Annotated in this window: 96 protein-coding genes, 2 tRNA genes, 8 pseudogenes and 2 riboswitches (1 of these 108 only partly in view); of the genes and pseudogenes, 59 read left to right on the top strand and 47 right to left on the bottom strand. The window is 62.9% G+C overall.

Annotation, left to right across the window (positions count from 1 at the left end):
* Positions 1–336 precede the first annotated feature (336 nt).
* Both V4R08_RS10950 and V4R08_RS10945 read left to right on the top strand, forming a co-directional pair.
* Positions 337–1,716, top strand: coding sequence for an MFS transporter (locus tag V4R08_RS10950; protein ID WP_335579378.1), 1,380 nt, complete (start codon positions 337–339; stop codon positions 1,714–1,716).
* Positions 1,717–1,745: 29 nt separating this feature from the next.
* Positions 1,746–2,155, top strand: a pseudogene (locus tag V4R08_RS10945) (transposase); the annotation flags it as partial.
* A gap of 79 nt (positions 2,156–2,234) precedes the next feature.
* Here V4R08_RS10945 and V4R08_RS10940 read toward each other — a convergent pair.
* Positions 2,235–2,567 (bottom strand): chloride channel protein, encoded by a 333-nt coding sequence (locus V4R08_RS10940; protein ID WP_335579377.1) that lies wholly within the window; start codon positions 2,565–2,567, stop codon positions 2,235–2,237.
* A 9-nt stretch (positions 2,568–2,576) separates the two neighbouring features.
* Positions 2,577–3,773, bottom strand: coding sequence for an FAD-binding domain (locus V4R08_RS10935; protein WP_335579376.1), 1,197 nt, complete (start codon positions 3,771–3,773; stop codon positions 2,577–2,579).
* 211 nt (positions 3,774–3,984) lie between these two features.
* Here V4R08_RS10935 and V4R08_RS10930 point away from each other — a divergent pair, with 211 nt between their 5' ends.
* Positions 3,985–4,323: a cytochrome c oxidase assembly protein gene (locus V4R08_RS10930; RefSeq protein WP_335579375.1), complete on the top strand. Its 339-nt coding sequence runs from the start codon at positions 3,985–3,987 to the stop codon at positions 4,321–4,323.
* 134 nt (positions 4,324–4,457) lie between these two features.
* Positions 4,458–4,518, bottom strand: a riboswitch (Fluoride riboswitch).
* Between the two features lie 91 nt (positions 4,519–4,609).
* Here the strand turns inward: V4R08_RS10930 and V4R08_RS10925 are convergent.
* The gene (locus tag V4R08_RS10925) at positions 4,610–5,716 is read right to left on the bottom strand and encodes a 2'-deoxycytidine 5'-triphosphate deaminase (RefSeq protein WP_335579374.1); all 1,107 of its coding nucleotides are present in this window, start codon (positions 5,714–5,716) and stop codon (positions 4,610–4,612) included.
* A 163-nt stretch (positions 5,717–5,879) separates the two neighbouring features.
* Positions 5,880–5,959, top strand: a riboswitch (SAM riboswitch).
* Positions 5,960–6,030: 71 nt separating this feature from the next.
* On the opposite strand from V4R08_RS10925, the gene V4R08_RS10920 reads away from it, so the two are divergent.
* Complete coding sequence (locus V4R08_RS10920; protein ID WP_335579373.1) at positions 6,031–7,224, top strand: O-succinylhomoserine sulfhydrylase; 1,194 nt, start codon at positions 6,031–6,033, stop codon at positions 7,222–7,224.
* A 76-nt stretch (positions 7,225–7,300) separates the two neighbouring features.
* Here the strand turns inward: V4R08_RS10920 and V4R08_RS10915 are convergent, their stop codons facing one another.
* From V4R08_RS10915 to V4R08_RS10905, 3 genes are read right to left on the bottom strand one after another with little or no spacing between them, the layout of a single operon-like run.
* Positions 7,301–8,281, bottom strand: a complete 981-nt coding sequence (locus V4R08_RS10915; protein ID WP_335579372.1) for an SGNH/GDSL hydrolase family protein — start codon at positions 8,279–8,281, stop codon at positions 7,301–7,303.
* Complete coding sequence (locus V4R08_RS10910) at positions 8,281–9,042, bottom strand: GDSL-type esterase/lipase family protein (RefSeq protein ID WP_335579371.1); 762 nt, start codon at positions 9,040–9,042, stop codon at positions 8,281–8,283. Before V4R08_RS10910 ends, V4R08_RS10915 begins: the two co-directional genes overlap by 1 nt.
* The gene (locus V4R08_RS10905) at positions 9,039–10,283 is read right to left on the bottom strand and encodes an OpgC family protein (protein ID WP_335579370.1); all 1,245 of its coding nucleotides are present in this window, start codon (positions 10,281–10,283) and stop codon (positions 9,039–9,041) included. The genes V4R08_RS10910 and V4R08_RS10905 overlap by 4 nt, the downstream gene beginning before the upstream one ends.
* A gap of 333 nt (positions 10,284–10,616) precedes the next feature.
* On the opposite strand from V4R08_RS10905, the gene apaG reads away from it, so the two are divergent.
* Entirely contained in the window at positions 10,617–11,012 is a 396-nt protein-coding gene (gene apaG, locus V4R08_RS10900; RefSeq protein ID WP_335579369.1) for a Co2+/Mg2+ efflux facilitator ApaG/CorD, read from the top strand.
* Between the two features lie 45 nt (positions 11,013–11,057).
* On the opposite strand, the gene V4R08_RS10895 is transcribed toward apaG, so the two are convergent.
* Positions 11,058–12,062 carry an Hsp33 family molecular chaperone gene (locus tag V4R08_RS10895; RefSeq protein ID WP_335579368.1) on the bottom strand — a complete coding sequence of 335 codons (1,005 nt, stop codon included), beginning with the start codon at positions 12,060–12,062 and terminating at the stop codon, positions 11,058–11,060.
* Between the two features lie 205 nt (positions 12,063–12,267).
* On the opposite strand from V4R08_RS10895, the gene V4R08_RS10890 reads away from it, so the two are divergent.
* Positions 12,268–15,063 (top strand): [protein-PII] uridylyltransferase, encoded by a 2,796-nt coding sequence (locus tag V4R08_RS10890; RefSeq protein ID WP_335579367.1) that lies wholly within the window; start codon positions 12,268–12,270, stop codon positions 15,061–15,063.
* 39 nt (positions 15,064–15,102) lie between these two features.
* On the opposite strand, the pseudogene V4R08_RS10885 reads toward V4R08_RS10890, so the two are convergent.
* Positions 15,103–15,252: pseudogene (locus tag V4R08_RS10885) on the bottom strand (IS5/IS1182 family transposase); the annotation flags it as partial.
* A gap of 321 nt (positions 15,253–15,573) precedes the next feature.
* On the opposite strand from V4R08_RS10885, the gene V4R08_RS10880 reads away from it, so the two are divergent.
* Positions 15,574–17,766 carry an amylo-alpha-1,6-glucosidase gene (locus tag V4R08_RS10880; RefSeq protein ID WP_335579366.1) on the top strand — a complete coding sequence of 731 codons (2,193 nt, stop codon included), beginning with the start codon at positions 15,574–15,576 and terminating at the stop codon, positions 17,764–17,766.
* A gap of 305 nt (positions 17,767–18,071) precedes the next feature.
* The gene (locus tag V4R08_RS10875) at positions 18,072–18,518 is read left to right on the top strand and encodes a hypothetical protein (RefSeq protein WP_335579365.1); all 447 of its coding nucleotides are present in this window, start codon (positions 18,072–18,074) and stop codon (positions 18,516–18,518) included.
* 261 nt (positions 18,519–18,779) lie between these two features.
* Here the strand turns inward: V4R08_RS10875 and V4R08_RS10870 are convergent.
* Positions 18,780–19,267, bottom strand: a pseudogene (locus V4R08_RS10870) (ferritin-like domain-containing protein).
* Positions 19,268–19,494: 227 nt separating this feature from the next.
* Between V4R08_RS10870 and V4R08_RS10865 the strand changes: the two are divergent.
* Entirely contained in the window at positions 19,495–19,830 is a 336-nt protein-coding gene (locus tag V4R08_RS10865; RefSeq protein WP_335579364.1) for a hypothetical protein, read from the top strand.
* A 178-nt stretch (positions 19,831–20,008) separates the two neighbouring features.
* A complete protein-coding gene (locus V4R08_RS10860; protein WP_335579363.1) occupies positions 20,009–20,461 on the top strand; it encodes a hypothetical protein in 453 nt (150 codons plus the stop codon).
* A gap of 82 nt (positions 20,462–20,543) precedes the next feature.
* Here V4R08_RS10860 and V4R08_RS18215 read toward each other — a convergent pair.
* The 3 genes and pseudogenes from V4R08_RS18215 to V4R08_RS10845 form a co-directional block, all read right to left on the bottom strand.
* Positions 20,544–20,729: pseudogene (locus V4R08_RS18215) on the bottom strand (hypothetical protein); the annotation flags it as partial.
* Positions 20,707–21,372, bottom strand: a complete 666-nt coding sequence (locus V4R08_RS10855; protein WP_335579362.1) for a hypothetical protein — start codon at positions 21,370–21,372, stop codon at positions 20,707–20,709. The pseudogene V4R08_RS18215 and the gene V4R08_RS10855, both read right to left, overlap by 23 nt.
* A 664-nt stretch (positions 21,373–22,036) precedes the next feature.
* Entirely contained in the window at positions 22,037–23,347 is a 1,311-nt protein-coding gene (locus tag V4R08_RS10845) for a peptidoglycan-binding domain-containing protein (RefSeq protein ID WP_335579361.1), read from the bottom strand.
* Positions 23,348–23,768: 421 nt separating this feature from the next.
* Here V4R08_RS10845 and V4R08_RS10840 point away from each other — a divergent pair, with 421 nt between their 5' ends.
* Positions 23,769–24,179, top strand: a complete 411-nt coding sequence (locus V4R08_RS10840) for a PRC-barrel domain-containing protein (protein WP_335579360.1) — start codon at positions 23,769–23,771, stop codon at positions 24,177–24,179.
* Between the two features lie 305 nt (positions 24,180–24,484).
* Here the strand turns inward: V4R08_RS10840 and V4R08_RS10835 are convergent, their stop codons facing one another.
* A complete protein-coding gene (locus V4R08_RS10835; protein WP_335579359.1) occupies positions 24,485–24,715 on the bottom strand; it encodes a hypothetical protein in 231 nt (76 codons plus the stop codon).
* A 160-nt stretch (positions 24,716–24,875) separates the two neighbouring features.
* Here V4R08_RS10835 and V4R08_RS10830 point away from each other — a divergent pair, with 160 nt between their 5' ends.
* On the top strand, positions 24,876–25,829 hold the full coding sequence (locus V4R08_RS10830) for a cation diffusion facilitator family transporter (protein ID WP_335579358.1): 954 nt from the start codon (positions 24,876–24,878) through the stop codon (positions 25,827–25,829).
* A 179-nt stretch (positions 25,830–26,008) separates the two neighbouring features.
* Here V4R08_RS10830 and V4R08_RS10825 read toward each other — a convergent pair whose 3' ends face one another.
* A complete protein-coding gene (locus V4R08_RS10825; RefSeq protein ID WP_335579357.1) occupies positions 26,009–26,431 on the bottom strand; it encodes a PRC-barrel domain-containing protein in 423 nt (140 codons plus the stop codon).
* A gap of 336 nt (positions 26,432–26,767) precedes the next feature.
* Between V4R08_RS10825 and V4R08_RS10820 the strand changes: the two are divergent.
* The 6 genes and pseudogenes from V4R08_RS10820 (at position 26,768) to V4R08_RS10795 (ending at position 31,405) form a co-directional block, all read left to right on the top strand.
* Positions 26,768–27,227: pseudogene (locus tag V4R08_RS10820) on the top strand (low affinity iron permease family protein).
* A 995-nt stretch (positions 27,228–28,222) separates the two neighbouring features.
* Entirely contained in the window at positions 28,223–28,579 is a 357-nt protein-coding gene (locus V4R08_RS10815; protein ID WP_335579356.1) for a PRC-barrel domain-containing protein, read from the top strand.
* A 261-nt stretch (positions 28,580–28,840) separates the two neighbouring features.
* Positions 28,841–29,080: pseudogene (locus V4R08_RS10810) on the top strand (DUF6496 domain-containing protein); the annotation flags it as partial.
* A gap of 16 nt (positions 29,081–29,096) precedes the next feature.
* Positions 29,097–29,720, top strand: a complete 624-nt coding sequence (locus V4R08_RS10805) for a pyridoxamine 5'-phosphate oxidase family protein (protein ID WP_335579355.1) — start codon at positions 29,097–29,099, stop codon at positions 29,718–29,720.
* Positions 29,721–29,846: 126 nt separating this feature from the next.
* Positions 29,847–30,899 carry a type III polyketide synthase gene (locus V4R08_RS10800; protein ID WP_335579354.1) on the top strand — a complete coding sequence of 351 codons (1,053 nt, stop codon included), beginning with the start codon at positions 29,847–29,849 and terminating at the stop codon, positions 30,897–30,899.
* Entirely contained in the window at positions 30,896–31,405 is a 510-nt protein-coding gene (locus V4R08_RS10795; protein ID WP_335579353.1) for an isoprenylcysteine carboxyl methyltransferase family protein, read from the top strand. Before V4R08_RS10800 ends, V4R08_RS10795 begins: the two co-directional genes overlap by 4 nt.
* A 342-nt stretch (positions 31,406–31,747) precedes the next feature.
* On the opposite strand, the pseudogene V4R08_RS10790 reads toward V4R08_RS10795, so the two are convergent.
* Positions 31,748–32,239, bottom strand: a pseudogene (locus V4R08_RS10790) (DUF72 domain-containing protein); the annotation flags it as partial.
* Positions 32,240–32,452: 213 nt separating this feature from the next.
* Here V4R08_RS10790 and V4R08_RS10785 point away from each other — a divergent pair.
* Complete coding sequence (locus V4R08_RS10785) at positions 32,453–34,669, top strand: transglycosylase domain-containing protein (protein WP_335580248.1); 2,217 nt, start codon at positions 32,453–32,455, stop codon at positions 34,667–34,669.
* Positions 34,670–34,857: 188 nt separating this feature from the next.
* On the opposite strand, the gene V4R08_RS10780 is transcribed toward V4R08_RS10785, so the two are convergent.
* Positions 34,858–35,694 carry a M48 family metallopeptidase gene (locus V4R08_RS10780; RefSeq protein ID WP_335579352.1) on the bottom strand — a complete coding sequence of 279 codons (837 nt, stop codon included), beginning with the start codon at positions 35,692–35,694 and terminating at the stop codon, positions 34,858–34,860.
* A 192-nt stretch (positions 35,695–35,886) separates the two neighbouring features.
* Entirely contained in the window at positions 35,887–37,221 is a 1,335-nt protein-coding gene (locus V4R08_RS10775; RefSeq protein ID WP_335579351.1) for a polyhydroxyalkanoate depolymerase, read from the bottom strand.
* A 360-nt stretch (positions 37,222–37,581) separates the two neighbouring features.
* On the opposite strand from V4R08_RS10775, the gene V4R08_RS10770 reads away from it, so the two are divergent.
* Positions 37,582–38,922 carry an ActS/PrrB/RegB family redox-sensitive histidine kinase gene (locus V4R08_RS10770; protein ID WP_335579350.1) on the top strand — a complete coding sequence of 447 codons (1,341 nt, stop codon included), beginning with the start codon at positions 37,582–37,584 and terminating at the stop codon, positions 38,920–38,922.
* Between the two features lie 78 nt (positions 38,923–39,000).
* On the top strand, positions 39,001–39,555 hold the full coding sequence (locus tag V4R08_RS10765; RefSeq protein WP_011508837.1) for an ActR/PrrA/RegA family redox response regulator transcription factor: 555 nt from the start codon (positions 39,001–39,003) through the stop codon (positions 39,553–39,555).
* Positions 39,556–39,565: 10 nt separating this feature from the next.
* On the opposite strand, the gene V4R08_RS10760 is transcribed toward V4R08_RS10765, so the two are convergent.
* Complete coding sequence (locus V4R08_RS10760) at positions 39,566–40,057, bottom strand: MmcB family DNA repair protein (RefSeq protein WP_335579349.1); 492 nt, start codon at positions 40,055–40,057, stop codon at positions 39,566–39,568.
* A 125-nt stretch (positions 40,058–40,182) separates the two neighbouring features.
* Here V4R08_RS10760 and V4R08_RS10755 point away from each other — a divergent pair, with 125 nt between their 5' ends.
* Positions 40,183–40,875 carry an MBL fold metallo-hydrolase gene (locus tag V4R08_RS10755; protein ID WP_335579348.1) on the top strand — a complete coding sequence of 231 codons (693 nt, stop codon included), beginning with the start codon at positions 40,183–40,185 and terminating at the stop codon, positions 40,873–40,875.
* 70 nt (positions 40,876–40,945) lie between these two features.
* Here the strand turns inward: V4R08_RS10755 and V4R08_RS10750 are convergent, their stop codons facing one another.
* From V4R08_RS10750 to V4R08_RS10730, 5 genes are all read right to left on the bottom strand, one after another.
* Positions 40,946–41,362 (bottom strand): DUF1236 domain-containing protein, encoded by a 417-nt coding sequence (locus V4R08_RS10750; RefSeq protein WP_335579347.1) that lies wholly within the window; start codon positions 41,360–41,362, stop codon positions 40,946–40,948.
* 174 nt (positions 41,363–41,536) lie between these two features.
* Positions 41,537–44,362 (bottom strand): PAS domain-containing hybrid sensor histidine kinase/response regulator, encoded by a 2,826-nt coding sequence (locus tag V4R08_RS10745; protein WP_335580247.1) that lies wholly within the window; start codon positions 44,360–44,362, stop codon positions 41,537–41,539.
* A gap of 286 nt (positions 44,363–44,648) precedes the next feature.
* A complete protein-coding gene (gene htpX / locus V4R08_RS10740; RefSeq protein ID WP_335579346.1) occupies positions 44,649–45,575 on the bottom strand; it encodes a zinc metalloprotease HtpX in 927 nt (308 codons plus the stop codon).
* A gap of 117 nt (positions 45,576–45,692) precedes the next feature.
* A complete protein-coding gene (locus tag V4R08_RS10735) occupies positions 45,693–46,244 on the bottom strand; it encodes a GNAT family N-acetyltransferase (protein ID WP_335579345.1) in 552 nt (183 codons plus the stop codon).
* A gap of 96 nt (positions 46,245–46,340) precedes the next feature.
* Positions 46,341–47,678 (bottom strand): outer membrane protein, encoded by a 1,338-nt coding sequence (locus V4R08_RS10730; RefSeq protein ID WP_335579344.1) that lies wholly within the window; start codon positions 47,676–47,678, stop codon positions 46,341–46,343.
* A 292-nt stretch (positions 47,679–47,970) separates the two neighbouring features.
* Between V4R08_RS10730 and V4R08_RS10725 the strand changes: the two genes are divergently transcribed.
* Positions 47,971–50,643 (top strand): ligase-associated DNA damage response DEXH box helicase, encoded by a 2,673-nt coding sequence (locus V4R08_RS10725; RefSeq protein WP_335579343.1) that lies wholly within the window; start codon positions 47,971–47,973, stop codon positions 50,641–50,643.
* Positions 50,644–50,807: 164 nt separating this feature from the next.
* A complete protein-coding gene (gene pdeM, locus V4R08_RS10720; RefSeq protein WP_335579342.1) occupies positions 50,808–51,491 on the top strand; it encodes a ligase-associated DNA damage response endonuclease PdeM in 684 nt (227 codons plus the stop codon).
* A 140-nt stretch (positions 51,492–51,631) separates the two neighbouring features.
* Here the strand turns inward: pdeM and V4R08_RS10715 are convergent, their stop codons facing one another.
* Positions 51,632–52,495 (bottom strand): LysR family transcriptional regulator, encoded by an 864-nt coding sequence (locus tag V4R08_RS10715; protein ID WP_335580246.1) that lies wholly within the window; start codon positions 52,493–52,495, stop codon positions 51,632–51,634.
* Between the two features lie 97 nt (positions 52,496–52,592).
* On the opposite strand from V4R08_RS10715, the gene V4R08_RS10710 reads away from it, so the two are divergent.
* On the top strand, positions 52,593–53,525 hold the full coding sequence (locus V4R08_RS10710) for a DMT family transporter (RefSeq protein WP_335579341.1): 933 nt from the start codon (positions 52,593–52,595) through the stop codon (positions 53,523–53,525).
* 58 nt (positions 53,526–53,583) lie between these two features.
* Here V4R08_RS10710 and V4R08_RS10705 read toward each other — a convergent pair whose 3' ends face one another.
* The 4 genes from V4R08_RS10705 to V4R08_RS10690 all read right to left on the bottom strand — a co-directional run bounded on the left by V4R08_RS10705 (position 53,584) and on the right by V4R08_RS10690 (position 59,199).
* A complete protein-coding gene (locus tag V4R08_RS10705; protein WP_335579340.1) occupies positions 53,584–54,378 on the bottom strand; it encodes a TIGR02186 family protein in 795 nt (264 codons plus the stop codon).
* Entirely contained in the window at positions 54,375–55,301 is a 927-nt protein-coding gene (locus tag V4R08_RS10700) for a sulfite exporter TauE/SafE family protein (RefSeq protein ID WP_335579339.1), read from the bottom strand. Before V4R08_RS10700 ends, V4R08_RS10705 begins: the two co-directional genes overlap by 4 nt.
* Positions 55,302–55,493: 192 nt before the next feature.
* A complete protein-coding gene (locus tag V4R08_RS10695; protein WP_335579338.1) occupies positions 55,494–58,817 on the bottom strand; it encodes a tetratricopeptide repeat protein in 3,324 nt (1,107 codons plus the stop codon).
* 157 nt (positions 58,818–58,974) lie between these two features.
* Positions 58,975–59,199 (bottom strand): hypothetical protein, encoded by a 225-nt coding sequence (locus V4R08_RS10690; RefSeq protein ID WP_335579337.1) that lies wholly within the window; start codon positions 59,197–59,199, stop codon positions 58,975–58,977.
* Between the two features lie 74 nt (positions 59,200–59,273).
* Here V4R08_RS10690 and V4R08_RS10685 point away from each other — a divergent pair, with 74 nt between their 5' ends.
* From V4R08_RS10685 to V4R08_RS10675, 3 genes are all read left to right on the top strand, one after another.
* The gene (locus V4R08_RS10685; RefSeq protein WP_335579336.1) at positions 59,274–59,762 is read left to right on the top strand and encodes a MarR family winged helix-turn-helix transcriptional regulator; all 489 of its coding nucleotides are present in this window, start codon (positions 59,274–59,276) and stop codon (positions 59,760–59,762) included.
* 96 nt (positions 59,763–59,858) lie between these two features.
* The gene (locus V4R08_RS10680; protein WP_335579335.1) at positions 59,859–61,229 is read left to right on the top strand and encodes a glutamate--cysteine ligase; all 1,371 of its coding nucleotides are present in this window, start codon (positions 59,859–59,861) and stop codon (positions 61,227–61,229) included.
* Positions 61,230–61,335: 106 nt separating this feature from the next.
* Positions 61,336–61,956, top strand: a complete 621-nt coding sequence (locus V4R08_RS10675; protein WP_442935653.1) for a PAN domain-containing protein — start codon at positions 61,336–61,338, stop codon at positions 61,954–61,956.
* 141 nt (positions 61,957–62,097) lie between these two features.
* Here V4R08_RS10675 and lepB read toward each other — a convergent pair whose 3' ends face one another.
* From lepB to V4R08_RS10660, 3 genes are all read right to left on the bottom strand, one after another.
* The gene (gene lepB, locus V4R08_RS10670; protein WP_335579334.1) at positions 62,098–62,868 is read right to left on the bottom strand and encodes a signal peptidase I; all 771 of its coding nucleotides are present in this window, start codon (positions 62,866–62,868) and stop codon (positions 62,098–62,100) included.
* Entirely contained in the window at positions 62,865–64,292 is a 1,428-nt protein-coding gene (tldD, locus tag V4R08_RS10665) for a metalloprotease TldD (RefSeq protein ID WP_335579333.1), read from the bottom strand. Before tldD ends, lepB begins: the two co-directional genes overlap by 4 nt.
* A 121-nt stretch (positions 64,293–64,413) precedes the next feature.
* Complete coding sequence (locus V4R08_RS10660) at positions 64,414–64,932, bottom strand: invasion associated locus B family protein (RefSeq protein ID WP_335579332.1); 519 nt, start codon at positions 64,930–64,932, stop codon at positions 64,414–64,416.
* 489 nt (positions 64,933–65,421) lie between these two features.
* Between V4R08_RS10660 and coxB the strand changes: the two genes are divergently transcribed.
* The 11 genes from coxB to V4R08_RS10605 all read left to right on the top strand — a co-directional run bounded on the left by coxB (position 65,422) and on the right by V4R08_RS10605 (position 76,289).
* Positions 65,422–66,279 (top strand): cytochrome c oxidase subunit II, encoded by an 858-nt coding sequence (gene coxB, locus V4R08_RS10655; RefSeq protein WP_335579831.1) that lies wholly within the window; start codon positions 65,422–65,424, stop codon positions 66,277–66,279.
* Between the two features lie 98 nt (positions 66,280–66,377).
* A complete protein-coding gene (gene ctaD, locus V4R08_RS10650; RefSeq protein WP_335579331.1) occupies positions 66,378–67,997 on the top strand; it encodes a cytochrome c oxidase subunit I in 1,620 nt (539 codons plus the stop codon).
* 156 nt (positions 67,998–68,153) lie between these two features.
* On the top strand, positions 68,154–69,092 hold the full coding sequence (locus V4R08_RS10645; protein WP_335579330.1) for a heme o synthase: 939 nt from the start codon (positions 68,154–68,156) through the stop codon (positions 69,090–69,092).
* A 17-nt stretch (positions 69,093–69,109) separates the two neighbouring features.
* Positions 69,110–69,274, top strand: a complete 165-nt coding sequence (locus tag V4R08_RS10640; protein ID WP_335579329.1) for a cytochrome c oxidase system small membrane protein — start codon at positions 69,110–69,112, stop codon at positions 69,272–69,274.
* A gap of 5 nt (positions 69,275–69,279) precedes the next feature.
* The gene (locus V4R08_RS10635) at positions 69,280–69,945 is read left to right on the top strand and encodes a cytochrome c oxidase assembly protein (RefSeq protein ID WP_335579328.1); all 666 of its coding nucleotides are present in this window, start codon (positions 69,280–69,282) and stop codon (positions 69,943–69,945) included.
* Positions 69,946–70,047: 102 nt separating this feature from the next.
* Positions 70,048–70,902 carry a cytochrome c oxidase subunit 3 gene (locus V4R08_RS10630; protein ID WP_335579327.1) on the top strand — a complete coding sequence of 285 codons (855 nt, stop codon included), beginning with the start codon at positions 70,048–70,050 and terminating at the stop codon, positions 70,900–70,902.
* 72 nt (positions 70,903–70,974) lie between these two features.
* Entirely contained in the window at positions 70,975–71,370 is a 396-nt protein-coding gene (locus tag V4R08_RS10625) for a DUF983 domain-containing protein (protein ID WP_335579326.1), read from the top strand.
* 575 nt (positions 71,371–71,945) lie between these two features.
* Positions 71,946–73,364 (top strand): threonine synthase, encoded by a 1,419-nt coding sequence (gene thrC, locus V4R08_RS10620; protein WP_335579325.1) that lies wholly within the window; start codon positions 71,946–71,948, stop codon positions 73,362–73,364.
* Positions 73,361–74,650, top strand: a complete 1,290-nt coding sequence (locus tag V4R08_RS10615) for a M16 family metallopeptidase (protein ID WP_335579324.1) — start codon at positions 73,361–73,363, stop codon at positions 74,648–74,650. Before thrC ends, V4R08_RS10615 begins: the two co-directional genes overlap by 4 nt.
* Positions 74,651–74,774: 124 nt before the next feature.
* The gene (locus V4R08_RS10610) at positions 74,775–75,359 is read left to right on the top strand and encodes a GNAT family N-acetyltransferase (protein WP_335579323.1); all 585 of its coding nucleotides are present in this window, start codon (positions 74,775–74,777) and stop codon (positions 75,357–75,359) included.
* A 243-nt stretch (positions 75,360–75,602) separates the two neighbouring features.
* Positions 75,603–76,289: a hypothetical protein gene (locus V4R08_RS10605; protein WP_335579322.1), complete on the top strand. Its 687-nt coding sequence runs from the start codon at positions 75,603–75,605 to the stop codon at positions 76,287–76,289.
* Positions 76,290–76,515: 226 nt separating this feature from the next.
* On the opposite strand, the gene V4R08_RS10600 is transcribed toward V4R08_RS10605, so the two are convergent.
* The 5 genes from V4R08_RS10600 to V4R08_RS10580 form a co-directional block, all read right to left on the bottom strand.
* A complete protein-coding gene (locus V4R08_RS10600; protein WP_335579321.1) occupies positions 76,516–77,001 on the bottom strand; it encodes a F0F1 ATP synthase subunit B family protein in 486 nt (161 codons plus the stop codon).
* Between the two features lie 7 nt (positions 77,002–77,008).
* Positions 77,009–77,566, bottom strand: coding sequence for a F0F1 ATP synthase subunit B family protein (locus V4R08_RS10595; RefSeq protein WP_335579320.1), 558 nt, complete (start codon positions 77,564–77,566; stop codon positions 77,009–77,011).
* A gap of 63 nt (positions 77,567–77,629) precedes the next feature.
* Positions 77,630–77,857 carry a F0F1 ATP synthase subunit C gene (locus V4R08_RS10590; RefSeq protein WP_011508872.1) on the bottom strand — a complete coding sequence of 76 codons (228 nt, stop codon included), beginning with the start codon at positions 77,855–77,857 and terminating at the stop codon, positions 77,630–77,632.
* A 53-nt stretch (positions 77,858–77,910) separates the two neighbouring features.
* Positions 77,911–78,654, bottom strand: a complete 744-nt coding sequence (locus V4R08_RS10585) for a F0F1 ATP synthase subunit A (protein WP_335579319.1) — start codon at positions 78,652–78,654, stop codon at positions 77,911–77,913.
* Between the two features lie 67 nt (positions 78,655–78,721).
* Positions 78,722–79,105, bottom strand: coding sequence for an AtpZ/AtpI family protein (locus V4R08_RS10580; RefSeq protein WP_335579318.1), 384 nt, complete (start codon positions 79,103–79,105; stop codon positions 78,722–78,724).
* Between the two features lie 565 nt (positions 79,106–79,670).
* On the opposite strand from V4R08_RS10580, the gene V4R08_RS10575 reads away from it, so the two are divergent.
* From V4R08_RS10575 to V4R08_RS10565, 3 genes are all read left to right on the top strand, one after another.
* The gene (locus tag V4R08_RS10575) at positions 79,671–80,225 is read left to right on the top strand and encodes a hypothetical protein (RefSeq protein WP_335579317.1); all 555 of its coding nucleotides are present in this window, start codon (positions 79,671–79,673) and stop codon (positions 80,223–80,225) included.
* 186 nt (positions 80,226–80,411) lie between these two features.
* Complete coding sequence (locus V4R08_RS10570) at positions 80,412–80,831, top strand: BA14K family protein (RefSeq protein ID WP_335579316.1); 420 nt, start codon at positions 80,412–80,414, stop codon at positions 80,829–80,831.
* A 197-nt stretch (positions 80,832–81,028) separates the two neighbouring features.
* Positions 81,029–81,703, top strand: a complete 675-nt coding sequence (locus V4R08_RS10565; protein ID WP_335579315.1) for a response regulator — start codon at positions 81,029–81,031, stop codon at positions 81,701–81,703.
* Between the two features lie 44 nt (positions 81,704–81,747).
* On the opposite strand, the gene V4R08_RS10560 is transcribed toward V4R08_RS10565, so the two are convergent.
* The gene (locus tag V4R08_RS10560; RefSeq protein WP_335579314.1) at positions 81,748–85,257 is read right to left on the bottom strand and encodes a PAS domain-containing hybrid sensor histidine kinase/response regulator; all 3,510 of its coding nucleotides are present in this window, start codon (positions 85,255–85,257) and stop codon (positions 81,748–81,750) included.
* A 191-nt stretch (positions 85,258–85,448) separates the two neighbouring features.
* Between V4R08_RS10560 and V4R08_RS10555 the strand changes: the two genes are divergently transcribed.
* A complete protein-coding gene (locus tag V4R08_RS10555) occupies positions 85,449–86,099 on the top strand; it encodes a response regulator transcription factor (RefSeq protein ID WP_335579313.1) in 651 nt (216 codons plus the stop codon).
* Positions 86,100–86,379: 280 nt separating this feature from the next.
* Here the strand turns inward: V4R08_RS10555 and hemA are convergent, their stop codons facing one another.
* The 4 genes from hemA to V4R08_RS10535 all read right to left on the bottom strand — a co-directional run bounded on the left by hemA (position 86,380) and on the right by V4R08_RS10535 (position 90,257).
* A complete protein-coding gene (gene hemA, locus V4R08_RS10550; protein ID WP_335579312.1) occupies positions 86,380–87,609 on the bottom strand; it encodes a 5-aminolevulinate synthase in 1,230 nt (409 codons plus the stop codon).
* A 245-nt stretch (positions 87,610–87,854) separates the two neighbouring features.
* Entirely contained in the window at positions 87,855–88,877 is a 1,023-nt protein-coding gene (bioB, locus tag V4R08_RS10545) for a biotin synthase BioB (RefSeq protein ID WP_335579311.1), read from the bottom strand.
* Positions 88,878–89,093: 216 nt separating this feature from the next.
* Positions 89,094–89,798 carry an outer membrane protein gene (locus V4R08_RS10540; RefSeq protein ID WP_335579310.1) on the bottom strand — a complete coding sequence of 235 codons (705 nt, stop codon included), beginning with the start codon at positions 89,796–89,798 and terminating at the stop codon, positions 89,094–89,096.
* Positions 89,799–90,182: 384 nt separating this feature from the next.
* A tRNA-Thr gene (locus V4R08_RS10535) sits at positions 90,183–90,257 on the bottom strand.
* A gap of 220 nt (positions 90,258–90,477) precedes the next feature.
* Here V4R08_RS10535 and V4R08_RS10530 point away from each other — a divergent pair.
* The 11 genes from V4R08_RS10530 (at position 90,478) to V4R08_RS10480 (ending at position 99,925) form a co-directional block, all read left to right on the top strand.
* On the top strand, positions 90,478–90,645 hold the full coding sequence (locus V4R08_RS10530; RefSeq protein ID WP_335579309.1) for a hypothetical protein: 168 nt from the start codon (positions 90,478–90,480) through the stop codon (positions 90,643–90,645).
* 191 nt (positions 90,646–90,836) lie between these two features.
* Entirely contained in the window at positions 90,837–92,126 is a 1,290-nt protein-coding gene (murA, locus tag V4R08_RS10525) for a UDP-N-acetylglucosamine 1-carboxyvinyltransferase (protein WP_335579308.1), read from the top strand.
* 110 nt (positions 92,127–92,236) lie between these two features.
* Positions 92,237–93,532 carry a histidinol dehydrogenase gene (gene hisD / locus V4R08_RS10520; protein WP_335579307.1) on the top strand — a complete coding sequence of 432 codons (1,296 nt, stop codon included), beginning with the start codon at positions 92,237–92,239 and terminating at the stop codon, positions 93,530–93,532.
* Positions 93,529–94,023, top strand: coding sequence for a UPF0262 family protein (locus V4R08_RS10515; RefSeq protein ID WP_335579306.1), 495 nt, complete (start codon positions 93,529–93,531; stop codon positions 94,021–94,023). The genes hisD and V4R08_RS10515 overlap by 4 nt, the downstream gene beginning before the upstream one ends.
* 94 nt (positions 94,024–94,117) lie before the next feature.
* On the top strand, positions 94,118–94,585 hold the full coding sequence (locus V4R08_RS10510) for an arsenate-mycothiol transferase ArsC (RefSeq protein ID WP_335579305.1): 468 nt from the start codon (positions 94,118–94,120) through the stop codon (positions 94,583–94,585).
* Between the two features lie 359 nt (positions 94,586–94,944).
* Positions 94,945–97,257: a TonB-dependent siderophore receptor gene (locus V4R08_RS10505; RefSeq protein ID WP_335579304.1), complete on the top strand. Its 2,313-nt coding sequence runs from the start codon at positions 94,945–94,947 to the stop codon at positions 97,255–97,257.
* A 7-nt stretch (positions 97,258–97,264) separates the two neighbouring features.
* Positions 97,265–98,425, top strand: coding sequence for a PepSY-associated TM helix domain-containing protein (locus V4R08_RS10500; protein WP_335579303.1), 1,161 nt, complete (start codon positions 97,265–97,267; stop codon positions 98,423–98,425).
* Positions 98,422–98,610 (top strand): hypothetical protein, encoded by a 189-nt coding sequence (locus tag V4R08_RS10495; protein ID WP_335579302.1) that lies wholly within the window; start codon positions 98,422–98,424, stop codon positions 98,608–98,610. The genes V4R08_RS10500 and V4R08_RS10495 overlap by 4 nt, the downstream gene beginning before the upstream one ends.
* Positions 98,611–98,733: 123 nt before the next feature.
* Positions 98,734–99,357 (top strand): Maf-like protein, encoded by a 624-nt coding sequence (locus V4R08_RS10490; RefSeq protein ID WP_335579301.1) that lies wholly within the window; start codon positions 98,734–98,736, stop codon positions 99,355–99,357.
* Positions 99,347–99,529: a DNA gyrase inhibitor YacG gene (gene yacG, locus V4R08_RS10485; protein WP_335579300.1), complete on the top strand. Its 183-nt coding sequence runs from the start codon at positions 99,347–99,349 to the stop codon at positions 99,527–99,529. Before V4R08_RS10490 ends, yacG begins: the two co-directional genes overlap by 11 nt.
* Positions 99,530–99,849: 320 nt before the next feature.
* Positions 99,850–99,925, top strand: a tRNA-Phe gene (locus V4R08_RS10480).
* 59 nt (positions 99,926–99,984) lie between these two features.
* Here V4R08_RS10480 and V4R08_RS10475 read toward each other — a convergent pair.
* Genes V4R08_RS10475 through V4R08_RS10455 form a run of 5 tightly spaced genes read right to left on the bottom strand, consistent with a single transcriptional unit; the run spans position 99,985 to position 106,343 of the window.
* Entirely contained in the window at positions 99,985–101,073 is a 1,089-nt protein-coding gene (locus V4R08_RS10475; RefSeq protein WP_335579299.1) for a lipocalin-like domain-containing protein, read from the bottom strand.
* On the bottom strand, positions 101,063–103,525 hold the full coding sequence (locus V4R08_RS10470) for an ABC transporter permease (RefSeq protein WP_335579298.1): 2,463 nt from the start codon (positions 103,523–103,525) through the stop codon (positions 101,063–101,065). The genes V4R08_RS10475 and V4R08_RS10470 overlap by 11 nt, the downstream gene beginning before the upstream one ends.
* Positions 103,522–104,175: an ABC transporter ATP-binding protein gene (locus V4R08_RS10465; protein WP_335579297.1), complete on the bottom strand. Its 654-nt coding sequence runs from the start codon at positions 104,173–104,175 to the stop codon at positions 103,522–103,524. Before V4R08_RS10465 ends, V4R08_RS10470 begins: the two co-directional genes overlap by 4 nt.
* 9 nt (positions 104,176–104,184) lie before the next feature.
* Positions 104,185–104,949: a slipin family protein gene (locus V4R08_RS10460; protein WP_335579296.1), complete on the bottom strand. Its 765-nt coding sequence runs from the start codon at positions 104,947–104,949 to the stop codon at positions 104,185–104,187.
* The gene (locus V4R08_RS10455) at positions 104,946–106,343 is read right to left on the bottom strand and encodes an NfeD family protein (RefSeq protein WP_335579295.1); all 1,398 of its coding nucleotides are present in this window, start codon (positions 106,341–106,343) and stop codon (positions 104,946–104,948) included. The genes V4R08_RS10460 and V4R08_RS10455 overlap by 4 nt, the downstream gene beginning before the upstream one ends.
* A 392-nt stretch (positions 106,344–106,735) precedes the next feature.
* Here V4R08_RS10455 and V4R08_RS10450 point away from each other — a divergent pair, with 392 nt between their 5' ends.
* Together V4R08_RS10450 and V4R08_RS10445 are read left to right on the top strand one after the other, a co-directional pair.
* Positions 106,736–108,904, top strand: a complete 2,169-nt coding sequence (locus tag V4R08_RS10450; RefSeq protein ID WP_335579294.1) for a hybrid sensor histidine kinase/response regulator family protein — start codon at positions 106,736–106,738, stop codon at positions 108,902–108,904.
* 85 nt (positions 108,905–108,989) lie between these two features.
* Positions 108,990–109,728, top strand: a pseudogene (locus V4R08_RS10445) (IS5 family transposase).
* 105 nt (positions 109,729–109,833) lie between these two features.
* Here the strand turns inward: V4R08_RS10445 and V4R08_RS10440 are convergent.
* Entirely contained in the window at positions 109,834–111,039 is a 1,206-nt protein-coding gene (locus V4R08_RS10440; RefSeq protein WP_335579293.1) for a hypothetical protein, read from the bottom strand.
* Positions 111,040–111,251: 212 nt separating this feature from the next.
* On the opposite strand from V4R08_RS10440, the gene V4R08_RS10435 reads away from it, so the two are divergent.
* The 3 genes from V4R08_RS10435 to V4R08_RS10425 form a co-directional block, all read left to right on the top strand.
* Entirely contained in the window at positions 111,252–112,364 is a 1,113-nt protein-coding gene (locus V4R08_RS10435) for a methyl-accepting chemotaxis protein (protein WP_335579292.1), read from the top strand.
* 331 nt (positions 112,365–112,695) lie between these two features.
* Positions 112,696–113,451 (top strand): enoyl-CoA hydratase/isomerase family protein, encoded by a 756-nt coding sequence (locus V4R08_RS10430; RefSeq protein ID WP_442935652.1) that lies wholly within the window; start codon positions 112,696–112,698, stop codon positions 113,449–113,451.
* On the top strand, positions 113,448–113,889 hold the 5' end (the start) of the coding sequence (locus tag V4R08_RS10425) for an acetyl-CoA C-acyltransferase (RefSeq protein ID WP_335579291.1). It continues 746 nt past the right edge of the window; the window shows 442 of its 1,188 coding nt (coding positions 1–442); it begins with the start codon at positions 113,448–113,450; its stop codon lies beyond the right edge, outside the window. Before V4R08_RS10430 ends, V4R08_RS10425 begins: the two co-directional genes overlap by 4 nt.

Raw genomic sequence — 113,889 nt, 5'->3', positions numbered from 1 at the left:
GTCACAACACGCTCGTCTGGTTGTCAGAGCACCGCTTGCATCGAACTAAAAGTATGAGAATGCTAGAGTATAAAAGACTGCAGTCATGTGCGATTGCGAATGCTGGATCGCCAAGTACGCTAACGTACAATCGGTGGTGGCGATCCGAGTTCATGTTTGGCGAGCCAAGCCTGAACGCCTCATGATGTCCGCCCTGTTCGCAATCGCCAACAAGAACGGGCCGTGCAAGAGCGGCAAGGCCCTTCTTGACGGCTGCCCTTGGGCTGGTAGGTGAAACGCGGCTCAGATTATATATTCGAGACGAAGAGGTGCTCGAAGCTTAAGGTAATGCTCAGGATGACCCTTAGCGAAACAGGCACCATGGATAAACGGGAATTTCGTGCAGCTGCCTCGCTTGCGGCCGTTTTTTCGGTAAGGCTTCTCGGCCTATTCATGATCTACCCAGTGTTTGCTGTTTATGCGCGCGATCTTTCAGGGGCAACAGCCTACAAGATCGGGCTGGCGCTCGGCATCTACGGCTTGAGCCAGGGGCTCCTGCAGATACCCTTCGGTATTCTGTCCGATAAGATCGGCCGCAAGATCCTAATCGTGTTGGGACTCACGGTGTTCGGCATTGGTAGTGCGGTCGCAGCTGTCTCAAGCTCAATCGACGGCGTGATTATCGGACGAGTGCTGCAAGGTTCAGGTGCGGTTGGTTCAGTCATTCTGGCGCTGGTGGCAGACCTTACCTCAGAAGAAAACCGGACCAAGGCGATGGCGATGGTGGGTATCACCATCGGAACCTCATTCATGATTGCTCTGGTCGTGGGACCCATCGTCGCCGGCCTTGCCGGTATCGCTGGGATCTTCTGGCTGATGGCAGGATTGGCCCTGCTCGGTATAGGCATCACCCTATTCATCGTGCCAAGTCCGAGCCGTCTGAGTCTGCATCGCGATGCCGGGACGGTGCCGGCTATGCTGGGATCCGTGCTGAAAAACACGGAACTGCTCCGCCTTGATTTTGGTATCTTCGCCTTGCACGCCATGCTGACGGCGAGTTTCCTCGTCGTGCCGGGACTCCTGCATGAAGGGCTCAACGTAACGAGCCGCAGCCAGTGGATCGTCTATTTGCCGGTCCTGCTTCTGTCCATCATAGTGATGGTCCCAGCGATCATCGTCGCCGAAAAATACCGGTGCATGAAAGCTGTGTTCGTAAGCGCCGTGGGGACGCTCGCAGCCAGTCAGATCATGCTCGTTTTCAGCGGCCGCGATGTCTATGTTCAGCTCGCGGCGATTACGATCTTTTTTGCTGGCTTCAACATCATGGAGGCGAGTCTGCCTTCTCTCATCACCAAGACCGCGCCACCCGACGCCAAGGGTACGGCGGCGGGAGTGTATTCGAGTTCGCAATTCTTGGGAATTTTCGTAGGTGGCGCCGCAGGCGGCTGGATGCACCAGAATGCCGGCAACGCTGGCGTATTCATATTATCAGCCGTCCTTGCGCTTCTATGGCTCGCTGCCGCGGTGACGATGGCGCGTCCTCGCTATCTGACAACGCATCTCGTGCGGATCTCTGACGCCCAAGCTGCAAGCGCAGAGAGCCTTGCTGGCAAGCTGCGTCAAATGCCAGGCGTGGCCGACGCCGTTGTGATCGCTGAGGAAAAGCTTGCCTATCTCAAAGTCGATCCCAAATTTTTCGATGCGGCGAAGGTGGAAGAACTTACCAGCGCGGCTTAGCTCTCCATTTGTCGGCGAGCTTCGGCGCGATGCTGGCGGCGCGGACGGCGTTATGGTGCGCGTTCACCAAGCTTCATCGCGAGATGCTGAAGATCGCGCCGCTGATAAGGTCTGCCGGAGATCGATGAGCACACCCGGCGTCGGCGCCGTGGTCGCCCTGACCTATCGCTCGGCGGTGGACGACCCGACGCGGTTTGGAAAATCCAGTACGGTCGGAGTCTACTTCGGGTTGACCCCCAAGAAATATCAATCAGGCGAAACCGGCTGGGACGGCGGCGTTAGCACGGTCGGCGACGCCATGGTGCGAACAGCGCTCTTGGAAGCGGCGCACATCATGCTGACACGAGCGACGCGCTTCTCGAGCCCCAAGCGTTGGGCGCTCGACGTGGCGCAGCGTCGCAGCATGAAGCGTGCCAATGTCGCGCTCGCACGCAAGCTCGGTGGGTTCGGGCAACTTCGACTGTCGATCGGAGCAGGTTGCGGGCAAGGACGCCTTCCAAGGCACGAGCCTCGGCTTGCTAACCGCGACCCAGAACAGAAGTGGCGCGTGCTGCAGGATGGCCGACATGTTGTTCATAATCTTCTTTTGAAAGCACGCCGCCGAGGGGTGTGTTGAAGGTCGCTGCGATCCCTGCTCCTGCCCCTGCCGACAGCAGGGTAATTTTCTGCCAGTTCGACAGCCGTATCACTTGCGCGGATGCGGAGCCCAGTGCCGAGCCGATCTGGATGATCGGACCTTCGCGACCGACCGCAGCGCCGCTGCCGATCGATAGCGATGAGGCTAGCGCCTTGACGATCGCCACCTTGCCGCGGATGTTGGGGATGCCGCTATCATCTGGCTTATAATTCATGAACGTTGTTCAATGGTGTTGGCGACGAAAATCATACTCGGGAAGCCGCAAGGTGTCGATCATCTCCCGGCCGATGGCAACCTTTGCCAGTCCGGGAATCGCAAATGCCCTTATCACTTGATTACGAAAACAGAGGCCCCATCGGGTCTTCGGTGCAAGGGCGCCGGCGAACCGTTCGGCGCCTCGCTGCTTCATTTCAATGAACTGGCGCAAGCGCGCTTCATATTTGTCGAAGGCTTGCTGATATCGCCCACCCGCTTGCGCAAGCTCCCCCGCCAGCACGTAGGCCGAGATCATCGCCAATGCAGAACCTTGTCCGGCCAGCAGGGAGACGCAGAAGGCAGCATCCCCAATAAGGGCGATGCGCCCCTTTGACCAGTTGCTCATCCTGATCTGACTGACGCGGTCGAAATAAAGCTCGGTTGTGCGGTCCAATTCTTTCAGAATCGACGGACATTCCCACCCACAGGCAGCATATGTTCGGTGTAAGGTGTTCTTCTGCTGGTCAAGCGTGGAAGGTAACGAATCGTCGTTAGCTGAAAAAACAAACAAGAACAACGTGCAGTCATCGCGCAACGTAAAGCGCCCAACCATCCTTCCCGGTTGCCCGTACATCAGATACACGTCTTCGTCGCGCGGACGGTAGCTCCGGACCTCGAACGCGGCGACGATGTAACCAAGGTCTTTCTCGAACTGCTGCATCGGACCAAAGGCAAGCTTGCGAACGGTCGAGTGCAGGCCATCGGCGCCGATCACAAGGTCAAACTGACGTTCGCCGGAATGCTTCAATTGAACCCCCACGCAGTCGGGCTGCTCGTTAAGGCCGACAATCTCGTCGTCGAAAATAACTTCTGCGCTGGCTTTGATTTTTTCGAATAGCAAACGCGAAAGCTCGCTGCGGGGCAGCGTCACGTAGCGCCCACCGGCCAACTCCGTGACGAGCTCGGTCCCAAAACCCGCCGCGCGCCGACCGCGATCGTTGACGATTCGCATTTCCCGCACGTTGTAGCCAACGCGATTGATCTCGGTGACCATCCCCATGCGCTCAGAAATGTCGAGGCCAAGCCCCCAGAAGTCGATTACATAGCCGCCGCTGCGCAGCGCTGGCGCGCGCTCAATTAGCGTCGGCTCGAAGCCGGCTGCTTTCAGCCAGAAGCCGAGCGTTGGTCCGGCGATGCCGGCTCCCGAAATTAGGACTGTTTTCATTGCAGAAGGCCCATTTGACCTGGGATCACGTTCGGCTTCTAAGTCCGAGCTGCAATATAATCGAGCCACCAAATTACCTCTAGGATTTGCGCGGGGTAACTGAGTGCTTGCTTTGTTCAATCGCCCGCTTACGGCACTTTTAAGACATGCCGATGAGCGATGACAGGTCGACCTGTGGAACCCGCGCTATCGGAAGCACCTGAACGTTCTCGTGCCTGTCGTCGTCGTGCTTGGCATCATGATCGGGCTCGTTGCCTACTCGCCGGAGCTGTATCGTGTGTTCTGCAGTGCAACCGGATACGGAGGAACGACGCAGCGGGTGTATTCGGATCCGACTGCTGTCTCCAGCAAGACCGTCACCGTTAGGTTCGATACTAATGTCGCACCGGATCTGCCGTGGCGGTTCGAGCCGGAACAGCGTTTCGTGACGGTTCATCTCGGGGAGCAGAAGATGGTTTTCTTCACGGCCGAGAATCTCGGCAATGAGCCGATCCTCAGAACCACCAGCGAAACCAGCAGGGAAACCACCGGAGTGTTTCGGAATCTGTGAGGTATGTGATCGCAACGGCAACCCAGCAGATGCCGACGCCCCATAACGAGACCAACAGCGAATTCGGAAGTCTGGTCATAAGCGCCCTTTCTCGGGCGCAACGGGGGAGGAAACAGCTCCTACCGACGCGAAAGCGCCCGGTAGGAGTCATCAGCCTTGCGGCGGGTATCGGGGAACTTCATCCCCATCGATCTCGTTCATGCTAGCCGGATCGGCGAACCGGTCAAGTCCGCTTGCGAAGCTGCGCGCCACCCCGTCGCAATAACGGCTATCCGCCTCCGGTCCGCTACACCCGGAAATGCTTCGACAGCTTGAGGCCCTGGGCCTGATAGTTGGAGCCGATGCGCTGGCCGTAGATCGCGTCGGGCCGCGCCAGCATCTTCTCATAAACAAGACGGCCGACGATCTGGCCATGCTCGAGAATGAACGGCACCTCGCGCGAGCGCACCTCCAGCACCGCGCGCGAACCCTGTCCGCCGGCGCCGGCATAACCGAAGCCGGGATCGAAGAAGCCGGCATAGTGCACCCGGAACTCGCCGACCAGTGGATCGAACGGCACCATTTCCGCGGCGTAATCGGGCGGCACCTGCACGGCTTCTTTTGATGCGAGGATGTAGAACTCGCCGGGATCGAGGATCAGGCTGCCGTCCGGCCGCGCCGCGATCGGCTCCCAGAACTCGCCGACCGCATAGCGGCCGCGGCGATCAATATCGATCACGCCGGTATGACGCTTGGCGCGATAGCCGACAAAGCCGTCGGCGTTCTCGCCCGAGAGATCGACGCTGAGCGCCACGCCGTTGGCGAAATCGGTGTCGTCGCTATCGACCAGCCGTTCCCGCGCATGCAGCGCGTCGAGTTCGTCGGCGTCGAGAATGGCGTCGCCGCTGCGGAAGCGGACCTGCGACAGCCGCGATCCCTCGCGCAGCAACACCGGAAACGTCTTCGGACTGATTTCCGCATAAAGCGGACCGTGATAGCCGGCGCCGATCATGTCGAAGCGCCGGGTGCCGTCGGCGATCACGCGCGTGAACACGTCGAGCCGCCCGGTCGAGCTTTTCGGATTGGCGGCGGCGACGATCTCGGGCGGCAGTGCCAGGCTCTCCAGCAGCGGCACGATGTAGACGCAGTTGGTCTCCAGCACCGCGCCGTCGGACAGATCGATTTCGTGCAGCTTCAACTCGTCGATGCGTTCAGCGACGGTTGCGCCCGGCCCGGGCAGAAAGCTGGCGCGCACCCGGTAGGCCATGGCGCCGAGCCGCAGATCGAGACTCGCCGGCTGGATCTGGCTCTCGACGAAGGGGTACTCGGGCAGGATCAGGCCGGCGTCCGCCATCGCCGCGATCATGCGGTCGGGCAGAATGCCATTGGCGTCGGGAGGAAGCGTGAATGGCACGGGACGTCCTTGCGGCTCTCGCCAATAGACCCTGAAAACAGACGCTTTACCGGTTATCCGATGGCTGAGGTCTGGTTCTAACATTCGCATCTCGTTTCAGCGAGTGTCTTTGAGAGTGTCAGTTCCCTCGCTTGACGGGAAGGCTATGCCGGATTAAGAGCATGACCCATCCCGTGGTGATTTGAGCCGGCCGGCTTGCAGCCACGTTAAACAAGTTGCTAAACAGGCCGGGGACAATGTGATCCCGGCTTGTGGAGTTTTCCCAGGCCGGTTTTTTTGTGACCGTTTTCCAAAGCGGTCGCGCAGGAGGTCACATGTCGCAGTCTTCGCCTACCGCCCAATATCGCACTGAAACCCGGCTGGTTCATTCCGGGACGATGCGCTCGCAGTTCGCCGAGACCTCGGAAGCGCTGTTCCTGACCCAGGGCTATGTCTACGACACCGCCGAACAGTGCGAGGCGCGGTTCAAGGGCGAGGATCCGGGTTTCATCTATTCGCGCTACTCCAACCCGACCGTCGCCATGTTTGAGCAGCGCATGGCCGAACTCGAAGGCGCGGAAGCCGCGCGCGCCACCGCGACAGGCATGGCGGCGGTGACGACCGCGATGCTCGCGCCGTTGAAGGCCGGCGATCACGTTGTCGCGGCCAAGGCCCTGTTCGGCTCCTGCCGCTACGTGGTCGAGGACCTGCTGCCGCGCTACGGCATCGAGTCCACGCTGGTCGATGGCCTCGATCTCGAGCAGTGGCGCAAGGCGATGCGGCCGAACACCAGGACCTGCTTCATCGAAAGCCCGACCAACCCGACGCTCGACGTGCTCGACATCGGCGGCATCGCCGAGATCGCGCATCAGGCCGGCGCGCGGCTGATCGTCGACAATGTGTTCGCGACGCCGATCTGGCAAAGCCCGTTGGCGCTTGGCGCCGACATCGTGGTGTATTCGGCGACCAAGCATATCGACGGTCAGGGACGAACGCTGGGCGGCGTCATCCTGTCGTCGAACGCCTTCGTTCAGGATCACCTGCAGACCTTTATACGCCAGACCGGGCCGTCGATCTCGCCGTTCAACGCCTGGGTTCTCCTGAAAGGGTTGGAGACGCTCGGCGTCCGCGTGCGCCAGCAGACCGAGAGCGCCGCCGCGATCGCGGATGCGCTGGCGTCGCACCCGAAAGTGTCCCGCCTCATCTATCCCGGCCGGCCGGACCATCCGCAGGCGGCGCTTGTGAAAAAGCAGATGCGCGCCGGCTCGACGCTGATCGGATTCGAGGTCAAGGGCGGCAAGGCGGGCGCCTTCCGCTGTCTCAACGCGCTCAAGCTCGCGCGCATCTCGAACAACCTCGGCGACGCCAAGAGCCTGGTGACCCACCCGGCCACCACCACCCACCAGCGGCTCGCGCCGGAGGTTCGCGCCGGCCTGGGCATCGGCGAAGGCTTCATCCGCTATTCGGCCGGCCTCGAACACAAGGACGACCTGATCGAGGATCTCGTCAGTGCGCTGGAGACGGTGTGAGAGCAGCGTGTCCCGGATGCTGCGCACTGCGGAGCGGCGTGAAGAGCGCCGCACCGCGTTCCGGGACACAACGACATCACAACGGCCGGAAGGCCGTCGCGGCCTGCGGCGGGCTGACGCCGGCCTGGACCTGGTCCACCGACTGGATGATGTCATCGCCGAGCAACTGGGCGAAACAGGCGTAACCCCAGTCGTTCATGTGCAGGCCGTCTTTGGTCACGAAGGTGTCGAACGGCAGCGACTGCCGGTCGTGCCAGTCGCGCATGACCTCGAAACGCGGGAAAATCCCGACGTGCCTGTAGTGCGCGACCCTGCTCAGCAGACTGACCATCCTGCCGGCCTTCTCGCCCCTGGCATTGACGGCGGGTGCGTATTGCGGATCGACCAGAACCAGATCGGCGCCGGAGGCCTGAATGGTCGCGACGCCGGCTTCGACGAGTTTCGCGGTGCTCGAGGGGTCGAGATTGCGCAGCACCGCGTTGGTGCCGACCTGCCAGATCACCATGTCCGGCTTCGCATCGATCACTTCCGATTGCAGCCGCTTCATCATTTCGGGCGCGTCCTCGCCGCCCTTGCCGCGATTGAGCATGGTGATGGCGGCCGCCGGATATTTGCGGTGCAACCGGGCCGCCAGCCGGTTCGGATAATTGAATTCGGGCGACGTGGCGCCGTAGCCTTGCGTCGATGACGAGCCAAAGGCGACGATGACGACCGGCTTGTGGGCGGCGAGCTTGGCCGCCATATGCGGCAGCGACCCCATCGACTGCGAGACGCCCTTCGGCGGCAGGCAGGGGACGCGGCTGAAGATGTCGCGGGCGCGCACCGCCGTCGTCACCCTGTCGGTCGCCTTTCCGGACAGGGTCTGCGTTGGCGTGCCGGAGCCAGCCGCCGCGACACCGGACGAAGACGGTGCGGACAGGCCCGCGCCGCCCATAGGTCGCGCCGTAGCGGTAGCCGGCACGGTTTGCGCGACCACGGTCGAGGTCGATGCGCTCATCACCATGATCGCCAGCACAGCCGGGCCGGCGGTTGTGGAGAAGCGGCTTCGGATCGTCATTAGCGCCGGGTCCCGAGTTCGGCAGGATTGATATGAGCGGTATCGATCACGAATGTGGACAAGGCGCGGCCGAGACAATTGTGAACGCGTTTGGCCAGATCGGCACCGCGCACCGGACTGAACAAATCGAATTCGCCGCTTTCATTCCAGTGGTTCATGATCGCAAACCGGTCGAACAGCGGAACGTCGTGCTGCTGCGCCACCACCCGCATGTTGTCGATATAGGAGGTCGGTGAAACCATGGTTTCCGTACGCGGGCTGTATTGCATATTCATCAGGACAACGTCAGTCCCGGCATTTTGCAATGCAGTTACGCCCTGGTCGATGGTATCGTGAAAGGTGTCGTCATCGACGGAGCGGATAGCATCGACGGTGCCGGTCTGCCACACCACCAGGGTCGGTTTTTTTGCCTGCGCGAGCTTGCCGAGGCCGGGCGCGATATCCCCCGCGGTCTTCCGGGGCGCCAGTTCCACCGACACGTTCACGGTGATGCCCGGCAATTTCTCGCGAAGTGCGGCCTGCAATCTCGCCGGATAGGCGTCGCCCTCCGCCCCGGCGATGGTTGAGGAACGGCTGCCCACAACCAGGATATCGAGCGGGCCGCCGGCCTTGACCGCCGAGGCGACCCGGGACAGCGGGCTCTCGCTGGTCAGCAGATAGGCCGGAACGTCGCAGCTCTTGGGCGGATCGTCGGCGCGCGCGAAAGCACTGGCCGTCAGACCGGCCAGCACCAGCAAGACCGACGTCCAGCCGGCCCTCATGCTCCTCCTCCCGCAAGATCCGCGTCGCCGTCGGCGGATTTGGTACGACTTCCGCCCTTGCCTGCAACCTTTTTGTACCACGAAAATACCCATGCGGCGCCGGACATGATGAGAATTCCGCAAAGACTGATGACGAAATGAAGCCCGGCGCCGCCGGACGCCTCGGCCAGAATGAACTGTCCGGCAAAGGCCAGGAAGACGCCGATGCAGAAAATCTCCAGCGAATGCTGGCCGCACAGGACCAGCGGCCGCAGCCACGGCGAGGTCAGCCCCGGCCAGTCCCTGGGCACGAAGCGGACGGTCAGCGCGGCCAGCGCCAGGAAATGGGCGATGCGCAGCACGTCGAGATTGGTCTTGTCGATCGGATACATCCACTGCTCGACGATGCCCGGCATCAAATGGTGGAGCTGCGGCACATGCCAGGTCAGCGTCGTGTAGAAGGCGAACAGCAGATAGGCGGCGCAAATCCACAGCGTGACCGGCGACGACAGGATGCGCGACATGCGCTTCGCGCCTCCGAGCGCGCACCACGCGCCGAACACGAACATCAGTTGCCAGGCGAACGGATTGAAGAACCAGACCCCGTTGGGATAGGCTGGCAGCGCCAGATCGAACCACCAGGTGAGGGCATAAAGACCCGCCGACAGCGCCAGCCCAAGATCGGCCCTGCGCTGCATCAGTGCCAGCATCGGCGAAAAAAACAGCATCAGTGCGATGTAGAGCGGCAGCACGTCCATGTTGACGGGCCGGAATTTCAGCAGCAGCGCCTGCACGATCGTGATATCGGGATGCTTGAGGAAATCGAGAATGCCCATTTCCTCGGTGTAAAGCGGATTCTCGAAGCTGCTCGCGACGTAGGAAATTTCCGCGAGAAAGATCGTGAACAGAAAGATATGCGCCACGTAGATCTGCCAGACGCGCTTGAGAATGCGCGCGGCGGCGACGACGAATCCGCGCTCCCGCATCACGCGGCCGTAGACGAGGGCGGCCGTATAGCCCGAGATGAAGATGAAAATCTCGGTGGCGTCGCTGAAGCCGTAATTGCGGATGGTGACCCAGGTCAGAAGGTGCTGCGGCAGATGGTCGATGAAGATCAGCCACAGCGCCAGCCCGCGGAACAGGTCGAGCCGTAGCTCGCGTTCGAGGGGTGCGGCCGGAACCGAACCGTCCGGCGCATTGCGCGTGACGCCATCTGCCGCCGCCCCGGCGCGGGCTCCGACAACCTGATTGGCAACGGACATCGTGAGCACCGCTTCGAAATGCCTGCAATCGCCTCCCGGCGATCGAGAATGATTTACGAGGAACGGCTTCGGGCTAACGGTGACAAAAGGCAATATTGCGGTGGGTGTTATAGTCCGGAAACCATGCGGACGCGCCATCACAAGCAGGTGGGGCTGGTTCCCGCGCCTGTTTTCGTTATGATCCCCGATACCGAGAGCTATCCGGCTTTTTTTGGGATCAAAGCCGGGCTCAAGCCTTTATGTTTTGACGCGTTTTCTTTATGCGAACCGGTACCCAGCCTCGGGTCAGGCCCGAGGATATGCTTCGCTCGAAAACGCTATAGAGAGTCTCCGATGTATCGTGCCGTTACCCGCCAGATCGAAGTCACCGTCGAGCCGAACTTCATGCCGGAGCGGTCGTCCGCCGAGCGAGGCCATTTTTTCTGGTCCTACACCGTGGTCATCACCAACGCCGGGCCGGATACCGTCCAGTTGCGCACCCGGCACTGGATCATCACCGATGCCTCGGGACGCAAGCAGGAAGTCCGCGGCGAGGGCGTGGTCGGCGAACAGCCGGTGCTCGCGCCCGGCGAGCGCTTCGAATACACCAGCGGCGTTCCTCTGCCGACCGCCACCGGGTTCATGAGCGGCTGCTACCAGATGATCTCGATCCGAAGCGGCGAGCCGTTCGAAATCGATGTTCCCACCTTCTCGCTCGACAGCCCCGACAGCAAGCGCGTGCTGAACTGAAGTAGCGGCGCTGCGACGCGACGCCGACGCAGGGGTCGCGCCGCACTATTCCACGCCGGCTTCCTGCGGCGTGAATTCGTACACCGAACTGCAGAACTCGCAGGTCACGGCGACCTTGCCGTCCTTCACCATCCCGGAGCGGTCCTGCGGCGCGAAGCTCTTCAGCATCGCCTCCACCGCGTCGCGCGAGCATGAACATTGCGCGTGCAGCGCCTGCGGTGGAAACACCCTGACGCCACGCTCATGGAACAGCCGGTACAGCAGGCGTTCTCCGGACAAATCGGGGTCGATCAGTTCGATGTCCTCGACGGTGCCGATCAGCGACTGGCCCTCGACCCAGGCATCGTCCTCCGCCGCCGTATGCACGGCGCTGCCGTCCGGAGCGTCGCCGGGATCGAGATCGGCCTGACGCGCGCGCTCCGGCGCCTTGGGCAGGAATTGCAGCAACATGCCGCCGCCGCGCCAGCCGCGCTTCGGTCCATCGCCGTCCCTGCGCCACTCCTCGCCGACCGCGAGCCGGACCCGCGTCGGAATCTGTTCCGAGCGCAGGAAATATTCATGCGCCGCATCTTCGAGGCTGCCGCCCTCCAGCGCCACCAGGCCCTGATAGCGGCTCATGTCCGGGCCCTGATCGATGGTCATGGCGAGATGGCCGCGGCCGAGCAGCGCGCCCGAATCCGGCGCATCGCCGAGTCGTGTCTGGTCGAAACGGGCATAGGCCCGCAGCCTTGCCGGCGCCCGAAAGTCGACGATCAGGAACGACACCGGTCCGTCGGTCTGGGTTTGCAGGATGAAGCGGCCGTCGAACTTGAGCGAGGAGCCGAGCAGCGTTGTCAGCACCACCGCCTCGCCGAGCAGCTTGGCGACCGGCGCGGGATAGTCATGCCGGACCAAAAGTTCGTCGAGCGCCGGCCCGAGCCGGGTCAGCCGGCCGCGCAGATCGAGCGCGCTCACCTCGAACGGAATCACGGCGTCATCGACCGGAACAGACGAAGGCGCGCGCACGGGGGTTTCAAGCGAAATGGCGGGGTCGGACATTTGTGAGGTCATGCCGCTCTATCTGGGGTCGGCGGGCCGGGATCGAAACCCCTCAAAGCCGGGTTTGGCACGCCTTTGCCCGCGTCCTGCGTTCGTCAGGACACTCTCGGCCGGAGTATATCGTTGCGCAAAGCCGGTGGCGCGGGGCATGGATCCGGCGCGTGCGGCCGACAATCTCCGGTGACAGCCCGCGTGGCGTCCGTTATCGGGGTAGGCGATGGATCTCGCAACGACAAATGACGCGGCCGGAGCCGGCGACGGCTTCGATACCGCCAGGATCACCGGCGACATCGATGCGCTGGCCGAGAAGCACGCCGGGCACGAGGACGTCTTCCGCGCCGCGGTGTCCCGGTTTTTGAAGGCCGAGCTTGCGAAGGTGCGCGATGCGGCGCAGGCGAAGCTTTTGCGCGACCGCCACGGGCGGCGCTGCGCCGAACGGCTTTGTTTCGTCCAGGACGAAATCATCCGCCTGTCGTTTTCGGCCGCGACCCGTCATCTCTATCATTCCCCGATCCCCTCCGACGGCGAGCGCATGGCCGTGGTGGCGACCGGCGGCTACGGCCGCGGTCTGATGGCGCCGGAATCCGATATCGATCTGCTGTTCATTCTGCCGTACAAGCAGACCGCGTGGGGCGAACAGGTCGCCGAGGCTATCCTGTATTGCCTGTGGGACATGGGGCTGACCGTCGGCCACGCGACGCGCTCGGTCGACGAATCGATCCGGCAGGCGCGCCGCGACATGACCGTCCGCACCGGGATTCTGGAAACCCGGTTCCTCGCCGGCGACCGCGCGCTTTACGACGAACTGGTTACCCGGTTCGACACGGAGGTGGTGCAGGGAACGGCAGCAGAATTCGTCGCCGCCAAGCTTGCCGAGCGCGAGGAACGCCATCGCCGCGCCGGCCAGTCGCGCTATCTGGTCGAGCCCAACGTCAAGGACGGCAAGGGGGGATTGCGCGACCTGCACACGCTGTTCTGGATCGCGAAGTATGTCTACCGGGTCCATGAAAGCCGCGAGTTGCTGGAGTGCGGGGTGTTCGATGCCCGCGAGTACCGGACCTTCCGCCGCTGCGCCGATTTCCTGTGGTCGGTCCGCTGCAACCTGCACTTCGCGACAGGGAGGGCCGAGGAACGGCTGTCGTTCGACTTGCAGCGCGAGATCGCGGTGCGGCTTGGATATACGTCTCATCCCGGGATGCAGGATGTCGAGCGCTTCATGAAGCACTACTTCCTGACCGCCAAGGATGTCGGCGACCTCACAGCGATTCTTTGCGCCAAGCTCGAAGACCAGCAGGCCAAGCCGGCACCGGTTCTCAGCCGCATGATGTCGAGACGACGGCCCGGCACGGAGCTGCGGCGGGTTCCAGACGGCGACGACTTCATGATCGACAACAACCGCATCAATCTCGCCGCGCCCGACGTCTTCAAGCGCGATCCCGTCAACCTGATCCGCATGTTCCGTCTCGCGCAGAAGAACAACCTGGCCTTCCATCCGGACGCCTTGCGGACCGTGACGCGGTCGCGGCGGCTGATTAACGCGCAGCTTCGCGAAAATCCGGAAGCCAACCGGCTGTTCATGGAAATCCTGACGTCGAACGACGCGGAAACAGTGCTGCGCCGGATGAACGAGACCGGGGTGCTCGGTCATTTCATCCGCGCCTTCGGCAAGATCGTTTCGATGATGCAGTTCAACATGTACCATCACTACACGGTGGACGAGCATCTGATCCGCTGCATCGGCATCCTTCAGGACATCGAGCGTGGCGGCAACGACGAACTCGCTCTCGCCAGCGAGCTGATGCGCAAGATCCGCCCCGAACACCGGCCCGTCATTTACATCACGACCCTGCTTCACGACATCGCAAAGGGCCGGCCCGAGGATCATTCGATCGCGGGCGCCAGGGTGGCGCGCAGGTTGTGCCCGCGCCTCGGCTTCAACCCATCCGACACCGAACTGATCGCATGGCTGATCGAACAGCATCTGACGATGTCCAAAGTGGCTCAGTCGCGCGACCTCTCCGACCGCAAGACCATCGAGAATTTCGCGGCCGTGGTGCAGTCGGTCGAGCAGATGAAGCTCTTGGCGATCCTGACCGCCGCCGACATCCGTGGCGTCGGCCCCGGCGTCTGGAACGGCTGGAAGGCGCAACTGCTGCGCACACTTTATTATGAGACGGAACCGGTGCTGACGGGCGGCTTCTCCGAGGTCAATCGCGTCCAGCGCATCGCGGAGGCCCAGGCCGAGTTCCGCGCTGCCTTCCCCGAATGGCCCGAACGGGAATTCAATGCCTATGTTGCGCGGCATTATCCGGCCTACTGGCTCAAGGTCGATCTCGCGCACAAGATCAGGCATGCGCGTTTCCTGCGCGCCAGCGAGCAGAGCGGCCGGAAGCTCAACATCAACGTCGGCTTCGACGAGGCGCGCGGCGTCACCGAGCTGACGATCCTTGCCGCCGACCATCCCTGGCTGCTGTCGATCATCGCCGGAGCGTGCGCGTCGGCCGGTGCCAACATCGTCGATGCGCAGATCTATACGACCACCGACGGGCAGGCGCTCGACACCATCGCGATCTCCCGCGAATACGACCGCGACGAGGACGAGGCTCGGCGCGCCGCCCGCATCGGCGAGATCATCCGGCAGGTGCTGGAGGGCCGTCTGCGCCTGCCCGACGTGGTGGCGCGCCGCGCCGCCGGAAAGACCAGGCTGCGGCCGTTCGTGGTCGAACCCAAGGTCACTGTCAACAATCAGTGGTCGGACCGCCATACCATGATCGAGGTTTCGGGACTGGACCGTCCCGGCCTGCTGTTCCAGCTCACCGCGGCGATCTCGAAGCTCAACCTCAACATCGCGTCCGCCCACGTGGCGACATTCGGCGAGCGTGCGCGCGACGTGTTCTACGTCACCGACCTGCTCGGCGCCCGGATCACCGCCCCGACGCGGCAGGCCGCGATTAAGCGCGCGCTGGTCCATCTGCTCGCCAACGGCGGTGCGGCGGAACAATCTGTCGTCTGAAGCCCCGCGCCATGCAGCACCGCTAGGACGCATCGACATTCACCGTAGCCAGATCATGGCTGTGGCGAGGTGAACGAAGCCGGTGAAGTGAACGGTGCGTCTGTCGTAGCGGGTGGCGAAGCGGCGAAAATGCTTGAGACGGTTGAAGCAGCGCTCGATCCGGTTGCGGTGTTTGTAGAGGCCGGCGTCATGCGGGATGACGACTTTGCGTGTCTAGAGCCTTTTCGCTTCTGATGGAATCAGAAGCGGGCTCTATGATTTTGATTTGACGCGTTTTCTTCACGCGAACCGGTATCCACTTCGCTCGAAAACGCTCTAAAGCTCGCCTCGGCCAGCCATGGTCAAGCCAAGGTCATTGCGCAAGGCGAGCGACCGCTTGAACAATGCCCCCAGCATCCGCGATACGCCCCCAGGGCGGTCGGTGTTGAAGCTTCCGGCGTTGAACCATTCCGTTCATCGCTTGTTGACAGAATGCCCCGCCGAGTTTTGCTCCCGGAAAGTGAATCACTGATGTCATTCAAGGTTCAGGTAGGCCCGGCGCAGATCGCCATTCATCAGGGGCAGACAGTGCTGGTGACCGAGCCGGATGGACAGATAAACTGGCCCAGCAAGCGCGGATTGTATTTCCGCGACACCAGGGTCATCAGTGCTTGGGGAATCTATGCCAACGGCGAGTGCTGGGAACTGTTGAACGGCGGCGGCGCTGCGCCGCACGTGGCACGTATTTTCCTTACCAATCGCGGCTTAGTGACAAAAGACGGGTCGATCGCGGCGCGGACGCTTGGTCTTGTGATCGGCCGCCATATCGATGGCGGCCTGCACGAAGATCTCGACATCACCAACAACAGTCAGAAGCCGGTTCGTTTCAACCTCGAGATCGCAATCCGGGCTGATTTCGCCGACGTCTTCGAGGTGAAGGGCGACAATATCGTACGCCGCGGCCGCATCGTCACCTCCTGGTCGGCGAAGCGAGGGATCCTTCGCATCACCTACCGCAACAAGGACTTTTGCCGCGAAGTCATGGTCCGCACTGGCGAGGGAGAAGGCGAGCCGGCGGTGAATACCAACGGGCGCCTGAGCTTCGATGTCATTCTGAAAGCCGGGCAAGCCTGGCATCGCTGCCTGATCTACGACTTGGTGGACGGCACGAAACACATCCGGGCGCCGCGGAAATGCAGCCATTCCGGCACGACATCGGACCATGCCGGAAACATGGACAAATGGCGGCGGACGGTTCTGAAAATCGACACCAGCAACGAGGAATTCTACCGTTGTTTCAGTCAAGGCGTGCAGGACATGGCCGCCTTGCGCTTACCACTAAAAGACACGGATCACATGGTGTTCGTTCCCGCTGCCGGGTTGCCATGGTTCGTGGCGCTGTTCGGCCGCGACACCCTTATAGTCTCGCTGCAGGCGATGATCGTCTATCCGGAATTCGCCGCCGGGACGCTAGAGATTCTGGCGCAATATCAAGCGACGCAGTGCGACGACTACCGCGACGCCGAGCCGGGCAAAATCCTGCACGAGCTTCGTTATGGCGAACTCGCGCATTTCAAGTTGATCCCGCACACGCCGTACTACGGCACGGCGGACGCAACGCCCCTCTATCTGATCGCGCTGCATGGAGCGTGGCGAGCCACCGGCGACCGCGCGCTGATCGAGCGGCACCTGCCAAATGCCGAAGCCTGCCTGACCTGGATCGACAAATACGGTGATCGCGACGGCGATGGTTTTCAAGAATATCAGACACGCTCGCCAGCCGGCTACGAGAACATGGCTTGGAAGGATTCCGGCGACGCGGTGATGTATCCCGACGGCACGCTGGTGCGCGGGCCGAAGGCCCTGTGTGAGTTGCAGGGCTACGTCTACGATGCGTGGCTGCGCATGGCCGAGATCTACGACGAACTGGAGAACAAGCGGCGTGCCGACGCGCTACGCAAGAAGGCGGCAGTGCTGTTCAGGAAATTCAACGAGGTATTTTGGGACGAGCAATCTCAATTCTACGCCTACGCACTGGACGGCAACAAGAAAAAGGTGATGTCAGTGGCATCGAATATCGGGCAGTGCCTGTGGTCTGGCATCATCGCGCCCGAACGAGCCGGCATCGTGGTGAAGCGGCTGATGCGAAAGGATATGTGGAGCGGTTGGGGTATCCGGACGCTGTCGTCGGATCATAGCTCGTTCAACCCTTACAATTATCAGACCGGCGCGGTATGGCCGCATGACAACTCCCTGATCGCATTGGGTATGCGGCGCTATGGTTTTGCCGCCGAGGCCGCCGCGGTTGCGCGCGACATCAGCGTCGCTGCGAGCCATTTCCTGCTGAACCAATTGCCTGAGCTATATGCCGGGCTGCAGCGCGACCCCACGAGCTTCCCCGTGCAGTATCTCGGCGCCAACGTGCCGCAGGCTTGGGCGGCGGGAGCCCCCTTCATGCTGCTGCAGGCCATGCTGGGCCTGCAACAGGATGCGCCACGCGGCAAGCTGTACGCCGACCCTGCCTTGCCTGATTGGTTGCCGGACGTGACGCTCACCGATCTGCGGCTGGGCCGGCGCCGCTTCAACATCCGTTTCTGGCGGGACGGCAAGAACACGGTCTTCAAGGTATTGAAGGGCAATCCAAAAGCGGTAGAGCGCTCCAGTACATGTGGATGCTGGGCCAGGCCCAACGAAACACCGGGGAAAAGCCGGGGCGCCGCGTAGCGGTCCGTCGGCGCTCGATGAACGGCCCGCCGGTTCATGCGTGGAAATCCCATCGAACCATTAGTCGGCCTCAGCCGGCGTAACCTTCTGCTGCCGATACGCCTCCGGCCCTTCGCCAATCCGGCCCGCGGATAGCTCGTCGGCATAACGGTCGGACAGACATCGCGACGCGAAGTACTGACGCAAGTGGAAGCAAGTAGAACTTCACGCGTGTTTTTTGCCTCGGCCCGAAACTTAATTCAGCCAAACGTGTTTGGTATGCTGAGGACTGCAAATCGGGTCTCGTTTAACCATGGAGGCTTCTGATGTGCGATTACAGCTTGCAACACATTGCGTCCCATCCCGCCGGCGCCGGCCAGCGACTGGTGACGACCCGGTTCCCCACATCGATGACGCGCGGTTTCACCGAAGTCGGTGATCCCGCCGTCGTGATTTGCCTGCTTCCGGGCACGGAAATTGCGTTTGAGCGCGAGGTCAAGGTCGTGCCGAACTTTCCCTTGATGCCGAAGCGCCGGATCGGCGAGCGGGTGGCGCGTTTCCGCCAGGTCGCGCTCGACAAGCCGACGACGCATCATGACGCGCTCGAGTTCGCCAACGGCGAGATCGTGCTGCTCACCCGTCTGGTCGAAGGCCAGATCGCCGTCGTGCTGCAACTTCCGCACGGCGCGGTGCGTGCGACGGCGGCCGAGCCGGGCACCGCGCGGTCGCAAGGCGCGCCGGCTGCCGCGCGGTTCGAGAGGGATGCTGTTTAGCCGTGACGCTGGTAAAATTGTGAGGTGACAGCCGGGCGGCGACGATTGTGATCCATCCGATAACCGCCGCACCGGCAGAGCACCGGCAATCGCGTCTGTGGCGGAGAAAAGCATTCGGTGGCTACGGACGCGTCGCCAGCACTGCGGATGAAGTCGGCGTGTCGCGTTCTCGGGGCGGCTAAAATTAGGAACGTCGCGCTGCCCCGAGCATTGTCGGGGGCTCTGGCTCGTGTTGAATTGTCTTGCACGACGTACTTGGCTTCACCTGGCCTGGGAACGTCTCACCTGGGAACGTCTCAAATATTCGCGCGCCAAGTCTGGCAAATGATCTTCCATATCGGACACCATCGAAAGTTCTTCTTTCAAGATGCGCTCGCAAACTGCTTTCGTTTGCGCGTCGCCGATGGCTTCGGCGAGGCTGCAACCTCCATGTGCTCAAACGCGTAGCTCGCCATCACGCCCTTCACGATTTCATCGTCGGCAAACATGCCGCTCATGGCTTGGCCGAAAGCGATGATCTTACCGGCCAGATCCTTCAAGGTTGAAGTGTCGCCGCCTCGGCGTAGAATGCATCCTTCCAGCGCCTCAGCCTGCCTCCGCGTCTCGAGCAGATGCTGTTCGAGCCGTGCCTTCACATCGGGGTAGTCACCGGTCCAGCTTACCAGATTATTCAACATAGTCACGTCGTGTTCTTCCATTGCGTGGGCGTCGCGAAGCCACGCCATGAGGTTTTCTTCAGCTTGATTCATAATCAGCACCTCGCTGACAGGGGGCGGCCCGCCGAGGGGAACTCGGCAGGCCATGGGGATGATTGGAGGGAAAAGGTGGCCCGCAGCACTCCAATGCTTGGCGCGCCATAAACATTCCGCTTGGCGCTGCCCGGTCCTCGAAGAGGCCGTCAATCAGCGCGGCGCAGCCGCTTCATCGTGAATTCGATTTTTGCTGCGGTTGCAGCGGCCTTAAATCGGGGACAGAGATGGCCTCGCCAGCCGGTGCGCTAGAAACCACGACGCGCGCCGATGGGATGGCAGACGCCGGTCATCTTTGGCCCGTTGTCGTTTGCGATCGTGCTCACTGTTATGGCGGCGGTTATTATCGCCTGGTCGGCTTCGACATCCCGGAAAAAGACGATCTGGCTCATTGCGATTCCGAGCGGCAGTTCCCGGCGCGTGCGACCGCGGCTGATCGAATTGCTGGCACCAGGCGCTACAATTTCGGCCGCGCCCTTTTGTATCTTGATTTGTATCTTGATCCGGCAGATCGGCCGTTACTCACTGAGAAGGATCTGATCTGTGTCCGATGCTTTCGCTGATCTGAGCGAGGAAGTGCGCCCTTTACTTTGGCGGCTGCAACCTCAGTGAACTTACCCATTCCTCAAGTTTTGCGGCGTCATCGCTCTGCCAGATTGCTTTCAGCATTATGTGTCGCTCGGGTCCGTATGGAAGAGAGCTGATCTTTTCGCGGATGTCAGCTGCAAGTTCAGAAAGACCTTGGAGTGGGAGATCGATCTGCTGCACGGCACTGCTCCTTTCGCTTCGAGGAAGGCAGAAGCGCAACCGGCGTCCTCGATCACCGATGGATACTCAGGGGCTGGCCCGCTGATGGGCAGAGTTTGCGGTCCCAATCTTCGGGACGCCAGTGAATTATTAATGACATGGGGCGGAACGAATCGGCGGCCCGATTCTGCACACTTTATTCCTGCTCGTGCGACCGCCAAAATGTTCAGCAATTTTCGCGCGGTCGCATCCGCATTCGCGGCGCGCCATGTTCGCAATTTGAACATTGGTGAAATGAAGAAGAAATATTTTGTGACTGCCGCGCGTGAGCAAATCCTCCAACCACCGCTGGGACCGATCGGGGAGCCAATCGTTCTTTTTCGCCCGTCGCTAGAACAACCCACGCCAGCTTGGCGCTATTGGCACCCTAAAATCCTTTGGCGCTGATCCAGAATCGCCTGAGCAAATAGCCCCTGCGTGTCCGCTCAGTCTCCTCCGGCGGTCCGCATCGGGTTCCAGGGTTTCGGAGGCCCACGACGCTGACTAAAGATAGCGCCATCGCTGTCGCGGCAATGATCGGCGACAACAGCAATCCGGACGTCGGATAGAAGCCCAGGACAATGCTGACTTCGGCCGCGGCGAGGGCAGGGGCGTCATTCACAGCCGCGCCGGTCGGCTTGACTCTTCGTCCGTTAATCTTGCTCGGTGTTGCGGACGTACGGCGATTTTTGGCTCCCTAATCGGTCCTTTGGCTGGAGCCACCATACGAGACCACCGAACACGACGACCAAAGATATGACAGCCGCCAACAACAGCGGTGACTGGTCGAGCCAACCCAGGCCGGGTACCACCAGGAAGAGGATTCCGCCGACGACACAGATTTTCCAGACCCGCGCCTGCATGCCCGCGACGAACGTGCCGAAGGCGAGAAGGATTATAATCGCGAGCGACCTCGCGTTAGCGTTCATTACACCCTGTACGCCGCCGTTGTGGATCAGGTAAATGGCGAACAGGAGGCCGCACCATATCGAGGCAAGTCTATAAACCAGCCCCAGGCGTTCCCTCCGGGTCAAAAAATGGCTCCAACCCTCGACGATCGATATGACGCCGAAGACCGGTGTTATCATGACCCAGTAACCTATCGGCAACCGGAAGATGACGCCCACGAGCGCCAGCAACAGCATGGCAATGAAGAGTAGATCGTAAAGGAACCATTGCAGCGCGATGGATCGTTTGGATACCGGGAGGTCCCCGCCCGCATTGGAATAGCTTCCGTCATGGAGCTTCTGCTCTACTGGGGCTGCGCGGCCTTCCCGAGTGCTTGTATCGTCCCGATGCTCGCGATCAATGGTATCCATGACTGAACCCGTCGACAAAAACGATTACCGAAAATTGTACTATGAGGATCACGCTGGATCCGACGGCAGCAAAACCATGAGTATATGATCTTGCAAGTTCCATCGTAACAACTCATCCGCGACTTGGCAGGCCACCAGGAGACATGATGAAGACTGCGCACATGAAGGAGTCTGGCTCAAACCAGACGTTTCCCATATTAAGGTAATACCAATACCCGCGACTAAGTTCCCGCCAATTTAAGCTCGCATACCTCTGGCGATATCTTCCTTCGACGCATCGTCGAAATCCTGCCTCAGCAACAAACGCCAAGCAGTCGACATCTCCCGGCAGATCCAAGAGGACATTTCCGTCTACCCGGTAACGATTACGACAATGAATGCCGGCGTGGGGATCGCGACCGCGACAGCAATGTATTTTTGCGGGCTCTAAAGGCTCTCGGGCACTTTCTCGAAGGCGAATAGCGATAACGGCCTTCGGTCCGTCCGGAGATTCCGTCATGTATCCCGACGGAACGCCGACACCTGGAACATGCGCTCTGTGAATTGCAAGGATACGTCCACGACGCGTGGCTGCGTATGGCCGAGATCTACGACAAATTGGACAACAATCGACATGCCAACGCCATGCGCGAGAAAGCTGTCGCGTTGGTCGAGCGGTTCAAACCTAAACGGCCGGCATGATGATGAACGCGCCCAGCGCCAGCAGTATGAAGCCGATGGCGGCATCGGTGAATGTCAGAGAGATTGTGTCAGAGGGCGCATACTCGGTCGTTGTCGGCTTAATTTCGCTCTGCGGCCGCGGGGCAGCTTGTCTCGTCGTATTCGATTGATTTGGGACCATGCTTTGGCCCGTCGTCGTCGACGGCTGGTTCTGCTGCGCAGGGGAACTCGCCGCCTGGCCGGTGGTCCGGTTGGGGGCTTGGCCCGTTGCGTTCTGCTGGTTCGGCTGCGGCTGGCCGGTCGGGGCCTGTCCAGTTCCGGCTTGTCCCTGGCCCGTCGTCGGCGGCGGCTGGTTCTGCTGCGCAGGGGAGTTCGCCGCATGACCGGTGGTCTGGTCGGGAGCTTGGCCCGTTGCGTTCTGCAGGCTCGGCTGCGGCTGGCCGGTCCGGACCTGTTCAGCGCCGGCTTGTCCCTGGCCGATCGTTGAGGTTGGAGCGCCTGTTTGCGAGGACTGCGATTGGCCGATGCTCTGGTTCGCCTGCTGGCTTAGCCGACCGGACACGCCAAGCGATGAAACCGTGCGGGCGTCGATGCTACCGGTCACCTGAATGCCCTGCTGTCGCTGGAAGGCGCTGATGGCATTGCGAGTCTTTGGACCCAGGATACCGTCGGCTCTACCATGCAGAAGACCGCGCTCGATCAATACGCGTTGCACGACGCGAATGTCGCCCGGGGAGAGATCGACCGCGACGCTGCCGCCGCTGAAACGTGTCCGCGGTCCGGCCGGAACTACATCGACGATATGTCGATCACGGTCGACGAACACGACTTCATCCTCCACAACGAAGAAGCTGTCGTCGCGGTAGGCAGGGAAGGCATCAATCAGGGCCGGATAGGTCGAGACAGATGCGACCTCCACGTCGGACGGCACCGCTACGCCGGTGTGAACCTGGAAGTTGATGGAGTTCACGTTGACGCGCGGGGCATTGTCTGCGTGAAGCACCGACTGCTGGAGCGTTGTCTGCTGCTGCGCCGTCAAGTGAGTGCGGGTCTGGGTCTGGTCGGCGACCGTGGTCTGGCCCGGCGCAGGCGCCCGGCCGGCTTCCCGAGGTTCCGCCTTGTGGTCCTGCCTCATCCCTTCACCGTGCGAAGCGCCGGTTGCGCTCTGCGATATTCCGCCTCCCGCTTGGCCGACGGATGTTCCCTTTTCGCTGGCCGCGCCGCCGCCGCTCAAACCTTGCGCGGACGCAAGGCTCACGCTTGCGAGCACCGATACCGCCGTAACCAAGAGCCTGCGGTTCATTCGGCTCGTCATCTATTCCTCCTGAGGTGCTCCCTCTCGATCAAAAAACAATGACGATGGCCTGACAAAGTACTTCGAGATGCGAGAATGCGTCTGGAAAAACCGCGCGACCGTGCGATCGTTCCGTCAGATCGTCATTGTTGCCTTGTGCTGGGTAATATTCCGGCTGTGGTACGGAGGATTTCAGCGGCAGGATGGACCCCTTGAAATGGACTCCGATTTTGAAAAAGAGGAGCGGCTTTGCGCAGTCGATAAATCTTATGGGTAGTGAACCGCGGCCAGTTAATTGTCTTTCTCGGGTCCGTCCAAGTCTCTGGAACGATACCGCTGTGCGTCGGTTAGGCAATCGGGGGTGCGTCATGTGCACCTGTCCGTGTTCTCGTGTGGAACGTTTGCGACGCCAGTTGCGTTTTCACCTGATTAGGAGGACTGCATGGCCTTCGAAGCGAAAGAAACCATCAACTTGATCGCTAGCGATAAAGTCGAGGGGACGGCTGTTTATGATGCCGAGGACAAGAAGATCGGTACAATCGCGCGCCTCATGATTGAAAAGACCAGCGGGCAAGTTGTCTACGCCGTAGTGGGTTTCGGCGGATTTCTTGGCATCGGGGACGACCATTACCCGCTGCCTTGGCACTCCCTGACATACGATACCGGGCTTGGCGGCTACCTGACCAGCGTAACCACGGATCAGCTGAAAGGAGCCCCGAAGTATGATACCGAAAGCAATTGGAGCTGGTCGGATCCAGCCCGCAGCAAGGCCGTCGATGACTACTACCCTTTTGTAAGTCCGGAGCAGAAGAATCTGTCCGGTTTCAAACGCGCAAGTGAACAGCGAACTTGAATGCTGCGCCGATTTTGTGAAGGGGTGCGGTTCGTGCCTGGGCTTGCGCGGCTACGTATCGCGGAGCCGCGTAGAACCCACGCCGGAGCAGCCGTGGCCCGCGGCCATGGCTGTTTTTCGATCGTGGCGTAATAGCGCTCCTCGGCTTCGGCCAGCGAGATGTTGCCAACGCGCTCTAGCAGCCGGCGATTGTTGAACTTATCAACCCAGGTTAACGTCGCGACCTCAACGGCTTTCGAAGGTCCCACGGACAGCTGAGGCCGGCCTTGAGCTTGGCGTCGCGTACCTCAGCTGCGGTTCAAGCATCACAGTACAGTCTTTGCTTTTGGATGGCGCAATTTGCCTTTTTGAGGGGCTGTTTGAGCGGCAACAGTGATCGGACACCCCCGGCGCTTTCCAATATTCTGAAAATCGAAACGATGGTCGTTGGAAAGCAGCGTAACGTTAGCGACGGACCTGCCAACTAGCTTTGCAAGTCCGCGAATATCTTCAAGTAGGTCTGCATCTAAACCGAAAAAGGTCCATGTCATTTTCAAGAAGATGCTCTGCAACCGGGTGCAATATAAGCATCAAGGAACTTCACCGACCGGACGGCGTTCATTCGCCGCGGAGCGTATTTCATCGCGACGAGCCTTATAGCACTGTTTCCCGCGGCCGGTCGGCGGCCTGTCGATTTCAGGAATTCGATCTCCGGGCATGGCCACGAACAACCCATCAAAAAAGGTGATCTATGCGGCATTGGCGGGAAACCTGTTAGTTGCCGTGACCAAATTCATCGCTGCGCTCATCACTGGAAGTTCGTCGATGATCAGCGAGGGCGTCCATTCGTTGGTGGATACGGGTAATGAGGCGCTGCTTCTTTATGGATATTCACGTGCCAGCCTCCGGCCCGATGCGCACCATCCGCTGGGTTATGGGCGCGAACTGTATTTTTGGAGTTTCATTGTTGCACTCTTGCTGTTTGCGCTTGGCGCCGGCGTCTCGTTTTACGAGGGTATCCTGCATGTTGCCGCGCCCACCCGGATCGAAAATGTGTCGGTCAATTACATTGTCCTGGCTTGTTCGTTTCTGTTCGAGGGGGTGTCGTGGTGGATCGCGCTGAAATCTTTTCGCGCTTCCAAGGGATCGAAGCCTTACCTAGAAGCCATTACGATGAGCAAGGATCCGCCCTCGTTCATGGTCCTTCTCGAAGACACCGCCGCCCTGATCGGCATCGTGATCGCGGCAGCCGGGATTTGGGCGGCCGATCATTTTGGGATACCTGCAATTGACGGCGCCGCATCGATTCTTATTGGCACAGTTCTGGCGGTCATAGCCGCCCTTCTTGCAAGGGAGAGCAAGGGTCTGTTGATTGGCGAGCGCGCCAGCGAAGCGATCAACAGTTCGGTCCTTTCGCTCGCTGAAAGTCAGCCAGGGGTTGAAGGCGCTAATGGCGTGATTACCGTCCATCTATCGCCAGATCAGATTGTGGCGACCCTTAGTCTGGAATTTGCGGACGCTCTCCACACACCACAGATCGAAGAATGCGTCACGGAGCTCGAGCGACGGATCCGCGAAAAGCATCCTCAGATCGTCTCGCTCTTCGTGAAACCCCAGACCAGACGCATGTTCGAAGCTCGCCAGAAGCAGCGCCAGATGTCGGGGTTTTAGGATAATGTCCTTCATGAAGGCCAATGTGACGGAGATCATCAGGCTGGTGCAAGAGCCCGCCGAAGTTCAAAATTGCCCCCACTACGGCGGCCTCCCGGTGACGGCAGGTGCATAACAGACCCCAGAAACGCGCTTAAGGACGACGCGTTCCTAAGGTCGAGCGTTTGCCGGCTTAATGCCTAGTACTTGAACTGTGGCATTGCCTTGAGCTGGTCCTTCGTGGCGTTGACCGTGCCACGGTCAGGATACCACTGCTTCGAATTCGAACTCGTTGAACCGGTTGTCGTGGTTCCGGCCTTGTTGGCGAACTTGATCTGATCCAGCTTCATCATAACGTTATGTTCGCCCATGCCGAGAAAGCCGCCGACGCTGACAATGACGCCGTCAACTTTGCCAGAGCCGTCGATGATCACATCATTCACTTCGCCGATCTTGTCATTCTGCTCATTGTATATATTCACGCCCACTAGCTTGGAAGCTCTCCACTGACCGGCGGCCGAGACAGGCGCCGCAGCAGCTGACGGGGTCGGTGCAAGGTTTTGGGCCATCGCCATGGGCGAGGCGAGGGCGCACGCCAGAAGCACTGCCGGGATCAATCGCATTGTAGTCTCCTTCGTTGATGGTCACCTTCCAACGAGCGCGCGGGGCGATCGTTCCGTGTCGGAACCGAGAAGCCGAATCGTGCGTCGAGCGGCATCGAGCGCATCGACGCCGATGAGACGCGTGGCGTTGTCTACAGGGATAATACGTTCTGGCTTCCCCTATAGGTTACGCGACGAGATTCCTGCCAATACGCCGCCGTAGAGAGCCGCATCCACGGACTAGACCCTTCGCCAGAAGGACCCGCAAACCCTGGGGAACTTTCTTCCGATCGTGTGCGTTCATTGGCCGCGGCAAACCTTGGAGGCCTGCGGAGGAAACCACCCGTGTTGAAACAAGTGAATGCGCGTGTGGCCGAACCTAATGGCAGCCGCTTTTCCAAGCTGTTCGGAGAAATCGCAAACCGCACGTCGCAGGCCGCCGGTCGTGGTCTGACGTTCACCATCGCGGTCGGCGTCGTGATCGTCTGGGGTATCAGCGGTCCCGTCTTTCACTACTCCGATACGTGGCAACTCATCATCAATACGGGCACCACTATCGTGACCTTCCTGATGGTATTCCTCATCCAAAACTCTCAGAACCGTGACAGCGCCGCTATTCAAGTCAAGCTCGACGAACTGATCAGGGTCAGCACGGCCCAAAATTCCTTTGTAGGAATTGAGCATCTCACCGACGAAGAAATCGAAGAGATTCGCGTCAAGTGTGAGCGGCGAGCCGAAGCGGGAAAAGGCAGGCAAAGCCGGGGTTGAGGCGACCGATAGGAGGGCTCGTCGGGCGGCCGATCGGACCAGCGATTGAGGTGTTTTCGGCATATGGTGCCTGAGGAACAGGCTCGGCAACGCTACGACCCGGCATCCACCGATGCCGATCTCGGAACCAGTGAAAACTCAACCGTTGGAAGGCGATGACGAACGAGGTCGAACGGAAACTCAAAACCGCACTCGGTTAAAGTCCCGGCTTTTGATCGCCGGCGCGAGCCTCCTTGCTGTTTACCCTAGGACTTGGGCTGCGGCGTTCGTCTCGTTCGAGCGATTGTTCTGACGCGCCATCGGCCATCGCGAGCCACGTCGGCGAAACGCATGTACGCCCATGTCGGAAGTTATTATCGCCGGAAGTCCAGCCCATTTGCGTAAGCAGCTAACCTCAACGGGCCATCAGCCTATCAGTGGCCGAAGAACAGCCACAACAGAATGATTACCGGAATAGGCACTCCAAGCAGCCAGAGCAAAAGTCCTCGTCCCATCGTCGCCTCCATTAAAACCTCAAGTGAGTTGAACGCAGAAGGGAATATCCAGTTCCTCCGACTTCAGATGTCGATTTGCCCTAATCAACGACAACCCGCCCGATGTATTGGGCGGATTGGTCTGGCGGAAAGCTTGATCGCTCTTAGTTGCAGTCGCGATCGACGATGACCGATCGACGATGACCTTGCGATAGGTTTCCTATTTAGTCGGGCCATGGACGAGTGCCGTACCAGTCGCACGGGATGTCGGCGCTTTGAAGCAAGGAACAACAGAAAATCAGATTCAAGTTCTACGACGGGCGCATCGAGCAGCTCCGTGAAACCGAGGTCGCAGAATAAGTGTTTTTCGCTTTTGAGAAGATTGACCCTTCTCCTAAAAGTTTGTTTGGAAAAATCATGGATGGATTGTTCTGCGTAGCGAATTGCCGGTAGCAGCTCTCGCCGCTGACGCGGCCAGCGATGCTGGTTGCAGACCGTCCTTTGACTTTCGGAACACTTTTCTTGCGGGCGCGTTGGATGCTCCGGGACAACTCACACCCAGGAGGACGCCATGGCCGAGCGGGAAACAGGAAATCTTATCGGCAGCGACAAGGTGGAAGGCACGGCCGTCTATGGCGCTGATCGCCAGAAGATCGGCAGCATCGAGCGCGTGATGATAGACAAGATGTCAGGCAAGGTGGCCTACGCCGTCTTAGGCTATGGAGGCTTCCTCGGTATCGGTGACGATCACTATCCCACGCCCTGGGCCAGTCTGAAATACGATAAAGACTTGAGCGGTTACATTACAAACGTAACAAGGGATCAACTCGACGAGGCGCCCCACTACCAAAACGACGCTGAGTGGGCATGGAGTCGCGAGAACGACAAGCGAGTCTATGACCATTACCAAGCTTCGCCGTTCTGGTGAGGCAGAGTTCTTCGAGAAAGACCCGGCGCGCGCGTCGGGCCTTTTGATATACAGGAGTTCCCTCGCTTGCCGGCGATTATCGCGAACCGCTTCCAACCTGAAATTTTGCCATGAGCAGGACCAAAACGTTCCAGCAGGTCGAACCGGCGTAGGTGGCTTGGGCGCACTCTTCTCGAACGCAATCTGGAGAGTTGAGTTCGTCCGCAACCGATATTTAACCGAGCCGCTCAAGTCCCGTCCACCTTACGGAGGAAAAAGTTCATGGCCGCGAAGAAGGCGAAGAAGGCGAAGAAGGCGGCAAAGAAGAAGGCAAAGAAGCGCCGTTATTCGAAGAGTTCGGGTCGCACGGTAGAAAAGGAAATGCGCCGTTACAAAAAAGGCACGGCAAAAAGCGGGCGCGGCGGCAAGGGCGGCAAGGTCAAAAGCAGAAAACAGGCCATCGCGATCGGCCTCTCCAAGGCGCGCAAGAAGGGCGAAAAGGTTCCGAAGAAGAAATCTCGCTGATGATGTGTGATCATTGCAAGAAGACTCCCGCCGGCAGTTGCCATTTATCCGGGAAGGCGCGGCGGTCATCTCGACGGGCACAGAGCGCCGACTCTGCGAAGAATCCTTTTACAGAAGTTTCAACCGCATGAATGCTGGTGGTCAAATGAACGAGAAAAACAACATCGATCGTGTCTGGGACATCGTTGAAAAGGTAGGCGTTTGCATGCTGACGACGCAATTCGCCGATGGGTTGCGTGCGCGACCGCTGGAAGCAAGGCCTGATCGCGGCGCTGGCCTGATCTTCTTCGTAACCGACATTCACAGCCCGAAGGAGGATGAGATTGAGACCAAACCCGATGTAGGCCTCGTCTTTATCGATTCGGACGAAAAAGCCTACCTGTCGATCACCGGCCGCGCCTGCATCGTCCACGATGCGGATAAGACAAAGGCGGCATGGCGAAAGACCGATGAGGTATGGTGGCCAGGAGGGCCGAGCGATCCCAATGTATGCTTGTTGCGGATTGAGCCTTTTACCGCGGAATTGTGGGATGGACCGGCTAGTGCTGTGGCTACCATTTTCGAGTTCGCCAAGGCGAGGTTGACCGGAGACGAGCCGAACCTCGGCGAGAACCGCAAGGTGACGGTCAAGATGTAGGGGTGCTGTTGTCCGGCGGTTTCGATCGGCTCGGCATCGGCGCCGCAGTATTCCTCCGGCCGCGTGGCCGATTGCGTCAGCGGCGCGGTTTTCGATACGAGTGCCACCTGGGGCAGGAGCAACGATATGAAGCAAACGGCCGCTTTGATCTCGATGGCGACCGGAGTTCCACCGCATGTGTTTCATCAGACGCAAATTCTCCAAGCGGCGCGTTTCATCTTGGGTTCGCGGTATCCGCAGTTTGAAACGCTCTCCTCTCTTTTCGCTAACACCGGCATACAGCACCGTTACGGCGTTAAACCGATTGAATGGTACTGCGAGCCGCGTGGCTGGCCGGAGCGAACTCAAGCCTTTCTGGAAGGCGCCGAAGCCTTGTTCGTCGATGTCGCGCGCAAGGCTATCGAACGCGCCGATCTCAGCGTGACTAATATCGACACCGTCGTGACGGTGTGTTCGACCGGCATCGCGACACCGACGCTGGAGGCCCGCGTCGCGGCGAAACTCGGCTTCCGGCCGGATGTGTCGCGCGTGCCAGTCTTTGGTCTGGGCTGCGCGGGCGGCGTAACTGGACTATCCATTGCATCGCGGCTGGCGCAAGCACGGCCTGGCACGAACGTGCTGCTGGTGGTCCTTGAACTTTGTACGCTCGCAGTCCGCCATGACGAATTGACCAAGGCCAATATCGTTGCCGCCAGTCTGTTCGGCGACGGGGCCGCCGCCGTCCTGCTGCGCGCCGGAGATGGAGGTGCGACACGCATCGAGGCAACCGGCGAATATCTGTGGCCTAACACGCTGAATATCATGGGATGGCGTGTAGACCCCGAAGGATTTGGCGTGATCTTCCAGCGCACCATTCCTGACTTCGTGGTTGCGCACATGAAGCCAGGTGTCACGGCAATTCTGTCCGGGATGGGTCTTTCGATCGGAGATATCGATTGCTTCATTTGCCATCCCGGCGGTACGAAAGTCATTATCGCGATCGAGCGGGCTTTTTCGCTCGACCAGGGGACGCTCAACAACGAAAGAGGGGTAATTGCCGATTACGGGAATATGTCGGCGGCGACGGTCCTGTTTGTGCTCGAACGCGCTCGCGCGCAGGGCCTGCCCCCGCGGGCACTGGTGACCTCACTCGGGCCGGGGTTCACCGCAAGCTGCGTCACTCTGCGTCACACAGCGTGACTCTCGCCACTCTCATTCTCGCGTTGGTGACGCTACAGCGGCTAGGCGAACTCGTTCTGTCCCGATACAACACCGGCAGGCTGTTGGCGCAGGGCGCAATCGAGATCGCGCCGGGCCATTATCCGCTGGTTGTCGCGACCCATGCGGCCTGGCTAATTGCGTTATGGGCATGGGGTCGCGATCGGGACGTAAATCTCATTGTTCTTTCAATTTTTATTTTGTTGCAGATCCTGCGCTTGTGGGTGCTGACAACGCTTGGACCACGATGGACCACGCGTATTATTGTATTGCCCGACGCGCCGATGGTCACGGCGGGGCCTTACGGATATTTGTCGCATCCCAACTATGCGATCGTTGCCGCGGAGATCGCGGTTTTGCCGCTCGCGCTTCATCTGTATCTACTGGCGTTGGTCTTCACTATCCTGAATGCGCTGGTGCTCATTATCCGCATTCGCGCCGAAGCCCGTGCGCTCGCAGTTGCACAGCGTCGCTATGACGACCGATAGCCAGAGTCTGTTATGAGCTGATACAGTTGGGGATGATTAGCAAACCTTGTTCCGGTCCGGGAGTCGTCCGGCTGCAAATGTCCCCATTCACTTCATGACAAAATCAAACCCGCCGGCGAAAGGGCAACCGGCGGGTCTGGACCTGGAACAGGGGCCTGAGGTTCTTGGGCCCCGTTCGCACTACTCCATCTAAAAAATGCCGTTGGGTCAGGAGCCTGGCGGCATTACTCAGGGCGCCTCTGCGGCCGCGCCAGCGAGCGTCGCGCGCGCTGCTCCGCATCCTCTCCGAGAAAAAATGTTCCAAAAAATGTGCCGCGGTTTCAAACTGCTTGAAAGGCCGGGTTATATGTCAGCTTTCAAGTGCATCAGACGCATCAGCCGTGCGGCATCGAGCGGAGTCGCGCTCTTCTGGTCGTTGTCGAAATAGACGTAGATACTGTGTCCCTCGTTTCGCAGGCGGATAGCCGCCGTGCCCCAGCCGTCAGTGTTTGCGGCGCATAACGGTCGCGATAGTTTCCCGACGGCCCATGAGCGCGGACGTAGACATGGGGTGCGGTTACCTCCCATGGTGCCGGTGCGTCGTGATGATCCGAGATGCAAAGGGCGCTGCTATGATCGCGCAGAAGATCGAAAGTTTCCAGCGTGTACCAGCTCGGATGACGAAACTCAAAGACGTAAGGGCGTGGTTTGCTGCATGGTGTCCTTCTGAAATTGCGGTGGAAGCTGAAATAGCACCGGACCAGCCTTCGCCTTCAGAAGGCGGAGGCGACGTTCCAGCAGGGCGAGGCTGTTGCCGGATTTCGGACCGAGCCGTTTCCAGTGCGTGATGAACTTTCTAGTGGACTGATATCCGCTTCGCTCGCTGCGGCCGCCTCATCCCCTAATCTTGCGTTAACTTTCGGGTAACCGCCCCTTAAACCCCGATCGCTAGTGTCTCGATTTCGAAGTCCGCATGGCCTTGCAGCAACTTTTGATGCGAGCTTTGAAATCAAAGGGACGCTAGCAATCTTATGATTCTAGTGTGGGTCGGCGTGGGCGTTGTTGCGTATGGTGTGGGGACGAAAGAAAAAGCGCGGCGGGCGCAAGGAACCTGTATTCGGCGCGGTTGCCGCTTCGCTCGCGGAGTTGCGCCTCAATCCGCTCGATCGCATCACGGTTGCCGACGACAAGCCAGCCAGGCGCGCTGCGCCGCGCAAAGCCGCCGGTCCGGGTGGTGACGGATCGCGCGAGCGCCAGCCGCCGCAGAATCGGAAAGCCCGCAAAGGGCGTGCGCAGAAGCGGACGCGCGTCCGCCTGTCCCGGCTGTTCTACTGGGGCGCCGTGCTCGCTTTGTGGGCGGTCATCGCCGTCGTCGGCGTGGTGGTCTATGTCGGCGCGCACCTGCCGCCGATTCAGTCGCTGGAAATTCCAAAACGTCCGCCCACCATCAAGATCGTCGGCGCTGACGGCAGCGTGCTGGCGACGCGCGGCGAAATGGCCGGAAGCAATGTCTCGCTCAAAGACCTGCCGCCCTATCTGCCGAAGGCCTTCATCGCGATCGAGGACCGCCGGTTCTATTCGCACTACGGCATCGATCCGATCGGCATCCTGCGCGCAGCCATGGCCAACGTCCTGCACATGGGCGTGTCGCAGGGCGGCTCGACGCTGACCCAGCAACTCGCCAAGAACCTGTTCCTGACCCAGGAGCGCACGCTCGAACGGAAGCTTCAGGAGGTCGAACTCGCGCTCTGGCTGGAGCGCAAGCTCACCAAGGCGCAGATTCTCGAACTTTACCTCAACCGGGTCTATTTCGGCTCCGGCGCCTATGGCGTCGAGGCTGCCGCGCAGAAATATTTCGGGAAGCCCGCGAAGAACGTCACGCTCGCCGAGGCCGCCATGCTGGCCGGTCTCGTCAAGTCGCCGTCGCGGCTTGCGCCGAACCGCAACCCGGAAGGCGCCGAGGCCCGCGCAAAGGTCGTGCTCGCGGCGATGGCCGACGCGAAATTCATTACCGAGCAGCAGGCGCGCGCCGCCGCCGCCCATCCCTCCTACGCCGTGAAGCCGGCCAGCGCCGGCACCATCAACTATGTCGCCGACTGGGTCGGCGAAGTGCTCGACGATCTGGTCGGCCAGGTCGATCAGAGCATCGTCGTCGAAACCACCATCGATCCGAAACTGCAGAGCGTGGCGGAAGCCGCCCTGATCGACGAACTGGCCGCGAAAAGCGTCAAGTTCAATGTCAGCCAGGGCGCGCTGGTGGCGATGACGCCCGACGGCGCGGTCCGCGCCATGGTCGGCGGACGCAACTACGCCGACAGCCAGTTCAACCGCGCGGTCATGGCGAAGCGCCAGCCCGGTTCCGCGTTCAAGCCGTTTGTCTATCTCACCGCGATCGAGGCCGGGCTCACGCCCGAGACGATCCGGCAGGACGCTCCGCTCGACGTCAAGGGCTGGCGGCCGGAGAACTACGGTCACGAATACTTCGGCGCGGTGACGCTGACCCAGGCGCTGGCGATGTCGCTGAACACGGTCGCGGTCCGGCTCGGACTGGAGGTCGGGCCTGCGAATGTGGTCCGCACCGCGCACCGGCTCGGCATCACATCAAAACTGGAGCCCAACGCTTCGATCGCGCTCGGCACCTCCGAGGTGTCGCCGCTGGAACTGGTCGGCGCCTACGCGCCGTTCGCCAACGGCGGCTATGCCGCTAACCCCCATATCGTCAATCGCATCCGCACCGTCGATGGCAACAAGCTTCTCTACGCGCGCGCGCAGGACGTCCCCGCCCGGGTGATCGATCCGCGCAGCGTCGCCATGATGAACACCATGATGGAACAGACGGTCATCAGCGGCACTGCGCGCAAGGCCCAGATTCCGGGATGGACCGCTGCCGGCAAGACCGGCACCAGCCAGGATTTTCGCGATGCGTGGTTCGTCGGCTACACCGCAAAGCTCGTGACCGGGGTGTGGTTCGGCAACGACGACAACTCGCCGACCCACAAGGCCACCGGCGGCGGCCTGCCGGTTGAGGTCTGGACGCGCTTCATGCGCGCCGCGCATCAGGGCGTGCGGCCCGAGCCGATCCCCGGCACCCAGCGGGGCGGCCTTCTGCCGGACATTGCGCAGCTCGGCCGGCAGGTCGTCGCGCCGGCTCCCGGCGCTTCTTCGGTGCCTCCTGCTTCGGTGCCACCCGTTGGCCGACCTCCGCCGATCCGGACCGACGTCCGGCCGGAAGCCGCAAGCGGACTGGACGGCTGGCTCATGGACCGGGTGTTCGGTGGGCGGTAACGTCATCTTCATTTTCAAGGAAACGCTTCGTCGGGGCACTGCGCGCTCCCTCTCCGGCTTGCGGGGGAGGGTTGGGGAGGGGGCAAGTGTCCAGTAGTAAGAGCCCCCACCCGACCGACTTCGTGGGTCGACCTCCCCCGCAAGCGGGAGAGGTATAAGAATCGCTCGCCGCGATTCCGTGCAGCACGCTAATCCTGAATGCCGTAGCGGTGGAGATCGTTGCCTTCGGCGTCGAGCCACTTCTTGGCCCGCTCGACATGATTGCAGATCCGCGCCACCACCTTCCAGAATCGCGGCGAATGATTCATTTCAACGAGGTGGGCGACCTCGTGGGCGGCGAGATAGTCCAGCACGAACGGCGGCGCCAGGATGAGCCGCCATGAGAACGACAGCGATCCCGACGAGGTGCACGATCCCCAGCGGCTCGACTGATCGCGGATCGAAAGACGCTTGACCTTGACGCTCAGCGTATCGGCGTAGCGTTGCGTGGCTTTTTGCAGGTCGCGCCGTGCTTCCCGCTTCAGAAAATCGTGCACACGCCGGTCGAGATATTCGAGTCCGCCGGCGATACAGAGAATGCGCTCGCCGCTGTCGCGTGTTTCGGTCCACACAGTGCCGCGCTCGCCGGCGCGATGCACAATCCGATGGGCGACGCCGCGCAGCGGAATGACCGCGCCGTGGTGGAACGGCGCCGCCTTCGGCAGGCGCCCGAGGCGCGCCGCGATCCAGCCGCCGTGACGCTGCGCAAAGTCCTTGGCCTCCGGAAGCGTTCCCCGCGGCGGCATGGTCAGGATCGCTTCGCGGTCGCTCGGATGGATTCGCAAGGTGTAACGGCGGGCGCGGCGATGCCGGCGCAAGCGCACCGAATAGATTTGCGAACCGTGTTTGATAAGAAGCCGGGAGGGTTCGGCGGGACGTCGATAAAGGAGTGCGCGGGCCATGTCAGAAAATCCGGAGGCGGGAGTATCGCCCGGATTCTGCCATATCCGGCGCCAGTCGAATCGCTCGGCGCAAAAACAAATCATTTGCCCAATATACAGGGGGGATTTGTCGTGCCACCCCTACAGGATGGGCGTCGGAACAAAATATTCGAGGTTCATTGAACATACTTCGGCTCTACAAGGAATGATAATGGATTCAATCCTCCAAGAGAGCAACGAACTGCGTTTGAGGGCTTCAGCGGGTTTGGCGCTTTGACCAGGCCCCGCCGGCGCGATTCATTCCGCGGCCGCAGCGCGCGATGCTTGCGCCGGATGCCTGGCGTTCGACTGCATGAAGTCGTTGATGCGCGGCACGATCTCCGACTTGAACCGCGAACCGTTGAACACGCCGTAGTGGCCGACACCTTTTTGCATGTAGTGCGCCCGCCGGTTGTCGGGGATGGCTGTGCACAGCGCGTGCGCCGCCTCGGTCTGGCCGATCCCGGAAATATCGTCGTTCTCGCCTTCCACCGTCATCAGAGCGACGCGCGTGATCTTCGAGGGATCGACCGGCCGCCCGCGGTGGGCCATCTCGCCCTTCGGCAGCGCGTGCTTGACGAACACGAGATCGACCGTCTGCAGGTAGTATTCAGCGGTCAGGTCCATCACGGCGAGATACTCGTCGTAGAAATCGCGGTGCTTGTCGACCAGGTCGCCGTCGCCCTTGACGAGATTCTTGAACAGATTCTTGTGCGCGGCCATGTGACGATCGAGGTTCATGGTGATGAAGCCGTTGAGTTGCAGGAAGCCCGGATAGACATCACGCATCACGCCGGGATGCGGGAACGGCACCTTGGTGATGACATTGTTGCGGAACCAGTCGGTGCCCTTCTCGGCGGCGAGGTCGTTGACGGAGGTCGGGTTCTTGCGTGTATCGACCGGTCCGCCCATCAGCGTCATGGACAGCGGGACACAGGGATCGCCATCGGCCTCCATCACCGACACGGCGGCCAGCACCGGCACCGACGGTTGGCAGACCGCGATGATATGGACGTTTCCGCCCAGCACATGCAGCATCTCGATCAAATAATCGACGTAGTCGTCGAGATCGAAGCGCCCTTCCGACACCGGCACCATCCGGGCGTCGGTCCAGTCGGTGATATAGACGTCATGCGTCGGCATGAACGCCTCGACGGTTCCGCGCAGCAAGGTCGCGTAGTGGCCCGACATCGGCGCCACCAGCAGCACGCGCGGCTGCGGCTTCCGCAGCGGACGCACATGCATGCGATCGAAGTAGAGCAGACGGCAAAACGGCTTTTCCCAGACCGAGCGGATCTCGATCGGCGTGCGCACGCCGTTGACTTCGGTCTTGTGCAGACCCCATTCCGGCTTTCCGTAACGGCGGGTGGTGCGCTCGAACAGTTCGCAGCCGGCGGCGACGGATTTGCCGAACTCGGTATGCGACCACGGATTGAGCGGATTCTGGAACAGCATCTTGGTCGCATCGGTGACGGCGCGCGCCGGATTGAGCGACGCCTGCGCCATCTCGTACATCCAGTACATCGGCGTCGTCATCGCCGGACTGACTTCCGCCGGCATATCCGGAGGGCGTCCAAATTCACCGATAGGCATTCTGCTCAATCCCCTATTGCGCCGCAACACAGTGACTGCTGGGAGGCATAGCGTCAATCCGCCATAGGTCTACATATAGTATGTTAATGGATCACGCGAACCGGATGTGGCGGAAATATTCCGCCATACCTGGCTTTCGCGTCAACCTGGAGTCCGGCTCTGATGGAATCAAACCCGGGCTCCAGCTTTTTGTTTTGACGCGAACCGGTACCCATCCTCGGGTCAAGCCCGAGGACATGCTTCGCACGCTATAGCGCGGTTTGTGGTTCGTCCTCCGCGCGGCAGAGTCCGATCCTTTTGATTGAGCATGATCCCGAAAACCGGTTCCCACTTTTCGGGATCATGCTCTAAGCTTGGATAATGACCGACGTCGACGCCTCCGATTTCCGCCATCCGCGCCGCTACGTCCGGCTGGATACTATTTTGCGGCTGCGCTGGCTCGCGGCACTGGGGCAGCTCGCGGCGATCTTCGTTGTCGCGCAGGGACTCGAATTCGGACTGCCGATCATTCCCTGCGTGACGATCGTCGGGTTGTCGTCACTGCTCAATCTTGCTTTGCAGGTCATCTTCAATCCCATGCAGCGGCTCGAGCCGCGCTATGCCGCGGCGCTGCTTGCGTTGAACATTACTGAACTGGCGGCCCTGCTGTTCTTCACCGGCGGTCTGCAGAACCCGTTCTCATATCTGTTTCTCGCGCCCGTGCTGATCTCCGCCACCGCATTGCCGACGCGGATGACCATGGCGCTTGGCGGGTTCGCGGTTGCCTGCGCGACGGTTCTGGGCTTCACGCATTTGCCGCTGCCATGGGACGCCAACAATCCGCTGATCCTGCCGCGGATCTATCTCGTCGGGGTCTGGTTATCGATCGTGCTCGCGATCGGCGTCACCAGCCTCTACACGTTCCAGGTGACGGAGCAGGCGCGCAAGCTGTCCGACGCGCTGGCGGCGACCGAACTGGTCCTGACCCGCGAACAGCATCTGACTCAGATCGACGGCCTTGCCGCCGCCGCCGCCCATGAACTCGGAACGCCGCTGTCGACCATCTTCCTGATTTCGCGCGAGCTGGAAAAAGCCCTGCAGGAAAATGGCGCGCAGGATCCGCAGCGGCTCGCCGGCGATCTCTCCATTGTGCGGGAGCAGGCGCAGCGTTGCCGCGATATTCTCGCCAAGATCGCGCAACTGTCGTCGTCCGGCGCGCCGTTCGACCGGATGCCGCTGTCGACCCTGATCGAGGAAACCGTCGCGCCGCATCGCGACTTCGGCATCGACATCACGATCCGGATCGCGGCCACCGGCGACGATGAGCCGGTCGGGATGCGCAACCCCGCGATCCTCTACGGCGTCGGCAACATTCTGGAGAATGCCGTCGACTTCGCGAACAGCACCGTCGAAGTGAATGCCTGGTGGAGCAGCGAGACCGTCGAGATCGTGATTTCGGACGACGGACCGGGCATCGCCCCCGACATTCTCAAGCGGATCGGCGAGCCTTACCTGTCGCGCCGCCGCAACGTCAGTGATGCACAAGGCAGCCGCGCCGGCCTCGGTCTCGGGATATTCATCGCCCGCACCTTGCTGGAGCGAACCGGCGCGAAGGTGTCCTTCGCCAACCGGACATTTCCGGAGCATGGTGCGGTGGTTCAGATCGTGTGGCCGCGCGTCCGCTTCGAAACCTCAAAAACGATCGCTGAGACAACGACTTAGCGATCGTAAGTCTCAATTGCTTGCGGTGCGACTTTCAGCGCCCATATTTCAAAGGCAACCCAAGCGCGAGGTATCACCGTGAACGCTGCCCCCGACGTTATCCCGCAAGCCGACCGCTCGCTGCTGATCGTCGAGGATGACAAGCCGTTTCTGGAAAGGCTGTCGCGCGCCATGGAAACGCGCGGCTTCAATGTGACGTCATGCGACAGCGTTTCCGACGGCCTTGCGCATATCGGAAAATCCGCGCCGGCCTTTGCCGTGGTGGATTTGCGGCTCGGCGACGGCAACGGCCTCGACGTGGTGTCGGCCCTGAAGCGTGAGCGGCCCGATGCCCGCGCGATCGTGCTGACCGGCTATGGCAACATCGCGACTGCGGTGACCGCGGTGAAGATGGGCGCCGTCGATTATCTGTCCAAGCCCGCCGACGCCGACGACGTGGTCGCGGCGCTGCTCGCCAGCGGCACCGAGAAGTCCGAGTTGCCACAGAATCCGATGTCGGCCGATCGCGTGCGATGGGAACACATCCAGCGTATCTACGAGATGTGCAACCGCAACGTGTCGGAAACGGCCCGGCGGCTCAACATGCATCGCCGCACGCTGCAACGCATTCTGGCGAAACGCGCACCGCGTTGATACGCCTGCTTTAGAATCCCGTCTCGGCATGGCCTTGCGGATCGGCGAGGCGATTGAGCCGCTGCGCCGCCGCCATCGCAAAGCGCAGCATCATCGCCTTGCGCGTCGGGGCAGGCAGGCGGTGTTCCGGCGCCTCGCAATGCAGGTGCGCGCCATAGGCATCGGCGACAATCAGGCCGGTGTCGCCGGGGAAAATCTCGCACGGCAGATCGCGCGTGAAGGCGAAGAACAAGCGGTCGCAATGCGCCCGGTAATCCTGCCACTTCCGATCGGCACGCAAATCCTCTGCCGATGACTTGATCTCGACAATCCAGATCTCGCCGCGCGCGTTCAGCGCCACCAGATCGGCGCGTCGTCCTGACGGCAGCGGCAATTCGCTGACGCAGCAAAACCCCAGCGACCGCAAAAACCTCCCCGTTCCGCGCGCAATCGCCAGCGCGGTCTCCGACTGGCGGCGGTCGGGCAGAGGCACGAGGGCGATGTGGGTGGCGTTCGATTCCATGCGACAGGACCATAGCAAAAACGACGGCACGAGCCACGCTGGTGTTTTTGACCTCCCAGGGAAGTGGAACCGGTCATGCCGCTCAAATCGCTTGGCGGCGCTGTAAAAATCGGCATTGTGTGCGCATGGTCCAAGAAAACCAACAAGAGAACCAACCCGACGACCGGACTGCGACGAAAGCCGGCGCCAGCATTATTCCGGTGACGCCGTTCCGCCAGAACTGCACGCTGTTGTGGTGCGAAACCACAAGGAACGCCGTGGTCATCGATCCCGGTGGCGATGTCCCGCTGATCAGGACCGCGATCGAAAAGAGCGGCGTGACCGTCAGACGGATCTGGCTCACCCACGGCCACATCGATCATGTCGGCGGCGCCGCGGAATTGCGCGACGCGCTGAAGGTCCCGATCGAGGGACCGCATATCGCCGACAAGTTCTTGCTCGATCATGTGGTCGAGAGCGGACGCAGCTACGGCATGACCGGGATGCGTAATTTCGCGCCGGACCGCTGGCTCGAGGAGGGCGAGAAGGTCAAGATCGGCAAACTCGAATTCGACGTCCTCCATTGCCCCGGCCATTCGCCGGGCAGCGTGGTTTTTTTTAACAGGGAGATGCGCTTTGCGCATGTCGGCGACGTTCTGTTCAACGGCTCCGTCGGCCGCACCGACCTGCCCGGCGGCAGTCACGCGATGCTGGTCAAATCCATTACCGACAAGCTGCTGCCGCTCGGCGACGATGTCGCTTTCATCTGCGGACACGGCCCGGGATCGAGCATCGGCCACGAGCGCGCGAGCAACCCGTTCCTGACCGGCGGACTGTGACGCCGCACCCTGAACGGAAAAGAGGCCGCCTTTAACGACGGCCTCTTCTTTCGCTGCTCCGTCGACGATGTTATTCGATGACGTCGACGATCCGGTGGGTCCTGGGATCAACCAGAACGGTCCGATCATTCACCACGGTATAGCGATATTGCGGTGCGCCGTATTCGGCCGGCACCTCATAATAGGTCACGCCCGACTCCGGCAGCACTGCACCGACACGGACCGGTTCCCGATAGTGATATGAGGTGCGATGCTGCTCGACCACGTAGCGGTGGAAGCGCGGACGCTGCTCGACGCCGAGCACGCCGGCGACGCCGCCAACAACTCCGCCGATCGTGCCGCCGACGACGGCACCAACCGGCCCAGCGGCCCGTTCACCCTCGCGGGCACCCCGCTCGATGCCGCCCGGCACGCCCTGCGCGATGGCAGACACTGGGAGCACCAATGCGACCGCAATTGCGGCAGTTCCAATGACGCGACGGATCATAAAGTTTCCTCCGATCATGATGTGCGGAGGAGAAGTCCCGGCTCAGGCATTTCGTTCCGCCGGTTTTTGCCTGCAAAATGCGGTTGTCTATGGAACAAAACCGCGTCGGCTGTATCGTTGTCCTTCGCGTTTCGCGGGGACGACACATGACGACGCCAATTGCTTTGATACGCTTCAGCCGGAAATGATGTCCCGCACGCGCTGCGACAGATGGCCGAGATCGAACGGCTTGGTGATCATGTCCATGCCGGGCAGGAGGAAGCCTTCGGCGTTCGCGGCGTTTTCGGCATAGCCGGTCATGAAGAGGATTTTCAGATCCGGTCGCAGCTCCCGCGCCTGATCCGCAAGCTGCCGGCCGTTCATGCCGGGCAGCCCTATGTCGGTCAGCAGCAGATCGACGGGTTTGTCCAGTTGCAGAATCCGCAAGCCCGTCGCTCCGTCTGCGGCTTCGCGCGTCAGATAGCCCTGATCGTGCAGCATCTCGATGATGACGCCGCGCACGACCGGTTCATCCTCGACGACCAGCACGGTTTCGCCGGTGGCCGCGATCCTGTCCTTGTTGGCGGGCGAAGCCTGATCGGCCTCGGCGACGTCGTCATGGCGCGGCAGACAAAGCCTGATCGACGTGCCCCGTCCCGGCGCGGTGTCGAAGGCGATGTGGCCGTTCGATTGCCGCGCAAATCCGTAGATCATCGACAGCCCGAGTCCGGTCCCCTGGCCGATCGGCTTGGTGGTGAAGAAAGGATCGAAGGCGCGCGCCGCCACCTCGGCGGTCATGCCCGTTCCGGTGTCGGTGACGGTGATGCAGACATAGTCGCCCGGCCGCACGGCGGAGGAGCCGGCATCGGCGGCGCCGATGGTCATATTCGCTGTCGCGATCGCGAGCTTGCCGCCACCGGGCATGGCGTCCCGCGCATTGATGGCGAGATTGAGCAGCGCGCTTTCGAGCTGGTTCGGATCGCACAGCGTTTGCCACAGCCGTCCGGACGGCGCGATCTCCAGATCGATGGCCTCGCCGATGGTCCTGCGCAGCAGATCTTCCAGCGAGAGGACGAGATGATTGGCATCGACCGGCTTCGGCACCAGAGGCTGCCTGCGGGCGAACGCCAGCAGCCGGTGCGTCAGCGCCGCGGCCCGATTGGCCGAGGCCATCGCGGCCTCGATGTAGCGTCCGGCGCGATCGGTCCGCCCCTGACTGAGGCGCGTCTGCATCAGATCCAGCGAGCCCACGATGCCGGTGAGCAGGTTGTTGAAATCGTGGGCGATGCCGCCGGTCAACTGGCCGACCGCTTCCATTTTCTGCGATTGACGCAGCGCCTCCTCGGCTGCCCTCAACCGTTCGGTTGCGGCCTTCTCCGCGGTGATGTCGCGCGCGACGGCGTAGATCAGGTTCTGATCCGGGACCGCGGTCCAGGACAGCCACCGGTAGGAACCGTCCTTGTGACGGAGCCGGTTTTCGAATCGTATCGTGGCCTTGCCACGCGCGAGGCGGCGGACCTCCACCCGCGTCTTGACGATGTCGTCGGGGTGCTCGATCCATTCGGCGGTGCGCCCCAGCAGCACGGCCTCGCTCCAGCCGAGCGTCCTCGTCCAGGCGGGATTGACGGAGCGGCAAATGCCGTCGTGGTCCGCGACCAGCAGCAGGTCCTGCGACACGTTCCAGATCCGGTCGCGCTCGCGGGTTTTCTCCTCGACGCGCTCGGCGAGTGTCGCGTTCAGTTCGGCGAGCCTGCCTGCGAACAGTTTCTGATCGTGGACGTCGGTGTTGGTGCCGATCCAGCGAATGATGCGCCCGTCTTCGTCGCGCGCCGGCACCGCGCGCGCCAGAAACCAGTGATAGCTGCCGTCGGCGCCGCGCAGCCGGAATTCGATCTCATAAGGCTCGCCCGTGGCCACCGCGTGGGTCCACGCCGTGGCCGAGGCGGGTGCGTCGTCCGGATGGACCACCTTGTTCCAGTCGTTGCCGCCGAGTTCGCCGGGCTTCGCGCCGATATAGTCGTAGACGCGCGTATTGCACCAGTTCAGTTCGCCGTTGGGCTTTGCTGTCCAGACGTGATGCGGCAGCGCCTCCGCCAACGTGCGGAATTCCTCCTCGCGCTGGCGGATGGCACGCAACGCCTCGACCTGATCGGTGATGTCGGTGTGTGCACCGAACAGCCGGAGGGCTTTGCCGCCGGCATCGCGCTCGATCACCGATCGCGCGGAAATCCAGCGCGTCTCGCCGTCGCTCGGCCGGATGATGCGGTAGCGCACCGCATACTCGCGATCACCGCCGCGCACCGTATCGATGAACTGCCCTTCGGCGACCGCGCGGTCATCGGGATGAACGCGACGCAGCCAGTCCTCATGACTTTCGTTGACGGCTTCCGGCGGAAGGCCGTGTATCGTCAGATACTCCGGCGACTTGCGGCTGCGATGACCGGTGCGCAGATCGACCTCGAGGCCGCCGATCCGGCCGATCGCCTGCACGCGCGCGAGCTCGGTCTCCCGCTCTTGCAAGGCGACTTTGGCAAGATGTTCACGGGTGACGTCGCGGCACACCACGAGCACCCCGCCGACACCGTGATCCTCATCGATCGGGCTGAAGCCGTAGGTCCAATAGACCTGCTCCAGCCGGCCGTGGCGCGTGACCGGAACAAGCTCGTCCTCATGCCAGGTCGCGCCGCGCCCGGCCATGACGTGTTCGATCTGGGGGCCGATGATGTGCCAGATCTCGCCCCAGCAGTCCTGGCCCCTCTGGCCGAGCGCGCTCGGATGCCGTTCCGGCCCAAGGGTCTGGCGGTAGCCATCGTTATAGAACTGGATCAGATCCGGCCCCCACCAGATCAACATCGGGTGGTTGGTATTGAGCACGATGCGGACCGTCGTGCGCAGGCTCTGGGGCCAGGTCTCGGGAATGCCGACCGATGTCCCGGCCCAGTCGAATCGGCGCGTCAAATCACCCATTTCCCCGCCGCCGGCGAGGAAAGCCCCGGTACTGACACTTTCCTTCTCCAGCATCAAAACGGACAGGTCGTTGGGCAGGCCGATCCGCAGGGACGATTCCCACACACCGGATACCGAGTCACAATCAGAGGAAAACGCCGCATCCGGCCGTTTGGTTCCATTATATTTTGCAGGCGGCAAGGTAGGTTGCCAACGCCTTCTGGCCGGCAACTTCAAGCGGCGCGGCGAATTCGCCGCACGATCTCAGGACCACGATCTCTCGGGGCGACGGCACCGCCGCCGACCAACGTCCGCCGGCGTTGCATCCTCCATCGGTTGATCTTGAAGGTCGTCGCGCTCCTTAACCCCACGGACCGCGGCGGGGAGCCCCACCGTTCCATGGGCCATGCGGCGCGGGCGCCGGATTCGGCTCCGGGGCGGCGCTGCCGGACTGCCCGGCGAGTCTCTGCAACGCAGCGATACGATTCTCGGTCGAAGGATGGGTGGCGAACAGACTGTCCATGCCATGCCCCGACAGCGGGTTGATGATGAACATGTGCGCGGTGGCGGGGGCGCGTTCCGCCTCCCTGTTCGGCACCTGATGCGCGGCATTGTCGATCTTGGCCAGCGCCGAGGCGAGCCACATCGGCTGGCCGCAGATGCGCGCGCCCGTCTCGTCGGCGGCGTATTCGCGGGTGCGGCTGATCGCCATCTGCACCAGCATGGCGCCGAGCGGCGCGAGAATCATCATCGCCAGCGAACCGATGATGCCGGGCCCGTTGTTGTTGCGGTTGCCGCCGAAGAACATGCCGAACTGCGCCAGCATCGAGATCGCGCCGGCGATGGTCGCGGTGATCGTCATCAGCAGCGTGTCGTGATGCTTGATGTGCGCGAGTTCGTGCGCGATCACGCCCGCCAGCTCCTCGCGGCGCAGGGACTGCACGAGACCCGTGGTCATCGCGACGGCGGCGTTTTCCGGGTTGCGGCCGGTGGCGAAGGCGTTGGGCTGCGGATTGTCCATCAGGAACACGCGCGGCATCGGCAGCCCGGCCCGCGCGGCAAGCTCCGCCACCAGCCGATGCAGGTCGGGCGCGGTGCCGGCATCGACCTCATGGGCGCCGTACATCGACAGCACCATGCGGTCCGAGTTCCAGTAGGCGAACATATTGGTCGCGGCCGCGACAACGAGCGCGATCATCGCGCCACTGGCGCCGCCGATTAGATAACCCACGCCCATGAACAGGCCGGTGAGGCCTGCCAGCAGGATCGCGGTACGAAAATAGCTCATCGGGGTCCCTCAACTGCCGCCCGGGGATAGCGGGCCGGCATCCCAGAACATGGGAATTGCGGATCTGGGCGCGCAAGTGCGGCGGCCCGTCGCGGAACCGTCGAAGTTCGTTCTTCGTCAGCCCGAGTTGCGCGTCGCCCCGCCGGCGGGGATCGTCGCGCTGCCGTCGCCGAGCGCGAGCTGCATCATCACGGTGTCAAGCCAGCGGCCGAACTTGAGGCCGACCGAGGGATGGGTGCCGATCATCTGAAAGCCGGCGCGCGCGTGCACGCCGATCGATCCTGCGTTGGCGGAATCGCCGATCACGGCGATCATCTGGCGATAGCTGCGTGCCTCGCATTCGGCGATCAGGCGGCGCAGCAACTGTATCCCGACGCCGCGACGATGGATGGCGGGCGCCAGATAGATCGAGTTCTCCACGGTGAAGCGATAGGCCGGCCGCGGCCGGTAGGGACCGGCATAGGCATAGCCGACCACGGTCCCCGCCAGTTCCGCGACCAGACAAGGAAAGCCGCCGTTCCGGAGCGCGCCGAAGCGCTGCGTCATCTCAGTGAGATCGGGCGGAACAAGTTCGAAGGTCGCGGTCCCGAAACGGACGGCATGATCGTAAATCGCGGTGACGGCGGGAAGGTCGGCCTCATCAATGGCTCGGATCGCGAGATCGGGCATGACGCGAAGATTCCGTTGGCATCTGCAAAAGAAAAAGCCCCGGCCGAGAGGCCGGGGCTTTGAAGTCCGAAGTCGTTAAGGGCAGGGCCTCGGCGATCAGTATCGTGCAACCACCGGCGTGTTGAAGTGATAGTTCAGGCCGGTGCGGAAAATATGCTCCTGCACGCCGGTTGTCAGCACGGCCGGCCCCAAATCGTGGCTCGAGCGGCCGAGGTCGACGTAGAGATATTCCGTCGTCGAGGTCCAGTTCGGGCCGAACAGGCCGAGCAGGGTGAACGGCGTCTCGATGCCGCCGCCGACGGTCCAGCCGGTGCGGGTATCCGAGAAGCTGACAGTGTTGATCGCGGTCTTGACGTTGCCGTAGGCGAAACCGCCGGTCGCGTAGAACAGCGAGGGGCCGACCGCGTAGCCGAGGCGGCCGCGCACCGTGCCAAGCCACTGCAGCTTCGCATTGAGATCGACCGAGGCGCCCGGCGTGCGGATGACGTAGGTCTTGTTGTCCTCCATCGTCGAGCCCTGGAAGTCGGTCTCGAGGCCATAGACGATGTTACCGGCCTGCCAGTTGTAGCCGATCTGGCCGCCGCCGATGAGGCCGTCGGGGGCGAGATTGAACGCCCCGCTGTCGCCAGTGGCAACGTTGGTCACCGTGGTGCGGTCGCGGCTGGTGCCGGAACCGACATTGCCGCCGAGATAGAGGCCGGTCCAGTTGGCGGTCGCAACCGGGGCATAGGCGCTGTTGCCGCCGATGCGATAGTTCAGGCCGACGCGGAAGATATTCTCGCGCAGTTCCGAATGCAGCGACTGGGTGCCGCCGTCGAACACGTCCGTGCGGTTGCCGAGATCGACATAGAGGTACTCGATCTTGCCGGTCCAGTTGCCGCCGAGCGCGGCTTCGACGCCGCTGCCCCAGGTCCAGCCGCTGCGGTTGCCGCTGAACGCGAACGGTGCGCCGGCCGCGACTCCCGTCGTATTGACGTTGCCGTAGGCATAGCCGCCGGTCAGGTAGGTCAGGGTCGGGCCGTTGACCAGGCCGATGCGGCCGCGCGCCGTACCGAACCAGTCGAGTTTCTGGTTGTACTGGATGCCGTTCACGTTGGTCCGATTGTCGGTCATGTCCGCACCCTGGATGTCGGCTTCGATGCCGAACACGATCGGGCCCAGGAACGAATTGGTCTGCCAGTTGTAGCCGATCTGGCCGCCGCCGACCGCGCCGAGCGGCTGCAGATACGTTGAATTTCCCGTGCCGTCGCCGAAATCATTCACAGCCCGGTCGCGGCCGAGCCCGAGGCCGGCGTTCACGCCGAGGTAAAAGCCCGTCCAGTCGTAGACCGGGGCCATCACCGGAGCCTTGGTGTAGGGGCGCGGTGCGAGATCGGCCGCCTGGGCGCTCATCGCGGTGCCGGCCAGCAGAACGCCGAGCAAAATTCTTTTCATTATGGTCCCCATCTTCAAATGACTTCGGAACTGTACGCTGCGACGGGTGGCTTGTCTGTGGTTCGGTAGCCACACTCGCCCGGAATGATGCCGTGCAAGGCCGAAAACCCTGCAAAATCAGCGTGCGACATGGCGAGTCCGGGTGCTACCGCGGCTCCGCCTGCGATCTCCAGCCACGCTGAAGCCGAACCCCGGCCGGTTCGTGTGTTCGCTGATTCGCTCCTTGGGAGGGGCGCGGTGCGCATCGTTCCCGGCCTCGACCGGGCAAGCGGGACGGCCTACCTCTGAGGGCGTGGGAATTGCTGATCGCGAGGAGCAGCCTGCGCTGCCCGAGGGCTTCCTGCGCTGGTTCGCGGCGCGAGGATGGTCGCCGCGCGCGCATCAGTTGGCGTTGCTGCAAAAGGCCCGCGCCTGCCGCTCGGTGCTGCTGATCGCGCCCACCGGTGCCGGCAAGACGCTGGCGGGGTTTCTGCCGACGCTGGTGGAGCTTTCTTACTTTCCCTCTCCCCTCGTGGGAGAGGGTGGCGAGCCGCCGAAGGCGGTGAACCGGGTGAGGGGGCTTCTTCGGCAACGATCGGGTTTGTTCACCCCCTCACCCGATCCTCCGCTCCGCGTCGGATCACCCTCTCCCGCGAGGGGAGAGGGAAGTAAGACGCGCGGCCTCCACACGCTCTACATCTCGCCGCTGAAGGCGCTGGCGGTCGATATCGCCCGCAATCTGGAAGCGCCGGTCGCAGAGATGAAGCTGCCGATCAAAGTCGAGACCCGCACCGGCGATACGCCGGTGTCGCGGCGGCAGCGGCAGCGGCGCTATCCGCCGGACATCCTGCTGACGACGCCGGAGCAGATGGCGCTGCTGCTCGCCTCCGACGATGCGCCGTTTTTATTTTCGTCGTTGCAGCGCGTGGTGCTCGACGAACTCCATGCGCTGGTGACCTCGAAACGCGGCGATCTGTTGTCACTCGCGCTGGCGCGGCTGTGGCGGCTGGCGCCGCGGATGCGCATGGTCGGATTGTCGGCGACGGTGGCGGAACCGGAGTCGCTGGCGCGATTTCTGGTGCCGCAGCCGTGCGGCGAGGCTGTCTCTGCCGATATCGTCGTGGCCGGCGGCGCCGCGGCCCCGATTGTCGAGATGCTCGATACAAGCGAGCGGCTGCCGTGGGCCGGGCATTCGGCGCGCCATGCGTTGGCCGAGGTCTACGATCTCATCAAGCGCAACAGGACCACGCTGGTGTTCGTCAACACCCGCAGCCAGGCCGAGATGCTGTTCCAGGATCTCTGGCGCATCAACGACGACGGTCTCGCCATAGCACTGCATCACGGCTCGCTCGATGTCGCGCAGCGCCGCAAAGTGGAGCAGGCCATGACGGAAGGCCGCCTTCGCGGCGTGGTCTGCACCTCCTCGCTCGATCTCGGCGTCGACTGGGGCGACGTCGATCTCGTCATCAACATCGGCGCGCCGAAAGGCGCGTCGCGGCTGATGCAGCGGATTGGCCGCGCCAATCACCGTCTCGATGAGGCCTCGCGCGCGGTGCTGGTGCCGGCCAATCGATTCGAGGTGCTGGAATGCCGCGTCGCCATCGACGCGGTCAACGAGAACGCGCAGGATACCCCGCCATTGCGCACCGGTGCGCTCGACGTGCTGGCGCAGCATGTTATGGGCTGCGCCTGCGGCGAGCCGTTCCATGCCGATCGGCTCTACGACGAGGTGCGGACCGCAGCGCCCTATGCGGACCTCGCACGCGCCGACTTCGACGACGTGATCGATTTCGTCGCCACCGGCGGCTATGCGCTGAAAAGCTATGAGCGCTTCGCCCGCATCAGGCAGGACAAAGAGGGCCGCTGGCGCGTCGCCAATCCGCGCGTGCGGCAGAGCTATCGCCTCAACGTCGGCACCATTGTCGAGGAGGCGATGCTGAAGGTGAAGCTGGTGCGCTCGCGGCATGGCGGCCAAAACAGAGGTAAAGGTTCGACCGGTGCCATCGCAAGCGGCGGCCGGATGCTCGGTGAGATCGAGGAATATTTCATCGAAGGTCTCGTCGCCGGCGACACTTTCGTGTTCGGCGGCGAGATCGTGCGCTACGAGGCGCTGGTCGAGGATCAGGTTTACGTCTTGCGCGCCAACGACGAGAGCCCAAAGGTGCCGTCCTATATGGGTGGCAAGTTTCCGCTCTCGACCTATCTCGCGGAACGCGTGCGCAACCTTCTCGACGACAAGCGCGCATGGAGCGGCTTACCGGATCAGGTGCGGGAATGGCTGTCGCTGCAGTCGCATTTTTCGAGCGTGCCGCATGCGCGCGAGATGATCGTCGAGACCTTTCCGCGCGCCGACAAGCATTACCTTGTCTGCTATCCGTTCGAAGGACGGCTCGCGCACCAGACCCTCGGCATGCTGTTGACGCGGCGGCTGGAGCGGATGCGCGTGCGGCCGCTCGGCTTCGTCGCCAACGAATATGCGCTGGCGATCTGGATGCTCGGCGACATCTCGTCGATGATCCGGCAGCGCCAGCTTGATCTCGATGCGCTGTTCGATCCGGACATGCTGGGCGACGATCTCGAGGCATGGCTTGCGGAATCGGCGCTGATGAAGCGCACGTTCCGCAGTTGCGCGATCATCTCCGGGCTGATCGCGCGGCGTTCGACTTCTGATGAGAAGACCCGGCGGCAGGTTTTGTTCTCCACCGATCTCGTCTACGACGTGCTGCGCAAGCATCAGCCCGATCATGTGCTGTTGCGCGCGGCGCGTGCCGATGCGGCGGCCGGGTTGCTGGATATCCGCCGCCTGAGCGATATGCTAGCGCGGATCAGGGGCCGGATCACCCACAAGCCGCTCGACCGCATTTCGCCGCTCGCGGTTCCGGTGATGCTGGAGATCGGCCGCGAGGCGATCTATGGCGAGGCGTCGGATGAACTGCTGGCGGAAGCCGCCGAGGAACTGGTGCGCGAGGCGATAGCGCGGGATTAAGGCAGGATGATCAGGTTGAATCGTCATTGCGAGGAGCGTCAGCGACGAAGCAATCCAGTCCCCTTTCTCCCTCCTCCGCTTGCGGGGGCGGGTCGAGGTGGGGGCTTGTCTGGATTGCTTCGCTTCGCTCGCAATGACGATGAGTATGCAATAGGCTCCTGTGCATGACGAACGAGAGTGCAACGCGCGAGCACGTCACCGTATCGGGCGTTACGCTGCTCGCCGATCTCTCGGGTGCGCTGTTCTGGGAGCACGAGCGCCTGCTCGTGGTGTCCGATCTGCATCTCGAAAAGGGTTCGAGCTTCGCCGCCCGCGGCGTGCTGCTGCCGCCGTACGATACGGTTGCAACGCTGAGCCGGCTCGCGGCCGTCGTCGCACGGTTCGATCCGCGCACGGTGATCGCGCTCGGCGACAGTTTTCACGATCGCGATGCGCATGAACGCCTGATCGCGCCTGATCGCGACGCGCTTTCGGCCTTGCAGGCGCGCCGCGACTGGATCTGGATTTCAGGCAATCACGATCCGGCGTTGCCGGACGATCTCGGCGGCACGGTCGCGAGCGAGGTCGCGGTCGGCGGCATCGTGTTTCGTCATGAACCGACCGGCGCATTCGGCGAAATCGCAGGCCACCTGCATCCCAAGGCGCGGGTTTCGACGCGCGGCCGTTCGATCGAGCGGCGCTGTTTCGCAAGCGATGGCGCGCGCGTGGTGATGCCGGCGTTCGGCGCCTACGCGGGAGGTTTGAGCATTCGCGACGAGGCGTTCGCGAGACTCTTCTCGGCCGATTTCATCGCGCATGTACTCGGCGACAGGCGCATGCACACGATCGCCGCAGCGCGGTGTTATTGAAGTGCTGTAAGTCAAAGCGGTTGCTCCCGTCATTGCGAGGAGTACTTGCGACGAAGCAATCCAGTTTTGTTTGTAACTCTCTGGATTGCTTCGCTGCGCTCGCTAATGACACCTAAACCATGGCTTTCCCGCTCAGCGTTTCACGCAGCTTTCGCCTGCACTGTATTGCAGAAATCCGCCAGCAGATCGGCAACGCGCAGCGTGGCCGGGTTCGCCTCCGGCGCGGCGACCAGTGCAACCTCGGTCTTGTCGATCGGCGCAAAACCGTCTTTCGCCGTCAGGACGCGATGTCCGGGCTGAATCGCGATCTCCGAGAGAATGCTTAAACCCAGGCCGGCGGCGACCGCGGCCTGGATGCCCGCAAGACTCGAACTGGTGTAGGCCATGTGCCAGGCGCGGCCTGCGCTTTCGATGGCGTGAATGGCGCCGGCCCGATACAGGCAGCCCGGCGGAAAACCGATCAGCGGAACGGAGTGGGTTGCCGGATTGATGGGATGGACCTTGCTCGTCACCCAATGGACCAACTCGGGCCACGCGCTGATGCCGCCCTTCTCGCCGGCCGGCCGCTTGAGCAGCGCCAGGTCGAGTTCGCCGCGTTCGAGGTCGCGGCGGAGATACTTGCTCTGGTCGGCGCGGACGTCGAGCCGCAGGCCGGGACGCGACCGCATGAAACTCGCCAGCAATTCGGTCAGGCGATAGGCGGCGAAATCCTCGGGAATTCCCAGCCGGACGACGCCGTCGCCTTTCGGCCGCGCCAGCACGTCGCGGGCTTCTTCCGCAAGCGCCAAAAGCCGCCGCGCGTAAGCCAGGAGCCGCTCGCCGTCCTCGGTGGGAATGACCTTCTTGCCGATGCGGTTGAGCAGGGGGCGGCCGAAGTCGTCCTCCAACCGCTTGATCTGCTGGCTGACGGTCGACTGGGTGCGATGGACGCGCTCACCGGCACGGGTGAAGCCCCCAGCATCGACGACGGACACGAAACTCCGCAACAACTCAAGATCCAGCATGGCGCTTACCATTCAAAAATCCACTGATGATTATTTTATCATTTAATTTCCAAATGACAAGGCGGCGGGATACATCACGGGCAAAGGAGACTTCCCAATGACCGTCATCTCTCCCTCCCTTGCCTCGCCGGCCGCCGCCCCGCGCCCCGCCTTCAACACGCTGCCGCTCACCATTGCCGCGTTCTGCCTGCTATGGAGTTTCGCCTTCGTCGCCGGCAAGATCGGCGTCACCGATTGCCCGCCGCTGATCCTGTTGACGGCGCGTTTCCTGCTGGCGGGCATCCTGATCTTCGGGATTGCTATGCTGCGCGGCGAGGGCTGGTCGCTCTCCCGCCGCGATGTCGCGATCTTCGCGGTGCTCGGCGTCGCCAACAACGCAATGTATCTCGGCCTCGGCTACACCGGCCTGCAAACCGTCTCGGCCGGTCTCAGCGGCCTGATCGTCAGCGCCAACCCGGTATTCACGGCGGTCCTGGCCGCGGTCTTTCTTGGCGAGAGTTTGACCTGGCGCAAGGTCATGGGGCTGTTGCTGGGTATCGCCGGCGTCGCCTTCATCGTGTGGCATCGGATGTCGGTCGGCACCGACAGCCTGCACGGAATCATGTTCACGCTGGCGTCGCTGGCCTCGATCGTCGCCGGCACGATTCTGTTCAAGGTGTTGGCTCCGAAGGGCAACCTCTGGCTCGGCAACGGGATCCAGAGTCTGGCCGGCGGTCTGGCGCTGCTGCCGTTCGCATCGACGCTGTCTGATGTCAGCGACATCGTGCCGAGCTGGCGCCTGCTGGCGGCGTTTGCCTACCTCGTGCTGTGCGGCTCGATCTTGGCCTATGTGCTGTGGTTTCATTTGCTGAAGGTTTGCGGGGCGACCGCGGCGAGCGCCTATCACTTCCTGATGCCGCCGCTCGCCATACTGTTCGCCTGGTTGGTGCTCGGCGAGCATGTCGCGGCGCGCGACCTCCTCGGCATCATTCCAGTGGCGCTCGGCATCTACCTCGTCACCCGTCCCGCGGCCGCTCCAGCTCAGCATTAGGAGGCCGCCATGACGAGACTTCGCATGACGCTGATCGGCGGCCCCACCGCTGTGACCATCAGTCCTTGCGGAAGACGATCGACGCCATCCAGCCCGCCATCAGTCCCATACATGCCGTCACCACGCCGTAGAGGAGGCCGTGTTGCCGGGCGGCGGTGGCCACGAACTGCTCGAAACCGACCTTGACGATTTCGAACGCCGTATCGGTCTTTGCGATCAGTGCGCCGCCGGCGAACAGCTTGATTCCGATGGTGTAGGTGCCGATCGGCACCTCCGCCGGCAGCGGAATGCCGGCACGGAACAGGGTCGGGGTCAGGAAGGTCACGGCCGAGGTGTTCTCGCGGTACAATCCGTGTTCGGCGCGCAGCCTTATGAAGGCGCGGCGGAACGGATCGCTCGCCACCACGTCGGCGTAGTCGGGGCCGACGCGTTGCATCAGCAGCACGTTGTTCAGTCCAAGCTGCTGCCGGCGCAGGATGTCGGGCGCGGCGATCTTGTCCAGCGGCCGGTTGGCGAACACCGCAAGATAGGACGGGACCTGAAGGAATTGCCGGGAATCGGCGTTCACCCAGATGATGCCGAGCGTGCGCTCCTTGCGGCGCGTGACCATGTCGACGCGCGGGCCGCTGACAGTCACGACGAGATCGTAGCCGGTGCGCGGAACCGGCGCACCGCCGTCGCGCTCGATCGAGCCGAACAGCACCAGCTCCTCGCCGGAATAGTTCGGCGTCACGGTGACGCGATGGTTCGACACCGAGACGATCAGGTGCTCGGCGCGCGCATCGCCCGCGACGAAGGCCGAGCCGAGCAGCAGCGCCAGTCCTATCGTCGAGCAGGTTGCGCGCCTCCTCATGGGCCGCCCGTGGTTTCGTGGACGGTGTAAAGATCGGCGGGACGAATGCCCAACTCGATCGCAAAGCGGATTCCGACCGCCAGGATCAACAGCCCAAGCAGCAGGCGCAGGTGTTCGCCGCGGATGCGCTGGCCGGCGCGGGCGCCGAATTGCGCGCCGGACACGCCGCCGGTCATCAGGATCAACGCAAGCACGACGTCGACGAGATGGTTGGTGGCGGCGTGCAGCACCGTAGCGAACGTCATGGTGATGAGGGTGATGACCATGGACGTGCCGATCACGGTGGAGGTCGGCACGCGCAGCAGGTAGATCAGCAGCGGCACCAGAATGAAGCCGCCGCCGATGCCCATGATCGCGCCGATGAAGCCGATGAAGAGGCCGATGGCCACGACCGGGATGACCGACAGGTAGATCTTGGACCGCTTGAATCTGATTTTCAGCGGCAAGCCGTGGACCCAGCCGTGACCGCTCGAGCGCCGCAGCGGAGCGCTCTGGCCTTGCCGGGTCCGCAGCATGGCGCGCAGCCCCTCCCAGAACATCGCCGCACCGACGCCGGACAGCAGCACCATATAGGACAGCGCGATCACCAGATCGAGCTGACCCAGCGAGCGCAGCCGCGTGAAGGTCCAGACGCCGAGCATGGTTCCGGCCATGGCGCCGCCCAGCAGCACCAGCGCCAGCATCGGATCGATCGCGCGCTTGCGCCAGTAGGACAGCGCGCCGGAGAAGGAGGACGCGGCGATGTGGCTCGCAACCGTTGCAACGGCAACCGCCGGCGCGATACCGACAAAGATCAGCAGCGGCGTCATCAGGAAGCCGCCGCCGATACCGAACATGCCGGACACGAAACCCACCGCCGCGCCCATCGCCAGGATGAGGAACACGTTGACCGGAATATCGGCGATCGGGAGATAGAGCTGCACGCGCGTTCATTTCGAATTTGGCCGCGGGCCGGCCGTCGCCTTGCGCAGCATGGATTTTCGGTCGCGGCGCGGTCGCGGGCCGCGTCTCCTGCATAACCGAAATCATCAGCGGCAGGGGTTAAAGAATTCGGCCCGGCCCGGCTTTTCCGCCCGGCTCCCCGATCAGGTCCGAAGGTGGTGAATAAATTTGGATTAACGCACGGCCTGTCTGACCGTCGCAGACTTGGTCATCGCGGATTTGGCCGTCGCAGACTTTTTTGTCGCGGATCGGGCCGCCGTGGTTTTGGTCGTAGTCTTGGCCTGGGGTTTGGCGGCTGCGCCGTCCCATCCACCGGCGGGACTTGCGACCTTGACGGCATCGTCGGGTTGAGGCTTTGGGACGAATGTTTGAATCGCCAGCCTGGCCGCAGCAAGCGACTGCGGATTGAGGCGCTTGGCGACCTCGTCGCGCTTGCGCCCGGAATCCGCGTCGCCCTGAGCGGCGGCGAGGCTGAACCACTTGTAGGATTCCGCGAGGTTCTGTTCGATGCCGATGCCGCGGGCATAGAGAATGCCGAGATTGAACTGGCTGTCGGCGACGCCCCGCTCGGCCGCCTTGCGGAACCATTGCGCCGCGCTCGTGTAGTTGGCGCCCTTGCCGCCGCCGTCGGCGTCGAGCACAGCGAGGTTATGCATGGCCTTGGCATTGCCCCGCTCGGCCGCCTGCATGTAATAGCGCCGCGCCGCATCGACGTCCTTGCTCGCGCCGAGGCCCTTTTCGTGCAGGGTGCCGAGCCTGAACATGGCGGGCACGACGCCGGCTTGTGCCGCGCGATCGTACCATTTCGCGGCTTCGTCGTAATTGACGGCAACGCCTTTGCCCTCGGCATAGCGAACGCCGACTTCAAACGCCGCCGCGGCGTCGCCGTGGAGCGCGGCGGTCCGCAGCATCGGGCCGCCGATGCTGTCGGGGAGGGATTCCGAACGGGGAATGGCGACCCGCTCGAGCGTGTGTCCGTTCGGGACCGATGCGGGCGCGACCGGGATCGTGCCGGTGACCTCAGTGGATGCTGTCTCCGGCCGGCTCAATGGCGCCGTGTCCGATGGCGATTCGGCCGGAGCCGCGCTGCCGCCGGACGTTGGCGAAATCATCGACTGCCGGTCGATCGGCGTGGGCGAGGTCATCGACGGCGTCGCCGGGATATCGGTCGCGGGTGCGGCTTCGACGTCGGCCGGTGACTCCGCCGCGGGCGGGGCGGCCCGGCTGGTTTCGCTGACGGCCGTGCGCGAGGTTCCATCGAACAGCGACATTGCGAGTTGGAAACTGCCGAGCACGATCGCCACCACGCTCGCTCCGACGAGTAGCGAACGGATCTTGGCGGTGATGCCGGACCCGCCTCCGGCGGGACGCGCCGGCTCGATGGCGACCTTGGTTCGGCCAGCCTTGTTGGACGACGGCGCTGCGGCGGCCGCCGCCTGCGCGGCCCGGCGCGCCGCGGCAATGAATGATGAACCCGATTGTTCGCGCGGCGCTTCGGCGATGTCGCCGATAGCGCTTTCGGAGGCCGCGATGCGCTCCGACGGCGATGCTGCGCGTCCCGCCGGACGGGTGCCGGGTTCCAGCGGATGATCGGGCGGCAGGCCCGGATTGATCGCGGCGCGCGGTTGCGGCGGGCGCACGGTTGCGGATTGCGGGACGTGCCCAGGGTCGTAGGCGTCTCTCGGAATCAGGATGTCGCCGATCGCGCGTGGCGGGATCGGCGCTGATGTCGAGGCGGCCGGAGCGGGCTGCGGCACCGCCATCTGCGACAGCACGGGGTTCGGCAATTCGGGTTTCGGCGGCAGACCAGCCGGCTGTTCCGGCATCGCGCCGCGAGACGGCCCGGCCTGGGCGGCAGGCTGGGCGGCAGGCGTCGCGCGGACTGCGCGCAGGTCGCCTTCGATCATCGCCAGCCGGTCGACGACGTGCCCGAGCGTATTGTGAACGGCCTCGAGCGAATCCTGGGTATGACGGTCGGTTTCCGACTGGCAGAAGCGCATCTCGGACAGTTCGCGCTTGATCGCCTCGACGACCTCGCTGTCCATGGTCGGGCCGGTGCTGCGCGGACCGTCTTCGGCCAGCGCCGCAAGCCCGGCCTGCTGCCGTTCCAGGTGGCGCAGTATGTCCTGCAAGCCTTCCTCGACGCGCCCGAGATTGGTTTCTGCGAGATCGGTTCCTGCGAGATCGGTTCCTGAATGACCGCCGGCGGTCTCCAGGCGTTCCAGCAGCAGCGAGATCCGCTGTTCGAGATGCGCCAGCGCCGATGACGAATCGTGACCGGCCGGCAGACGGTCGAGACGCTCGGACAGTGCCCGCACCGCGTCTTCAAGCTGCCCGGAACTGCCGCCAGAGGCGGGACGTTCGCGGTTTTCCAGGGTCGCCGTCAGCGCGGCGACAACGCGCTGTTCGAGCGCGGAGAACGAATCGCTGTTGCCCTCGGATCGACTGAGCTGATCGACTTTCGACGACAGCATGGTGAGATCGTCGCTGAGCTGTGCCAGCGCATCGTTGGAGGCGACGTTGGAGACGATGCCGCGAAGCGCGCCGATCGCGTTTTCGAGCTGCTGCATCATGCCGCTGTCGCCGCTGCTGCGCACGATCGTATCGATCTTGTTGCCGAGATTGCGGATCGCCTCGTCGAACCCTGCTAGCTGTTCCGCCGGTTTTAGCGATCGCAGCGCGTCGTGGATCTCATTGAGGGCGCGTTCGATATTCGCCAGCGCCTGGCCGTCGCTGCCGCTTTGGCGGACGTCGTCGATGCGCTGCGACAGCGAGCGAATCTCGTTTTCGATCGATTCGATCGCGCGGCGCGGCAACGCCTCGGTGATGACGTGACGAATGCCGGCAAGCTCGCTGCGGAATGCGGCGATCGACTGCTCGATCCCGTCCGGGCGCTGCAGCGATTCGATCTGGCTTGTGATCTTGAACAGTTGCCGCTCGAGACCGGAGAAATCCGGCGTCGGCCGCGGCGTTGTCATCGCCGGCGCGACAGGCGGTGAGTTGCGCGGCGGCGTCGCGCGTGCGCCGTCGAGTTCATGCTGGCGTGCGGCGACTTCCGCGATCGCGAATTCGAGCGAGACGGGATCTTGCGGCGGCGACCGGCTGTAGACCTCGGCCGCGGCGCGCTCGACCCTGTCGGCGCGGTGCTGCGAGTCATCCGCGGGCGCTTGGGCGGAGACCCGGGCGAGCCGGGCATCGAGTCGCGAAATGGCGTCATTGAGCTGGCGGGCGACGGCGGGTTCGCCGCGCGTGGCCGGGCTCGACAACTGGTCGATCTGGCGGGTGATGGAATCGAGCCGCTGATGAATGTCCGCGACGTCGCGGCTGTCCTGGCCAGGGACCGGAGACTGCGCCATCGGAGAATCCGGCATGGCGCCGCCGGCCGTGGAACTGAGCCACTCGTTCAGGGACACGCCGGCGCGCCTCGCGGCGGCTTCGGCCCGCTCGCGAACGGATGGTTCGATCCCGTCTTCGCTCCACGATCCGCGCGAATTCATGCTTTCGTCCGGTGTCCGACCGGCGCATCCCATGCGCCTTCAGGTTCCCCGCGCGTCCCTTGAATAGACAATCGAAACCGGCGCAGGTCGTCTGCCTCTGAGGCTCGACCTTTTCGTGTTACGGTAAACAACGGGTTAAGGAGTTGCGCGGCCACCGCTAAAAGTTGCATTTTTGGCGAAAGGATGCCGCGATTTCGGCTCGGACGCATCCTGTAATTGTATTTTTAAAAAATACACCTGATGCGCCTTCAGGCCTGCCTCCAGGCATCACGAACAGATTGCCGTCGGCCACCGTGAACTGCTGGCCGATCAGGTCATCCTGCCCGGCGACCCGGCGCCTTTCGCGAAGGTCGGCCGCGTTGGGCGAGACGATCAAATGCATCGGCTTGACTGGATCAAGATTGATGCAGTTGCATTGAGTGCGGTAAGCTGCCGGCGGGACACAGGGGCTTCACGATGAGACGCAAACCGTCGATCGAGGCGGCCGCTGCCTGGACCCGCCTGATGCGCGTGCAGAGCCGGGTGCTGGATGCGGTGGAGCATGAGTTGAAGAAGGCGGGTTTTCCGCCGCTGGCCTGCTACGATGCGCTGTTCGAATTGTCGCGCGCGCCGGCAGGCGAGCTGCGGCCGGTCGAACTGGAAAAGCAGATGCTGCTGCCGCAATACGCGACCTCGCGCCTGATCGACCGCCTGGCGGACGAGAGGCTGGCGGTGCGGCGCGAATGCAAGGCCGACAAGCGCGGTCAGTTCGTCGCGATCACCGACGCCGGGCGGGAGTTGCAAAAAAGGATGTGGCAGGCCTATTCGGCGGCGATCGAAAAGCATGTCGGCTCCAAACTCTCCGACGCCGACGCCGCAAAGCTTTGCGCTCTGCTTGACCGGCTCGGTTGTTCCTGCAATGAGGCTCAGGCGCTTGCTGTGAGAGACGGTGCGTCCACGCGATGATGTCTCTCTCGCCTTTCGCGATTGCGGGCCATGCGGCTCACATTCTTTACCGCTACCGCGTGCGTTCGATCGAAACGCCCGACACCCGGATTTTTCATGGCGCGTGACCAGATCGATATGACGCCGCTGCAGTCGCGCGACGAACTCGTGGCGTGGCTGGAAGCCGGCGTGAAGCCCGCATCCGAATTCCGCATCGGCACCGAGCATGAAAAAACTCCGTTCACGCTTCAAGGCCACGATCCCGTGCCGTATGAAGGATCGCGCGGCATCGGCGCGTTGCTCGAGGGCATGAAGCTCCTGCTTGGCTGGGAGCCGATCATGGAGCAGGGCAATATCATCGGTCTCCATGACGTCACCGGCGGCGGTGCGATCTCGCTGGAGCCGGGAGGACAGTTCGAACTGTCGGGGGCACCGGTCGAGACGGTGCATCAGACCCAGGCGGAGCTTGCCGCGCATCTGGCGCAGGTTAAAGAGATCGCGACGCCGCTCGGCATCGGATTTCTCGGCCTTGGCATGACGCCGTCGTGGTCGCGGGCGCAGATCCCGATGATGCCAAAGGGCCGCTACAGGATCATGAGCGGCTACATGCCGAAGGTCGGCCGGTACGGTCTCGACATGATGTTGCGAACCTGCACGGTGCAGACCAATCTCGACTTCTCGTCCGAAGCCGACATGGTCAAGAAGCTGCGGGTCTCGGTGGCGTTGCAGCCGGTCGCGACGGCGCTGTTCGCAAATTCTCCCTTCACCGAAGGCAAGCCGAACGGCTTCCTGTCGTTCCGTTCGGAAATCTGGCGCGACACCGACAACGCCCGCGCCGGCATGATCCCCTGGGCGTTCGAGGACGGCATGGGATTCGAACGCTGGGTCGACTACGCGCTCGACGTTCCCATGTATTTCGTCAAGCGCGACGAAAATTATATCGACGTGTCCGGCTCGTCGTTCCGCGATTTCTTCGACGGCAGGAACAAGGCCATCCCCGGCGAGCGGCCGACCTTGTCGGACTGGGCCAATCATTTGTCGACCATCTTCCCCGAGGTGCGGCTCAAGCGCTATCTGGAAATGCGCGGCGCCGACGGCGTACCGTGGGGACGCCTGCCCGCGCTTCCGGCATTCTGGGTCGGATTGCTCTACGACGACACCAGCCTCGAGGCAGCCTGGGACATCGCCAAGCGCTGGAATGCGCAGGAACGCCAGGCGCTGCGCGACGACGTCTCCCGCATGGGCTTCAAGACCCGGATCAAGGATCGCTACCTGTTCGAAATCGCCAGGGAGTGCCTGGTGCTGGCGCATGCGGGTCTGCGCCGGCGCGGCCATGTCGATCATCTCGGCCGCGACGAGTCGCGGCATCTGGAGCCGCTCGATCAAATTCTGGATTCAGGCCGCTCTCCCGCCGAGGAGATGCTGGAGAAATTCAACGGCGCATGGGGCGGATCGGTGGAACCGGCCTACAGCGAATACGCTTTCTAGACCGGATAAAGTTTGAGGGCCGATCAACTCTGAATCAGCGATTTGAGGGTGCGCGACGGCTTCACGACGGAATCGTTCATCCACCGTACATCAAGGTGGCGATCTAATGAGCCCACTCCGCACTCGTCCTGGTTCGGGATACGCTGTTTTGCGGCATGTGTTGAAAGCCTGCGCATTGAAAGTCAGCCTGATCCTGCTGGCTGCGCTGTCGTTGATGGCCGGCCCAGCGGCGGCGCCGGCGCTTGCCCAGACGAATTTCGACCGGCCCGGCGCCGACTATCTGCGAATGCCGCTGCGGTCGGGCGATCCGGCCGATTGTGCGATGGCGTGCGAGCGCGACCGCCGCTGCCGCGCCTGGAGTTTCAGCTATCCCAGCGAGCGGTTGGAGATGGCGGTGTGCTGGCTCAAGAATGCCGTCGCGCCGCGGATCGCGAATCCGTGTTGCGTGTCCGGCGTGCGCGGCGCCGGCGTGATCGAGCGGCGCACCGGGCCGGTCGAACACTCGACCGATCGCGCAGGTGGCGACTACCGCGGCTTCGAAATCAAGAAAGACGAAAGAGCCAATGCCGACCAGATCTGCCGCCATGCGTGCGATGCCGATAGCAAGTGCCGGGCATGGACCTATGCGCGGCCGGGCTATGTCGGCAAAGCCGCGCGATGTTTCCTGAAAAAGGAAATCAAGCCGCCACGCCGCCGGCCGGGCTTTACGTCCGGAGTCGTGCGATAGAGGCTGGTCGCAATCGTTCTGGATTGCTTCGCGGAGCCTGTCCTCGGGCTTGCCATTTTGATTTGACGCGTTTTCTTGACGCGAACCGGTATCCATCCTCGGTCAAGCCCGAGGACATGCTTCGCTCGAAAACGGCCTAGACTAATGCACCGCCGTGAAAAAACGTGCGAGGCGGAAGCCCGAGAGCCAGGTCCAGACCGGCTGGCTGCGGATGCCCATATCCCACGAGCCGACGATGGCATCGACCCGGCCGACCAGGTTGTCGGTCGGGAGCAGACCGACGCCGCCCTGGTTAACGGGCACGCGGCTGTCCGCGGAGTTGTCGCGGTTGTCGCCCATTACGAACAGATGGCCCGGCGGCACCGTCACCTCCGCCGTGTTGTCGAGCCGGCCGTTGTCGTGAATCTTGAAAATGGGGTGCGAGGCGCCGCCCGGCAGCGTTTCCACGTAACGATGCGCCGGTTCGCTGGAGCCGTTGTCGTCCTCGGCCTCGCCGAGACCATCCGGCTTCAGCGCCGCCGCCTGTCCGTTGATCCAGACCTGACCGCCGCGCATCTGGATGCGGTCGCCGGGCAGGCCGATGACGCGCTTCACCCAGACCTGCGAAAGGTTGCCGGGCCAGCGGAAGACCACGACGTCGCCGCGTTTGGGCAGTTCGCCGAAAATGCGCGATGTCTCGGGAAACGAGACGTGGATCGGCAGCGAGGCGGTGCTGTAGCCGTAGGGGTATTTCGACGCCAGCAGCGCGTCGCCGATCAGCAGCGTCGGCTCCATCGACGCCGACGGCACATAGAACGGCTCGGCGATCGCGCCCTTCGCGACCAGCACAACCAGCACGATCGCCGCGATCTGGACGATCTGTCCGCTCCAGCGCCGGACCGTCGATTGCGATGTTGATGTTTCCGCGCTCATCCGCCCGTTCCTCCGACCGTGATCCGTTCCATTCGCAGCGTCGGCTGGCCGACGCCGACCGGCACGCCCTGACCGTTCTTGCCGCAGGTGCCGATGCCGTCGTCGAGCGCGATATCGTTGCCGATCATGGTGATGCGATGCAGATCGGTCGGTCCGTTGCCGATCAGCATCGCGCCCTTGAGCGGCGCGCCGATCTTGCCGTTCTCGATCTTGTAGGCCTCGGTGCACTGGAACACGTATTTGCCCGAGGTGATGTCGACCTGGCCGCCGCCGAAATTCGCGGCGTAAACTCCGTTCTTCACCGATGCCAGGATTTCCGCGGGGTCGCGATCGCCCGCCGGCATGTAGGTGTTGGTCATGCGCGGCATCGGCACGTGGGCGTAGTCCTGACGGCGGCCGTTGCCGGTGGGCTTCATGCCCATCAGCCGCGCGTTCTGGCGGTCCTGCATGTAGCCGACCAGGATGCCGTCCTCGATCAGCACGGTGCGGCCCGTCGGCGTGCCCTCGTCGTCGATCGAAAGCGAGCCGCGGCGGGCCGACATGGTGCCGTCGTCGACCACGGTGACGCCTCTGGCCGCGACCTGCTGCCCCATCAGTCCCGCGAAGGCCGAGGTTTTCTTGCGGTTGAAGTCGCCCTCTAAGCCGTGTCCCACCGCTTCATGCAGCATCACGCCGGGCCAGCCGGGACCGAGCACCACGTCCATCTCGCCGGCGGGCGCGGGCACCGATTCCAGATTGACCAGCGCCTGACGGATTGCGCCGTCCGCAGCCGACCGCCACGCCTTGGTCTCGATGAAGCGGGCATAGCCCTCGCGGCCGCCATAGCCATGGCTGCCGGTTTCCTGCCGGTCGCCCTGTCCGGCGACGACGGAAATGTTCACCCGCACCAGCGGCCGGATATCGCGGTAGCTTTCGCCGTCCGGCCGCATGATTTCGACGACCTGCCACGTCGCGCCGAGGCTGACGGACACCTGACGCACCCGCGGATCGTTGTCGCGGACATAGGCGTCGATCTCAGCAAGCAGTTTGACCTTGGTCTCGAAGCCGAGGCCGTCGAGCGGATTGTCGTCGCCGTACAGCCGTACATTGGTATGGGCGGGAGCGGCCGCGAAGGTCCCGTGGTAGCCGCCGCGCACAGCGCCGACGGCGTCGGCGGCGCGGATCAGCGCGGGCAGCGAAACGTCGGACGAATGGGCATAGCCGACGGCATCGCCCTTGACGGCGCGAAGCCCGAAGCCTTGCGAGGTATCGTAGGTCGCCTGCTTGAGCCGGCCGTTGTCGAACATCAGCGCTTCGCTCTGGCTGTATTCCAGAAACAGTTCGCCGTCGTCCGCGCCCTTGAGGCTCCGCGCCACTTCATCGCGTACGGAATCGCGGTCGAGATCGGCGCGGTCGAGCAGAGACGTGGCGGCGGGACTGGTCATGCGGACTCCAGATTCAACATTCAACGCGGATATGCGGCCGTTCCGTGTCGTCCGAAGCGGTCTAAGGTTCAAGATAGGCACGATGGTCGCGAAAAGGGAGGCTCTTTGCAAACCTAAATCGCTACGGCAGCTTGTCGTAACCTTCGCCAAGCCCGTTCAGGCTGAGCGGGAAGCCGATGCCTTCCTCGGGCGTTTCGAAGATGATGAATGTCGCGGTCTTGGCGCTGCGCAACTGCCCCAGCAGCTTGTCGTCCAGCACGACCTCGGCGACGCAGCCGTTGGGCAGGCAGCGCACGAACCCGGCGCGGCCGACGTCGACGTTGTCGAGTTTCAGGCCGAGGCCGGAGGGCAGCAGCACGCCGAGCGGCGCCACCACCCGCATCAGCCGGCTTTTCTGGTCGGCGGTCTTGAGCACGATCACGGTCAGGCCGGCGTTGGAGCGGTCTTCCGCCACCACGCTCTGAATCAACGCGCATTGCTCGGCCTTGGCGCCAGGCGGGGTGTCACAGCGGATTTGCCAGTCGCCATGGACCGATTTGACGGCCCCCTGGGCGCAGGCCGCGCCGGCAAAGCCCAGAACGAGAAGGGCCGCGGCCCAGCTCGTCAACGCGCGGACCGGCTGACGTTTCGCAACTGCCATGCGTCCTGGCGTATGCCTGATATGCGGTTTCGAAAACCTCATCCGGGTCGATCCCCTGCTCTCGCATGCCGTGCCTTGGCGCGCCGGCCCGATGGGCAATGACGGCGCCTTGAGGCGGTCCCGGCCCGGATCAGCCCGAACCGCAGCCGAATCCGTGAAGCGGCCGCGCCTGTGCCTACATCGGACAATCCACCTGTCAAGCGGCGTCCGGCAGCAAAATGCGCGTTTGCGCTCTGTTTTGTCAGCCAAAGGCGTTTGTCAGCCAAATGCGCCGGACCGCGGTTCGAAGGCATCGTTCGACTCGTTGTCCTTGGTCCTTGCGAGGGACGACAAATTATGGTTTGAGAGGGGCGGCTTTGGACGCATTCTAGCTAAACGGCCCCGCAGGCTGTTCGCGGAAGCGTCATATCGACCAGCAGCCTTGCCGCCGGCAGGAACTGCTTAAGGGGGCTAGTTTAGGGTTTTTATATGACAAGGAGCGCGAGCGGCATGAAGATGTCGAAGGGCCAGGTTGGTCGCCGGTTTAGCCGCCGGTTTCTGGGATTAGCGTTTGGAATAGCGGCGCTGGCCGCTGGTGGATCGGTTTCCGCAGAGGAGCTGGTCGGTCAACCGAATGCGTGGGCGCTGGATCTTCAGGCGGGGGTGACGCCTGTGATGGACAGCATCCAGCGGATGCATAACGGGCTTATGGTTGTCATCACGTTGATCACGCTGCTGGTGACGGGGCTGCTGGTTGTGGCGATGGTGCGGTTCAACGCGCGGGCCAACCCGGTGCCGTCGAAGACGACCCACAACACGTTGATCGAGGTTGCGTGGACGATCATCCCGGTTCTGATTCTGGTTGGCATTGCGGTGCCGTCGTTCCGGCTGCTGTTCGAGGAGCTTGACATTCCGAAGGCCGACCTGACGGTGAAGGCGACCGGCAAGCAGTGGTACTGGAGCTACACCTATCCGGACAACGGCAAGTTTGAGTTCGACTCGCTGATCGCGGAAGACAAGAAGCCGCGGATGCTGGCCGTCGACAACGAGCTGGTGGTTCCGGTGAACAAGGTGGTCGTGGTTCAGGTGACCGGGGCCGATGTCATTCATTCTTTTGGAGTACCGGCGTTCGGCATCAAGGTGGATGCGATTCCGGGTCGTCTCAACGAGACCTGGTTCAAGGCCACCAAGACCGGCGTGTTCTACGGCCAGTGCTCGGAGCTGTGCGGCCGGGATCACGCCTTCATGCCGATCGCGGTGCGGGTGGTGAGCGAGCAGGATTTTGCGGCCTGGGTTGAAACCGCAAAGAAGAAGTTTGCTTCGAACCCGGCGAACGCGGTGGCCTCGGCTGCCGACGTGATGCAGTAGACGTGATGCGGCAGGCGCCGGCGTCGGGAGGTTTTCTGACGCGGGCGCAACCGCAAGGGTTTGAAGGACTTCAAGGGACGTAAAGACAGGATTGGACAATGGCAACAACCGCAGCATCTGCTCACGACCACGATCACGACGACGACCATGCGCACCACCCGACCGGGTGGCGGCGCTTTGCGTATTCGACCAATCACAAGGACATCGGTACCATGTACCTGGTGTTCGCCATCGTTGCGGGGGTCATCGGCGGCCTGATGTCGATGGGCATCCGGGCGGAACTGATGTTTCCCGGCGTGCAGGTTTTCCATCCTGCTCACGAATACAACGTGTTCGTGACCTCGCACGGCCTGATCATGATCTTCTTCATGGTGATGCCGGCGATGATCGGCGGCTTCGGCAACTGGTTCGTGCCGCTGATGATCGGGGCGCCCGACATGGCGTTTCCGCGCATGAACAACATCTCGTTCTGGCTGCTGCCGGCGGCGTTTGCGCTGCTGCTGCTGTCGAACTTCATGGAGGGCGAGCCGGGCGCCATCGGTGCTGGCACGGGCTGGACGCTGTATGCGCCGCTGTCGACCAGCGGTCATCCGGGTCCGTCGGTGGATTTCGTGATCCTGGCGATCCATCTGGCCGGCGCTTCCTCGATTCTCGGCGCGATCAACTTCATCACCACGATCTTCAACATGCGCGCGCCGGGCATGACCATGCACAAGATGCCGCTGTTCGTGTGGTCGATCCTGGTCACGGTGTTCCTGCTGCTGCTGGCGCTGCCGGTTCTGGCGGGTGCGATCACGATGCTGCTGACCGACCGTAACTTCGGCACCACGTTCTTCGCTGCCGACGGCGGCGGCGATCCGGTGCTGTTCCAGCATCTGTTCTGGTTCTTCGGTCATCCCGAGGTGTACATCCTGATTCTGCCGGGCTTCGGCATGGTCAGCCATGTGATCTCGACCTTCTCGAAGAAGCCGATCTTCGGATATCTCGGCATGGCCTATGCGATGGTCGCGATCGGCGGCGTCGGCTTCGTGGTGTGGGCGCACCACATGTACACGGTCGGCATGGCATCGTCGGCGCAGGCCTATTTCGTCGCGGCGACCATGGTGATCGCGGTGCCGACGGGCGTGAAGGTGTTCTCGTGGATCGCCACCATGTGGGGCGGCTCGATCGAGTTCAGGGCGCCGATGCTGTTTGCGGTCGGCTTCATCTTCCTGTTCACGGTCGGCGGCGTCACCGGCGTGGTGCTGGCCAATGCGGGCGTCGATCGCGTGATGCAGGAGACCTACTACGTCATCGCGCACTTCCACTACGTGATGGGCATTGCCGCGGTGTTCTCGATCTTCGCGGGCTGGTACTACTGGTTCCCGAAGATGTCCGGCTACATGTACAACGAGACCATCGCCAAGCTGCACTTCTGGTTGATGTTCATCGGCGCCAACATCCTGTTCTTCCCGCAGCATTTCCTCGGACTGCAGGGCATGATGCGGCGCTCGGTCGACTATCCGGATGCGTTCGCGGGCTGGAACGAGATCTCGTCCTACGGCGCGTTCATCGCGGGGGCCGGCGCTCTGGTCTTCCTCTACGGCCTGGTCGATGCCTTCGCGCGCAAGGAGAAGGCTGCGGACAATCCGTGGGGTGAAGGTGCCACCACGCTGGAATGGACGCTGTCCTCGCCGCCGCCGTTCCACCAGTTCGGAACGCTGCCGAAGGTGCAGTAATGTGACTGTGCGCGGCGCGCCTGGCGCGCCGCGCACCCAACAAGGCAACTTACGCGACGCGCACCCGACAAAGCGAACCGTGCGCGCCGCGTACCCAACAAGCGAACTGTGCGCGACGCGCCCGCCGCGCCGGGCGCCAACAAAGTGAGTTGTGTCTTGCCGGTAGTCGATCGAAACGCCATTGAGCTGCCGCCCCGGATATCGGAGGCGAGCGTCGCCGATTACTTCGCGCTGCTGAAGCCACGGGTGATGTCGCTCGTGATCTTCACCGCGCTGGTCGGACTGATGATTGCGCCGGGTCATGTTCACCCGGTGCTGGGCTTCACCGCGATCCTGTGCATCGCGGTCGGCGCCGGCGCCTCCGGCGCGCTGAACATGGCGCTCGAAGGCGATATCGACGTGCTGATGTCGCGCACGGCCAACCGGCCGATCCCGCGCGGCCGCATCACCCGCGGCGAGGCGATGGGGTTCGGCCTCACGCTGTCGTTTTTCTCGGTGATGACGCTCGGCGCTCTGGTTAACTGGTACGCCGGGGGGTTGCTCGCCTTTACGATCTTCTTCTACGTGGTGATCTACACCATGGGGCTGAAGCGCCGGACCGCGCAGAACATCGTGATCGGCGGCGCCGCCGGCGCGCTGCCGCCGGTGGTGGCGTGGGCGGCGGCGACAGGGTCGCTGTCGGTCGAGCCGCTGCTGCTGTTTTTGATCATCTTCTTCTGGACGCCGCCGCATTTCTGGGCGCTGGCGCTGTTCCGCTCTGACGATTATGCGCGCGCCGGCGTGCCGATGCTGCCGGTGGTCGCCGGGCCCGATGCGACGCGGCTGCAGATCCTGCTCTATACCATCGTGCTGGTGGCGATCGCCGCCGCGCCCTGGCCGCTCGGCTATTTCGACTGGGTTTATGGCGTCACCTCGCTGGTTCTCGGCTTCGGCATGCTGGTGCTCGCCATCAATGTCTACCGCCATCGCACCGGTAGCGTGGCGCTGCGCGCGACGCGGCGCCTGTTCGCATTTTCGATCCTCTATCTGTTCGCGCTGTTTGCCGTTCTGCTGCTCGATGTGGTTGCGAAGGCCGTCGCGCCGTTGATCTGGTAGTGGGGACGCATGGAGCGATGGACAACAAGCCGAAGCCGGACGAAATCGTGCTCACCGAGGCGCAGAAAAAGCGCCGGCGCGAGCGCTCGATCGCGATCGCCGTCGCGCTCGGAATCCTGGTCGTGCTGTTCTTCGCGGTCACATTCGTCAAGGGGCCGGGCGTTGTCGTCCGTCCGATGTGATTGAGATGACCGACGCGCCACAGCACCCGCAGCAACCCGCCACGGCCTCAGTCGCACCGGCGGCTCCCGCCGCGCCGAAGGCTGCGCCGCGCGTGAGCCGCGACGTGAAGATCGGCGCGACCTGCGGCCTGCTGGTCGCGCTCATGGTCGGCGCCGCCTATGCGGCGGTGCCGTTCTACAACTGGTTCTGCCGCGCCACCGGCTTCAACGGAACCACGCAGGTCGCAAAAGTCGCGCCGAGTGCGGCGCCGCTGGCGCGCACGGTGGCCGTGCGCTTCGACTCCAACGTCTCCGGCGGGCTGCCGTGGAAGTTCGAGCCGGAACAGACCGAAATCAAGGTCCGGATCGGCGAGGTCACCACCGTATACTACACCGTCACCAACCAGGCGGGGACCGCCACGGCGGGGCAGGCGGCCTATAACGTCACGCCGCTGACGGTCGGATCGTATTTCACCAAGATCAACTGCTTCTGTTTCACCGAGCAGACCCTGGCGGCCGGTGAGAAGCGGGAGATGGCCGTCGTCTTCTATGTCGACCCGGCCTTCGCCGCCGACAGCGAGAACGACGGCGTCAGGACCATCACCCTGTCCTACACGTTCTTCCCGGTGAGGGATGCCGCGCCGAAGCCGGTGGCGGCGAGCGAACCGGACCGGCCAGGGGGAAGCATCTGACCTTCGACGGCTGACGCGTTTGGTTGCTGACGCGTTTTGTTTTTGGGATGGATTAGGTGCCAATTCAGCCGGCACCGCTAACGCAGACGGAGAGAGACCGCAATGGCTACGGCGCAAGTCAAGCACGATTACCACCTTGTCGACCCGAGTCCGTGGCCGATCATAGGCGCGACCGCGGCCTTCGTCATGGCCGTCGGCGCCATCCTGTGGATGCATCACCTGACCGCGGCAGCGCCGATCATTTTCGGCATCGGCGTGGTCGGCGTGCTCTACACCATGGCGAACTGGTGGGCGGAAGTGATCCGCGAGGCCGAGCACAAGGGCGACCACACCCGCGTGGTGCAGATCAGCCATCGCTACGGCATGATCCTGTTCATCACCTCCGAGGTGATGTTCTTCGTTGCCTGGTTCTGGGCCTTCTTCAATTCCGCGCTGTTCCCGGGCGATCCCGTGCACGCCACCCGCGACGCGCTGTTCGGCGGCGTCTGGCCGCCCAAGGGCATCGAGGTCTTCGACCCCTGGCACCTGCCGCTGCTCAACACCCTGCTCCTGCTGACCTCGGGCACCACCGTGACCTGGGCGCATAACGCCCTGCTCAACGGCGACCGCAAGGGACTGAAGTGGGGGTTGATCCTGACCATCGCGCTCGGCGCCACCTTCACCGCCGTGCAGGCCCACGAATACTCTGAAGCGGCCTTCCACTTCGCCGGCAACGTCTATGGCGCCACCTTCTTCATGGCCACCGGTTTCCACGGCTTCCATGTGCTGGTCGGCACCATCTTCCTGATCGTCTGCCTGTTCCGCGCCAATGCCGGACACTTCTCGCCGACGCAGCACCTCGGCTTCGAATTCGCCGCCTGGTACTGGCATTTCGTCGACGTGGTGTGGCTGTTCCTGTTCATCTGCATCTATGTCTGGGGCAACGGCGCCTCGGCCATGGCGCACGCCGCGCACTGATCGGGACGCAAGCAACTCAATCATGAAAAGGGCGGCCGCGCGGCCGCCCTTTTTCTCTTCCGGGAAACACCGATGTCCAATTTTTACGCCCGGGCGACCTTGTCTCAAGCCATCCTGCGCGGGATCGCCTGCAAATGCCCGCGCTGCGGCAAGGGCAAGCTGTTTGCCGGGTTCCTGACGCTGCGGCCGTCCTGCGAGCGCTGCGAACTGGATTACACCTTCATCGATTCCGGCGACGGACCCGCGGTGTTCATCATCCTGATCGGCGGCTTCATCGTCGTCGGCTGCGCCCTGATCGTCGAGGTCAAGTATCAGCCGCCGTACTGGGTTCACGCCGTGCTGTGGATCCCCCTGATCCTTGCCGTCACCCTGGCACCGTTGCGCGCCATGAAATCGCTCCTGATCAGCCTGCAATTCCACCACAAGGCCGCCGAAGGCCGATCCATCCGGTCGAGCTCCCCTGACTAAGCTCACAAACCAGCGGGAGAGAGTTTTAAAGCGGGAGAGAGTAAAAATTGGGCCTGGTCGCTCGACCAGAACGGTTCTCGATGACATGCAATCGATCCGTTAGCATTTTCGAGCGAAGCATGCCCTCGGGCTTGACCCGAGGGTGGATATCGGTTCGCGTCAAGAAAACGCGTCAAATCAAAATCATAGAGCCCCCGTTCTGGTTCATCAGAACTGGAAAGGCTCGTGTTCTGGCATCGTGCGCGGGCATAGCCGGTCGAAGGACGCTGTTCTCTTTACCCGCGCATCCATCGTCCTCCTCCTTCCGGATGGATCGTCGGGTCATACCGAGTGAAACGACGCCGTTCTTCGAACTGGCTATCCCCGACAATGACGGATCATCGAGGTGTTGCCGTCCCGGCGTGAAACGCTCTATAGAGCCAATTGGCGCGGTCCTTGCGGCGCGTTTTTCTTGCTTGCCGGTTTTGCCTTCACCGCGAAACACTCTATGGTGCGCGGCGGCTATCGCCCGAAGGCGAAGTGAATACCCCTCAAGATCAAATACTTGGCAACATACGCCGCCGCTGGAGGCCGGCTTGACGCATTATCTTTCGACCCGGGGCGAAGCCCAGAAACTCAGGTTCTGCGATGTGATGCTGGCCGGGCTCGCCCGCGACGGCGGTCTCTATGTGCCCGAGGTCTGGCCGCAATTGCCGCCCGATACCATCGCTGGCTTTGTCGGCCGGCCGTATTGGGAAGTGGCCGTCGAGGTCATCAGGCCGTTCGTGGCCGGGGACATCTCCGATGCCGATCTCGGCCGCATGGCCAATGAGGCCTATGCGACGTTCCGGCATCCGGCGGTGGTGCCGCTCGACCAGATCGGGCCCAATCAGTTCATGCTGGAACTGTTTCACGGTCCAACGCTCGCGTTCAAGGACGTGGCGATGCAGCTCCTGTCGCGGCTGATGGATCACGTCCTGGCGCAACGCGGCCGGCGCACCACGATCGTGGTCGCAACCTCGGGCGATACCGGCGGCGCCGCGGTCGACGCGTTCGCCAACCGCGCCAATGTCGATCTGATCGCGCTGTTTCCGGACGGCCGCATCTCCGAGGTGCAGCGGCGGATGATGACCACGACGGCCGCACCGAACGTTCACGCGCTCGCGGTCAAGGGCACTTTCGACGACTGCCAGGCGATCGTGAAGGGGCTGTTCAACAACCACCGCTTCCGCGACGAGGTGTCGCTCTCCGGCGTCAACTCGATCAACTGGGCGCGGATCGTCGCGCAGGTGGTGTATTATTTCACCTCGGCGGTCGCGCTCGGCGCGCCGGCGCGCACCGTCGATTTTACCGTTCCGACCGGTAATTTCGGCGACATCTTCGCCGGCTACGTCGCGAAGAAAATGGGCCTGCCGGTGCGCTGCCTGCGCATCGCCGCCAACGTCAACGATATCCTGGTGCGCACGCTGAAGACCGGCATCTACGAGGTGCGCGAGGTTGACGCCACCACCTCGCCGTCGATGGATATCCAGGTTTCGTCGAACTTCGAGCGGCTGCTGTTCGAGGCGACGGGTCGTGACGCCGCGCAGGTGCGTGCGCTGATGGCGTCGCTGCAACAATCCGGGCGCTTCGTGCTGCCGGATCCCGTGCTGGCCGAGATCCGGCGCGATTTCGACGCCGGGCGTAGCGACGAGACCGAAACCGCGGCCGCGATCCGTGCGGCGTGGCGCGAGGCCGGCGATCTCGTCGATCCCCATACCGCGGTGGCGCTTGCGATAGCCGATCGCGACACCTCCGACTCCGGAATTCCCAATGTCGTGCTGGCGACGGCGCATGCCGCGAAATTTCCCGATGCGGTAGAGGCCGCCTGCGGCGTGCGGCCGCAATTGCCGGCGTGGCTCGACGGGTTGATGACGCGGCCCGAGCGGATCACAGTCATGAACAACGATCAGATAGAAATCGAACGGTTCGTGCTGTCCGTCAGCCGCGCCGCCAAGCACGGAGTTGCCGGATGAGTGTCGACGTGACCAAGCTGCCCTCCGGCCTCACGGTCGTCACCGACACCATGCCGCATCTGGAAACGGCCGCGCTCGGCGTCTGGACGGGGGTCGGCGGCCGCGACGAGAAGCCGAACGAGCACGGCATCTCGCACCTTCTTGAACACATGGCGTTCAAGGGAACCACCACGCGGTCGGCGCGAGAGATCGCCGAGGAAATCGAGGCGGTCGGCGGCGATCTCAACGCGGCCACCGGCGTCGAGACCACGGCCTATTACGCGCGGGTGATGAAGGCGGACGTTCCGCTCGCGCTCGATGTGCTGAGCGACATCCTGTCCAATCCGAACTTCGCCGCCGACGAACTCGAACGCGAAAAAAGCGTTATCGAGCAGGAAATCGGCGCGGCGCAGGACACGCCCGACGACGTCGTGTTCGAGCATCTCAACGAACTCTGCTATCCCGATCAGCCGATGGGGCGCTCGCTGCTCGGTACGCCGGAGACGCTGAAGCGGTTCAACAGCGACGGGCTGCATGGCTATCTCGCGACGCATTATCGCGGGCCGAACATGGTGGTGGCCGCGGCCGGGGCGGTCGAGCACAAGGCGGTCGTAGCCGAGGCCGAGCGGCGCTTCGCAAGCTTCGACGCCACGCCGGCGCCGAAGCCGCAAGCGGCGAAATTCGGCCAGGGCGGCTCCAGGGTGGTGCATCGCGACCTCGAGCAGGCCCATCTGACGCTGGCGCTGGAAGGGCTGCCGCAGACCGACCGCTCGCTGTTCTCCTTGCAGGTGTTCACCCACCTGCTCGGCGGCGGCATGTCCTCGCGGCTGTTTCAGGAGGTCCGCGAGAAGCGCGGGCTGTGCTATTCGATCTACGCCTTCCACGCGCCTTATGCCGATACCGGGTTCTTCGGGCTCTACACCGGCACCGATCCGAGCGACGCGCCGGAAATGATGGAAGTCGTCGTCGACGTCATCAACGAGGCGGTGGAGACGCTGACCGAGGCTGAAATCGCGCGCGCCAAAGCGCAGATGAAAGCCGGTCTGCTGATGGCGTTGGAGAGTTGCAGCGCCCGCGCCGAACAATTGGCGCGTCACATCCTCGTCTACGGGCGGCCGCAGAGCGTGCCCGAATTGATGGCCAGGATCGATGCCGTCAGCGTCGAATCGACCCGCGACGTGGCACGGGATCTCCTCACGCGCAGCCGGCCCGCGGTCGTCGCGCTCGGCAGCGGCAGGGGACTGGACACGGCGGTGGCTTTTGCGGAAGGATTGGCGCAGTCGAAGGCGAAAATCCTGCTTCACTAGCCTATTGTTTTGACGCGTTTTCTTTATGCGAACCGGTACCCGTCCTCGGGTCATGCCCGAGGACATGCTTCGCTCGAAAACGCTGTAGGTTAGAGACTGGCGGGTTCGGCATCGAGGAACGGCCATGGCCCTGTTTCGTTTGCCATCCAGCGTGGCGGCGCTCATGCCGCGGGGGCACGGCCTGTTGCTGCGAGCGCCGGAGGCGTCCGATTTTCTGCAATGGATGCAGCTTCGCGAGTACAGCCGCGCCTATCTGACGCCATGGGAGCCGATCTGGCCGTCGGACGACCTGACGCGGGCCGGCTTCCGGCGGCGGCTGCGTCGCTACGCCGAGGATATCGCCGGCGACAAATCCTATCCGTTCATCGTGCTCCGGGAATCCGACGGCGTCATGCTCGGCGGGGTGACGCTTGCCAATGTCCGCCGCGGCATCGTGCAGGCCGGCACCATCGGATACTGGATCGGCGAACCCTATGCGGGACAGGGCTATATGACCGCGGCGCTGCGGGTGCTGCTGCCGACCCTGTTCGGCGAACTGAGCCTGCATCGCATCGAGGCCGCCTGCATTCCCAGCAATGCGCCGTCGATCCGGGTGCTGGAAAAGTCCGGCTTCACGCGCGAGGGGCTGGCGCGCCGCTATCTCTGCATCAACGGGATCTGGCAGGATCACTTGCTGTTCGGCATGCTGCACGAGGATTTTCACGGCTAAAGCATTTTCCGGTGAAGTGGGAACCGGTTCACCGTAAGCAAATGCGACCACTCAAAAGTTTAGAGCGCGCCCGTTCTGATTCCATCAGAACGGTAAGCGCTCTAAAGCCTTCCGCTTCAAATCGAATCGGAAGCGAGGCTCCATGATTTTGATTTGATCCGCGCTGGCCGTTTTGCGCCTTTGGCTTGCCGCCATTGCCTTGTTATAAAGCCGCCGCGTGGAAATAATGATCGGACGACGCGAATGGCTCATGTTGCGGATTCGACTGACGCGCCTGGACCGGCTGTCGCCGGGCCGTTGCGGCGCTTTCCGTTTGGTCTGGCGACCATGGTTGCAGTCTTCAGTATCGTTGCGGCCTCGGCGGCCCAAGCGCAATCGCTCGGGGATCGTTTCAAGGACATGTTCGGCATCAAATCGCAGCCGGAGCGGACGGCACCCGTATCGGGCGAGACGGCTTCCGCGCCCAGCGACCTTAGTTGTCCGCCTGTGACCATCCGCGCCGGCGCATCGACTTACGCGGTCGGCCTGCCGGGCCAGCCGGCGAGCGGCACCGATCTCCGCTACCAAGCGGTCATCCGCCAGACCGCGAGAGAATGCGACTACAACACCGATACGCATCAGATCGCGATCAAGGTCGGGATTCAGGGGCGGGTCATCGTGGGGCCGGCCGGTGCGCCGCCGACGGTGGAGGTGCCGTTGCGCATCGCGGTGGTCGAGGACGGTGTTTCCCCGAAAACCATCGCCACCAAGGCCTATACGATTACGGTGAACGTGCCGGGCGTCGAAGGCGGAACCTACAGTTTCGTGTCGGACGATATCGCCTATCCGGCGCCGCAAGGCGCGGCCGCCGACCGATATGTGTTTTACATCGGGTTCGATCCGCAGGCACTGAAGCCTGAGCCGCGGGCGAGGCGCACGCGGCATAGGTAATCAAGGCGACGGATGCGAAAGCACCGCGCTCACGCGTGCCTGGCGGTCTCATACCCGCGCAAGCGGGTATCCAGTATGCCGTGGCCTTGCGAATTTCACCGCGGTTCTATCGAATACTGGATCACCCGCTTTCGCGGGTGATGACGTCTGAAATCGGAATACCTGCAAGAATCAAAAAGCCGGCGCGATGGGCTCGCGCCGGCTTTGCTTCCTATCGTCAAAAAACTCAGTTCAGCTTGGCGCGAACCTCGCTGACGCCAGCGGCGAGCAGGTCGTCGGCGACCTGTCCCTTCACCGACTGCGACAGGATGGTGGAAGCGGCGGCGACCGCGGCGTCGGCGGCGGCGGCGCGGACATCCGCGATGGCCTGGGCTTCCGCCGATGCGATCTTGCCTTCCGCGCTCTTGGTGCGGCGCGCGACAAAATCCTCCATCTTGATCTTGGCGTCGGCCGCGATGCGCTCGGCTTCGGCTTTGGCCGAGGCGATAATGTCTTGCGCCTCGTGCTCGGCGCTCGCACGGCGGGCTCTGTAGTCGGCAAGCAGCTTGGCGGCTTCGTCCTTCAAGCGGCGGGCGTCGTCGAGTTCGTCCTTGATGCGCGCGCTGCGACGATCGAGCGCGGTCAGCACGGTACGATGCAATCCGACATAGGCGAAGACGCCCATCAGGATCACGAAGGCTATGGCAACCCAGGTTTCCGGTGCGGCCAACATGGTTTCGTCATCCCTTCATCGAGGCGTCGACGGCGCTGTCGACGAGCTTGCGGTCAGGCATCGCGCCGGTCAGTTGCTGCACGATAGCCGTTGCCGCATCGCTCGCGATGCCGCGGACGTTGCTCATCGCTGCCGTGCGTGTCGAGGTGATGGTCTTCTCGGCGTCGGCGAGCTTGACGGACAACCGTGCCTCGAGCGCCTTGCGTTCGGCATCGGCCTCGGCATTCAGCGTCTCGCGGGTCTCGTTGCCGATCGCCTGCGCTCGGGTCCGCGCGGCCGCGAGTTCGGCCTCGTAGGCCTTCAACGCAGCGTCGGACTCGTCCTTCAGCTTTTGCGCCTGCGCGATATCGCCCTCGATCTTGTTCTGGCGGTCGTCGATGGTCTTGCGGACGCGTGGCAAGGCCAGTCGCGACGAGATCAGATAGAGCGCGACGAACGCGATCGTCAGCGACACCAGTTGGGACGCGAACGTGTCCTTCTCGAATGGCGGAAACGGGGCCTTGTGGCCGCCGCCGGCTTCGGTGTGGGCCGTCGTGCCCTTTGCGTTGCCATGACTCTCAGCCACGGGCTTCTCCTCTGCGGTTGATCGGGTCCCGGTTTTCCGGGTCCCGTCAGCCAGTCAGTGATCTTAAAGAGCGAACAGCAACAGCAGGGCGATCAGCAGCGAGAAGATGCCGAGCGCTTCGGTCACGGCGAAGCCGAAGATCAGGTTGCCGAACTGGCCCTGGGCGGCCGAGGGATTGCGCACGGCGGCGGCAAGATAGTTGCCGAATATGATGCCCACGCCGGCGCCGGCGCCACCCATGCCAATGCAGGCAATACCAGCACCAATGTACTTCGCTGCGAGCGGATCCATAACGAACTCCTTAGTTGAGGTTTGTTGAAATAACGCGCGGTTGGGGCGGGCTTCTAATGGCCCGGATGAATCGCATCGTTGATGTAGATGCAGGTGAGGATGGTGAAGACGTAGGCCTGAAGGAATGCGACCAGCAGTTCGAGCGCGGTGAGAGCCACCACCAGCGCCAGCGGCAGCGCGGCGCCGAACACGCCGACGATGCCCATGGCGCCGAGCATGGTGACGAAGCTCGCGAACACCTTCAGCGTGATGTGGCCGGCCAGCATGTTGGCGAACAGACGCACGCTGTGCGAGACCGGCCGCGACAGGAACGAAATCACCTCGATCGCCACCACCAGCGGCAGGATCACGATCGGAATGCCCGAGGGCACGAACAGTTTGAAGAATCTCAGACCGTTCTTGTAGAAGCCGTAGATCAGCACGGTGAAGAAGACGAGGAATGCCAGCCCGGCCGTGACGATGATGTGGCTCGAGATCGTGAAGCTATAGGGGATGATACCGACCAGATTGGAGACCGTTACCAGCATGAAGATCGTAAACACGAACGGGAAGAACTTCATCCCGTCCTTGCCGGCGGTGGTGTGTATGGTGTCCGCGACAAATTCGTAGCTGATCTCGGCGATCGACTGCATCCGCCCGGGCACGAGCTTGCGGCCGGTAGCCAGCATCAAAAGCGACGTCAGAACGACGGCAAGCAGCATATAGGCGGAGGAATTGGTGAAAGCGATTTCCTGGCCGCCGATATGGCCGATCGTGAAGATATTCTCGATGTTGAACTGGTGGATCGGGTCCATCATCCGCGTGCAACTTTCAGTCTGCCGGCAGGCCGGCGTTCAAGCAACTCAGTTATCCGGCAGCCACCCGTCATCGGTCGGTCTGCTCGGGAACCACGCCTGCCGACCGCATCACGTTGATCACGCCGGCCGCGAAGCCGAGCAGGAAAAACACGATCAGCCCCCAAGGCGAGGTCGACAGCAAGCGGTCGAATCCCCAGCCGATCACAGCTCCGACGACAACGCCCGCGACCAACTCGGAGGACAAGCGAAAACCGCGCGCCATCGCCGAGGCTCTGGCGGTTCCGTTCCCGCTTCCATCTCCGGATTGGTCAGTCTCGCTCTTGCGGGGTCCTCGAAGTTTGGACAGCCGCTGATCGAGATTTCCAAGCCTTTCGGAAAGCGCAGCTTCGTCGGGAGCCGAATGCTCGCGATCTCCGTGCCCGCCGCTGTTTTTGTCTGTGCCGTCAGCCATGCTCTCGACACCCGACACAACGCCGCGATCTCAGGAAATAACGCCCGTTACCCTCAAAAGCCGCGCGGACCATACTGACGGCCACAGGTCAAGTCAAGATTGGGTCGTATCCGACTACAGCATTGAATTGGCTGATTTTATTTCGGAAAATCAAACCGGCTGCGCCCAGTTGCCGCGTTGCAACGGCGGACTCGCGGGGGCGGTTGTCTGCTTTTGCTTCGCGGCGCCGCCGGGACGCACGCAAGCCGGCGGGTGGGACATTCTGCGGGCCGTATGATCCAGCAGATCGCTGCTCGTTTTTCGAGCCGGTCGGCGTAGGGATCATATCGGCCCTGCGCCGTTCCAGTCATCTCGTAAACACTTATAATCCAAGGGTGAATAGCGTCGGCTGACCCGTTCTGCAAAATCGGCGGCTCGCTTTTGCAGCGTCTGGGTTGTCGAGGGCGGAACCGGATCGAATCGGCGGTCGGCGCGTTGAAATCGCGCGGTGCGCCCTATAGTTCGAAAGTGCCTGACGCAGACGCCGGCCCGGTGGCGAGCGGATTTGGCATTGACGGAGCCGAGCATGAGCGCAGCAATTTCGCTTCTCAGACTGTTGCGGATTCCCGCGACCGCCGCCTTGCTTGGCTGCCTCGCCGCACCGGCGCTGGCGCAGGCGCCGCCGGATGTGGAGAACGGACGCTATACGCTCACGCCGATGAGCGGCGGCTTCGTCAGGCTGGATACGCGGACCGGCGTGGTCGCGCATTGCGCGGACAAGGGCAATGGCTGGGCGTGTTACGCGTTGCCCGAAGAACGTGCCGCCCTGGATAAGGAAATCGGCCGGCTGCTGGCGAAGAACGAGAAACTGAAGGCGCAACTCGCCGCGCGCGAGCCGACCGCCGGCGGCAAGACCCGGCAGGCTTTGCCCAAGGCGGATTCGCTGAGGCCGGGCGAGCCCGGCGCAGCGGTGCCAAAAGCCGACGAACCGAAATCCGCCGACGCCAACCGTAACAGCATCGAGATTCCGCTGCCGAGCGATCGCGACATGGATCGCGTGATGTCGTTCGCCGAGCGCGCCTGGCGGCGGCTGATCGAGATGGCCGGCCGCGTTCACCGCGATGCATCCGGAGGAATCTGACCGGCGCGGTTCGACTCAAAGACAATTTGACTCAAGACTCGGGGTTCACGACCTGGGCTCGCGCTACGATCCTCCTCGCGGTTCCGCCCCGCGACGATCTGACGCAAAACGATCTCCCCGTTTTGCCGGAACGCTTGCTGCACGCACCGGTTGTCCTCCTTTCACTGCAGATAAAGGAAGGTCTCTATGCGGTTTTCGAAAATCCTGCTCGCGGCGCTGGCGATGGGCGCCGCGTCCATTTCGTTTCAGCCCGCGATGGCTGCGCCTTTGACGCTCGACCGATCGCTTGCCACCTCAGCCGCGACGCCACAGCCGGTCCGTTATCGACACCATGGCTGGCATCACCATGGCTGGCATCATCACGGCTGGCATCACCGCGGCTGGCGGCGGGGTTACTATGGTTATGGCCCAGGTTACTATGGCTATGGCCCGGGTCCGGTGTTCGGCGGGCTCGCCGCCGGCGCGATCATCGGCAGCGCCATAGCCGGGAGTCAGGCTCGCGCCCCAAGAAGCGACGACGCCTATTGCTTCCGCCGCTTCAAATCCTATGACCCGCGCTCCGGGACGTATCTTGGCTACGATGGCAACCGCCATCCCTGCCCGTAGTCAGACGAGGACGCGGCTTGTCCGGCGCGACGATCCGGCCGCTTTGCGCGGCCGGATCGTTTTTGCTTCGTTTCCATGGTCCGCGGCATTGCGTCTTGCAAGACCGGTTCGAGCGGTGGACAATCCGGTTCCGGGGTACCCACCCGGCCTGAGACCACCGCAGTGAACGCGAAGGTATGCGCGAGCCCGTGAATTCGATGACCGCATCCGATAGCACCCGTATCGTGATCGCCGACGATCATCCGCTGTTCCGCGATGCCCTGCGGCAGGCGGTCGCCAGCATCATGCCTGCACAGATCGACGAGGCCGGCACGTTCGAGGAGTTGACGGCGCGGCTCGAGCAGGAGGCCGACGTCGATCTGATTCTGCTCGACCTGTCGATGCCGGGGATCAGCGGGTTTTCCGGGCTGATCTACCTGCGCGCCCAGTATTCGGCGATTCCGGTGGTGGTGGTGTCGGCCAGCGACGACGTGGCGACGATCCGTCGCTCGATGGATTTCGGCGCCTCCGGGTTCATTCCGAAGCGGTTGGGAGTCGATGCGCTACGCACCGCGATCCTCAAGGTCATCGAGGGCGATATCTGGATCCCGCCCGACGTCGATCTGTCGGCCGCCGCCGATCCGGAGATGACGCGCTTGCGCGACCGGCTCGTCACGCTGACGCCGCAGCAGGTGCGCGTCCTGATGATGCTGTCCGAAGGACTGCTCAACAAACAGATCGCCTACGAACTCGGGGTGTCGGAGGCGACCATCAAGGCGCACGTCTCCGCGATCCTGCAAAAGCTGGGGGTCGAGAGCCGCACCCAGGCGGTCATTGCGGCGGCGCGGATTGCCGGAGATCAGTGGCGTCAGAGCGAGCCGTCGGCGGGTTGAGTCGTCTGTCCGCGACGATGGCGGAGGTCAAGGAGGCGTTCCCCTTATTCCGCGGCGGCGATCTGCTGGCTTCGCCACTGGCCGATCAGCGCCCGCAGCGATGCGGGCTTCAATGGCTTGTTGAGCACCGAAACCCGTTCCAGTTGCGCCGCTTCGCGAACGTGGGGGCTGCGGTCGGCCGTGATCAGGATCGCCGGAATGGTGTCGCCGAATTTCCGCCGGATCTCCCGGATCGTCGCGATGCCGTTGCCGCGATCGAGATGATAGTCTACCAGCAGCCCGGTGATCCGTCCGCCGGCCGCTTCGATCGCCGCGATCGCCGCCTCAGGCTCGGCCACGGCGATCACGCGCGCATCCCAGGAGGTCAGCAGCGTCTTCATGCCGTCGAGGATCGCCAGATCGTTCTCGATGCAGATGATCAGGGCTCCGCTCATCGGCGCGTGCGACAGCGGCGTGCTGCTGGTCACCGCGGTGGCATGGGCGGTGTGATTGACGGCCGGCGCGATCGGAACCGTGACCGAGAACACCGAGCCGCCGCTGCGGTTTGAGTCCAGCGCGATGGTGTGATCAAGCACGCGCGCAAGCCGCTGGACGATCGACAGGCCGAGCCCGAGCCCGCGCGCGATCCGCGCTCCCTGTTCGAGCCGATGAAATTCCTTGAAGATTTCGCCGCGCTTGGGGATCGGGATTCCGACCCCGGTGTCATAGACGTTGATCCGGAGCGATTTGCCGCGACGGCGGCAGCCGATCAGCACCCGGCCGTGCGGCGTATACTTGATGGCGTTCGAGATCAGGTTTTGCAGCAGCCGCCGCAGCAGCAGCCGGTCGGATGCGACCGGCAGTGAACTCGGCACGAACGTCAGGCGAAGCTGCCTCGCCCGCGCCATCGGAGCGAACTCGATTTCGAGCGAGCGCATCAGGTCGCCGACCCGGAAACTTGTGATCGACGTCGTGATGGCGCCGGCATCGAGTCGCGAGATGTCGAGCAACGCGCCGAGAATCTCCTCGATGGCCTCCAGTGAATCGTCGATGTTCTGGACGAGCCTGGAATCCTCGCCACCGGTCTGCCGCTCTACCAGGCTCGTGACATAGAGCCGTGCGGCGTTGAGCGGTTGCAGGATGTCGTGGCCGGCGGCCGCCAGGAACCGGGTTTTGGAGATGTTGGCTTCCTCGGCGATGCTCTTGGCGCGCGCGAGTTCGGAATTCAGCCGGGTCAGTTCCCCGGTGCGGTCGCGTACGCGCTTTTCGAGTGTGGCGTTGGCGCGCTCAAGCGCCTCGGCGGCCTCGAAGCTCGGGGTCACATCGGAAAAGGTAATCACCAGGCCACCGTCGGGCATCCGGTTGGCGCGGACCTCGATCACGATGTTGCGGTCGGGACGCCGCTCCAGATACGGCTGTCCCTCCGTCGTGTATGCGGTGAGACGGGCCTGCTTCGCAGTCTCCCGGTCGATCTGCGGCTTATCGATGGCACCGAGGAATTCAAGAATCTCGGTCAGCGGAATCCCGATCTGAACGATTTGCGGCGGCAGCCCGAGAATATTTCCGAATTGCGGGTTCGAACAGATCAGTTGCAGATCGGGGTTGAACACCGCGATTCCCTGCCGCACGTGGTTCAGTGCGGTCTGCAGCATCTCGCGGTTGAAGTGGAGCGCCGCGTGCGCGTCGTCGAGCAGCTTCAAGGCCGCCTTCGCCGACACCGTGCGGCGTCGCAGCAGCAGCGAGATCACCAGCCGCGACGACGCCGCGCCGATCGACGACGCGATCAGATGCTCGGCGTGCTGCAGCAGTTCGAAATCGGCCGGCGCTGCCGGATCGAGGTTGAGGCGTCGCGCAGCCGCGAACGCCTTGAACGACTGCCGTGCGCGGTCGGGACCGAGGTATTGTGCAACGGTGTCGAGAATATCCTGCACCGTCACCATCGAACGCCAGCGCCGGAATGGCGGGGTCAGCGGCGCGAGCGCGTGGGGCGCGAAGATTCCCGCCTGCACCCGCTCGATCGACGATGGCTGCCGCGTCAGCGACAGCGCGACGTAGGTCAGGACATTGATCGACAGACTCCATAGCACGCCGTGCATGAGCGGCGGCAGGCCGACGCCGAACAGCGCCTGCGGCTTCAGCGCGGCGATGCCCAGCGGGCCATGTTGCATCATCATCGTGCCGACGGTGGTGCCGTCGAGCAAGCTCGGAAGAAACAGCGTGTAGGCCCAGACGGCAAAGCCGGCGAGCATCCCGCCCATCGCGCCGCGCGCCGTCGCGCGCCGCCAGACCAGGCCGCCGAGGAACGCCGGCGCGAGTTGGGCGATGGCGGCGAACGACAGCAGCCCGATCGCGGCGAGTTGTGCGCTGCCGAGCGCGCGGTAGTACAAATACGCCATGATCATGATGGCGAAGATCGCAAGACGGCGGGTCTTGAGCAGGAAGTTGCCGAAGTCCTTGCGGCCGCCGCGGGACGCCGGACTGCGCTGGAGCACCAGCGGCACGACAATGTCGTTGGACACCATGATCGCCAGCGCCACGCATTCAACGATCACCATCGCGGTTCCCGCTGAAAGTCCTCCGATGAACACCGCGATGCTGAGCAACCTCGAGTGACCCTCGATCGGCAGCGCCAGCACATACATGTCGCTGTTGCCGAACGGGAATGTGACGAGGCCTGCGAGCGCGATCGGGACAACGAAGATGTTGATGGCGACCAGGTAGAGCGGAAACAGCCAGCGCGCCCGGCCGACTTCGGCGTCGCTGGAGTTCTCCACCACGCTGACATGGAATTGCCGGGGCAGCAGCATGATCGCGAGAAACGACAAGAGCGTCATCGTCAGGAAGTTGCCGATCGACGGCGTGTGCTCGATGGCCCGCATCGCCTCCGGCGACTTCAGCGCGCGCTCGACCAGTTCGACGGGACTGAACATCCAGAACGTGACGAAGGCGCCCGCGGCGATGAACGCCACCAGCTTGACGATGGACTCGGTCGCGATCGCCAGCATCAGGCCGTGTTGATGCTCCGTCGCATCGGTCTGCCGGGTTCCGAACAGCACCGCGAACAGGGCCAGCGCGAGCGTCACGATCAGCGCGATGTCGCTGATGACAGGAATTTTGGCGATCGCCTGGTCGTCGATCAGAATGGTCCCGAGCGACAAGGCAACTGCCTTGAGTTGAAGCGAGATATATGGAACCGAGCCGATCATGGCGATGACGGCGACGGTTGCCGCCACCGCCTGGCTCTTGCCGTAGCGCGCGGCGATGAAATCGGCGACCGACGTGATGTTCTGCGATTTGGCCAACTGGATGATCCGCCGCAGCAGCGGCGTGCAGAATGCGATCAGCAGGACCGGCCCGACATAGATCGCGAGAAACTCGGGGCCGGTTCGGGTCGCGAGTCCGACCGAACCGAAAAACGTCCACGACGTGCAGTACACCGCCAGCGACAGCGGATAGATCAGCGGGCCGGCGCGGCCACGCCCAAACTTCGGCGCCCGGTCGCCATAGCTTGCGACCAGGAAGAGGAAGCCGATGTAGCCGATGGCGGCCGCGATCACGCCCCAGTCGTGCAGCATTGCGGTGGCTCCTCCGGCAGGCGCTGCCTTGGGTCTGCTTCGGGTTAACGCCGTAGCCGTTCCGGCGAAAAATCTAGCGTCTTACGCGGCCCCGCGCGACAGCCCTGCCGTCATGATTTGCACACCGGCGCGAATCAGCTTATACACGTATAAGTTGTGTTTCTCATCGATCTCTATCGAGGACGCTGCGAATGGGTCAACTTCTGTCCTTCGTTCCGGATACTCCGGTTTTCATCGTCGACGACGATCCGTCGGTGCGGGAAACGCTGGTCCTGCTTTTGAAGATCGAGGGCTATGCCGCGCAAAGCTTTGGCGACGGAACCTCGTTTTTCGAGGCGGTTCGGAGCGTGTCGCCGGCCTGTGTCATTCTCGACCTGCATCTTCCCGGCGAATCCGGGTTCGATATCCTGCGCAAGCTCGCGGCCGAGCGGGTTGCCGCGCCGATCCTCGTGATCTCCGGCGTGGCCGACATCGCAACAGCCGTCGCGGCGATGAAATACGGCGCGCTCGATTTTCTGGAGAAGCCGTTTTCCTCGGATGCGATCGTCGACCGGGTTCGTGCCGCGGTGAACGTGTGGCGCGAGGCGCGGGGCGGCGAGATCGACGGGCTCGCCAATTTCCCCGGCCGCCATCTGCTGACCTGCCGGGAGCGCGAAGTCCTGTCCCAGGTGGCCAGGGGCGCGTCGAACAAGGAAGCGGGACGCAGACTTGGCATCAGTCCGCGCACGGTCGAGGTTCATCGCGCGCGGATCATGGACAAGCTCGGCGCCAAAAATGCCGCCGATCTGATAAGGATCGTGTTGTCGGAGGCGAGCGCCCGGCGGCGGTTGTCCGCTTCCTAGAGCGGGATGAAATGAGTTTGAATCGTCGTCATTGCGAGGAGCGGAAGCGACGAAGCAATCCAGTCTTTCAGAGTGGCTCCTGGATTGCTTCGCTTCGCTGGCAATGACGGGGGAGCTGATCTGACCTCAAGTCATCACGATCTAGAGCGTTTTCGAGCGAAGTGGGCACCGGTTCGCGTGAAGAAAACGCGTCAAATCAAAATCATAGAGCCTGGCTTCTGATTCCATCAGAAGCGAAAAGGCTCCGGTCCATCAAAAGCGAACGCGTTCTGGCAGATCGCTACTCGGCCGCCATGGATTTTGCCTGCAACGGCAGATCGAGACGTTCCCAGACCTGAAGCAGGGCTTCCGCCAACTGATCGACCAGCGCGTCGTCGTGATATGGCGACGGCGTGATCCGAAGCCGCTCCATGCCCTTGGGCACGGTTGGATAGTTGATCGGCTGGATGTAGATGCCATGGTCATGCAGCAGCATATCGGACGCCTGCTTGCAGCGCTCGGGATTGCCGACGAAGACCGGGACGATGTGGGTCGAACTCACCATTACCGGCAGACCGGCCGCAATCAGGCTTGCCTTGGTGCGCGCCGCGCGTTCCTGATGGCGTTCGCGTTCCCATGTCGATGACTTGAGATGCCGGATCGCAGCCGTCGCCGCCGAGCAGATCGCGGGCGGCAGCGAGGTGGTGAAGATGAAGCCGGGCGCATAGGAACGCACCGCGTCGATGATATCGGAATTGCCGGCGATGTAGCCACCGAGGCAACCGAAGGCCTTGGCGAGCGTGCCTTCAAGGACGTCGATGCGATGCATGACGCCTTCGCGCTCCGCGATACCGCCGCCGCGCGGCCCGTACATGCCGACTGCGTGCACCTCGTCGACATAGGTCATCGCGCCGTAGCGCTCGGCGAGATCGCAGATCTTCGCAAGCGGCGCGACATCGCCATCCATCGAATACAGGCTCTCGCAGGCGATCAGCTTCGGACGGTCAGGATCGGCGGCGCGAAGCAGTTCCTCCAGATGCGCCACGTCATTGTGGCGGAATACGATGCGCTCGCAGCCAGACTGCCGGATGCCTTCGATCATCGAATTGTGGTTGAGCGCGTCCGACAGGATCAGGCAGTTCGGAATGAGCTTGGCGAGGGTCGAAATGCCGGTCTGGTTCGAGACATAGCCGGACGTGAACACCAGCGCTGCCGGCTTGCCGTGCAGATCGGCCAGTTCCTGCTCGAGTTGGACCAGCGGATGATGGGTTCCGGCGATGTTGCGGGTGCCGCCGGCGCCGGTGCCGACGCGGGTCGCGGTCTCGACCATGGCGCCAACAACCTTCGGGTGCTGACCAATGCCGAGGTAGTCGTTGGAACACCAGATCACGACGTTGCGCGGCCCTTTGGGGGAGTGCCATGTGGCGTAGGGGAACCGGCCGGCGATGCGTTCAAGATCTGCGAAGACGCGATAGCGCCGCTCGTCATGAAGTCGATCGAGCGCGTTACTGAAGAACTTGCTATAATCCATGACAAAATCCGGAAGAAGGCCCGAGACGGCCGGACCGATCGGACACCTTTTTAGAGCCTTTCCAGCCGGGCTGTCGAGCCGGAATCCGCAAAAGCGCCCGTTTAAGGGTTAAAAATTGCCATTGATTTGCTCTGGCGCAAAGAATCCGGACGGCCTCGTCTTGTTCGGGACTGGCAGTTCGCCGATGGGAGACAGCCCGAAAACCGGTCCGGGGAATTGCAGGCAATGGCCCGTTTTCCACCGGATCAGTGGGGCGGTGCGGCTGCCTTCGCGTCGTCCAGCCGCGACTTGATGCCGAGGCGGTCGAGCAACGCGGCGTCGCGTGTGGTCTGCGGATTTTTTGTGGTCAGCAGGACATCGCCGATGAAAATGGAGTTGGCGCCGGCCAAAAAGCACAGCGCCTGTAATTCGTCGGTCATGTATTGCCGGCCCGCCGACAGCCGGACCACGCTCCTCGGCATCATGATCCGCGCCACCGCGATCATCCGCACCAGCGCGATCGGATCGGGCCGCTCGGCCGTGTCGTTGACTGGCACCGCTTTGACCTCGTTCCACATGTTGATGGGGACGCTTTCGGGGTGCACGGGCAGATTGGCCAGCAGCATCAGCATACCGAGCCGGTCGCCGACCTGTTCTCCCAAGCCGATGATGCCGCCGCAGCAGACCTTGAGCCCGGCCTCGCGCGCATAAGCGAGCGTGTCGATGCGATCCTGCATCGTGCGCGTGGTGATGATGTTGCCGTAGAATTCGGGCGAGGTATCGACATTGTGGTTGTAGAAATCGAGTCCGGCGTCGTGCAGCCGTCGGGCCTGATCGGGCGTGAGCATTCCCAGTGTCGCGCAGGTCTCCAGGCCGAGTTCCTTGACGGCGCTGACCATGTCGCAGACCCGGTCGAGATCCCGGTCCTTCGGATTGCGCCATGCCGCCGCCATGCAGAACCGGCTGGCGCCGGCATCCCTGGCCCGCCGCGCGGTTTCGATGACGGCTTCCCGGTCCATCAGCTTCGTGGCTTTCACGCCGCTGTCGTAATGCGCGCTCTGCGAACAGTAGCCGCAATCTTCCGGGCAGCCGCCGGTCTTGATGCTGAGCAGGCTCGCGGTCTCGACGTGATTGGGATCGAAATTGCGGCGATGAAGGGTCTGCGCCTGGAAGATCAGGTCTACGAAAGGCACATTATAAAGTGTCTCGGTTTCGGATCGCGTCCAGTCGTGGCGCGGCTGCGAGGACAAATCGTGATCGCTGCCGAACGAAACCGATGCTGTATCCATGTCGCGATCCCCGTGTTGCCGTTACGCGGAACCGGCATTTCAAAACGGTCGTCCGCGTGCCACGACGATACCATGACGTGCTGCGAATTTCGAATGAGGTCTTCGGTTTATCGGAGGCCGTTCGTTTTCGTCTTGTGATGCGGTTTGAAAACAACAGAAAGGCCGGCACGATGATGCCGGCCTTTCTTATTTCGAAACCGTTAAGGTTCGGGAGGATCAGTACCTCGGGCCGACCGGGCTACCCCAGTTGAAGCGATAGTTCAGGCCGACCTTGATGGTGTGTTCGTTGTTGGTGAAGCGAACGGGGACAGGGCCAGTGCCATCGTCGAAGAGAGCGGTCGTGTGGCCGAAGTCATAGTACTGATACTCGATCTTGCCCGACCAGTTCTGGGTGAACATGTATTCAAGACCGCCGCCGACGGTGTAGCCGTCCCGACCGATGTGGCTGTCGGAAAAGGTGCCGCCGCCGAAACCGTTCGTGTTGCGGGTGTCAGCCCAAGCGTAGCCGCCCTTGACGTAGAGCAGCGCCGGACCCCAGGTGTAGCCGAGGCGGCCGGTGACCGAACCGAGTCCGCGGTTGACGAAGGGAGCACCGTTGGTGTCGAGGAAGCTGTAGTTGGCTTCGAGACCGAAGACCCAGTTCGGGGCGAACTGGGTGTCGTAGCCCACCTGTCCGCCGCCCATGAACGCGCCGTCGTTGCCGCTGCCGCCGCCGTTGAAACCGGGGGCGAAGATGTTGTGGTCACCGCCGAAGGCGCCGCCGACGTGACCGCCGATGTAGAAGCCGGTCCAGTTGTAGATCGGCGCGGCTTCATAGGCCGGAGCCTTGGTGTAGGGGCGAGCAGCGAGATCGGCGGCCTGTGCCGGCACGATCGCGGCCATGCCCACAATTGCTACAGAAGCGAGCAGGATTTTTTTCATTACATTCTCCAGAAATTCGATGTCCGAGCAACCGTTCGTCGGCCCCGTCATCAAAACCCTAGATCGATTCCCGGCAAAAAGCTGTCACTGATAGGCCACACTCGGGAGCGTTCGTAACCCTTTGGGGAACAACGGAACTTGTTTGCTTAATGATGCCTTAAACAGAACTAAATGAAGCCTTAATTCACGCCCCGTTCGCGCGACAACAAACATCAGAACGGGTCCCGATGAGAATCTTCTTTCAAATCGGGGAGCGAAATCTGTTTTTCGTTTCGTAACGCCGGACAGAGAGCGAACGAATCATTATGGACGACGTCCGCCCGCGATTCGGCCGCGGCGAGAAAGGTTTCCTGCGCTCATGCTTGCCGCGCTTCCAAGGAGAAATGGTGCTGCCAGACAGGATTGAACTGTCGACCTCTCCATTACCAATGGAGTGCTCTACCACTGAGCTACGGCAGCAGGGCCAACGCGGGAATCAGGCTTCATAAATCCAAGGTCCGCAAGGCGGGCCGATCCTTGCCACAAGGCTGGAAGGCGCGCAAGCGCGAGGCGGGGCTTCGGCAAACAGCCCGCGCCGCTTCTGTTGCGGCCATGGCGCCGGCGTATATGTTGCGGTCGTCATTCCGCTGGCCTCGGCGGATCGGGACCGGCGTTTCCGGACGCCCAGGCAAGGGACGCCATGATCGACAAACCAAACGCGGATCGCAACGGAGGACATGCGGGGCGCGAGATGCGGCTGCGCGCGGCGCTGCGCGAAAATCTCAAGCGGCGAAAGTCGCAATCCCGCGACCGCGCCGATCAGTCAGCTGCCACGGAGAAGGCTGATTCGGAGTGCCAGGACGAATGACATTGAAGTCCATTGCTCTCTCCGGTGCAGTTCTCTTCGGTGCGCGACAGACGCGCTCGGACAGGGCTAAGTGAAGGCCCGCACCATCCGGGGCAATCCGCCCTGGACCCCTCAGACGGCCTTGAATTTCCCGCTCTTTGGAGCGTCGGGCGATTTGCCCTATACTTCATGCATAGAAAACAGGAATCGGTATGGATCGCATTCGCATCGTCGGCGGCAACAAGCTCAACGGCACCATTCCGATTTCCGGCGCGAAAAACGCGGCGCTGCCCTTGATGATCGCTGCGCTTCTGACCGAGGAGACCCTGATCCTCGACAATGTGCCGCGGCTGGCCGACGTCGCGCAGTTGCAGCGTATCCTCGGCAACCACGGCGTCGACATCATGTCGGCGGGCAAGCGCTCCGGCGATCACGAATATCAGGGACAGACCCTGCACATTTCGGCCGCCGACATCATCGACACCACGGCGCCATACGAGCTGGTCTCAAGGATGCGGGCGAGTTTCTGGGTGATCGCGCCGCTCCTGGCGCGGATGCATGAAACCAGAGTTTCGCTGCCCGGCGGCTGTGCCATCGGCACCCGTCCGGTCGATTTCCTGATCGTGGCGCTGGAAAAGCTCGGCGCCCAGATCGCGATCGACGGCGGCTATGTGATCGCGAAGGCCCCCGGCGGCCTCACGGGGGCCGAGGTGGATTTCCCCAAGGTGACCGTGAGCGGCACCCACGTCGCGCTGATGGCGGCGACGCTGGCGAAGGGCACCACCGTGATCACCAACGCGGCCTGCGAACCGGAGATCGTCGACGTCGCCGACTGTCTCAATAAAATGGGGGCGCGCGTTTCCGGCGCGGGCACGCCGCGGATCGTCATCGAGGGCGTCAGCAGGCTCAGTGGCGCGCGGCACACCGTGCTGCCCGACCGGATCGAGACCGGCACCTATGCGATGGCGGTGGCGATGACCGGCGGCGAGGTGCTGCTTCGCGGCGCGCGGCCGGAACTGCTGCAATCCGCGCTCGATGTGCTGATCGAGGCGGGGGCTGTCATCACGCCGAACAACGAGGGCATTCGGGTGGCCCGCAACGGCGCCGGCATCAATCCGGTGACGGTCTCGACCGCGCCGTTCCCCGGTTTCCCGACCGACCTTCAGGCGCAATTGATGGCGCTGATGACGCGCGCCAAGGGCTCGTCCCGCATCACCGAGACCATCTTCGAAAACCGGTTCATGCACGTGCAGGAGCTGGCGCGGTTCGGCGCGCGCATTCATCTCGACGGCGAAACCGCCACCGTCGATGGCATCGGGACGCTGCGCGGCGCGCCGGTGATGGCGACGGATTTGCGCGCCTCGGTGTCGCTGGTGATTGCGGGGCTCGCCGCCGAAGGCGAGACCATGGTCAACCGCGTCTACCATCTCGACCGTGGCTTCGAGCGGCTCGAGGAAAAGCTGTCGGCCTGCGGTGCCTCGATCGAACGGGTCAGCGAGTAGGTTCGTCTGCCGCCGCAAAGGGTTGACGACGATTTGAGGCCGCGCCATTGAGCACGGTACCCGTGAGCGGGTTCACTCCACCAGGTCCTGCCTCTTGCCGGAAACATGCCATGCCGATCCGCATCGATAGCCGCAGCGCCGACTTTGCCTCGCGCTTCAAGGCGTTTCTCGCGACCAAGCGGGAGGTTTCGGCCGATATCGAGACCGCGACCCGCGCCATTGTCGGCGACGTGGCTGCGCGCGGCGATGCGGCACTGATCGAGGCGACGCGCAAGTTCGACCGGCTCGAAGTCGATGCCGCGGGCCTCCGTTTCACGGCGGCCGAGATCGACGCCGCCGTGGAGGCCTGTGACAGGGCCACGCTCGATGCGCTGAACCTGGCGCGCGACCGCATTGAGCTGTTTCACCGCCGCCAACTGCCGAAGGACGACCGCTTCACCGACGCGCTCGGCGTTGAGCTCGGCTCGCGCTGGACCGCGATCGAGGCGGTCGGTCTTTATGTGCCCGGCGGCTCCGCGGCCTATCCGTCGTCGGTGCTGATGAACGCGGTGCCGGCCAGGGTCGCCGGCGTCGCGCGCGTCGTCATGGTGGTGCCGTCGCCGGACGGCAGGATCAATCCGCTGGTGCTGGCGGCGGCGCGGCTCGGCGGCGTCTCCGAAATCTATCGTGTCGGCGGCGCGCAGGCTGTCGCCGCTCTCGCCTACGGCACGGCGACGATCGCGCCGGTGGCCAAGATCGTGGGGCCCGGCAACGCCTATGTCGCGGCCGCCAAGCGTCAGGTATTCGGCAAGGTCGGCATTGACATGATCGCCGGCCCCTCGGAAGTGCTGGTCATCGCCGACGACACCGGAAATGCCGGCTGGATCGCCGCCGACCTGCTGGCGCAGGCCGAGCACGATGCCAACGCGCAATCGATCCTGATCACCGTCAGCGAGGCGCTCGCCGCCGATGTCGAGCGCGCGGTGGACGCACAACTCGCAACGCTGCCGCGGGCCGACATCGCGCGCGCCTCGTGGACCGACTTCGGCGCCATCATTCTGGTGAGGAGCCTCGACGAAGCGGTGACGCTGGCCGACGCCATCGCCGCCGAGCATCTGGAGATCATGACCGCCGATCCCGAAAGCCTCGCCGCACGGATCCGCAATGCCGGCGCGATCTTCCTCGGACCGCATACGCCGGAGGCGATCGGCGATTATGTCGGCGGCTCCAACCACGTGCTGCCGACGGCGCGCTCGGCGCGGTTCTCGTCGGGCCTTGGCGTGCTTGACTTCATGAAGCGGACGTCGATCCTGAAATGCGGGCCGGACCAGTTGCGGGCGCTGGGGCCGTCGGCGATGGCGCTGGGCAAGGCCGAGGGCCTCGACGCCCATGCCCGCTCGGTCGGAGTGCGCCTCAATCTGCAATGAGCAAGGCCCCACCAAAGGAAGATTCCCGCAATCGTATCGTGGCGGTCACGCTCGATGAGGATTCGATCGGGCGTTCCGGGCCGGATATCGAGCACGAACGGGCGATCGCAATCTACGATCTGGTGGAAAAGAACCTGTTCGCGCCCGAAGGCGCGGGAGGCGGCCCGTTCACATTGCGCATCGCGATCACCGGCAACCGCCTAATGTTCGACATCCGGCGCGAAGACGACGCGCCCGTGGTGACGCACCTGTTGTCGCTGACGCCGTTCCGGCGGATCGTGAAAGACTACTTCATGATCTGCGACAGCTACTATCAGGCGATCCGCACCGCGACGCCGGACAAGATCGAGGCCATCGACATGGGCCGCCGCGGCATCCACGACGAAGGCTCGCGCACGCTGCAGGAGCGGCTGAGCGGCAAGGTCCGCATCGATTTCGAGACCGCGCGGCGGCTGTTCACGTTGATCTCTGTCCTGCACTGGAAGGGTTAGCGCATGATCCGAACCACGGAACACCCGTTGTCGTCGCGATGCATACGAAACGGTTGCGCGGAGGGCGCGCGCGAAACGAAAGCGGCCTGAGCGCATGGCCGCGCCGACGCGCGTGCACAATCCCCAGTCGGTGCTGTTCGCCTGCGGGCTCAACAGCGTGCGCTCGCCGATGGCGGCGAGCCTGTTGCAGCAGATGTTTCCGCGAACCCTGTATGTGAAATCCGCCGGCGTTCGGACCGGCGAACTCGATCCGTTCGCCGTCGCCGTGATGGCCGAACTCGGCCAGGATATTTCGAAACACCGGCCGGTGACGTTCGAGGACCTTGAGGACTGGGAAGGCCTCAACTTCGATCTCATCATCACGCTGTCGCCGGAAGCCCATCACAAGGCACTGGAACTGACGCGCACGATCGCCGCCGACGTCGAGTACTGGCCGACGCCGGATCCGACCGGCATCGAGGGCAGCCGCGAGCAGCGCATGCAGGCCTATCGCGATGTCTGTGACGGATTGCTGTCGCGCATCCGCAAGCGTTTTGCGCGGGGCGGCGGTGCCGGCCTTTAGCGCGTATTCCGCAACAGTGGATCGGATTCCCGCTTGGCGGGAAATGTTCTAGCGAAGAATAGCATTGATCGCGCGTTTCGTGAGCCCGGCAATAGCGGGTTCAAGATGGCGCGTTGTGGCCTGTGTGCGGGTAGGCGCCATTCAAACCGCTTCATGCGGCCGCATCTAACCTAGCTAGAATTAGAAAAACTCCAAATTTGTGGGACGCATTGGCGCAGGAAACTCCTGTGCCGCAGGCATAAGTTCAAGGCCTCGAATCCAAGACGCGCGGTTTTATAGACTTTCTAGTCGCCGATCGGTCGCCAGCGAAAATCACAATGCTAAGTGAAATGCGGTTCTGGATGTGGGGCATAGCACCGATGTGGAAAATAAATCTGAAGGGCGTATGCCTGGGGTCCGTCAGCATCGTCGCATTGTCCATCGGTTTGCCGAATGACGGACATGCTCAGTCCGAACTGCCGCCAGTGACGGTGATCGCGCCACAGCAGCAGCCGGCGCACGCCTCGAAACCGAAGCGGCGCGCGGCGCGCTCGAATCGCCGTGTCGCCGCGCCGGCGCCGCGCCAAGATGTCGTCTTGCCGCAGGACAATGCCGGTGCCGGCATCGAACGCGCCAAGGGTCATGTGGTCGGATACCTCGCGACGCACAGCGCGAGCGCGACCAAGACCGATACCCCGATCCTCGAAACGCCGCAGTCGATCTCCGTTGTCACGCAGGACCAGATCGCCGCGCAGGGCGTGCAGAGTGTCAACGATGCCTTGCGCTACACGCCCGGAGTTTCGCTCGAGAGTTTTGGCGCCAACACCTTCTTCGATTTCCTGAAATTGCGCGGTTTCGACGCGCCGCGCTATCTCGACGGGCTGCGACTGCCGAACGATTCGACGACATTCGCCGTTCCGCGCATTGAGACCTATGGCCTTGAGCGGTTGGAAGTGTTGAAGGGACCGTCATCCGGGCTTTACGGCCAGTCCGATCCCGGCGGTCTCATCAACATGGTCAGCAAAAGACCGACGGCTGTGCCGCATTACAGTGTCGAAGGCACGTTCGGTTCGTTCGAACGCTTCCAGGGCGCCTTCGATATCGGCGGTCCCGTCGACAAGAACGGCGAGTTCCTCTATCGCCTCGTCGGTCTGGCGCGCGACTCCAATACGCAGACCGACTTCATGACCGATGACAAGATATTCTTCGCGCCGAGCCTGACCTGGCGGCCGACGACGGATACGAGCTTAACGATCCTGTCGCAGTATTCCAAGATCGACAACAAGGGTTATCAGCAATACGTTCCAGGGCAGGTGTCGTTCCTGCCGAATCCCAATGGCCACGTTCCCTACAGCCGCTATCTGGGCGAGCCCGGTCCGGACGGCTTCAAGCTGGAGCAATGGTCGGTCGGCTACGAATTCGAGCATCGTTTCGACAACAACCTGCAATTCAGGCAGAACTTCCGGTACTTCAACGTCGACAACAATCTTGCCGCGACGCGCAGCGAAGGAATGCTGACCGATCGGCTGGTCGCTCGCACATATAATTATGTCGTGGCGCATGCGAGCAATTACACGCTCGACAACCAGTTGCAGGCGGATTTCAGAACCGGCCCTCTCGTTCATAAGGTGCTTGCCGGATTCGACTATTTCAATCTGGCTGCCAGCTCGGACTACCGATCCGCGGGCATCGATCCGATCGATGCCTATGCGCCGGTTTACGGCGCCGCGATTCCGTCGTTTGCCTCTCTGCCCTCGCTCATTCTGCGCGATGACAAGCAGAGTCAGGCCGGCCTCTATTTGCAGGACCAGATCAAGTGGAATAGCTGGACGTTGGCGCTCAGCGGGCGCCAGGACTGGGTCAGCACCGGTTTCACCAGTAAGGCGTTTTTTCCGCCGGCCGCGACTTACAGCAGCTACAACTCGGCGCAGACTGGCCGCGTCGGCCTGAGCTATCTGTTCGATTTCGGGCTGGCGCCCTATGCCAGCTACTCGACCTCGTTCACGCCGAACCTCGGCGCGGATCGCCTTGGCAACGTGTTCAGGCCGACCACGGGTGAGGGCAAGGAGATCGGCGTCAAGTTCAAGCCAAACGGCATGAACCTGATGCTGAGCGCGGCGCTGTTCGATATCAATCAGGACAACGTCATGACACCCGATCCGCTCAACCCGTTGTTCGGCACCCTGACCGATGCGGCGCGGGTGCGCGGATTCGAGTTCGAGGCACGCGGCAACGTGACGCGCGAGTTCGAGGTGATCGCCGGCTACAGCCACATCGATCCGCGGGTGACCAAAAGCCTTGCCGGCAACGCCGGCAAATATCTGCAAAGCACGGCGCTCGATCAGGCGTCATTGTGGGGCAAATACACCTGGTACAACGGGCCGTTGGCCGGATTCGGCATCGGGGCCGGTGTGCGCTACGTCGGCGACAGCTATGGAGATGCCGGCAACACGTTCGTGATTCCGTCCTACACTCTGTTCGACGCAACCATGAGCTACGATCTCGCTTACCTGCGGCCGGATATGAAGGGCTGGAGGATGCAGGTCAACGCAACCAACCTCGCCGACCGCTACTATGTGCAGTCGTGTCTGACCGGTTTACCTTATTGCGCGATGGGCACGGGCCGAATGGTGCTTGGCACACTGAAGTATAGCTGGAATGCGGATCCGCATCCGGCGATGATCACGAAGTGAGTGAGCAATGACGCCAAAAGCCTTGCGCAAATGGAGCTGGGTCCACAAGTGGTCCAGCATTGTCTGCACCCTGTTCATGCTGATGCTGTGCATCACCGGCCTGCCGCTGATCTTTCACGACGAGATCGACGCGCTGCTGCATGATCAGGTCGAGGCGACCGTCGTCCCTGAAGGCACGCCGGCCGCGAATCTCGACCGCGTCGTGGCCAGCGCGGTGGCGGCAATGCCGGGGCAGGTGCCGCATTTCCTGATCTGGGACCGCGACGATCCGAACGCGATGCTGGTCAGCGTCGGCAAGACCATCGACGCCAGTCCGGCCGATAACCGCATCGTCCGCGTCGACGCCCATACCGGGGCTTATCTCGACGCGCCCGATGTCACCGGGCGCTTCACCTACATCATGCTCAAGCTGCACACCGACATGTTCGCCGGCTTGCCCGGAAAGCTGTTTCTCGGGCTGATGGGTATTCTGTTTTGCGTCGCGATCATAACCGGCGTCGTGGTCTACGCGCCGTCGATGCGCAAGCAGAAGTTCGGCGCCTATCGCGCTGAGCGTCCGCGCGTGGTGCGCTGGCTCGATCTGCATAACCTCGCCGGCATCCTGCTGGTGATGTGGACGCTGGTTGTCGGCTTCACCGGCGTCATCAACACCTGGGCCGACCTCGTGCTCAAGGCGTGGCAGTACGGCCAGCTTGCCGAGATGACGGCGCAATATCGCGACCGGACTTTGCCGGCGCATCCGACCCCGGTTCAGGCGGCGGCGGAGGTAGCGGCGAGGGCGACGCCCGGCATGTTGCCGTCGTTCATCGCGTTCCCCGGCACCATCTTCTCGAGCAAGAGCCACTATGCGGTATTCATGCGCGGCGACACGCCGGCGACGTCGCGGCTGCTCAAGCCGGCGCTGATCGATGCCGAAACCGGCAAGCTCACTGACAGCCGCAACATGCCATGGTACGTCACGACGCTGTTCATCTCGCAGCCGCTGCATTTCGGCGACTATGGCGGGATGCCGCTGAAGATCATCTGGGCGCTGCTCGACGCCATGACCATCATCGTGCTCGGAACTGGCGTCTATCTCTGGCTGCGGCGGCGCAAGCCCGGCGAAAGCGCTGCGCGCGAACCCGCGGACGCCGCGGTCGCGGTCAACCGGCCGATGCTGTCGTCATGACGCCGGCGCGCGCCAGACACCGGACCGTCCGCCAGATTTTCGCGTGGCCGGCCGTCATCGCCGTCCTGAGCGCGGCCGGATTGCTGTCGGCGCTGCTCGGCGACGGCATCTGGGACGGCGTATCGTGGGTCGTGCTGGCCGTTCCTGTCGCGCTGTATTGCGGGTTCTTCCGGCGCGGCACGTAAGCGACAGGCAGTGCGGGTTTTTTACGCGGGTTTCCATGACCAGCGCTGTCCCCGGTTGTCGAACCGGATGCGTTCCGATAGGTTCCGCGCGCATCGATCCTTGCTCCGACACATAAAGCCCGCATGACAGGCCGCCCCAAACTCGTACTCGCCTCCGGTTCGCCGCGGCGGCTCAGCCTGCTCAATCAGGCAGGCATCGAACCCGACGCGCTGCGCCCTGCCGACGTCGACGAGACGCCGGAACGTGGCGAACTGCCGCGCGCCTGCGCCAATCGTCTCGCCCGCGCCAAGGCCGATGCGGCATTGAAGGCGGTGCAGCTCGACGACGACCTGCGCGGTTCGTTCATTCTGGCCGCCGACACCGTGGTTGCGGTGGGCCGCCGCATTCTGCCCAAGGCCGATCTGGCCGATGAGGCCTCGCAATGCCTGCGGCTGCTCTCGGGGCGCAACCATCGCGTCTACACCGCGGTCTGTCTGGTGACACCGAAGGGCAATTTCCGTCAGCGTCTGATCGAGACCCGCGTGCGCTTCAAGCGGCTGACCGAGGAAGACATCGGCGCCTACATCGGCTCCGGCGAATGGCGCGGCAAGGCCGGCGGCTACGCGGTCCAGGGCATCGCGGGCTCCTTCGTGGTCAAGCTGGTGGGCTCGTATACCAATGTGGTCGGCCTGCCGCTTTACGAATCGGTCTTGCTGCTCGGCGGCGAGGGATTTCCGATCCGCTCCGGCTGGTTGAATGCCGGCTAGGAAACCAGCCGGCGCGCGGCCGGAAAAGCCGTGCCCGATCTGCGGCAAGCCCGCTGTCGCAGCGTCGCGGCCGTTCTGCTCGGAACGCTGCCGCGATGTCGATCTCAACCGCTGGCTATCCGGCTCCTACGTCATCCCCGTCAGCAAGACCGACGAAGAAGATGCGGGATAGGCCGGCACCTCCCGGGCCGGCGTTTAGACTCTAGCCTTATCCTTTTGATCGAGCATGACCTTATCCGAAAACCGGTTTCCACTTTTCGGGATCATGCTCTGGAGCTATTCCGGCTTTGATGGAATCAAAGTCCGGGCTCCAGCTTTCTGTTTTGATGCGTTTTCCTGGCGCGAACCGGTAACCACTTTGCTTGAAAACGCTATAGCCGTCCGGTCAAGGGTTTGGAGCGCGCGCGGCGTTCGTTCGTCCGTCGCGGGGTGGGTGGACAGGGCCATCGGGCCTGATTATAAACCGGCGCGCCCCGGCTAAAGCCGGGCGGCGCCCAGGTAGCTCAGTTGGTAGAGCATGCGACTGAAAATCGCAGTGTCGGTGGTTCGATCCCGCCCCTGGGCACCATGACGCTTTTCAACGTTTGTTTCGAAAGACGTCGTGACCGAAGTGGCTGGCAACGTCGATCAATAGCCCGTCATTTCAAGATAGCCGACGCCCCGGTGGGTGCCGGTGAAGCTGACGGGACCCTCCCAATAGGAAAAGCTCGTCCCCATCCAGCTTCGCGCATTCAGCGGGACGGCTTCTATCGCCAGCCCCCGGTCGCGAACGGCGATGCGCCAGCTCGTCGGCAGCTTGCGATCCGCGACCTCGGTCATCGCAATCGGGGTCATCTCAATGGCTTGCGGAGAGAGCGCAACCGATTGCCCATCCGGTCCAATCCAGTTGCCTGCGAAGGAGGGCTTGGCGTCGGTTTGCCGCAAGCGAAACAGCATCAGTTTTTCGCTGGTCCCAAGGTGCAGGGAGAACCAGTCCCATCCGGTCTGATCCGACGCCAGCGGCTGACTGCTCCATTCGCGATCCATCCAGGCCTGTCCGCTGACGTTGACGGGTTTGCCGTCAATCGTGATGGTCCCCTCCGCAGTGAAATACGGCTGGCTGTAGTAGTAGGACGCCTGTCCGCGCTCGGATTTCCGGCTGTAGCCGGCGTCGCCTTCGAGCACGAGGGCTTTGTCGGCGTCGAGCCTCAGGGCATAATTGAAATCTGCGCCTGATGCATTGATCTGAAGCGGTGCGACATTCATCGTGGACATGCCATCGCGCCCGCGCATCTGCCATGAATCGATCCACGCGCGAAACGGGTCAGCTTCCGCGCCGGCCTGACCGACGCCGCCGCGCGCAAAGGTTTCGCTTGTGCGATGGGTGTCGGCGCGCGTGACCGCGGCGTGCCCCATCCAGATTTGTTGATTGGCCCAGCCATCCCGTTGCGGCCCCGGCCGCATCGCCTGGCGAAACAGCGTCCACTGCGCGCCGTAAGCGTGGCCTTCGGCGTCGCTGAGATTGGCGGTGAGGTACCACCACTCGATGCGATAATCCGGATGAGGACCGTGATCCGCGGGAAACACGAAGCGTCGCCCCGGCGTGACCGCGGCAAATCCGGAGGCATTAACACCAAGACCGGCGAAACCCTGCGCCAGCGCTGCCTTTCGCCCGAGGCCGAGAACGGCGAGCGCTGTTGCGAATGCCCGGCGCGAGATATTTGCGCTAACGCTCATCGGCAAAGACCTTGATCAGCGCCGCCGGAGGCATGCGTATCAGTTTCAAGACCGGGACCAGCATCGCCAGCAGCGATGCCAGCATGGCGACGCCGAGAAGCTCAATCAGATGCAGCGGAAAGACATGGAACGGGAGACGCCAGCCGAAGGCCCTGACGTTCACCACCGCGATCAGGCACCATGCCACCAATAGTCCCAGCGGCAGCGCCAGCAGCGCGGTGATGAAGGCGATGGACATCGTCTTGAGAAGCTCGATGCCGGCCAACTGCCGCCGGGTCAGGCCGAGCGCCCACAGCGGCGCCAGTTGCGGAAGGCGGGAATTGCTCAGGGTCAGCAGGCTGGTGAGCAGCGCGACGCCGGCGACACCGAGCGTAAACGTGTTCAGCGCAGCGGTCACGGCGAAGGTGCGGTTGAAAATCCGCGTCGATTCCGCTTTCAGCGCGGATTGATCCGAGAGGCGGCTCTCGTCGAGATGAAACCTCTTGCGCATGTCGTCGATCAGCGGTGCGATCTTGCCGGGGGTCACACGCAGACCGAACCGGGTTCGCGGCAGGTCTGGAAACCGGCGTGTAAAGGCGTCGATATTGACGGCGATCTGCCCTTTGGGATTGCCGTAATCGGCGTAGATCGCCGCGATGTCCAGAGGCCAGGTGCCGCGGGGGGTGCTGATCGTCAGCCGATCGCCGAGCCGCAGTTTCAACTTGCGCGCCAGTTGCTCGCTGATCAGCGCAGCCTGACCTGATTTGACCTCGTCCCACGCATTGGTTTTCGATCGGAGCAACGGCCACCGCTCGCGATAGGTGGCATGATCGGCGAGGCCAAGAACCTCCACCGGCCAGCCGCCGATCTCGATCTCGGCACGGCCGCTCGGCAGAATTGCGGTGACCTCGGGCCGCGCGCGCAGCCTTGTTTCGATGTCTCGGGCCTGCGTGTCGTCGCGCGCGTTGACATACACATCCGCCGCGAGCCGGCCGTCCAGCCATGTGGCAAACGTCTTGCTGAAACTCTCGACCATGGTTCCCACGCCGACATTGACCGCGAGCGCGAGCAGCAATGCCATCAGCGCGAGTGATAGGCCCGGAAGTTGCTGGCGGCTGTCGGCCCAGAACCACAACACGAGCGGCCGGCGCGTGCTTCGTTCGCCGGCGCGAAGCGCGAATCCGAGCAGAACAGGCAGCGCCAGCGCTGCGCCCAGCAGCAGGGCCGCCAGCACTGCGAATCCCGACATCAGCGAATCGCCGGTCGTCAGCACGGCGACCGCCGTCACAAGCATCGCGACGGCCGCGATGCCCTGCCAGCGCAGCCATCGCCGTTGGGCTTGCTGCCAGGCATAGGGCTGCGCCATCGCGAGAACCGGAGTGCGGATCACTTTCAAGAGGCTCGTCGTTGCCGCCGCCAGCGTTCCCAGGGCGCTCATCGCAAGTCCCGCGGCCCACCATTCCGGTCTGAGCGTCAATTCACCCGGAATCCGGGCGCCATACAACCCTTGCAGGCTTGCGGCGACATTGGGCAGCAACGCTGCGGCGATCAGATAGCCGCAGGCCAACCCGATCAGGCCGGCTGCGAGGGCCAGCACCAGCAGCTCGATCAGCAACACACCGTTCAACGTCCGGGACGCTACCCCGCAGGCGCGCAGGGTCCGCAGCATCGGCATGCGCTGCTCGAAGGCGAGGCCGATCGCAGAGTTGACGATGAAGAGCCCGACAAGAAACGACAGCAGCCCGAAGGCCGATAGATTGAGATGAAAGCTGTCGGTCAGACGCTCAAGATCGGTTTCGGCGTCCGGGGCGACATATCTGAGCTTGTCATCAGCGACAGCCTCGAGCGGCGCGTGCGTGCCGCGCGCTTTTCCGATCAACAGACGCGAGAGCTGGCCCGGCAGGCGAAGAATGCTTTGCGCCAGTCCGATATCGACGATCATAACGCCCGGTGCGAGTTGCGCGCGAACCTTGAGGGGCGGCAGTAATGCACCGTCGTCTGTCCGCAGGGCCGCGCCTCCCGTTTCCGAGAGTTCGCTCAATGTCTCCGGCGCGACCAGAGCCTCTCCCGGCGGGGCGATGAATGTCTGCAGATTCGATTTTCCGATCGCCGGGACCGACCCTGCCGCCGCCGGAAACGTCACCGGTTCGATTCCCAGCAGGCGAAATGTCTTCCCGTGAATGCGAACGCGGCCTTCGAGGACAGGTGAGACCGGCCAACCTGCCCGGCGCAAGTCGATAAAGAGTTGCTGGGGAAACGTCGTGTCCCGCTGCCCGACCAGCATCGCGACGCGGGCGCCGCCAAAGACCGCCGCGGCCCGATCGTAGCTGATGCGCGCCTGCTGGTTCAGCGCCTGCACGCCGCTCCATAATGCGGTCGCACAGATCAGGCCGACCATGAGGGTTGTCAATTGCATCGGATGCCGACGCCAATGGCTGAGCAGAACGGCGAGGATCCAGAATCTTTGTTTCACGAGATCAGTCCGGCGCTGAGCAGGACTTGCCGGTCCAGCGTCGCGGCAAGCCGCGCGCTGTGCGTGACCATCAGGAAACCGCATCCGGTTCGCTGAATGAGATCGCGTGCGAGATCCATGACCTCGTCGGCCGTCGCTTCGTCGAGGTTGCCGGTCGGCTCGTCGGCGAGGAGCAGAGGCGGCCTGACCGCAAGCGCGCGCCCGATTGCAACCCGCTGCTGTTGGCCGCCTGAGAGTTGCTCGGGATATCGGTTCAGCAAATCGCCGAGCCCCAGCCGATCGACAAGTTCGCTTTGCCACCGGCTGTTGTGACGCCCGGCGATACGCGACTGAAAAGCCAGGTTGTCGGCGACCGTGAGAGAGGGGATCAGATTGAATTGTTGAAAAACCAGTCCCAGCCGGTCCCGGCGCAGCGCTGCACGGCCCCGGTCCGCCAGTGCAGTCACCTCCGTCTCATTGAGCCGGATGGAACCGCCGTCCGCCCGATCGAGGCCCGCGATCAGGTGCAGCAAGGTGCTTTTGCCGCTTCCCGACTCGCCGGTCAGCGCGACACTCTCGCCGGCGTCAACGCGCAGGCAGGCACCGCGAAGAACGGTGATCCGTTCCTGCGCCGAACGATAGGTTTTGGTCAGGTTCTGGACATCCAGCATTGGCAGACGTCATGACGTTCCGTCGGATCGCGGCATCAGATGGCTGAGCAGATCCATCGGCAGTGGAAAGACCACAGTCGACGATCGCTCGCCCGCAATGTCGTGCAACGCCGCAAAATAGCGCAGTTGCATGGCCTGCGGCTCCTGAGCAAGGATGCGTCCGGCTTCGACGAGCTTCTCGGCAGCTTGCTGCTCGCCCATTGCGTTGATCACTTTCGCCCGCCGCAGCCGCTCCGCCTCGGCCTGCTTGGCGATGGCGCGAACCATGTTTTCATTGAGGTCGATGTCCTTGATCTCGATATTGGTGACCTTGATTCCCCACGCATCGGTTTGCTGATCGAGAATCTCCTGAATGGCGCCGTTGAGTTTGTCGCGCTCCGCGAGCATCTCGTCCAGTTCGTGTTTGCCGAGCACCGAGCGCAGCGTGGTCTGCGCTAACTGACTGGTCGCGGCCATGAAGTTTTCGACCTTGATGATCGCGCGTTCGGGATCGATGATGCGGAAATAAAGCACGGCGTTCACCTTGACGGAAACGTTATCGCGGGAAATCACGTCCTGCGGCGGCACGTCCTGCACCATGACCCTGAGATCGGCCTTCACCATCTGCTGCACGAACGGAATCAGGATGATAAGGCCCGGACCTTTCACGCCGGTGAAGCGTCCGAGCGTGAAGATGATGCCGCGCTCGTATTCCCGCAGGATGCGAATGGCCGAGGAGAGAAATGCGATCACGACGACCGCGAGCACTACATAGGTTACGTAATCGAACATCATCGCACACCTCCTTGGCCGCCGCTGAGTGCCGGCCGGCGACGCACCGTCAGCGTCAGACCCGTGATGCTGGCCACCTCGACCGTCTCTCCGGGCATGAAGGCTTCCGTGCCGCGGGCTTGCCATCGCTCACCCTGCGTGAAGACGTGGCCTTCACTATCGTTCCAGTCGAGAACCTCGGCAAACAGGCCGCGCATGGCTTGCGCGCCGACTTGTGCCGGAGCTTTGCGGGCGCGCCGAAGCGAGCGGAGCACGATGAGAACCAGCCCGGTGAACATCGACGCCACGATGCCGACGAAGGTCCATGACAACTGGTATCCGGGCGCCTCGTTCCTGAACAACATCAGCGCACCAAGGACGAAGGCGATGACTCCGCCGAGTCCGAGAACCACGGTCGGGTTGAAGGCTTCGATCGTCAGAAGCGCGATTCCCAGCATCATCAGCCCAAGGCCGGCATAACTGATCGGCAGCAGGTTGAGGGCATAGAGGCCCAGCAGCAGACAGATCGTGCCGACCACGCCGGGCGCGACGGCGCCGGGGGAAATGAATTCGAAAATCAGGCCGTAGGTGCCAATCAGCAGAAGAATGAGGGCGACGTTGGGATCGGTGATGATCGACAGAAATTGCGAGATCCATCCGGGATCGATCGTCTCGATCGTCGCGCCCTTCGTTGCCAGATGCCGGATCTGGCCGCCGGCAACTTCCACAGTACGGCCATCGACTTGCCGGAGCAATTCAGCCGGGTTGCGCGCGATGAGATCGATGACACCGGCCTGCAACGCCGCGCTGGCGGAAAGGCTGGCTGCCTCGCAGACGGCTTTCTCGGCCCAATCGGCGTTCCGTCCTCGCAACTCGGCCAGGCTGCGGATAAAGGCGACGGCATCGTTCGTTACCTTCGCCGTCATTGCGTCCTTCGGCTCCGGTTGCTGGGTGCTGTCTTTTTTGTCCTTGCCGTCTTTGTGGGGGATGCCCGGCAGGCCCGGCACCGGACTGCCGATCTGCACTGGCGTCGCTGCGCCGAGATTGGTGCCTGGCGCCATTGCGGCGATGTGCGTGGCATAGAGGATATAGGTGCCGGCGCTGGCGGCATGGGCTCCGGACGGGGCAACATAACCGATGACGGGAACGGGCGAGGCCAGTACATCGGCGATGATTTCGCGCATGCTGCTGGCGAGACCGCCCGGCGTATTCAGACGCAGAATGACGGCGTCAGCGTGTCGTTCGCGCGCCTTGGCGAGAGCGTCCTTCACATAACCGGTGGTCGCCGGTCCGATCGCTCCATCGATCGCGATCGTCAGCACAAGTTTGCCGCTCTCTTGCGTCGAGGCGGGAAGGGGAGAGAAAACCAAAGCGGCGGCTGCAAGTGCCACGGCAAGAATCGCCTGTACGGCCCGCACGGCGAGCACTCCCTTGTCGGAATGATATAAGGATATCCTCGCCCAACCTCAATGCGGCCGGGATCGAAGCGCGCCGTCGCTCGCCTGCCGAAACCGACGTCAGGATTGCCGAAGGCAAACAATTGCTCGGAATTATATAGCAGACTCAATGATATAAAGTTTCAAATGCTTACTCTGAATGGCGCGCCAAACTGCCACCGTCCAGGATAAAACTGCAAACTCCGGGTGTCGCAATTCTCGTGTGCCCGTGGCGGGGGGACCCTCACCTCACGATGGTGGCGTCCACTATGGCGTATTCCATATACGGCTCGTCCGCGACGGCGAGATTTTATCTCGATTAAGGCGTATACTATAAACTGTATTCGGACCTCCGGTTTCGAAGGTGTATGACCGTGGAACACGGGCAGTCCCACCGCGCTGTGCAGAGCGAGCGTTACGCCGCCGTCAGGCTGCTCAAGGCTTTGATGGTGGCATCGGTCGTGCTGCCGATGGCGTTGTTTGCGATTACCGCCTGGGTGGATTACCGCAATTTCGAACGCATCACCAACGAGCGCATCGATCGCTCGCTCGACATCTTGCATGAGCATTCGCTTAAGGTGCTGGAAACGGTCGAGCGTGCTTGCGCAGAAGTCAACGAGGTCGTGCGCGGCATGTCGGATAACGACATCCGCCTGAACGAAGCTGCCCTGCACAAACGGCTCAAGCGGATCGTCACGGACGCGCCGCAGATGCAAGGCATCGAGATCATCGACCGCAACGGCCGTCCGCTGGTTTCCTCCAACGATCTGCCCGCGCCGGGGGATATCGACTTCAGCAAGGCTGACTATTTTACCGCGTTGAAAAGCAGAGAGGGCGGTACATATGTGAGCACCATCAACGCGCCCCGCCCGGGCGTGCCAGGCTATTTCATTTCACTGTCGCAGCGCCGGCCTTCGGACGACGGCACGTTCAACGGCGCCATCTCGATTGCAGTCCTGACGCGCTATTTCGAGAATTTCTACGCCCATATCAGCGGTACAGTCGACTATTTTGCCTTGGTGCGCGCCGACGGCCATTTTCTGGCGCGCTATCCTGTTGTCTCGCCGGCTCGTCTTCTCAGCTTCGACGACGACAAGGATTTTAGCGCCCGTATCGCGCGCGGGCACGATTACTCCATTTATACGGAGGAGTCGCCATACGACCACATCACCCGCCGCATCGGCTATCGCAAGATCGCGGGCTATCCTCTCTACGCGCTGGCGGGCGTGGAATGGAAGGCGATTGTTTCCGAGTGGCTGCGTTACAATATCAACTACCTGATTTTCGGCGCCCCGTTGATGGTGTTTCTGTTCGCGGTCCTTGGATTGGCGCTGCGGCGGACGCAACGTCTTTACGACGAATCCGAGCGGCGCGAGGCGGTCGAGAACGCCTTGCGTCACGCGCAACGAATGGAAGCGATCGGGCAGTTAACCGGCGGCGTGGCGCACGACTTCAACAACCTGCTGATGATCATCAGCGGCAGCGTGCAGCGTCTGCGCGGCGAACTCACCGACAAAAAGTCCCTGCGGCTGCTCGATATGATCGGCACCGCCACTCACCGCGGCGAGACGCTCACCCGCCATTTGCTCACTTATTCGCGACGCCAGACGCTGACGCCGGAGGTGATCGATCTCGCGCAGCGGCTTCCGGTGCTGCGTGAATTGCTCACGCGCTCACTTCGCACCGATATCGAGATTAATGTCAAAGTGCCGGATACGGTCTGCGCCGTACGCGTCGACCCCGGCGAATTCGAGCTTGCAATCCTCAACCTCGCCGTCAACGCCAAGGACGCCATGCCGGACGGCGGCGCGCTGTCGATGAGCGCCAGGCCGGTGACGCTCAGGGGCAATGCCAGCGAAGAAGGACTTTCCGGCGATTTCGTTGCCGTGCACGTCGCAGACACCGGGCAAGGCATTCCCGCCGATGTCATGATGCGCGTGTTCGAGCCGTTCTTCACCACCAAGGATGTCAGCAAGGGCACCGGGCTTGGTTTGAGCCAGGTCTATGGCTTCGCCAAGCAGTCCGGCGGCACCGCAACGGTGACGAGCACCGAAGGGCAGGGCACCACGGTGACGCTCTATCTGCCGCGCAGCCTGGAACTGCCGCAACCCGCCGAGCCGCCCTTACAGGCGCCGGCGCAGGCCGAAGCCGCCGGCACCGTGCTGCTGGTCGAGGACAATGTCGACGTAGCCGATGTCGGCGCCGATTACATGCGCCAACTCGGCTATCGCGTGCGCAGTGTTGCCAGTGTGGAGGCTGCGCTTGCCGCCCTGCAGGTTGATGCGCGAGTGGACCTGGTATTCTCCGACATCATGATGCCGGGCGGCCGCAACGGGCTCGATCTCGCGCGCGAGATCGGTACGCGCTTTCCGTACATCCCGGTGCTGCTCACCACCGGCTACAGCGCCTGCGCCCAGGATGCCGCACGGTACGGCGTGGCTGTTCTGCAAAAGCCCTACGACCTTGAAAGCCTGCGCCGCCACGTTCGCCAGGCGATGGAGCAGGCCAGGGTCCCGCCGGTTGTGCTTGGTGTAACGGATTAGGACGGATCGACATTCAGGATTCCCAAGCGGTCTGATCGCTGATTCATAGGGTTCCGTGATTCTGGCACGGAGCTGCACGATGGGGATCAAGCGGTATGAGCTGAGCGATCGGCAGTGGGCGAAGATTGCACCGTTGCTGCCAGGCAAGGTCGGTGATCCGGGGCGGACCGGAGCGGACAATCGGCTGTTCGTGAACGGTTGTCTGTGGGTGCTGCGATCCGGCGCGCACTGGCGCGACTTGCCAGAGCGTTATGGCAAGTGGAAGACGGTGCATCGGCGGTTCAGCCGGTGGTGCCATGCCGACGTGTGGGAACGGTTGTTCGCCACCCTGACCGCCGACCGCGATAACCAATACCTGATGCTCGACAGCACCATCGTTCGCGCCCATCAGCAGGCGGCCACCGGAAAAGGGGGGCCAAGGATCAGGCGCTGGGGCGGTCCCGAGGTGGACTGACCACCAAGGTCCACATGCTTGCCGATGCGCTGGGCCGCCCCTTGCGTGTCATCGTGACCGCCGGGCAGGTCGGAGACATCACGCAAGCCCCCATGCTGCTCGAAGGCCAGGACGGGGACGCCGTGCTCGCCGACAAGGCCTATGATAGCAACGCCTTGCGTGCCCTCATCGCCGCCATGGGCGCCGAAGCGGTGATCCCGTCAAACAGGACGCGCAAAGTCATCATCCCGCATGACGCCGGCCTCTACAAACACCGTAACCGGATCGAGCGCTGCTTCAACCGTCTCAAGCATTTTCGCCGCTTCGCCACCCGCTACGACAGACGCACCGCTTCGTTCACCTGGCCGCAGCCATGATCTGGCTGCGCTGAATGTCGATCCGCTCTAGTCCTTTCACCCAAGACCCGGTTTCAGCCCACGGGTGCGGATCGTATGGCGGTCCGTCCGTGTGATCGGATCTGCTGCAAAGGCCGACATCAACGAGTGGAGAACGCTGCCGCCAGTTCCCGCGCGCCCGGCTTAGCGCTGTTGCTGTCCATCCGCGCATCGGTGACTGCCAGGAGTTTCGCCACCGTGTTGTGGCGGATCGCAACCGGATTGCGCTCATAGCCGCGGCGCTGGAAAAAATTCGCGGTCGGCACCTGCTCGCGCATCGCCTGCGGCATCGTCACCATGTCGAGCCCGGTGCCGTCGCCGGTGAGGTTCATCATCTCCAGTTCGGCGGCGGTCAGCGGACGGGTATAGCCCTTGTTGCGCGCGAAGATGATCGAGGTCAGGAGCTTGTGGGTCTGCAACAGCGGACCGACGTCGATATCCAGCACCAGCGCATGGATCGCCCAGCCTTTCGGCGTGTCGGCGAGCTTCTCATGCGCGCTCCAGGTATCGGGTACCGAGCGCGCATAGGCCACCATGCGGCGGACGATCGCGATCTTGCGCTCCATTGCCGTGCGCTGCGGTCCTGACAGCCGCGCCGCTTTCTCGCCGAGCGCGTGCACGATGTCGTGCCCTTGTTCGGCGACGAGTTCGACGCTGTTGGTGGTGAGCAACTGGTTGTAGCCGATCGCGGTGGAGATCGCGCGCGATCCCGGCCGCGAGGCGCTGAGGCCCGACTGCATGTCGTGATTGCCGTTGCCGCCGGTCTCGAACGAATAGACCCGGACCGCCTGCTCTCTCGTCAGGCCGTAAGCCCGCGCCAGGCGCGCATAGGCGCGCTTGAAATCCATCTCGCTCGCCGGGCGCTGCGGCACGAACTGGAACTGCTGGGCCGCGGCCTTCAGCAGATCGGCGACAACGGGAATGGCTTTGCGCTGACGCGGCGGGCGCTCTTCTTCCGGTTCCGGGTTGACCGGCCGTTTCGGTCCGTCATAGAGCGGTGGCTGGGTCAGCACGTAGTCGTCGAGGGTGATGGGCTGGCGGTCGCGCCGCCTGGCGTTGCGAATGCGCCGCCTGTCGGCGATCGCATTCCAATAGGCGCCGGCCTCTTCCTCAAAGGCCGCGCGCGCCTCCTGATACGTCTTCAGCTTGCGGCGATAGTCCGCAATGGCCGCCGGAGTCGCGGCCTGCGCCATCGCTTCGAACGCGGCCGCAGGAACCGCCGCGCTTCCGGAAACGGCGCTTAGCGCCGCGAGCAGCAGCGCGCAGGCAATGATTGGGTTGCAGCGGCGAATCGCTTGGTTTCGCATCCGACCTGTTTAGCAAGCCCGCGGCCAATGTCAGCCGCCAATCGGTCACGGCGCCGCCTGCCGCCGGGGAACCGCGTCATCTTCGGCTCGCGATCAAGGTCTCGTGAGTGAGGCAAAGCCTGGAGTCGACAGGCATTGGTCAGACAACCGGATTCAGCCGTTGTTTACCATTCTGATGTTCAATGCATCACCTCCTGCCCGGATAATTCAACATGGACATCGATCTTGCCGCGCTCGTCGGTTTGACACCGGCGGACGCAAGCTGCCTACAGTCGCTCAAGCCGCGGATGGGGGGCAGCCAGGACGAGATCATCAACGCCTTCTACGGGCACATTCTGTCGTTTCCCGCCTTCAAGGAGATGATCGAACAGAGCTGCGAACGGGAGAAGATCGATATCGGGCAGCTTGTCGCCCATATCAACGACGTCCAGTTCAAGCACTGGCAGCGATTCTTCGACGGCACGCCGGACAAGGCCTTCAAGGATTTCGCCAACAGGATCGGAATCGCGCACGAGAAATGTCTTCTCAGCAGCGATCTCTATGTCGCGAGTTCTGCCGTCATTCTTGAGAAATTTCTCGGACTCGCGGTTGATCAGCATCTCGATGATGCCGGACAAGCCGCGACGCTCAAGGCGTCGCTCAGCGCCATCGTCCGGATGTTCTTCCTCGATATCTCCCACGCGATTTCGGCCTACGACAACGCCGCCGCCCGAACCGCTTTCCAACAGATCTCCGAGCCGCTGCTCAACGCCTTCGAGGTCGAGGTGGCCGGCGATCTCAAATCGATGGCCGGCGCCGCCGAAGACCTCAACGGTACCATCAAGAACATCGTCGACGTCAACCTCGACAATATGCAGCGATGCCGTGACACCGTGTCGAGCATCGAGACCCTGACCAAAAATCTCGCCGATCTCGCGCAGACCACGCGGCAGATCGAGAATTTCGTCAAAGTCATCACCGACGTCTCGCGCAAGACCAAGCTGCTGGCGCTGAACGCCGCGATCGAGGCGGCGCGCAGCGGCGAATACGGCCGCGGGTTCAAGGTCGTGGCCAACGAGGTCAAGGCGCTCGCCAATGAGGCCGAAAGCGCCACCAGGGATGTCACGCGGCAAGCCGGCGAAATCCAGGCCGCCATCGATCACGCCATCAGGCAGGTCTCCGGTTCGCAACGGCTGGTGCAGGAGATCGATGCCGGCATGACCACGGAGAGCGAAGCCATCGGCGCCCAGAGCACCGCCGTCAACGAGATCTCGACCACCCTCGCGGCCGTGTCCGAAAGCGCGCGCGGACTGCGGGAGCGCTTCAAGACGCTCAACGCCGCCTGACGAAACGTCCGTCGCGCTGAAACGGCCTTTCCTTCCCGGCGGACGAAGCCGGCTCGCATCTCGATACGAGGCGCACCATTCAGCAGTCGAGCCTGGTCGGGGAGAGCTCGCGCTACCAGTTCGTCGACCCTCCCCATTTCGGCCTCACCAACCTGCGCACGCTACGAGATTACGTGGCGACGCGGCGCCTCCTGACTTCCCGGAGTCGTGCAGATCAACAGTTGACCAGCGCAGCTTCGATGCTCCTTACCATTGCTAAGCAGGCCGTTGTTGGATGAAATGCGCGCAGCACATCGAGGGCAGTGCCTAAAAAATCTCCAGGGAGTACGCCGTGAGCGAGGTGGTCAGGCTTGAACGTCATGACGAGATCGCGGTCGTCACGGTCGACAGCCCTCCGGTCAATGCGTTGAGCGCGGCGGTTCGCCGCGGGATTTTGCAATGTGTGCAAACAGCGGTCACCGATCCCGCGGTGAAGGCGATCGTGTTGATCTGCGCGGGACGGACTTTCATCGCCGGCGCCGACATCACCGAATTCGGCAAGCCGACGCAGCCGCCGGCGCTCGCCGAGGTGATTGCGGAGCTTGAGGATTCGCCGAAGCCGACCGTTGCCGCGATCCACGGCACCGCGCTCGGTGGTGGTCTCGAGGTCGCGCTCGGATGCCACTTCTGCGTCGCGGTGAAGGAGGCGAAGCTCGGCCTGCCCGAGGTGAAACTTGGCCTGCTGCCGGGTGCCGGTGGCACCCAGCGCCTGCCGCGTGCGGTCGGTCCAGAGCTTGCGGTCAGGATGATCGTCGGCGGCAATCCGATCGACGCTGCGGCGGCGCTGAAGCGGGGCCTGATCGATGCGATCGTCGAGGGGCCGGCGGCGGGCGGCGAAGCCTTCGCGCGCCGGGTGCTGGTGGAGCGGCGTCCGCCGCGCAGGTTGCGCGACGACGACAGCAAACTCATGGCGGCGCAGGCCACCAACGATCCGTCGCTGGAGCCCGCGGCGCTGCTCAAGCGCCTTGTCGCCGACGGCAGCACCTTTGCGTCGCTGGCAGCCGGCAGGATATCTGAACGGACAGTTGCAACAGGAGGCTGCCGATGACCGAAGCCGTTATTGTCTCCACCGCCCGCACCCCGATCGGCAAGGCCTATCGCGGCGCGCTCAACGCCACTGAGGGCGCGACCTTGTTCGGCCATGCGATCGGCGAGGCCGTCGCGCGCGCCGGGGTCGATCCCAAGGAGATCGAGGACGTGGTGATGGGCGCTGCCATGCAGCAGGGCGCGACCGGCGGCAATATCGCCCGCAAGGCGCTGCTTCGCGCCGGCCTGCCGGTCACCGTGGCCGGCGCTACCATCGACCGCCAGTGCGCCTCGGGCCTTCAGGCAATCGCGCTCGCCGCGCGCTCGGTCTTGTTCGACGGCGTCGGGATCGCGGTCGGCGGCGGCGGCGAATCGATCAGCCTGGTGCAGAACGAGCACGCCAACACCTTCCATGCCGAGGATCCGGCGCTGCTCGCGATCAAGGGCGAGGTCTACATGC

It is taken from the genome of Nitrobacter sp. NHB1 (assembly GCF_036964665.1).
In the GTDB taxonomy this organism is placed as follows: Bacteria; Pseudomonadota; Alphaproteobacteria; order Rhizobiales; family Xanthobacteraceae; genus Nitrobacter.
This window is presented reverse-complemented; position numbering and strand designations above follow the sequence as displayed.

What these genes read in the sequence shown, in the direction of transcription:
- V4R08_RS10950 (WP_335579378.1), top strand. Translation starts at nt 337, where the DNA reads ATGACCCTTAGCGAAACAGGCACCATGGATAAACGGGAATTTCGTGCA.
- V4R08_RS10940 (WP_335579377.1), bottom strand. Translation starts at nt 2,567, where the DNA reads ATGAATTATAAGCCAGATGATAGCGGCATCCCCAACATCCGCGGCAAG.
- V4R08_RS10935 (WP_335579376.1), bottom strand. Translation starts at nt 3,773, where the DNA reads ATGAAAACAGTCCTAATTTCGGGAGCCGGCATCGCCGGACCAACGCTC.
- V4R08_RS10920 (WP_335579373.1), top strand. Translation starts at nt 6,031, where the DNA reads ATGTCGCAGTCTTCGCCTACCGCCCAATATCGCACTGAAACCCGGCTG.
- V4R08_RS10915 (WP_335579372.1), bottom strand. Translation starts at nt 8,281, where the DNA reads ATGACGATCCGAAGCCGCTTCTCCACAACCGCCGGCCCGGCTGTGCTG.
- V4R08_RS10910 (WP_335579371.1), bottom strand. Translation starts at nt 9,042, where the DNA reads ATGAGGGCCGGCTGGACGTCGGTCTTGCTGGTGCTGGCCGGTCTGACG.
- V4R08_RS10905 (WP_335579370.1), bottom strand. Translation starts at nt 10,283, where the DNA reads ATGTCCGTTGCCAATCAGGTTGTCGGAGCCCGCGCCGGGGCGGCGGCA.
- apaG (WP_335579369.1), top strand. Translation starts at nt 10,617, where the DNA reads ATGTATCGTGCCGTTACCCGCCAGATCGAAGTCACCGTCGAGCCGAAC.
- V4R08_RS10895 (WP_335579368.1), bottom strand. Translation starts at nt 12,062, where the DNA reads ATGACCTCACAAATGTCCGACCCCGCCATTTCGCTTGAAACCCCCGTG.
- V4R08_RS10890 (WP_335579367.1), top strand. Translation starts at nt 12,268, where the DNA reads ATGGATCTCGCAACGACAAATGACGCGGCCGGAGCCGGCGACGGCTTC.
- V4R08_RS10880 (WP_335579366.1), top strand. Translation starts at nt 15,574, where the DNA reads ATGTCATTCAAGGTTCAGGTAGGCCCGGCGCAGATCGCCATTCATCAG.
- V4R08_RS10875 (WP_335579365.1), top strand. Translation starts at nt 18,072, where the DNA reads ATGTGCGATTACAGCTTGCAACACATTGCGTCCCATCCCGCCGGCGCC.
- V4R08_RS10865 (WP_335579364.1), top strand. Translation starts at nt 19,495, where the DNA reads ATGGCCTCGCCAGCCGGTGCGCTAGAAACCACGACGCGCGCCGATGGG.
- V4R08_RS10855 (WP_335579362.1), bottom strand. Translation starts at nt 21,372, where the DNA reads ATGGATACCATTGATCGCGAGCATCGGGACGATACAAGCACTCGGGAA.
- V4R08_RS10845 (WP_335579361.1), bottom strand. Translation starts at nt 23,347, where the DNA reads ATGACGAGCCGAATGAACCGCAGGCTCTTGGTTACGGCGGTATCGGTG.
- V4R08_RS10840 (WP_335579360.1), top strand. Translation starts at nt 23,769, where the DNA reads ATGGCCTTCGAAGCGAAAGAAACCATCAACTTGATCGCTAGCGATAAA.
- V4R08_RS10830 (WP_335579358.1), top strand. Translation starts at nt 24,876, where the DNA reads ATGGCCACGAACAACCCATCAAAAAAGGTGATCTATGCGGCATTGGCG.
- V4R08_RS10825 (WP_335579357.1), bottom strand. Translation starts at nt 26,431, where the DNA reads ATGCGATTGATCCCGGCAGTGCTTCTGGCGTGCGCCCTCGCCTCGCCC.
- V4R08_RS10815 (WP_335579356.1), top strand. Translation starts at nt 28,223, where the DNA reads ATGGCCGAGCGGGAAACAGGAAATCTTATCGGCAGCGACAAGGTGGAA.
- V4R08_RS10800 (WP_335579354.1), top strand. Translation starts at nt 29,847, where the DNA reads ATGAAGCAAACGGCCGCTTTGATCTCGATGGCGACCGGAGTTCCACCG.
- V4R08_RS10785 (WP_335580248.1), top strand. Translation starts at nt 32,453, where the DNA reads ATGGTGTGGGGACGAAAGAAAAAGCGCGGCGGGCGCAAGGAACCTGTA.
- V4R08_RS10780 (WP_335579352.1), bottom strand. Translation starts at nt 35,694, where the DNA reads ATGATTTGTTTTTGCGCCGAGCGATTCGACTGGCGCCGGATATGGCAG.
- V4R08_RS10775 (WP_335579351.1), bottom strand. Translation starts at nt 37,221, where the DNA reads ATGCCTATCGGTGAATTTGGACGCCCTCCGGATATGCCGGCGGAAGTC.
- V4R08_RS10770 (WP_335579350.1), top strand. Translation starts at nt 37,582, where the DNA reads ATGACCGACGTCGACGCCTCCGATTTCCGCCATCCGCGCCGCTACGTC.
- V4R08_RS10760 (WP_335579349.1), bottom strand. Translation starts at nt 40,057, where the DNA reads ATGGAATCGAACGCCACCCACATCGCCCTCGTGCCTCTGCCCGACCGC.
- V4R08_RS10755 (WP_335579348.1), top strand. Translation starts at nt 40,183, where the DNA reads ATGGTCCAAGAAAACCAACAAGAGAACCAACCCGACGACCGGACTGCG.
- V4R08_RS10750 (WP_335579347.1), bottom strand. Translation starts at nt 41,362, where the DNA reads ATGATCCGTCGCGTCATTGGAACTGCCGCAATTGCGGTCGCATTGGTG.
- V4R08_RS10745 (WP_335580247.1), bottom strand. Translation starts at nt 44,362, where the DNA reads ATGCTGGAGAAGGAAAGTGTCAGTACCGGGGCTTTCCTCGCCGGCGGC.
- htpX (WP_335579346.1), bottom strand. Translation starts at nt 45,575, where the DNA reads ATGAGCTATTTTCGTACCGCGATCCTGCTGGCAGGCCTCACCGGCCTG.
- V4R08_RS10735 (WP_335579345.1), bottom strand. Translation starts at nt 46,244, where the DNA reads ATGCCCGATCTCGCGATCCGAGCCATTGATGAGGCCGACCTTCCCGCC.
- V4R08_RS10730 (WP_335579344.1), bottom strand. Translation starts at nt 47,678, where the DNA reads ATGAAAAGAATTTTGCTCGGCGTTCTGCTGGCCGGCACCGCGATGAGC.
- pdeM (WP_335579342.1), top strand. Translation starts at nt 50,808, where the DNA reads ATGACGAACGAGAGTGCAACGCGCGAGCACGTCACCGTATCGGGCGTT.
- V4R08_RS10715 (WP_335580246.1), bottom strand. Translation starts at nt 52,495, where the DNA reads ATGCTGGATCTTGAGTTGTTGCGGAGTTTCGTGTCCGTCGTCGATGCT.
- V4R08_RS10710 (WP_335579341.1), top strand. Translation starts at nt 52,593, where the DNA reads ATGACCGTCATCTCTCCCTCCCTTGCCTCGCCGGCCGCCGCCCCGCGC.
- V4R08_RS10705 (WP_335579340.1), bottom strand. Translation starts at nt 54,378, where the DNA reads ATGAGGAGGCGCGCAACCTGCTCGACGATAGGACTGGCGCTGCTGCTC.
- V4R08_RS10695 (WP_335579338.1), bottom strand. Translation starts at nt 58,817, where the DNA reads ATGAATTCGCGCGGATCGTGGAGCGAAGACGGGATCGAACCATCCGTT.
- V4R08_RS10690 (WP_335579337.1), bottom strand. Translation starts at nt 59,199, where the DNA reads ATGCATTTGATCGTCTCGCCCAACGCGGCCGACCTTCGCGAAAGGCGC.
- V4R08_RS10685 (WP_335579336.1), top strand. Translation starts at nt 59,274, where the DNA reads ATGAGACGCAAACCGTCGATCGAGGCGGCCGCTGCCTGGACCCGCCTG.
- V4R08_RS10680 (WP_335579335.1), top strand. Translation starts at nt 59,859, where the DNA reads ATGGCGCGTGACCAGATCGATATGACGCCGCTGCAGTCGCGCGACGAA.
- V4R08_RS10675 (WP_442935653.1), top strand. Translation starts at nt 61,336, where the DNA reads ATGAGCCCACTCCGCACTCGTCCTGGTTCGGGATACGCTGTTTTGCGG.
- lepB (WP_335579334.1), bottom strand. Translation starts at nt 62,868, where the DNA reads ATGAGCGCGGAAACATCAACATCGCAATCGACGGTCCGGCGCTGGAGC.
- tldD (WP_335579333.1), bottom strand. Translation starts at nt 64,292, where the DNA reads ATGACCAGTCCCGCCGCCACGTCTCTGCTCGACCGCGCCGATCTCGAC.
- V4R08_RS10660 (WP_335579332.1), bottom strand. Translation starts at nt 64,932, where the DNA reads ATGGCAGTTGCGAAACGTCAGCCGGTCCGCGCGTTGACGAGCTGGGCC.
- coxB (WP_335579831.1), top strand. Translation starts at nt 65,422, where the DNA reads ATGAAGATGTCGAAGGGCCAGGTTGGTCGCCGGTTTAGCCGCCGGTTT.
- ctaD (WP_335579331.1), top strand. Translation starts at nt 66,378, where the DNA reads ATGGCAACAACCGCAGCATCTGCTCACGACCACGATCACGACGACGAC.
- V4R08_RS10640 (WP_335579329.1), top strand. Translation starts at nt 69,110, where the DNA reads ATGGACAACAAGCCGAAGCCGGACGAAATCGTGCTCACCGAGGCGCAG.
- V4R08_RS10635 (WP_335579328.1), top strand. Translation starts at nt 69,280, where the DNA reads ATGACCGACGCGCCACAGCACCCGCAGCAACCCGCCACGGCCTCAGTC.
- V4R08_RS10630 (WP_335579327.1), top strand. Translation starts at nt 70,048, where the DNA reads ATGGCTACGGCGCAAGTCAAGCACGATTACCACCTTGTCGACCCGAGT.
- V4R08_RS10625 (WP_335579326.1), top strand. Translation starts at nt 70,975, where the DNA reads ATGTCCAATTTTTACGCCCGGGCGACCTTGTCTCAAGCCATCCTGCGC.
- V4R08_RS10615 (WP_335579324.1), top strand. Translation starts at nt 73,361, where the DNA reads ATGAGTGTCGACGTGACCAAGCTGCCCTCCGGCCTCACGGTCGTCACC.
- V4R08_RS10610 (WP_335579323.1), top strand. Translation starts at nt 74,775, where the DNA reads ATGGCCCTGTTTCGTTTGCCATCCAGCGTGGCGGCGCTCATGCCGCGG.
- V4R08_RS10605 (WP_335579322.1), top strand. Translation starts at nt 75,603, where the DNA reads ATGGCTCATGTTGCGGATTCGACTGACGCGCCTGGACCGGCTGTCGCC.
- V4R08_RS10600 (WP_335579321.1), bottom strand. Translation starts at nt 77,001, where the DNA reads ATGTTGGCCGCACCGGAAACCTGGGTTGCCATAGCCTTCGTGATCCTG.
- V4R08_RS10590 (WP_011508872.1), bottom strand. Translation starts at nt 77,857, where the DNA reads ATGGATCCGCTCGCAGCGAAGTACATTGGTGCTGGTATTGCCTGCATT.
- V4R08_RS10585 (WP_335579319.1), bottom strand. Translation starts at nt 78,654, where the DNA reads ATGATGGACCCGATCCACCAGTTCAACATCGAGAATATCTTCACGATC.
- V4R08_RS10580 (WP_335579318.1), bottom strand. Translation starts at nt 79,105, where the DNA reads ATGGCTGACGGCACAGACAAAAACAGCGGCGGGCACGGAGATCGCGAG.
- V4R08_RS10575 (WP_335579317.1), top strand. Translation starts at nt 79,671, where the DNA reads ATGAGCGCAGCAATTTCGCTTCTCAGACTGTTGCGGATTCCCGCGACC.
- V4R08_RS10570 (WP_335579316.1), top strand. Translation starts at nt 80,412, where the DNA reads ATGCGGTTTTCGAAAATCCTGCTCGCGGCGCTGGCGATGGGCGCCGCG.
- V4R08_RS10565 (WP_335579315.1), top strand. Translation starts at nt 81,029, where the DNA reads ATGACCGCATCCGATAGCACCCGTATCGTGATCGCCGACGATCATCCG.
- V4R08_RS10560 (WP_335579314.1), bottom strand. Translation starts at nt 85,257, where the DNA reads ATGCTGCACGACTGGGGCGTGATCGCGGCCGCCATCGGCTACATCGGC.
- V4R08_RS10555 (WP_335579313.1), top strand. Translation starts at nt 85,449, where the DNA reads ATGGGTCAACTTCTGTCCTTCGTTCCGGATACTCCGGTTTTCATCGTC.
- hemA (WP_335579312.1), bottom strand. Translation starts at nt 87,609, where the DNA reads ATGGATTATAGCAAGTTCTTCAGTAACGCGCTCGATCGACTTCATGAC.
- bioB (WP_335579311.1), bottom strand. Translation starts at nt 88,877, where the DNA reads ATGGATACAGCATCGGTTTCGTTCGGCAGCGATCACGATTTGTCCTCG.
- V4R08_RS10540 (WP_335579310.1), bottom strand. Translation starts at nt 89,798, where the DNA reads ATGAAAAAAATCCTGCTCGCTTCTGTAGCAATTGTGGGCATGGCCGCG.
- V4R08_RS10530 (WP_335579309.1), top strand. Translation starts at nt 90,478, where the DNA reads ATGATCGACAAACCAAACGCGGATCGCAACGGAGGACATGCGGGGCGC.
- murA (WP_335579308.1), top strand. Translation starts at nt 90,837, where the DNA reads ATGGATCGCATTCGCATCGTCGGCGGCAACAAGCTCAACGGCACCATT.
- hisD (WP_335579307.1), top strand. Translation starts at nt 92,237, where the DNA reads ATGCCGATCCGCATCGATAGCCGCAGCGCCGACTTTGCCTCGCGCTTC.
- V4R08_RS10515 (WP_335579306.1), top strand. Translation starts at nt 93,529, where the DNA reads ATGAGCAAGGCCCCACCAAAGGAAGATTCCCGCAATCGTATCGTGGCG.
- V4R08_RS10510 (WP_335579305.1), top strand. Translation starts at nt 94,118, where the DNA reads ATGGCCGCGCCGACGCGCGTGCACAATCCCCAGTCGGTGCTGTTCGCC.
- V4R08_RS10505 (WP_335579304.1), top strand. Translation starts at nt 94,945, where the DNA reads ATGTGGAAAATAAATCTGAAGGGCGTATGCCTGGGGTCCGTCAGCATC.
- V4R08_RS10500 (WP_335579303.1), top strand. Translation starts at nt 97,265, where the DNA reads ATGACGCCAAAAGCCTTGCGCAAATGGAGCTGGGTCCACAAGTGGTCC.
- V4R08_RS10495 (WP_335579302.1), top strand. Translation starts at nt 98,422, where the DNA reads ATGACGCCGGCGCGCGCCAGACACCGGACCGTCCGCCAGATTTTCGCG.
- V4R08_RS10490 (WP_335579301.1), top strand. Translation starts at nt 98,734, where the DNA reads ATGACAGGCCGCCCCAAACTCGTACTCGCCTCCGGTTCGCCGCGGCGG.
- yacG (WP_335579300.1), top strand. Translation starts at nt 99,347, where the DNA reads ATGCCGGCTAGGAAACCAGCCGGCGCGCGGCCGGAAAAGCCGTGCCCG.
- V4R08_RS10475 (WP_335579299.1), bottom strand. Translation starts at nt 101,073, where the DNA reads ATGAGCGTTAGCGCAAATATCTCGCGCCGGGCATTCGCAACAGCGCTC.
- V4R08_RS10465 (WP_335579297.1), bottom strand. Translation starts at nt 104,175, where the DNA reads ATGCTGGATGTCCAGAACCTGACCAAAACCTATCGTTCGGCGCAGGAA.
- V4R08_RS10460 (WP_335579296.1), bottom strand. Translation starts at nt 104,949, where the DNA reads ATGATGTTCGATTACGTAACCTATGTAGTGCTCGCGGTCGTCGTGATC.
- V4R08_RS10440 (WP_335579293.1), bottom strand. Translation starts at nt 111,039, where the DNA reads ATGCGAAACCAAGCGATTCGCCGCTGCAACCCAATCATTGCCTGCGCG.
- V4R08_RS10435 (WP_335579292.1), top strand. Translation starts at nt 111,252, where the DNA reads ATGGACATCGATCTTGCCGCGCTCGTCGGTTTGACACCGGCGGACGCA.